Raw genomic sequence first — 88,531 nt, 5'->3', positions numbered from 1 at the left:
CGCCGCCGGAAAACCACCCCCCCCCCCGGCCGGTGTCTCTGGGGGGGCGCCCCCACCATTGCCCGCCCCCCCCCCCCCCGGGGGGGGGGGCCCCGCCCCCCCCCGCCGCTGCTGCGACGCAAGATGTTGGGGAACCGCTGCTTTGCTAGCGTGTGCTGCGTGCAGGCATGCGGCGGGGATGTCCGCGCGCCTGCGCGCAGCGCACGTGCACTGCGTTGTGCCGCTCTCCAACGCCACTGCCGTACTGCTGAGTTGTCGAAAGGAACCTGCCATGCCGCTGCACGTTGTCCGTTCGCCCCGCCGTACCCGCCTTTCCGCCAGCCTGATGTTGCTGCTGCTGGGAGGCAGTGCCGGCGCCTGGGCACAGGGCGCGCCGCAGCTGCTGTTCCATGTGTCGGCCGACAACGGCTTCACCGCCGATACCGCGCAAGGCGAGGCGGTTCCGAACTTCCAGGACAAGGTCAAACGCGTGCCCGATGGCGCGCACGGTGCTGCCATCCAGTGGGAAGACGACGGCGTGCTGTCGTGGAACGCGCCGGGCAACATCCAGGCACAACGCGGCACCCTGGGCTTCTTCTGGCGCCCCCGCTACGCGGTGGGTGAAGCGCCGTTCGTGATTTTCCGGGTCGGCTATGCCGACCACAGCAGCTGGGACATGGCCTGGCTGCGCATCGACTGGAACGGCCACGGCTTCGATGCCTTCGTGACCGACGCCAACCTGGCACGCACCCGCGTGTCATTCAAACTGGATGCCCTTCCGTCGCCAGAGCAGTGGCAGCACATCGCCTTCGGCTGGGACGAGAACCACGGCGTGCGCCTGTACGTGGACGGCAAAGAGGTCGCCCGCCAGGAAACCACCGCCGATTACGATGCGGCGCTGGACCAGCTCGGCCTGGCCGGCCGGGTGATGGCGCCCTACCAGGTGCAGAGCCGCTATAACTTCCTGCGCGGCAGCGATGTCGACGAGATCCGGGTGTACGACCAGCTGCTGGATCCCGCCGGAATGTCCGCGCTGGCGGCGAACAAGGCACCGAGCACCGCCGTCGCCGATACCGGCGCGATGCGCGCGTGGAACCATCGCTTCGGCTGGGACAGCGCCGCTCCGCCCGCGTTGGCCAGCCCGACCACCACCATCCGCAAGATCGAGTTCGCCGACACCAAAGACCACAAGCAGTGGATGTGGAAGGCCACCGATGGCATCGCCGAGACCACCTGGCCGGGCGTGTACAACCGCTCGCGCCTGCCCGGCCGCAACGACTATTTCCAGCTGCCCGACTGGAACACCTACGTGGAAGGCGGGCAGCAGCTGGACCTGACCCTGCCTGAGGGTGAGACCGTCAACCGCATCGAAGTGCGCGGCGCGGCCTTTGGCGCGCTCAGTCACAGCGTGGGCAGCGCGGCGGCCACAACGCTGCTGCAGCGCCCGCAGGGCGTGGTGCGCAGCGTTGACCCGATTCCGGCGCAGACCGGCGGGGTGCTGCACTTCCGCAACACCGCGCAGGAAACCCCCATCCAGGAAATCTGGGCCTACCAGGTCAGCGACGCGCCCGAGCCGACGGGCACCGTCAAGCAACGGTACCTGATCGACAGCCAGGCACGGCCGGACTACCTCAACATCACCGCGCTGCGCGACTACATCGACGGCCGCTATCCGGCGGCCGAACGCAGCACCGTGATGGCCCTGCCCAAGGGCGCAGGTTCGCGGCGGCGTGCGGCCGATACGCTGCCGGCCAACCCACTGCCGATCGTGCACGTGCTGATTCCTTCCGGCGTGGGCGACGCCCCCGCTGCACAGCCGTTGATCCGCAGCTGGGCGCACAGCTGGGAAAACATGCATGACGGCCTGGATGGCGTGGCCATCGACCTGCCTGCGCTGGACCTGCCGGCGGCGAAGGACGGGCTCATTCCGCTCAACATCCGCATCAAGGACCCGATCTGGCCGGCGCGCGACATGATCGACGTGTCGGTGTCGGTGAAGCCGAACGAGAAGCGCACGCTGTGGCTGGACCTGCGCGACCGCATCCTCACCGCCGACAGCCTGTGGATCAGCATCGCTTCCGGTGCGCCCGGATTCAACGCCGGCTCGCTGGACGGCGCGGAAATCCGCATGGTGTACAAGGATCGCGCCGAAGCGAAAAAGGAACATGTAGCCGACCGCTTCAACCAGGCCCGCGACAACTGGGGCTTCCTGGTCGAAGAGCACACCACCTCCAAGCGCCAGCGCCTGTATGCGCGCGTGTACGCGGACCTGACCGACCTGCTGCGGGTCGACCCGGACCACGAACTGGGGCGCTTGTACTGGAACTACATCAGCTACAACAGCCAGGGCAAACCGCCGTTCGCCCAGCCCGAGGCGCCCAAGGGCGTGCCACTGTGGGCGTTCCGCCAGACCGAAGACCTGAAGTACGTGCGCCGCTTCGTGGACTGGTGGATCGACAACCGCCAGATCGCCTACGGCGATTTCGGTGGCGGCATCTCCGACGACACCGACCTGACCCAGCAGTGGCCGGGCCTGGCGCTGATGGGCGTGGAGCCGGACCGGCTCAACCGCTCGCTCACCGCGCTGTCCGATGCGGTGTACCGCAACGGCATGTTCTCCAATGGCCTGAGCACCATCGAAACCGATGAGCTGCACGCCTACGAGGAAGGCATCAACGCCAACAGCGCCATGCTCTACCTCAACTGGGGCGACCCGCTCACGGTGGAGCGCCTGATGGAAACGGTGAAGGCGTTCGACGAGCGCATCATCCTGCCCAACCCGCAGGGCCACCTGCTGTTCTCCAGCAACTGGTTCGGCGGCAACAAGGTCTACCGCGAGCCGAACTGGCAGTGGCAGAAGCCGTATTCGTTCCCGGCACTGCACCCGGCCTTCCTGATGGGCCAGTACAACGCCGACCCGACCGGCCGCAAGCTGGTCACCGGGCTGGCCGACAGCTACCTGGCCCACGCCTACACCGACGACAAGGGCCGCTGGGCGCTGCCCAACGAGATCAACTGGGCCACCGGCAAGGTGCGCGGCGGTGAGCTCAACAACGGCTCCGGCGGCGGCGATGTGATGCACACCTTCTGGGCGGCGTGGCGCTGGACCGGCGACGACAAGTACCTGAAGGCGCTGGACTACCGCGTGCAGCGGGGGGGCCCTGGCGCACTGGCCAACCTGGGCGAAAACTTCGTCGAGGTGCTGGGAAAGGGCGCGGATTGGAACCCCGGCTTGGTCGCCGATGCCGATGCAGGCAACACCGGGTTCACCAGCCTGATGGCGTGGCAGGCCACTGGCGACAAGAAGTACCTGGAAGCGCTGCACGCCGATGGCATCCAGGCCAAGGCGCAGCGCGAGTACATGAACACCGAAGGTCACTGGTGGTCGGACCGGGTGGAAGCACCGAGTGAGTTCCTGCAGCGGGCACGCCTGGGCGGTATCGCGCTCAAGCGCAACCAGAGCTGGCCGGGCCACACGGTGAGCTGGCGCTTCGCCCAGCCCGATGCAGCCGAGCAGGTGGCGCTGCTGGTGCATGCACCGTCCACCGAGCGCTTCAAGGTGATTGCCTACAACACCGGCAAGCGCGCGGTGGATGCGCAGATGAGCACGTGGAATGTCACCGCCGGGACCTGGCGGATGACCAGCGGGGTGGACCGCGACGGGGATGACCGGATCGACGGCAGGGCCGACGTGCGCGAGGTGACGCTCGAGCGCAGCGCGTCCGTGCCACTGCGGTTCGCGCCGGGGCAGGCGCAGGTGGTGGAGTTCGAACTGATCCAGGCGGGCACGCCGGTGGAACAGCGGCCCGACCTGGCGGTAGGCCGTGGCGACGTGCGCGTGGATGGCCGCCAGGTGCACGTGACCGTGCACAGCCTGGGGCATGTGGGCACGCCGTTGGGCACGGCGGTGCTGGAAGATGCGGGCGGGCGCGAGCTGGCGCGGATCGAGATTCCAGCGATGGCAGCGCCCACGGATCTGGTGCCGAAGACCACCACGGTGGGATTGCCACTGCCGGCCGGCAACCGCAGCGGCCTGAAGGTGCGGGTGATGTTGGCCGAGGGCGGCGCCGAAGTGACCCAGCTCAACAACGTGGTGGCGGTCGAGTGACCGCCTACAACGTCACCGCCCCCTCGATACACGTCACGCAGGCACCCCCGATCCACAGCGCATCCCCCACCCGTTCCACCTGCACGCGGCCGGCGCGACCCATCACCGTGCCCTGGCTGATCACATACCGGTCCGGCGCCGCGCTCTCCCGCAGCAACCATCGCGCGATACCCGCATTGAGGCTGCCGGTCACCGGATCCTCCGGCGCGGCCTCGCCGGCAATGAACGCGCGCGATTCAAAATCTGCATCCACCGCGTCGCCTTCGCCACACGCGGCGAACACGCCCAGCATCAGCCCATCCAACGCCGCGTAATCGGGGCGCACCGCCAACACGGCCGCACGGCTGCGCAATCGCAACGCCAACCACCGCGGGCCGTTGTCCACCCATTGCGCATCGACCAGTTCATCCACGGCCACCCCCAATCCCGCCCGCACCTGCTCGCGCAACGACGGGTCCAACGGCCCCTCCCGCCGCAACGGCGGCGCCTCGAACGCCAACCCGGCCGCATCGCGGCGGATCCGCACCAACCCGATCCCGCACTCCTGCACGATTTCCGCCCCATGCGGCACGCCGCCATTGGCCAGCCATGCATGGCAGCTGCCCAGCGTGGGATGCCCGGCGAACGGCAGCTCGCCCAGCGTAGTGAATATCCGCACGCGGTAATCGGCACGCGGGTCGTTGGGCTTCGATACGAACGTGGTCTCGCTCAGGTTGGTCCAGCGCGCAAAGGCGGCCATGCGCGCATCGCTCAACCCATCGGCATCAAGCACCACGGCCAGCGGATTGCCCAGCAGCGGATCGGTGCTGAAGACGTTGACCTGGAGGAAGGGGTGGGACGTCATGGGCAGCGGTTCCTTGGCGGGATGTGGCGACATGCGGGCATCTTGGCGGTGAACCCTGCATCAAATCTAGGATCTTTTTCAACGCACCACCCCAATGGCCGCAGATAGCATCTGGTCGTCATCACCACACCGATGCACAGCGCCACCTCTCTTGGGAAACACCTATGAACACCAACGTCGCCGACATTGATGAGGCGGTGCCGATCGAGGCATGTCCGCGGCCACAGCCTGACGCTTCCGGCGCAACTCACGATTGGCGGGTGCGGGAGTACCAGGACGGCGGCGTGGACCACGTTGAAGTCCGCGACGGCACGGGCCGGGTGCAATTGGTCATCGCCTACGCCGCGGGCGTGTTCTGGGCACTCCATGTTGGATTTCCCACAGCGCGGGTGTCGTTGCCGAACTGGCGGTTGAAGTTGCCCGAGGGCGCCAGCGCCACGGAGGTCTACGCCGGAACGCGTTTCTCGCTCACCCGTTTCAGCAGAGGCGAAGAAGCGGTGTGGCGCATCCAACCCGCATGACTGCGGGTGCGGCAACGCCGCGTCACGCGGCGTCGGTTTCCATTTCCTTCATGCGGCGCTCGTACCAGCCGTCGTGGTCGGGTTCGAAGATCGCGCTGCGGGTCATTTCGCCTTGGTAGACGTGCACGGAAATGGCCAGCCGCTCGTCGCTGGTGTTGCGGATGGTGTGGTACTCGTGCGGCGGAATCAGGCTGCCGGCGCTGCCGCAGTCGCCGATCACCGACGGCTCGGCCTGGAAGCGGAAGCGTTCGCCCCTGCGTTCGAGCAGCCGGTACTGGGTGACTTCCAGTTGCCCCAGCCACACCCCTTCCACGCACCACAGGCCGCTGTGGTCATGCAGCGGCGTGCCCTGCCCCGGCGCCCAGCTCATCGCCACGATGCTGTAGCCGTGCGCCGGGCTGCGGTACAGCTCGCGGCGTGCGTAGTGGTCGCTGATCGGGCGGTGCACGCAGGCCGGCAGCTGGATGCGGCTGTCGGCAATGGCCTCGCAGAGCGCACCGCGCAAGGTTCTGGCGATCTGCTGGGGATCGTCATGCTGCACGGCGTGATCGATGGCGGCTATCAATCGATCGCGGCCATGGAACGGCGGAAAGGGATCGCAATGGTCCTGCATGCCCCCAGTCTAGGCGATGGAGGTTAAGGACATGTTTGATCTGAATCACGGCAAATAACTGCGTATTGGCCGAAAATCTATTGGATTTCGTTGTTTGGTTGATGCTGCCTATCGTTGTTTGGAGTGGGCCGACGGTGCGTGGGACACGCGTGGCGTGTCGCTACATCGTGCCTCGCTGTACGAACGGGGCCTGCTGGTACAGGCGTCGTTCGCCGCGACGCGGGTCGTCAGCGAGCCGTGGCGGGGTGTTGAACAGCATCGTCTGGCGGCGATCAAGCCCGTACTGCTCCCACTGCGGCAGCCCAGGGTGCTGCGGGTTGCCGGTGCGGGCGAAGGCGATCAGGGCATCGCTCATCGCTGCCGCCATGCGCTGCGCGTCGGCCGCTTCACCGGTACGCGAACCCTCTGCCCGGGTGTTGTCGAACACCAGCGGGATATCCAGCGTGTGGAAGGCGCCCAGCCTGCCGCCGTCCAGCGGTGAGCCCCAATCGAGCTGGTACGCCCAGGTGGGCGCGCCCTGCCGCGCGCGTGCTTCCAGTTCCTCCACCGCCCCGCGCCAGGAGCGGCCGGCGGTGGTGGCGGCGAAGAACACATCAGAGGGCGTGTAGTGCGGATACAGGCGCCGATACTCGGCGATCACCACCGATGGCAGCAGATCGACGAACTGTTCCTTCTCCAGCCTGGCCGGCAACGTCTCCCAGGTCAGCGCGAAGTTGGCCGGGTCGTGGCCGAGGAACGCGCGCGTTTCGTCGTGGGTGTTGCCGATCACCATGGGGATCCCGGCGGACTGCTCGGGCGCCTGCGGCCAGAACGGGTGTGCCGGCAGCGCGCCGCCATCGACCACGGGCCCGAAGTACAGGCTGGTGTTCTCCACCCGCGACGGATCGCGCGCGCGGGTGGCCGCCAGCAGCGCCGACACCGGCAGCGCCAGCAAGCCCTCCACATCCTGTGCGCCTACCGCCTGCATGGCGATCTGCGCACGCTGGGTGGCCGCACGCGGGCCGGCCGCGGTGACCTGCTGGCCGCTCATGGTCCACGCGCGCTGGAACAGGCCGCGCGCGGCGGGCATGGCCATCAGCGTGGCGATCTTGGCGCCGCCGCCGGACTGACCGAACACGGTGATGTTGCCGGCATCGCCACCGAACTCGTGCGCATGTTCGCGCACCCACCGCAGGGCCTGGATCAGATCGAGCTGGCCCACGTTGCCCGAATCGGCGAACCGCGCATCGCCCAGCTGTGCCAGGTAAAGGTAGCCGAACACATTGAGCCGGTGGTTGACGGTGACCACCACCACATCGCCACGCTGGCACAGCGCGCTGCCGTCGTACTGCGGGTCGCTGCCGGAGCCGTTGTTGTAGGCGCCACCGTGGATGTAGAACAGGATCGGCCGGGGCTTGCCGTCGCGCAGCGCCGGCGTCCACACGTTGAGGTACAGGCAGTCTTCGCTGCCGGGGCCGTCCTCCTTGCTGACCTGCGGCGCGGCCGGGCCGTAGGCCAGTGCATCGCGCACCCCGCGCCACGGCAGCTCAGGCAGCGCCGGCTGGAAGCGCCGGGTCGCGGTGTCCGCGCCATAGGGCACGCCAAGGAAACGGTGCACGCCCTGGTCATACCGGCCGCGCAGGCGGCCGCCGCGCACCGTCGCCAGCGAAACGGTCGGGGTGGTGCCGGTAGACGCGCCTGCAAGCGATGACGCCAGCGGCAACGTACCGGCCGCCAGCAGCATTGCGTAGCGCGCACTGTCGCGCAGGAAGCGGCGGCGCTGCAGGTCGGCAGGGGCGAGCGTCATGGCGCCTTCTCACCGTTCTGCGCCTGCATCCAGTGCAGCGCAAGGGTGGGCCACTGGGTGGCAAGCGCAGCGGGCGGCAGGCGTACACCGAAGCCGTGCCCGCCGTGTGCGAACAGGTGCATTTCACTGGGCACGCCCGCCGCCAGCAGTGCCTGGTAGTACAGCAGGCTGTTGTGCACGGAGACCACGTCGTCGTCCTGCGCGTGGACCAGGAAGGTAGGCGGGGTCTGCGCGCTGACCTGCGCCTGCATCGAATACTGCTGCTCCAGCGCGGGCGTGGGGTGTTCGCCCAGCAGCCGGGTGCGCGAGCCGCTGTGCGCGTGCCGGCCCATGTCGATCACCGGGTACAGCAGCAGCGCGAAATCCGGGCGCGCGCTGAGCGCATCGGTGGCATCGCCGATGCCCGGCAGCGCGGTGGCGTAGCCGTTGCTCAGCCGCGCAGCAACATGGCCGCCGGCGGAAAAACCGATGACGCCGATCCGTTGCGGATCCAGCTGCCACTTCGTTGCGCCGGCGCGGATCACCCGCATCGCGCGCTTTGCATCGGCCAGTGCGGCCTGGCGGTCCCCGCGCCCGGCCGGCAGCCGGTAGCGCAGCACGAACAGGGTTACCCCACCCTGCTCCACGAAGCCCGGCACCAGCGCGGTGCCTTCCTTGTCCAGCACGATGCGCTGGTAGCCGCCACCGGGAATGACCAGCAGGGCGGTGCCGTTGGGTCTGGCCGGGCGGTAGGCGACCAGGTACGGCGCGCTGACGTTGTCGATGTAGCGGTCCGGCAGCGCGGGGTCGGCGCTGCGCTCGACCACGTTGGGCACTGCGGCGCGCTTGGGCTCACCGGGCACCCTGCCGGCGGGCCAGAGCGCGATGCGGGTGGGCGTGCCGGGGGCGGGCTCGCTCTGCGGCACCGGGCGCTCAACGGCCTGGGCCGGCGGTGGGGCAACGGCGGCCAGCAGGCAGCCGACCAACAGGGACATCAACACAGCACAACGCATCCGCGGCAGTCCTCTCAGGGGTGGGCAAACGGTAGCGTGCCGGGCTCGTGCAGGTTCTGACGCGGTGCACATTGCCAATGACACCGGTTTACCATATACAGCTCATCCAAGTGCTGTCGATGGGCAGTGCAACAATTCACCGGGAGACCCGCTTGAGCAACGATCAAGGCAAACAGGACCTGCCAGAACAAGGGTTGGGCGACATCGCCCACGCGTTCGTCACGGCCCGCCAGCAGGGCCGTTCACTGCCGGATTTCCCCGGAACCATCCCGGAAGACCTGGTCACCGCCTACCAGGTGCAGGACCAGGCCATCGCGCTCTGGGACGACGAGGTAGTGGGCTGGAAGGTCGGCTACATTGCCGCCGAGCGCCGCGATGGCTCCGGCGACGACCGCCTGCTGGGCCCGATCTTCTCTCAGCGGCTCTGGAATGCTACCGGTGGAACAGTGGACATCCCGGTGTTCGTCGGCGGCTTCGGCGCGGTGGAAGCCGAGTACGTGATCCAGCTGCTGCAGGACGCCCCGGCCGACAAGCTGCACTGGACCGCCGAAGAGGCTGAAGCCCTGCCCGCCAAGCTGTTCATCGGCGTGGAAGTGGCCAGCAGCCCGCTCGCCACCATCAACAAACTGGGCCCGCGCGTAGTGGTGTCGGACTTCGGCAACAACAACGGCCTGGTGCTGGGCCCGGAGATTGCGGACTGGACCTCGCTGGACGATGCCGACCTGCGCGCCGAAACCCGCATTGAAGGCGAAGTGGTAGGCACCGGTGGCGCCACCCTGCTGCCGGGTGGCCTGCGCACCGCGTATGCCTTCGCGCTGGCCCGTTCGGCCCAGCGTGGCCGTCCGCTGAAAGCCGGCGATCTGATCGCCAGTGGCAATGCCACCGGTATCCATGACATCGCCGTAGGCCAACAGGCACTGATCCGTTTCGCCGGTTACGGCGACATTACCTGCAGGGCCATCGCCGCCGGGTAACCGTGCGGCCATGGCGAGTACGCTTGGGAGGGCGCAGATGATTACTCGCAGAAGTTTCCTTGCCACCAGCGTGGGCGCGCTCAGCGTGCCCCTGTTGTCGGCCGGGTGTTCACGTTCCACCGGTGACGCGCCCGATGGCGCGCGCCTGTTGACCGCAACCGATGTGCATGTGGCCGACTACCCCACCGTGACCGCGGTGAAGTGGATCGCCCAGCAGCTGGAAGCGAAGACCGGCGGCCGCCTGCGGCTGCGCCAGTACCATTCGGGCCAGCTCGGCCGCGAATCGGAAGCGATCGACATGGCCCGCTTCGGGGTCATCGACATCACCCGCGTGTATTCCGGCGCGCTCAACAACGCCTTCCCGCTCACCCAGGCGCTGTGCCTGCCCTACGTGTTCGATTCGGTGGCGCACATGCGCCGCGCGCTCGACGGCGGCGTGGCCGATACCGTGCTGCGCGGCTTTGAAAACCGCGACCTGGTGGGACTCGCGATCTACGATTCGGGCGCGCGCTGCTTCTACAACACCAAGCATCCGATCGTGGAACCGAAAGACCTGCACGGCCTGAAGCTGCGCGTGGCCTCCTCGGACATCTTCATCCAGCTGATGCGCCTGCTGGGCGCCAACCCGACCCCGATGTCGCTGGGCGACACCTTCTCGGGCATGGAAACGCACATGATCGACGGTGCGGAAAACAACATGCGCAGCTTCCACTCCAGCCGCCACTTCGAGGCCGCGCGCTACTGGTCGCAGAGCGACCATTCGTATGCGCCGGACGTGCTGCTGATGTCGCGCCGCAGCTTTGAATCGCTCAGCCCGGAAGACCGCCAGCTGCTGCTGCAGACCGCGCGCGAATCGGTAGGGGTGATGCGCCAGCAGTGGGACGCCTCGGAAAGCACCGCCCGCCAGGCGGTGGCCGACTTCGGCATCCAGTTCAACGAGGTCGACATGCCGGCCTTCCGCAAGGCCGCCGACCCGTTGCTGCAGCAGTACCTGCAGCAGCCGGAGCTGGCTGCCCTCACCCGTCGCATCCGCGACTTCGCCTGAGGCCTGCCGCGATGTCCGACCCGACTTCCGAAACCACCGCCGACCTGCGCACGCTGCCGCAGCGCGCACTCGACGGCATTGCCGACATCACCATCTACATCGCCGTACTTGCCCTGCTCGGGCTGGTGGTGGTGCAGGGCTGGCAGGTGTTCGCCCGCTATGTGATCAACGATTCGCCCAGCTGGACCGAGCCGGTGACCCTGCTGCTGCTGGCCACCGCCATGAGCCTGGGCGCGGCCACCGGCGTGCACACCCGTCGCCACTTTGGCTTCTTCCTGCTGGCCGCGCACATGCCCGCCGGCCTGCGTCGCGCGGTGGATGTATTCGCCTCGCTGGTGGTCGCGGTGCTGGGCGTGGTGATTGCCTGGTGGGCCGGCGTGCTGCTGCTGGACGGGCTGGACATCAAGACCGCCGGCGCCAACCTGCCGCAGAGCATCAACTACCTGCCGCTGTGCATTGGCGGTGCGCTGATGGCGGTGTTCGCCGTGAACCAGATGGTGCAGGCCGTGCAACCGGCCATCGCTGAAGCAGAGGGAGACCGCTGAGTCATGGGTATTACGATTCTTTTCACTGTATTTGCGGTGCTGCTGCTGCTCGGCGTGCCGGTGGCCTACGCGCTGGCCGCGGCGGCGCTGGCCACCCTGTGGTACCTGGACCTGCCGACGCTGGTGCTGGTGCAGCAGATTTCGGCCGGTACCGGTTCGGCCTCGCTGATCGCCATTCCACTGTTCATCTTCGCCGGCGAAATCATGATGCGCGGCGGCATCTCCGAACGGCTGATCGCGCTGGCCTCGTCGCTGGTCGGGCGCCTGCGTGGCGGCCTGGGCCAGGTCTCGATCCTGTCCTCGCTGTTCTTCGGCGGTGTATCCGGCTCGGCAATCGCCGACGTGTCGGCGGTCGGCGGCACGATGATCCCGCAGATGGTCAAGCGCGGCTACGACCGCGACTTCGCGGTAAACGTCAGCATCACGGCTGCATTGGTGGCGCTGCTGGTGCCACCGTCGCACAACCTGATCCTGTTCTCGGCGGCAGCCGGCGGTGGCCTGTCCATCGCCGACCTGTTCGCGGCAGGCATCATGCCGGCGCTGCTGATGACCGTGGCACTGATGGTCACCGGCTATGTGGTGGCGCGCCGTCGCGGCTACGGGGTGGAAGTGTTCCCCGGCTGGCGTGCGGTGCTGCTGCGCATGGTCTCGGCCCTGCCCGGCCTGGGCCTGGTGGCGCTGATCTTCGTGGGTATCCGTGCCGGCATCTTCACCGCCGTTGAAAGCGCGGCCATTGCCGTGGTGTATGCCCTGCTCGTGACCACGGTGCTGTACCGCCAGCTCGACTGGCGCGAGTTCCTGGGCACGGTGACCCATGCCGCGCGCAGCACCGGCGTGATCCTGTTCGTCATTGCTACCGCGGCGGTGTTCGGCTGGCTGCTGGCCTACCTGCAGGTACCGGCGGCCGCAGTGGAGTTCCTGCAGTCCTTCGCGCACAGCAAGTTCATGGTGCTGTTGATGATCGTGGTGATGTTGCTGCTGCTGGGCACCTTCATGGACCTGGCGCCGATGATCCTGATCTGCACGCCGATCTTCCTGCCGGTGGCCAAGGCCTACGGGATCGACCCGATCCACTTCGGCCTGGTGCTGGTGCTGACCGGCGGCCTGGGCCTGGTGACCCCGCCGGTGGGCTCGGTGCTGTTCATCGGCACGGCGATCGGCAAGATCAGCGTGGGCGAAAGCATGCGGTCGATCTGGCCGTTCTGGTTCGCGGCGCTGGCGGTGCTGTTCATCGTCACCTTCTTCCCGCAGCTGTCGCTGTGGCTGCCGGCGCTGCTGCGCGCCTGACCGCGCGGCGGCCCCGTGCCGCCATCGCGGATGTGGACCCGCCTTCGCGGGCGGGTCCTGCACCGAACCAGGGAGACACCCCATGCGTATGAAGACCCTGCTGGCCGGGCTGGCCACCGCCGGCCTGCTGCTCGCCGGCGCCCTGCATGCCGCCGATGTGCCGACCACGTCGTGGAAGCGTGGCATCGAGAACCAGCGCCAGGCCGACCTGGGCAACGGCACCTTCCTCAACCCGGTGTTCGCCGGCGACCGCCCCGATCCGTCGGTGCTCAAGGATGGCGACGACTACTACCTCACCCTGTCCTCCTTCGACGCCTACCCGGGCCTGCCGATCTGGCATTCGCGCGACCTGGTGAACTGGCAGCCGCTGGGCCACGCGATCACGAAGAATGTCGGCGCGATCTGGGCACCGGACATCGTCAAACACGACGGCCGCTACTTCATCTACTTCCCGGCACGCACCGGCGAAACCCGCAGCAACTTCGTGGTGTGGTCGGACAACATCCGCGGGCCGTGGAGCGAGCCGATCGACATCGGGCTGGGCGGTTACATCGACCCCGGCCATGCGGTGGGCGAAGACGGCAAGCGCTACCTGTTCCTCAGCGGCGGCGCCTACGTGCAGCTGGCCGACGATGGCCTGAGCGTGGTGGGCAAGCCCAAACACGTCTACGACGGCTGGAAGTACCCGGAAAGCTGGGACGTGGAGGCCTACGCGCAGGAAGGCCCGAAGATCAATTTCCACAATGGCTGGTACTACATGACCACCGCCGTGGGCGGCACCGCCGGCCCGCCGACCGGGCACATGGTGATCACCGCGCGCTCGCGCTCGATCCACGGGCCGTGGGTGAACGCGCCGAACAACCCGATTACCCGCACGAAGTCCGCCAGTGAGCCGTGGTGGTCGCGTGGCCATGCCACCGTGGTGGAAGGCACCGACGGGCGCTGGTGGATGATCTACCACGGCTACGAGAACGGCTACTGGACCCTGGGCCGCCAGGCGCTGCTGGAGCCGATCGAGTGGACCGACGATGGCTGGTTCGTGGCAAAGGGCGGCGACCTCGGCCAGCCGCTGGCCAAGCCTTCGGGCGACTCGGTCGGCCCGCACGGCATGGCGCTGTCGGACGACTTCACCGGCAAGACCCTGGGCGCGCAGTGGTCGTTCTTCAATCCGGCCCAGGACGAGTACAAGCGCCTCGGCTTCAGCGCCAACGGCCTGACCCTGCAGGGCAAGGGCGACACCCCGAAGGACAGCTCGCCGCTGACCGCCATCGCCGGCGACCAGGCTTACCAGTTCGAGGTCGAAATGGACATCGCGCCCGGCGCGGTCGGCGGTGCCCTGCTCTTCTACAGCGACCGGCTGTACGTGGGCGTGGGCAGCAACGGCGAGAAGTTCATCATGCACCGCTACGGCGAGGAGCGCCCCACCCGGCTGGCCCCCAGTGCCAAAGGCGGCAAGCTGTGGCTGCGGGTGACCAACAACCGCCACATCGTGACCATCCATTCCAGCACCGACGGCAAAACCTGGCAGAAGTACCCGGTTCAGATGGAAGTCTCCGGCTACCATCACAATGTGGCCGGGAAGTTCCTCGCCCTGAAGCCGGCCCTGTACGCTGCCGGCGACGGCAAGGTGACCTTCCGCCAGTTCCGCTACCGCGCCCTTGATTGAGGGCGCCGGTAGACTCCTTCGACCTCTCATGGTTTGAACACATGTCACTGCGCAGCAAGACCGACCCGTCACCGCACGGGTTGACCAAGGGCAAGGCCGCCACGATCAATGACATCGCGCGGCTGTCGGGTGTATCCAAGAAAACGGTTTCGCGGATCATCAACAACTCGCCACTGGTGCGCAAGGACACCCGTGAGAAGGTGGAAACGCTGATGCGCGAGGTGGGCTACACGCCCGACCCGCTGGCACGCGGGCTGGCCTTCCGCCGCTCGTTCCTGATCGGCATGGTCTACGACAACCCCACCGCGCAGTACATCGTGGACATGCAGTACGGCGCGCTGGACGCGCTGCGCGGCTCCAGCTTCGAGCTGGTGGTGCACCCGTGCGATTCGCGCAGCCCCGGCTACATCGAAGGCGTGCGCCGCTTCGTGCAGCAGCAGAAGCTGCACGGGGTGATCCTCGTGCCGCGTGCCTCGGAAGACCAGGCGCTGGTGGACATGCTCGATGAGATCGGCTGCCGCTTCACCCGCATCGCCGCGCTGCCGCTGGATGACACCTCGCAGATGGTGGTGACCCATGACCGCGACGGCGCCGCCGAAGCGGCCGATTACCTGCTGTCGCTGGGCCACCGCGACATCGCGCTGGTCACCGGCCCCAGCGCCTACCGCTCGGCGCACGAGCGCACCGCCGGCTTCATCGATGCCCTCGCCCAGCGCGGGATCGAGCTGCCGCCCGGGCGCATCGTGGAAGCCGGCTATACCTTCGAATCCGGTGTGGCCGCCGCCGAAAAGCTGCTGCTGGGCAAGCAGCGCCCGACCGCGATCTTTACCGGTAACGATGAAATGGCCGCCGGTATCTACAAGGTGGCGCTGCGCGCGGGCATCAACATTCCGCGCCAGCTGTCCATCATCGGCTACGACGACAGCCCGCTGGCCTCGCGCCTGTGGCCGTCGCTGACCTCGGTGCGCCGCCACACCCGCGACACCGGCCGCACCGCCGCCGCGATGCTGGTCCAGCCCGATGGCCAGGCCGCGCTGCAGATCGCCAGCGTGCGCCCGCACCTGATCGTGCGCGATTCGTGCCAACCGCCGGAGGACTGACGGGACGGTGCGGGTCACGACCAACGGTCGTGACCTACCGGCAAGGCAGCCCACCCGGCTGAACGCCCCACGAGATGATTCCACGCGGTAGGTCACGACCGTTGGTCGTGACTTCCCACCGATCCCGCAATGCAAAATGACACCGGTTTCCTCCTTGGCTAGAATGGGGGGAAATCGCGCCGGGGCCGCCCCGTCGGCCCACCCCTGCTCTGGAGACGCCATGTACTGCAAGACCCACTACGCCACCCATCCCGACGCCATCAAGGGCGCCAGCAACGATGACCTGCGCGAGCTGTACCTGCTCGACGGCCTGTTCAATGCCGATGCGGTGACCCTGAAGTACACCCACTACGAGCGCTTCGTGCTCGGCGGTGCGGCCCCGGTGAAGGGCCCGGTGTCGCTGCCGAAGCAGACCGAACCGGCCTCCGCCGCCGGCCATGCGTTCCTGGAGCGCCGCGAGCTGGGCATCATCAACGTCGGCGCCGGCAGCGGCACCGTCACCGTCGACGGCACCGTGTACACGCTGGGCCCGAAGGACGGCCTGTACGTGGCCATGGGCAGCGAAGAGGTGGTGTTCGCCTCCGACGACGCGGCCAACCCCGCGCAGTTCTACCTGGCCTCGACCCCGGCGCATGCGCGCTTCGAGACCAAGCAGCTGTCCATCAAGGATGCGGTTGCGCTGGAACGCGGCGCGCTGGAAACCAGCAACGAACGCACCATCTACCAGTACATCGTGCCGGCCACCTGCCAGTCCTCGCAGCTGCTGCTGGGCCTGACCGTGCTGAAGCCGGGCAGCGTCTGGAACACCATGCCGCCGCACCTGCACGACCGTCGCAGCGAGGTCTATTTCTACTTCGACCTGGGCCAGAACGACCGCGTGTACCACTTCATGGGCGAGCCGGACGCGCAGCGCCACATCGTGATCCAGAACAACGAAGCGGTGGTGTCCCCGCCGTGGTCGATCCACATGGGTGCCGGCACCAGCAACTACGCCTTCATCTGGGCGATGGGCGGCGAAAACCTGGATTACACCGACATGCACGTGCTGGACATCTGCCAGCTCAAGTAACCCACACCGCATTGGATAAGGACCGTAACTGCAATGGCTAATCCGTTCAGTCTGGAAGGCAAGGTCGCCCTCGTTACCGGTGGCAACACCGGCCTGGGGCAGGGCATCGCCGTGGCGCTGGCCCAGGCCGGCGCCGATGTGGCCGTGGCCGGCATCGCGCCGCCCACCGACACCATCGCAAAGATCACCGCGCTCGGCCGCCGCTGCCTGGCGGTGGAAGCAAACCTGATCAGCATCGAGCCGGTGGAGCGGGTGATCCGCGAAACCATCGAAGGGTTGGGTGGCCTGGATATCCTGGTCAACAACGCCGGCCTGATCCGCCGCGCCGATGCGGTGGACTTCAGCGAGCAGGACTGGGACGACGTGATGAACGTCAACATCAAGTCCGCGTTCTTCATCTCGCAGGCCGCCGGCCGCCACTTCATCGCGCAGGGCCGCGGCAAGATCATCAACATCGCCTCGATGCTGTCCTTCCAAGGCGGAATCCGGGTGCCGTCGTACACCGCCAGCAAGAGCGGCATCGCCGGCATCACCCGCCTGCTGGCGAATGAGTGGGCCAACAAGGGCATCAACGTCAACGCGATCGCCCCGGGTTACATGGCCACCGACAACACTACCGCCCTGCGCGCCGACCAGGACCGCAACAAGTCCATCCTCGACCGCATTCCGGCCGGGCGTTGGGGTACTCCGGAAGACCTCGCCGGTACGGCGGTGTTCCTGGCGTCCAGCGCTTCGGATTACGTCAACGGTTCGGTGATTCCCGTGGATGGGGGTTGGCTGGCCCGGTGATGCATGGGTATCGACCAACGGTCGATACCTACCGGGATCAGATCGTCGGCCGCGAACCCGCGGCGCAAGACCGGTAGGTACCGACCGTTGGTCGGTACCCCCGCAAAACGTCCTGACGGTAGCGCCGGCCGTTGGCCGGCCCTCCTGGAGCCCGAACATGCACCGCTTCCTGCTCCCGATGCTTTTCTTGTTCGCGGCGGTCTCCACACACGCGGCGCCGCACCGTATTTTCATTGCCGGCGATTCCACCGCTGCCGACTACGGCCCCGAACGCGCGCCGCTGATGGGCTGGGGCCAGGCCCTGCCGAGTTATCTGGACCCCGCCGTCTGGCAGGTCCGCAATCACGCCAAGGCGGGTCGCAGCGCGCGCAGCTTCATCGAGGAAAAACGCCTCGATGCGATCGCAGCCGAGATCCAGCCCGGCGACATGCTGCTGATCCAGTTCGGCCACAACGACGCCAAGTTCGAAGATCCCACCCGTTACAACGATCCGGTCACTGCCTACCCGCAATACCTGATGCGCTACGTGCAGCTGGCCCGCGAGAAGCGCGCTACACCGGTGCTCATCACTCCGGTGGCGCGGCTGCTGTACGACTTCGGTTCGCTGCTCGACACGCATGGGTTGTACACCCAGACCGTAAAGCAGCTGGCCGAGCGCGAACAGGTGGCGCTGATCGATCTCAACGCCAGCTCCACCCGCTGGATCCGCGCGCTGGGCGAGCAGGGCGCCAAGCCGTACTTCCTGTTCGTGCCCGAACAGAACAAGGCCGACGGCACCCACTTCAGCGTGGCCGGTGCCACCGCCGTGGCCTGCCTGGTGATGCGCGACTGGGTGGCGCTGCAGCCCACCATGAAGCCGGCGCTGAAGCGCGACATCGATTGTGACGTCAGCCAGGCCGCAGGGCAGGGCGCTGACCCGGCCAAGCCGTCGAAGGTTGTCCATGAGCGCGATATCGCCGTTACCCAGCCTGGCCCGCACGGTGGCGCCGGCCCGACCACGGCGTACCCGTTCTTCGCCGACGACAAGGACCTGCCGTTCGTGCTGCGCAAGCGCGTGCTGCACAAGGGCGCCGGCATCGGCCTGCACCCGCAGCACAAGGACGAGATCTATTACATCGTCAGCGGGCAGGGCAGCTACGTACTGGATGGCAAACAGTACGACGTGGCGGCCGGCGACGCGCTGCTTACCCGGGCAGGCAGCCTGCATGCGCTGCAGCAGCGCGGGGAGCAGGATCTGGTGGTGCTGCTGGCGTACCCGCGGTGAAGCCAGCCGGGCAGGGCCTGGCTCTACAGACGCTAACCTTCAAAAGCGCCTGGAGCTTTTGAAGGTTAAACTACTAAACTTCAAAAGCATCCAATGCTTTTGAAGGATGGCGCGTTAAACTTCAAAAGACTAAAGTACATTTGAAGTTTAGGCCTTCGGAGGATTCCGTGCGACGGGAAGACATAGCGGTGCCGCTCCGCCAATACCTGGTGCCGGTGGAAGGCCGCCCGAATCTGGTGGCCATGACCGCTCCGCCCACGCCGCGCAGGCTGCCCCCAGGCCAGTCAGGCAACCGACAGTTGTTCGCCGACGCCAACGCAGGCCTGGCCCGGCTGGAACAAGCCATGCGGCAGTGGCCGACCCCTGATCTGGTCACCCGCACCCTGGCCCGACGCGAAGCCGTGCAGAGTTCCCAGATCGAAGGGACACAGACCGATCTGGACCAGTTGCTGGTGTACGAAGCCACCCTTGGACTCGACGGCCTGCCCGCCGACGTCGTTGTCACCGAGCGCTACGTGCAGGCGCTGCAGGACGGATTGGAAGCGGTCAGAGTGCGGGGTAGATCCGCCATCGACCTTGCACTCGTCAACCACCTGCACTCGGTTCTTATGCAGGACACGCCGGAGGACTTCCCGAAGGGCCGCTACAGGCAGGAACAGGCGGTCATCGGACCGTTGGGAGGACGCCCTGAAGACGCGCGCTTCGTTCCTTCGCCGCCGGATCGGATCGGCGAGGCGATGCAGGAACTGGAACGTCAGATGCTGCAGTACCAGGCGGCGGAAGACGAACAGTTCGAACTGAACATCCTTGCGCAGCTCGCCATCGCGCACGCCCAGTTCGAAACCATCCATCCGTACAAGGATGGCAATGGACGCACCGGTCGGCTGCTGATGCCGCTGATACTGGCGGCAGAAGGGTATCCACCGCTGTACCTGTCCGGCGCATTGCTCCGAAGCAAGGACACCTACTACGACGCGCTCAACCAAGTGCAGATCAAAGGCAACTGGGTACCGTGGATGGACATGGTCTCCCGGGCCGTGGTGGAGTCAGCGAACGATGCGATCGCCATCGCCGAGGACATGCAGCGCCTTGTGGCGGAGTGGACGGTGAGGGTCAGCCGCTATCGCGGCGACTCTGTCGCGCGTCGACTTCCGGCGCTGCTGGTGGGCCATCCGGTGGTCACGGCATCACAGGTTGCTTCGCTGCTGGAGGTGTCTGACCGGTCAGCGCTTACCGGGATCTATGCGCTCGAGGAAGCCGGAATCCTGTCGAAGGGCAATGAGAAGAAGTGGGGCAGGACTTACCGCGCCCACGCCGTCCTCAAGCGACTCAACCAGCTACCGGTGCGCGTGGCCCAGCGACCGCGGTGAACGCAGCCGGGCAGGGCCCGGCGCTACGATCACACGTCGCCGCCTTCCGCCCAGCCCTCGCCGGTGCCCTTCTGGAACACGCGGTCGCCTTCCTGCACATCACCGGCCGGCAGGTGCTCCTGCGTTTCCAGCGCGGCGTAGATCGGGGTGAAGTCCGGCGCGGTCGCTTCCATCAACTGCTCGTAGCTGTCGATGACGAAGTAGGTCTTCTGGAATGTGTCGATCCGGTAGCGGGTGCGCATGATGCGCTCCAGGTCGAACCCGATCCGGTTCGGCGCGGCCGATTCCAGCGAGTACAGCGATTCGCCCTTCGACGACACGATGCCGGCGCCGTAGATGCGCAGCCCTTCGGGCGTGTTGATCAGGCCGAACTCCACCGTGTACCAGTACAGGCGGGTGAGGTGCTGCAGTGCTTCGGGGCCGATCGCGTGCGCCTTGACGCCGCCGCGGCCGTAGGCGGCCATGTAATCGGCGAACACCGGGTTCATCAGCAACGGCACGTGCCCGAACAGGTCGTGGAACATGTCCGGTTCGGCGATGTAGTCGATCTGGTCCGGGCGGCGGATCCACCAGGTGACCGGGAAGCGGCGGTTGGCCAGGTGGTCGAAGAAATCCAGTTCCGGCAGCAGGCCTTCCACGCCAACCAGGGTCCAGCCGGTGGCTGCGCCCAGCACTTCGTTGAGCTGGTCGAAGCGCGGAATCATGTGCGCGTTCATGCCCATCTCGTCCTGCGCCTGCAGGAACTCCTTGCTGGCCCGGCCCACCAGCAGCTCACGCTGGCGCTGGTACAGGGTGCTCCAGGTGGCGTGGTCGTCGGCGGTGTAGCTTTCCCACGGCTGTTCCACCACGGCGGTGGTGTACACCGGCACGTAACCCTTGTCGGTCTGCTGGTGTTCGACGCGGCGGGGGGCGGTGGCGGTTTCCATCGAGGTGGGCTCCTGGGAAGTGACCCTTTGATGCTAGGGCAGTGCGCGCGCAAGAGGATTGCAAAGTTGCGCGGATCTGCCGACCTGGCGCAATATCGTTGCGTCCAATCAATGTTGCGGAGCAGCAATGTCCGGAGATGCCCAGTTCGACCGCACGGATCTGCGTCTCCTGGCGGAGATCCAGCAACATGGCCGCGCCACCAACGCCGAACTGGCGGCGCGGGTGAACCTTTCTCCGTCGGCGTGCCTGCGGCGGGTGCAGCGGCTGGAAAGCGAAGGAGTGATCGCCGGCTACGGCGCGCGACTGGAACCGCGCCGGATCGGGCTGGGGCTGCAGGCCTTCGTGCGCGTGCAGCTGGAAAAGCACGACCAGCACGCCATCGGCGTGTTCGCCGACAGCGTGGTGGACTGGGATGAAGTGGTGGCCTGCCATGCGCTGACCGGCGACATGGATTATTTGCTGCACATCTACGTGCGCGACCTGGAGCACTTTTCCAGCTTCCTGCTGGACAAGCTGCTCAATGCAGCGGGCGTGGCCGACGTGAACTCCAGTTTCGTGCTGCGCACGGTGAAGGACTTCAGGGCGTTGCCGTTGTCGCAGCTGGAATGACGCAACGCGTCATTCCAGCGGTAGAGCCGACTGTTAGTCGGCTGCCCTTTGCGCAGACTCCGCTACCCGTGCCGAGAGCAGCCGACTAACAGTCGGCTCTACCGCGGGCGGCGTCCAGCGATGACGCGGTTTACCCCTCGCACTTTTCCTTGCGGCCCATCAGCTTGCCCACGCGCGAGGGTTCGTCGCATTTCGGCTTGGGCGGGGGCGGCGCCGCTGCAGCGGCGCGGGCCTTCTGCAACTGCTGGATCTTGGCGCGGATCTGCGGCATTGCCGCCATCGCGGCCTTCTCGCCCTCCAGGATCGCGTAACCGCGCTGGCTGAAATCGGCCGCACCGATGTCCAGCACCTTCGGGCGGATGATGATGTCGGCGCGCGCCAGTTCCTGTTCGCCCAGGCGCTGGCCCATGATCGAGATGGACTGGTTGACGATGCCCAGCATGCCGGTCGGCGATTTGCCGCTGGCCTTGCTGGAGATATCCACCGCGATGACGAAGTCCGCGCCCAGTTGGCGCGCGGCATCCACCGGCACTGGGCTGACCACGCCGCCGTCGACGAACAGGTTGCTGCCGATCTTCACCGGCTCGAACACGCCCGGGATGCTGCTCGAGGCACGCACGGCCTGGCCGACGTTGCCACGCACGAACACCGCGCGATCGCCGGTATCCAGGTTGGTGGCCACGGCGGCGAACGGCTTCTTCAGCTTTTCGGCCGGCTTGTTGTTCACCTGCGCGTTGACGTAATCCTGCAGCTTCTGGCCCTGCACCAGGCCGCCGGAAAACAGGCGCACGTCGCGGATGCTGGTTTCATCCAGCGCCACCGCTTTGGTCTGCATCTGGAAGGCATCCATGCCGCTGGCATACAGCGCGCCGACCACGCTGCCGGCGCTGGTGCCGGACACAACGACCGGCTCGAAGCCATTGGCTTCCAGCATCTTGATCACGCCGATGTGCGCGAAGCCCTTGGCCGCACCGCCGCCGAGTGCGATGCCGATCTTCACCGGCTTGGCCGGTGCGGCAGGCACCGCCACCGGCGTAACCGGGGTGGGGCGGGCGTTTTCGCCGCCGCAGCCAGCCAGCAGGCCGAGCAGGGCAACGGACAGCGTGAGACGGGTGCGGCGGAAGGCGGTCATGGGCGTGGCGAAATGTGAATGGGCGATAGCATACCGGTAGTGCCGGCCCATGGCCGGCAGTGTGCATTGCGTGGTCATGCAGGGTTGCCCGTCGGTCGCCGCGACTGGCGGAGGTGCCAGACACACAGGTAGAGCGCCAGAAGAACGCCGGGCAGGACAAACAGCGCCGCAACGAAATGGGTTCCCAGCAGTATCGGTAGTGTCACCGCAGTGCCTCCCAACGGCCATGCCCAGTGCACCGGACGGTCCTGGATCCACGCGAGGCTCATCCAGGCCAGGGCGAGCCAGGACAACGTGCTGAGCAGGATGAGCAGCATCACCCCCAGTTCCGGCAGGTCCAAGGGAGCCAGCCATTCGCCCGAAAACAGACCCACCAGCGCGACCGACCCAAAGACCACCACGTGGTAAAGCAAGCCTGGGAGACAGAGAACCCAGGCCATCACCGTCATCCAGACCCGCCACCCGCTCACGGACATGGCGTCGTCGTCCATGGGCCTCCCTCTGGTGTCCTCTGACAGCATTGCATCATCCGCGTGGCGTCAGCAGTCTTTGGCTGAAGACGTTCATCCTGCCATATCGGGCAAGATCCATGAAGCGATGCCCGGGGCCATGCCTTCACATCTGGGGGCGCGGATCTTGGTAATGAAAGATCCGTATTTGCGACGCTGTTGTTGTACTGCAACAATTGTCTGGTAGCGCCGGTCCACCACCCTTCCCAACACAGCCTAATCGCCATGTTCCCGAACCGCACTGCCCACGGCCGTACTCCGTCCGTGCATCCCCTCGTTGTCGCGCTTGCCGCCCTGCTGCCATTGACGGCCGCAGCCCAGGACGCCCCCGCCACCAAGGATCCGGTAGCACTCGACACCCTGCAGGTCACGGCCCAGCGCCGCGTCGAAAACGCCAAGGACGTGCCGGTCTCGATCTCGGCCATCCAAGGCGAAAAGCTCGACGTGCTCGGTTCGGCCGGCGACGACATCCGCTTCCTGTCGGCCCGCGTGCCGAGCCTGAACATTGAATCGTCCTATGGTCGTGCCTTCCCGCGCTTCTACATCCGCGGTCTGGGCAACACCGATTTCGATCTCAATGCCTCGCAGCCGGTGTCGCTGGTGTATGACGATGTGGTGCAGGAAAGCCCGCTGCTGAAGGGCTTCCCGCTGTTCGACCTGGCCGGCGTGGAAGTACTGCGCGGCCCGCAGGGCACGCTGTTCGGGCGCAACACGCCGGCCGGCGTCGTGAAGTTCGATTCGGCCCGCCCGTCGCAGGACGCCGATGGTTACGTCAAAGTTTCCTACGGCACCTATGACACCTGGAACACACAGGCCGCCTACGGTGGCCCGCTGACCGACCGCTGGTCCGCGCGCGTGTCGGCGCTGTACCAGCGCCGCGACAACTACGTGGACAACACCCGCCCGAACGCACCGGCCGAAGGCTTTGAAGGCTACGACGAAGCCGCCGGCCGCGTGCAGTTCCTGTACGAAGGCGACGAGTTCGAAGCGCTGTTCAACCTGCACAAGCGCAAGCTCAACGGCACCGCGCGCCTGTTCCGCGCCAACATCATCCAGCCGGGCAGCAATGCGCTGGTGGAAAACTTCGACCGCGACAAGGTCTCCAACGACGGCGAGAACTTCTCCGAACTGGAAACCTGGGGCGGCAGCGCGCGCCTGCAGTGGAACCTGGGCAGCGTGACGCTGCACTCGATCACCGGGTATGAAACCGCCGAATCGCTCAACCATGGCGACATCGACGGCGGCTACGGCGCCAGCTTCCTCGGCGCGGGCAACTACGGCCCGGGCTTCATTCCGTTCCCGTCCGAATCGGCCGACGGCCTGCCGCACCACCGCCAGTGGACCCAGGAATTCCGCGTGGAATCCAACGAGTGGGGCCGCTTCGACTGGCAGGCGGGCGTGTTCTACTTCGATGAAGACGTCACCATCGACAGCTTCAACTACGATTCGCTGACCCCGGGCAACCCGCAGACCGGCCATGCCGTGCAGAGCCAGCGCAACAAAGCGTGGGCAGCGTTCGCGTCCGGCGATTTCGACGTGACCGACAAGTTCAAGCTGCGCGGCGGCGTGCGCTACACGCAGGACAAGAAGGACTTCACCGCCAGCGTGCTGCAGGCGGTGCCGGGTGGCACGCCGGTGAGCGGTCCGTACATCGCCAACACCGATGTCGACGATGTCAGCTGGGACCTGAGCGGTGTCTATCAGATCACCGACAACCTCAACACCTATGCCCGCGTGGCCAAGGGCTTCCGCGCCCCGTCCATCCAGGGCCGTCTGGCCTTCGGCGGCGTGTCGCAGGCCGATTCGGAGAAGGTGATTTCGTATGAGATCGGCGTCAAGGCCGACCTGTTCGACCGCCGCGCGCGCCTGGGCTTCAACATCTTCCGCTACAACGTCGATGGCCAGCAGCTGATCGCGGTGGGCGGCAGCAACAACACCGCCACCCTGCTCAATGCCGACAAGACCATCGGCCAGGGCGCGGAGCTGGACTTCGAAGCCTACCTGACCGACCACGTGCTGCTGACCCTGGGCAGCAGCTACAACGACACCGAGATCAAGGACCGCGACCTGGCGGTAGCAATCTGCGGCGGCGGCTGCACCATCACCGACCCGACCACCGTGATCAATGGTGGCACCTACGCGCTGGTCAACGGCAACCCGTTGCCGCAGGCGCCGAAGTGGATCCACAACCTGACGCTGCGCGCCGGCTTCCCGATCAACGATGCCAGCGAGCTCTACGTCTACACCGACTGGGCCTACCGCAGCCCGGTGAACTTCTTCCTGTACGAGTCGCCGGAATTCCGCAGCCGCTCGTCGCTGGAAGGCGGCCTGCGCCTGGGTTACAACTGGGATTACGGCCAGTACGACGTGGCCGTGTTTGGTCGCAACCTGACCAACCAGACCCGCGTGGTGGGTGCGATCGACTTCAACAACCTGACCGGCTTCCTCAACGAGCCGCGTACGTTTGGTGTTGAGTTCACGGCGAAGTTCTGATCGCGGTGCGCAGCATGTAGACGAAAACGGCGCGGAGCAGTCCGCGCCGTTTTTTTTGTCGATCACAAACCGGTAACGCCGACGTTAACGCCGACGGTGGCGCCGACGGTAGTGCCGACTGTTAGTCGGCAGCTCTCCCTTCCGAGGTCATGAACGCCGGACGGGTGGCTTCGGTCGGGCGTAAACGTCGGTGCCGCTTCCACAATGGCAGTCATTCGACTTCGGATGCTTGCGCCGCGCTGCGCGCGGTCGCCGACTAACAGTCGGCGCTACGAATTGCTGGCGAACGTCCGTGGATCAGGATACGTCGCGAATTGCTGGCGAACGTCCGCGGATCAGGATACGTCGCGAATTGCTGGCGAACGTCCGCGGATCAGGATACGTCGCGAATTGCTGGCGAACGTCCGTTGATCAGGATACGTCGCGAATTGCTGGCGAACGCGATCAGATCCGGATGCGTCACCATCGGGCGACCCAACGTCACAGCGCGCTGGCGGGTCGGACCTTCAGTACCATTTCCTCGGCCGCGCAATCGCGGCTCACGGTTGCGCCTGCCTTTCGGGCTGCTGCGATTTCCTTTCGGGCGGCCAGCAGGTCGCGGTTGAAGTCGGCGTTGCCGTGCAGCCTTGCCACCGCCGCCGCGCCCATGAACCGTCCTTCCAGGATGTCGCTCTGCCAGTGCACGTTGCACACCAGGCGGCTTTCGCCGTAGTTGCGGCCGCGGGCCTGGATGGCGTCGGCGCGCTCGGGGACGATTTCCGACAGGATCAGCGCCCACGCCCAGCCGATCGAGGTGTGGCCGGACGGGTAGGAGCCATTCTTGCGCAGGCCTTCTTCATCCTCCGGCGTGCAGGTGGGTTCGCCATTGACCATGAACGGGCGCGCGCGCTGGTAGTGGTGCTTGGCGGCGCGGGTGGCGGCGCTGGCATCGATGCGGCTGCGCTCGAGCAGGCGGTACAGCGCGGGGGTCTTCTGTGCATCCACGTCCAGCCCGATTGCGCAGGCGAACTGGTTCGCCCCTTCCGGGAAGCCCAGTTCGGCATCGCGGTGGGCCTGGGCGAAACGCGGGCTGTCGCGCAGGGCGCGCGCTTCGCGGCTCACCTGCTCGTCCAGCGCGAACCCGGCCGAACCGGCCGCCGGCGGGGCCGGCACCAGCGCCAGGCTGTCCGGTACCGCGTCGGCCGCCAGGTACCCCACCGCCTTGGTCACCACCGAGGCCTCCACCGGCGTGGTCGGCGCGGCCACCGTGGTACAGCCGGCCAGGGCCGCAATCAGGGCGGTGGCCAGCAGGGGGCGCAGGAACGGGGCGGAAGCGGCAGCGTGCATCGGCAGGTCTCAAAAGCGTGAAGCCCGCATGATCGCAGCTTCCCAGGCCCCTGCCAGCGGCCACTGGTCATGCCGCCAGACCCGGCATGGCGCAGTGAAGGGCCGCGTTGGGAGTCGTTTCAAATGATAGGAATCCTCTACTGGTTCACGGAAACCGATTCGCAGGCGGAATAGCTTTCGGCAATCAGGGGGATCACCGGGAAAGGGAGTCACAGGATGCAAAGCATTGCAGTGGGGAAGGGCGCAGGTCTGGCACTGGGAATGATGCTGGCCTGCGCCAGCGTGCACGCCGCCGACGTGGTGGGCGTGGCGTTCGTGCACGGCACCGGCAAGCAGACCGATGCGCGCGCCGATTACTGGCAGCCGGGCATCATCGACACGGTACGCCAGGGCCTGCCCAACAGCGCCAATTACACCGTGGTCAACTGCGATTTCGAGCAGTACATGTGGAAACCTGAAGCGGCCGGTTGCCTGGCCGGGCAGCTCACCACCTTCATCAACAGCCGTGGCATCACCAGGCTGGTGGTGATCACCCATTCCAACGGCGGCAACGTGGTGCGCTGGATCCTGTCCAACCCCACCTACGACAGCCGCTACCCGAAGCTTATCCAGACCATCAGCAAGGTCACCGCGCTGGCGCCCTCGTCGGCCGGCACGCCGCTGGCCGACGCGGTGCTCAACGGCAACGCCTTCGAAGCGTCGGTCGGCTGGCTGCTGGGTTACCAGAACGATGCGGTGCGCATGCAGCAGGTGGGCTGGATGGCCACCTACAACGCGCAGAACCTGTACGGCACTTCCGGTCGTCCGGCGCTGCCCAAGCCGTTCCGCGCGGTAGTGGGTTCGGATGTGGAATCGGCGGTGTGGGACAGCAACAGCTACTGCGGTGGCTATGCGCAGAACGTGGGGCTGGAGCTAACCCAGAACTGGCTCGACAGCTGTTCCGATGGCTTCCTGGAATGCAGCAGCCAGAAGGCGGCCGGCAGCGTGCTGTTCACCGACAAGGCGCGCACCAACGGCGCCGAGCCGCTCAGCCACAACCAGAGCCGGCGCGAATGCTTCGGCCTGGGCGCGATCCTGCGCAACGACCTGACTCTCTGAGGAGCACGCCATGACGTCACGATTGATGCTTGCCATGGCCGTCGCCTCGGCGCTGTTCGCGCTGCCGCTGCACGCCGCCCAACCGCTGCAGGCCGCGCGCGGCACCGACCAGGTGGCCCCACGCGTGGAACGCGCGCCGATGCCCGATGCCACGGTGGAACGCGCGCCGATGCCCGATGCCACGGTGGAACGCGTCCCCGTGCGCTTTGCCTGGGCGCTGGACCCGACCCGGGCGCTGAGCGCGCCGGCCCCGTTCGTTGCACTGAGCCGCAGCTACTGGGACACCGTGGATGCGGCCACGCTGCAGCGCGGCTTGGAGCTGCCGCTCACCGCGCCGGATGCGGTGATCCAGGTCAGCCCGGTGCAGGGCGCCCGCGCGCTGGAGGTGGAGCAGCTGCAGGTGCGAGACCCCTCCGGTGCGTTGGCGCTGGACAAGGTGGTCGATGCCCAGCAGCTGCGCGCCGCAGGCATGGGCGTGGGCGAGGGCAGCGCGATGGCGCGCACCGGCGCCAGCACGGCGGTGGGCACCTATCGCCTGCAGGCCGCGCAGGCCCAGGGCCGCTACGTGGTGCAGGTGCTGGAGCCCAACAGCCCGATCGCGCTGACCCTGCAGGCCGACCGCCAGCAGGTGCTGGCCGGTGGCAGCGTGCTGTTGAACGCACGCCTGCAGCACGACGGTGGCAACGCGGCGCGGGCGGCGGGACGCTCGGCAGCGCGCACGCTGCCGGCGGGCGGCGAAGCACTGCTGGTGGCACCGGACGGGCGCAGCTGGCCGGTGCCGCTGGTGGCCGGCAAGGACGGCCTGCGCGCGCAGGTGACCATTCCCGAGGATGTGGGGCAGGCACAGGGGCTGTGGGAACTGCAGGCCTTCGTGACCGCGCAGGGCGTGCAGCGCGACGCCAAGGTGGCGTTCGCCGTCGCCCGGCCGACGGCGCGCTTCAGCGGCCAGGTCGAGGTGGATGCCGCCCGGCGCCAGGTGCGGCTGCCGCTGCAGATCGGCGCGCCGGGCCGTTACGAGGCGCGCGGCACACTGCACGCCACCGGGCCCGACGGCAGGCTGCACCCGGTGGCGCAGGCGCATAGCGCGGCGTGGTTCGATGCGGCCGGTGCCGGCGAACTGCTGCTGGCGTTCGACACGGTGGCATTACCGGGTGGCTACGGCGCCCCGTTCGAACTGCGTGACCTGCAGTTGCAGGACCAGGGCCGGATGGCCCCGATCGAAAGCCGCGCAGTAGCAGTGCGGTTCTGATGGAGGCCGGGGGCGGCAACGCCGCCCCCGGCTGTCACCCCGCGAAGGCGGTCAACCGGCCCTCGTGCTCGACGACCTGGATCGGCCCGCCGAATACCTCCGACAGCGGCCCATCCCGCAGCAATTCCGCCCGTGTGCCATCGGCCGCGATCCGGCCACCGCGCAGCAGCACCACGCGTTCGATTTCCGGAATCACTTCTTCGATGTGGTGGGTCACCAGCACCAGGGTGATGCCCTGCGCGGCCAGTGTGCGCATGGTGGCGATCAGGTGCTGGCGCGCCACCAGGTCCAGCCCGGTGGACGGCTCGTCCAGCAGCAGCGCCTGCGGCCGGTTCACCAGCGCACGGGCGATCAGCACGCGCCGGGTTTCACCGGCGGACAATTCGGCATAGCCCCGGTGCAGCAATGGCAACGCCCCGGTCAGTGCCAGCGTCTCGCGCACCCGCGCGCGCATGTCGTCGGTGACCTCGCGGAACGCGGGCACCACGAAGCTGGCGAAGAACCCCGACAGCACCGCTTCTTCCACGGTCAGCCCGGGCATGTCGGCCAGGTTGCTGCTCAGGTCACCGGTGACGATGCCCAGCTGCGAGCGCAGCCGGTCCACCTGCCAGCGGTTCTGCCCGAGCACGCGCACGGCGACGGTGCCGTCCGCGTGCGCCAGCGGGTACAGCTCACGGGTGATGAGCTTGATGAAGGAGGATTTGCCGCAGCCATTGGGGCCGAGCAGCGCGGTGTGCTGGCCCTGGGCGATGCGCAGGCTCAGGTCATGCAGCACGCGGACCTGCCCCCGGATCACACAGGCGCGGTCGAGTTCGATCAGGGGGGCGGCGGCGGCGATGGCCGGCGGTGGGGTGGCAACGGTCATGAATGCGGGGGCAATGCTCACGAAGGGGGAAAACAACTGAATGACTGCGCAAAAATCGCATCAGACGGATGAAGTTTGCAACGTCTGGCCCCATGATGGACCCACCTGTCACCGTTTCCCTGCTGGCCATCACGGCCCGGAGTCCTGCGATGCTCGATACCCTCATCAACTTCCTGACCGGCGGTGTCGTCGGCCTCGGCTGGTGGGGCATGGGCCTGGTGCTGCTGGTGTTCACCCAGCTCACCATCTTTGCCGTCACGCTCTACCTGCATCGCAGCCAGGCGCACCGCGGCGTCGATTTCCACCCGGTCATCGCGCACTTCTTCCGCTTCTGGACCTGGCTCACCACCTCCATGATTACCAAGGAGTGGGTGGCCATCCACCGCAAGCACCACGCCAAGGTGGAAACCGACGAAGACCCGCACAGCCCGGTGACCAAGGGCATCGGCACGGTGTTCTGGCGCGGCGTGGAGCTGTACCGCGAAGCCCGTGGCATGCGCGCGGACATCGAACAGTACGGCCGCGGCGCCCCGGAAGACTGGATCGAGCGCCACCTGTATACCCCGCACGCCAACCTGGGCCCGGTGGCCCTGTTGGCGGTGAATTTGGTGCTGTTCGGCCTGCCCGGCGTGGCCCTGTGGGCGATCCAGATGGCGTGGATTCCGTTCTGGGCCGCCGGCGTGGTCAACGGCCTGGGCCACTGGTGGGGCTACCGCAACTTCGAGTCGGCCGATACCTCCACCAACCTCACCCCGTGGGCCTTCTGGATCGGCGGCGAAGAGCTGCACAACAACCACCATGCCTTCCCCAGCTCGGCCCGCTTCTCGATGCGCCGCTGGGAGTTCGATATCGGCTGGGCGGCGATCCGTGGCCTGCAGGCCGTGGGCCTGGCCAAGGTGCTGCGCGTGGCGCCCAGCATGGACGTGCGCCCGAACATCGCCGTGCCCGATGCCGAAACCCTGAAGGCCCTGCTCTCGCACCGCTTCCAGGCCATGACCGATTACCAGCGCAATGTGTTCGTGCCGGCCCTGCGCGAAGAAGCCGCGTTTGCCGGTGCCAAGCTGCGCAAGCTGCTGCCGCGCCGCATGCGCCGGGGCCTGGTCAACGACGGCCGCTGGCTCAAGCCCGATTGCCGCGCCGAACTCAGCAGCTGGGTCGAACAGCGCCCGCGCATCCGCGTGCTGGTCGAACACCGCGCGCGCCTGGCCGCCCTGCTGGAAGCCCGTGGCAACGATGCCGCCGAACGCCTGAAGCTGCTCCAGGCCTGGTGCCATGAAGCCGAGGCCAGTGGCATCGCCGCGCTGCAGAACTACGCCGCGCGCCTGAAAGGCTACGCGCTGACGGCGCACTGACCGGTGTGGCCTGCCCCTGGCACCACCGGAAAGCGCCGCCTTGTGCGGCGTTTTTCCTGCGCGTCCCTGTTGCTGCTCGCCGCCGCCGCGCAGGCCCAGGTCACCGACACCGGCAGTTACCTGCAACGCATGGATGCCGATGGCGACGGCAAGGTCAGCGTCGAGGAGTATGTGCAATGGATGATGTACGCCTTCGACCGCATGGACCGCAACGCCGACGGCGTGCTCAGCGCCGATGAACTGCCCGGCGGCAAAGGCAGGCCGATCACCCGCGAGCAGCAACGGCAGACGATCATCGAACGCTTCCACAAGCAGGACGCCAACGGTGACGGCTTCCTGAGCGCGAAAGAACTCGCCGCCCCACCCCGATGACACCGCGCACCCGCCTGCCATTCCCCCATGCCTGAACTTCCCGAAGTAGAAACCACCCGCCGCGGCCTGGCCCCGCACCTGGAAGGCCGCCGCGTGCACGGCGTGATCCTGCGCCGGCCGGACCTGCGTTGGCCGATTCCCGACGAAATCAGCGCGCTGCTGCCCGGCCAGGCGATTGAAAGCGTGCGCCGCCGCGCCAAGTACCTGCTGCTCGACACCGCCATCGGCAGCGCAGTGCTGCACCTGGGCATGTCCGGCAGCCTGCGTGTACTCCCGGGGGATACCCCGGTCCGCGCGCACGATCACGTCGATATCAGCCTGGACAACGGCCGCCTGCTGCGTTTCAACGACCCGCGCCGGTTCGGCAGCCTGCTGTGGCAGCCGGCCGGGGACACCCATCCGCTGCTGGCCGGGCTGGGCCCGGAGCCGCTGGACGACGCCTTCGACGGTGATTACCTGTTCCAGCGCAGCCGCGGCCGCAGCGCCTCGGTGAAGACCTTCCTGATGGACCAGGCCATCGTGGTCGGGGTGGGCAACATCTACGCCGCTGAAAGCCTGTTCATGGCCGGGATCAATCCGCTGCGTGAAGCCGGGAAGATCTCGCGTGAGCGCTACCAGCGCCTGGCCACGGCGGTGAAGCAGATCCTGGCCTATGCCATCACCCGTGGCGGCACCACCCTGCGCGATTTCATCAACCCCGACGGTGCCCCGGGCTATTTCGAGCAGGAACTGCTGGTCTACGGCCGTGAAGGCGAACCCTGCCGGCAGTGCGGGCGCGCCCTGCGCCACGCCACCATCGGCCAGCGCGCCAGCGTCTGGTGCGGCCACTGCCAGCGCTGAACTCTCCTACGCATCTGCAGGAAGCGGCGCTATAGTCGGCCAAACGTCACCGGCGGGGGTGTGCGATGGACGAAAGCCCGGATATCACCGTATGGCTCGATTCGGCCCGGTCGGGCGACCGCGCCTCGCTGGACCGGGTGCTGACCCTGCTCTACCAGGAACTGCACAGCATGGCCCGGCGCCAGCTGGCCGGGCAGCAGGGCCGCACCCTGGATGCCACCTCGCTGGTCCACGAGTCCTACCTCAAGCTGCTGGGGGCACGCGGCGCGGCGCGCTTTGAAGACCGCGCGCACTTCTTTGCCTACGCGGCCTCGGCCATGCGCAGCGTGGTGGTTGATTACGCGCGCAACCGGCTGGCGCGCAAGCGCGGCGGCGATCTCAAGCGCGTGGCGGAAATACCCGAAAACAGCAGCAGCGGCGTGCGCTTGGATGAGGACCTGCTGGCGCTGGACGTGGCGCTGGCGCGGTTGCAGGCGGTGGACGGGCACCTGGCCAAGGTGGTGGAACTGCGCTACTTCGCGGGGTTGTCGGAACAGGAAATCGCCGATCTGTGCCAGCGCTCGGAGCGCAGCATCCGGCGCGATTGGCAGAAGGCACGGATGTTCCTGCTGGCGTCGGTCCGCGAGGACTGAGCACGGCGGCAGTCGGGTTCCCGCGCGAGGGCGCGGGCGGAGGTGCACGGTGGCAACACAGCGCCCGGGGAAGGGACGATGGACGCAGTGCGCTGGCGGCAGTTGTCGACGCTGCTGGATCAGTTGCTGGAACTACCCCACGACCAGCGCGCCGCACGCCTGGCGCAGCTGCGCGTGGCCGATGCGACGCTGGCCGAAGACCTGGAACGGCTGCTGGACCATGAGCAGGAAAGCCGCGAGTTCCTGGCCCAGCCGCTGTGGACGGCTGCGCCCGAAGACAGCCGCGCCGGCACCCACATCGGTCCGTACCGGTTGCTGCGCCAGCTGGGCGAAGGCGGCATGGGCGAAGTCTGGCTGGCCGAACGGGCCGACGGGCTGTACCAGCGCCAGGTAGCGCTGAAGCTGCTGCGCAGCGGCTACGCCGACCCCGGCCTGCGCCAGCGCTTCAGTCGCGAACGCGAAATCCTGGCGCGGCTGCAGCACCCGCACCTGGCGCAGCTGCTGGATGCCGGCGTAGACCTGCAGGGCCAGCCGTACCTGGCGCTGGCCTATGTGGAAGGCGAGCCGATCACCGATTACTGCCAGCGCCTGCAGCTACCGCTGGAACGCCGCCTGCAGCTGATGCTGCAGGTGTGCGCGGTGGTCAGCCACGCCCATGCCAACCTGATCGTGCACCGTGACCTCAAGCCATCCAACATCCTGGTCACCGCCAACGGTGAGGTGAAGCTGCTGGATTTCGGCATCGCCAAACTGCTGGACGATGAGCAGGCGCGCACCAACGCCGCGCACCCGCCCACCGAAGCGCGCGCCTTCACCCTGCATTACGCCGCACCGGAACAGGTACGCGGCGAACCGGTGACCACGCTGACCGATGTGTATTCGCTGGGCGTGGTCCTGTTCGAGGTGATCACCGGGCGCAAACCTTACCGCCTGCGCCGGCACAGCGATGCCGAATGGGAGCGCTCGATCCTGGAAGTGGATGCGCCGCGCGCCTCCACCGTGCTGCTGCGTGGCGACATTACCGATGCTGCCGCTACCCCAGCGGCGCGGCGGCTGGCCCGGCGCCTGCGCGGTGACCTCGACACGATCCTGCTCAAGGCGCTGCAGAAGGACCCTGCGCAGCGCTATGCCTCGGTGGAAGCGCTGGCGCAGGACCTGCAGCGCTTCCTGGAAGGCCGCCCGATCCACGCGCGCCCGCAGCGTTCGCTGTACCGGCTGCGCAAGTACCTGGGGCGGCACCGCTGGGGCGTGGCGCTGGCTGCGATGGCGATCCTGGCACTGGCGGTGCTGGCGGCACTGGCGCTGTGGCAGATGCAGCAGGCGCGACGTGAGATCGCGCGTGCGCAGGCCATGCAGGATTTCACCATCGGCCTGTTCGACCGCGCCGCCAGCGTGCGCCACGGCAGCTTCGATGTGCGCCAACTGCTGGCCACCGGGCAGCAGCGTGGCGAGGCGGAGCTGGCCGACCAGCCATTGCCGCTGGCCGACCTGGAAGGGGTGATCGGCCGGCTGCGGATCGGCATGGGCGATTACGCGCTGGCGCTGGAAACGCTGGACCGGCAGCGCGCGCTGCTGGACCAGGTCAAGCAGGTGCCGCCCGGGCTGCAGCTGGAAGCGGTCACCCAGCGCGGCCGCGCGCTGCGCATGCTGGGCCGCTCGCGCGAGTGCGTGGCGCACATGACGCCGATGCAGGCGCTGGCGGCCGAGCAGCGTCAGGCGCTGCCGTCGGTGGTGGCCGAGTTCCACGCCCAGCTGGGCCGCTGCCAGCAGCTGCTGGGCTACCGCGATGAAGCCCGCGAAGGGTTCGAGCGTGCGCTGGCACTGCGCCGCGACATCACCCACGACGCCACCGCAATGGCCGAGAGCCTGTCCGACCTGGCCGCACTGGAGAGTGACGACGGCAACGCACAGGCCGCGCTGGCCGGCTACCGCCAGGCCCTGCAGCTGCTGCAGGCGCGCACCACCGACCGCCATCCGCAGCTGGTCACCCTGCGCCGCCACCTCGGCGAAATGATGGCCGCGCAGGGCGACCTGGACGGTGCCGACCGCAGCCTGCGCGCGGCGTGGACCGACGCGGTCAGCCTGTACGGCAATGACCATCCCGAAACGCTGGCCATCCGCCGCCTGCGCGCGACCCTGGCCCTGCAGCGCGGCGATCTGGCCGAAGCCGAAGCCGCCCTGCAGCAGGTGCACCGGCTGACCCGCCAGGCGCTGGGCGAGCAGCACCGCGACACCGGCCAGACCTGGCATGCGCTCGGCCGCTCGGCGCTGGAGCGCGGCGACAACACGGCGGCGGTGGAGGCGTTCGGCCGCGCAGTGGCGATCTGGCGCCAGCCCGACTGCATCGGGCTGCTGCCGCAGGGCTTGTACGACTATGGCAACGCGCTGGCCGAGCTCGGCCGCTGGCAGGATGCGCTGGCCGCCCTCCACGAGGGCCGCCAGTGGCAGGCCGCGCAGCGCGGCGACGACGATCCGGAAGTGCAGCGGGGCGACCGCCGCATGGCCGAGATCATCGGCGAGCATGTCGACCCCTGGCAGGCCGGCGAGCGCCTGGCAAAACTGATGCGGCAATCCGCGCGGGGTGGCCCGGAGGCCCGCCTCCAGCTGCAGGCGGTACAGCTGGCGTGGGGACGCAACCTGCTTCGCATGGACCAGCCGGTGGAGGCCCAGCGCGCGCTGCAGCCGCTGACCGAGGGCGAGGCGATGGATACGCGCAGCGTCAACCTGCGCTGGCTGGCACGGACCGCGCTGGGCCAGCTGGACTGCGCGCGGGCGCCGGCACGGGGGCGCGAGGCACTGGTGCGGCTGCAGGCCGAAGTACGCGCGCAGCGGCCACAGGGCGGCCGCATTCCCCGGCAGATCGAGCAGGCGTTGCAGGCCTGTGGCAGCAAGCGCCTGCAGGCGCGCACCGGCCAGCCTGAACGCAGGCCCGGGGCCACGGCGGCGAATTAACGTTCACGTGCCTATGATGGCCGACCCTTTCCTGCCCATCGCTGCCTGCATGCAACGACGCGACTTCATCCGCAACGCCTCCCTGGCCCTGGCCGCCATTGGTTTTCCCGCGCTGCCGGCCTGCGCCGCGCAGGGCAGCCAGGTAGGCCTGCGCCGGCTGGGCCAGCCGCAGCCGTTCGATTTCGCCACCCTCAAGGGCCAGGCACGCGCGCTGTCCGAGGCGGCTTACAAGAGTCATCGCCGGACCCTGCCCGGGCCGCTGGAGGCGCTGGACTGGGACCAGTACCAGTCGATCCGCTACCGCCAGGACCACGCATTGTGGGCTGACCAGCCCGGCCGCTTCCAGGCCAAGTTCTTCCACCTGGGCCTGTATTTCCATTCGCCGGTGCGCATGTTCGACATCGTCGACGGCAAGGCGCAGGAACTGGCCTATGACCCGGCCGCGTTCGATTACGGCAAGAGCGGCCTGAAGAATGGCCACCTGCCGGCCGACTTGGGCTTTGCCGGGTTCCGGCTCAATACCCGCGCCGACACCGACCGCGATTTCGCCGCCTTCCTGGGCGCCAGCTACTTCCGCGCGGTAGGCAAGGAAGGCCAGTACGGCCAGTCCGCCCGTGGCCTGGCAATCGACACCGGCATGGACCGCCCGGAGGAATTCCCCGATTTCATTGCCTACTTCCTGGAACAGCCGGCCGCCGACTCCAACACGCTGGTGGTGTACGCGCTGCTGGATTCGCCCAGCGTGGCCGGTGCCTACCGCTTCGCCATCACCAACGGCGATGTGCTGCTGATGGACGTGGACGTGGCGCTGTACCCGCGCAAGGCCATCGAACGGCTTGGCATCGCGCCGTGCACCAGCATGTACCAGGTGGGCGAGAACGACCGCCGGATGGCCTGGGACTGGCGCCCGGAGATCCACGACACCGACGGCCTGTCGATGTGGAACGGCGCTGGCGAGTGGATCTGGCGCCCGCTGTCCAACCCGCGCCAGCTGCGCTTCAACATGTTCGTGGACAACAACCCGAAGGGCTTTGGCCTGCTGCAGCGCGACCGCAGCTTCGACCACTACCAGGATGATGGCGTGTTCTACGAGAAGCGCCCTTGCCTGTGGGTGGAACCGAAGGGTCAGTGGGGCAGGGGCTCGGTCCAGCTGGTGGAAATTCCCACCGTAGACGAGACCTTCGACAACATCGTGGCGTTCTGGAACCCCGAAGCCAAGCCGCAGCCGGGCCAGGAAATGCTGCTGGGCTACCGCCTGTACTGGGGCGCCGAGCCGCCCGCGCGGCCGCCGCTGGCGCAGGCCGTGGCCACCCGCACCGGCCTGGGCGGGGTGATCGGCAAGAAGCGCGAGTATTTCTCGTGGCGTTTCGCCGTGGACTTCCAGGGCGGCGAACTGGCCGCGCTGATCGACAAGGGCGAAGTGGAAGCGGTGGTGCAGGCCAGCCGCGGCCGCACCGAGATCGTCTCGGCGCGCCCGCTGCGCGAGATCAAGGGCTACCGCGCCATGTTCGACCTGGTGCCGCCCGATGACAGCACCGACCAAATCGACATCCGCCTGTACCTGCGCAGCGGCGGCAAGACCCTGACGGAAACCTGGCTGTACCAGTACAGCCCGCCGCCGGCGGGCGCGCCGGAGCGTACGTTGTATTGAGAAGGTGTACCGACCAACGGTCGGTACCTACCGGCAGGTCTACAGGGGTAGACGTGCCTGGGCTGGGTCGATCCGGCCTTCGCCGCGCGTGATCTTCTTGAACTCCGCGCGGCTGACCGAGACGTAGCGTTCGTTGCCACCGATCTCCACCTGCGGACCGTCCTGCACCGCGTGGCCGTGTTCGTCCACGCGCACGGTCATGGTGGCCTTCTTGCCGCTGTGGCAGATGGTCTTGATCTCCTGCATCTCGTCGGCCCAGGCCAGCAGGTACTGGCTGCCTTCGAACAGCTCCCCGCGGAAATCGGTGCGCAGCCCGTAGCACAGCACCGGAATGCGCAGCTGGTCGACCACTTCGCTGAGCTGCCAGACCTGGCTGCGGCTGAGGAACTGTGCCTCGTCCACCAGCACGCAGCCCAACGGCCCGTCGCTGGCGATGTCGGCGCGGATCAGCTGCTCCAGGTCGGTATCGCGGTCGAAGGCAATGCCATCGGCCTTCAGGCCGATCCGCGAGGCCACCACGCCGCGCCCGGCACGGTCGTCCAGGCGCGGGGTGAGGATGGCCACGCGCATCCCGCGCTCACGGTAATTGTGCGCCGACTGCAGCAGCGTGGTGGTCTTGCCGGCGTTCATCGCCGAATAGTAGAAATAGAGCTTGGCCATCGGTCCATTCTAATGCGCGTCCACGCCGGGATGCGGGACTGTGAACCGGTTCACCGACCGCCAGCGGATGCGCCTGCGGCGGTGCCCGGTCAAGCAGGCCAGCGCGGCCCGCCGCCCGTTACAATGCGGCACCCACGGAGAAGGCATGCACGGTCTCAATCCCCCCCAACGCGCGGCAGTGCTGCACTGCGAAGGTCCCCTGCTGGTACTGGCCGGCGCGGGCAGCGGCAAGACGCGCGTGATCGTGGAAAAGATCGCCCAGCTGATCAGCACCCGCCGTTACCCGGCCAAGCGCATCGCGGCGATCACCTTCACCAACAAGTCCGCCAAGGAAATGCGCGAGCGCGTGGCCAAGCGCCTGCAGGGCGGCGACGCCGAAGATGTCACCATCTGCACCTTCCATGCGCTGGGCCTCAAGTTCCTGCAGATCGAACATGCCGCGGTCGGCCTCAAGCGCGGCTTCTCGATCTTCGACGCCGACGATTCCACCTCGCAGGTGAAAGACCTGATGTACGGCGCCAAGCCGGACGACATCGAGGACGTGAAGAACCTCATCTCGCGTGCGAAGAACGCCGGCCTGTCGCCCGAACAGGCGATGGCCGAAGCGCGCAGCAACCGCGAGAAGGAAGCGGCCAGCGTCTACGAGCGCTACCAGCTGCGCCTGACCGCGTTCAACGCGGTCGATTTCGACGACCTGATCCGGCTGCCGGTGCAGGTGCTTGAGGAGAACCCGGAGATCGCGCTGGCCTGGCGCGAACGCATCGGCTACCTGCTGGTCGACGAATGCCAGGACACCAACGATGCGCAGTACCGGCTGCTCAAGCAGCTGGCCGGCACTGCCGGCAACTTCACCTGCGTGGGCGACGATGACCAGTCCATCTACGCCTGGCGCGGGGCCAACCCGGAAAACCTGCAGCAGATGGCGCGCGATTACCCGGCGCTGGAAATCATCAAGCTTGAGCAGAATTACCGTTGCTCCAATCGCGTGCTGCGCGCGGCCAACGCGCTGATCGCCAACAACCCGCATGAACACCTGAAGAAGCTGTGGAGCGACCAGGCCGACGGCGAACGCATCCGCGTGTGGGAGTGTCGCAACAGCGAACACGAGGCGGAGAAGGTCGCCGCCGAGATCTCCTACCTGGCCACCTCCAAGCAGATTCCATGGAGCGACTTCTGCATCCTGTTCCGCGGCAACTTCCAGTCGCGGCCGCTGGAAAAGGCGCTGCAGCTGGTGCGTGCGCCGTACCACATCACCGGCGGCACCGCGTTCCTGGAACGCCAGGAAGTGAAGGACACGCTGTCGTGGCTGCGCCTGCTGGTGAATCCCGATGACGATACGGCGTTCATGCGCGCGGTGCAGTCGCCCAAGCGTGAGGTGGGCGCCGGCACGCTGGCCAAGCTCGCCGAGCTGGCCTCGGACAAGGAACTGCCAATGGCGCATGCGGCCGAGGCGATCGGCGCGCTGGCGCAGCTGCCGCCGCGCGCCGCCAACAGCCTGAGCCGCTTCACCGACATCCTGCGCGACCTGCGCGCGGAAATGCCCAAGCTGAGCTCGGGCGACCTCGTGCGGAAGCTGGTGAAGGATTCGGGGCTGGTGTCCGAACTGCGCAGCACCTGCAAGGAAGAGTCGGTGTACCAGCGCCGGCTGGCCAACCTGGAAGAGCTGGCGCAGTGGTTCGAAGGCGGTCCGCGTGGCGCTTCTACCGCCGACCTGGCCGCGCAGCTGGCGTTGTTGTCGCGCAACGACAAGGACGACGGTGGCAACCAGGTGCGGATGATGACCCTGCACGCGTCCAAGGGCCTGGAGTTCCCGTATGTGTTCATCGTCGGCTGCGAGGACGGCGTGCTGCCGCACCAGGTCAGCCTGGACGAGGGCAACCTGCAGGAAGAACGCCGCCTGCTGTACGTGGGCATCACCCGCGCCAAGGTGCAGCTGTGGATGAGCCACAGCAAGCTGACCCGCAAGTTCGGTGAGCATGTGCGGCTCAAGCCGAGCCGTTTCTTCGACGAGATCCCGGCCGAGGAAATGCAGCGCGACGGTGCCGACCCGGTGGCAGACGCGGCGCGCAAGAAGGAGCGCGCCAGCGCCGGCCTGGCAGCAATCGAGGCCTTGTTCGACTGACGTTGTAGAGCCGACTGTCAGTCGGCTGCCGTTCGCGCGGCGCTTGCAGAAGGCAGCCGACAGAAGGCAGCCGACTAACAGTCGGCTCTACCCACGTGTTCCGGCAACCTGCACAATCGGCCAATTCCTGACTGCGAGCGACGCGATGTCCGCCGTGATCCAGACCGAACGCCTGCACCTGCGCCTGATCGATCCCGACCATGATGCGGCGGACATGCTGGCGCTGCTCAACGAGCCGGGGTTCATCCGGCATATCGCCGACCGTGGCGTGCGCACCCTGGCGCAGGCGCGCGATTACACCGCCGAACGCGTGCTCGGCAGTTACACGCTCAACGGGTTCGGCATGTACGCCATCATCCGCCGCAGCGACGGCGCGTGGCTGGGCAACGCTGGGCTGGTGCGCCGCGATGGGCTGCCCGCGCCGGACGTGGGCTATGCGCTGCTGTCGCAGTACGAAGGCCATGGCTACGCGTTCGAGGCCGCGCGCGGGGTGATGCACTACGCGCGTGACGTACTGGGCTACCCGGACCTGTACGGCATCGTCGCCCCGGAGAACCTGCGCTCGGCTGCACTACTGCGCAAGCTGGGCATGGAAGACCGTGGCGATGTGCGCCTGCCGGCGCCGCGCGATGAAGAAGTGCTGCTCCTGTTCGCCACGCCCGGCGCGCCGGCGGTCTAGCCGCCCAGCTGGGCGCGCAACTCGGCCAACTGTTCCTGCAACGCGGCCACCGTGGTTTCCAGCTCCTGCACGCGCGCTTCCAGCGCGGCATTGCCGCCGCCACTGGACGGTGCGGATCTGTACTGCTCGGCCAACGCCTGCACATCCACCGGGCCGGCCAGCAGGTGCATGTAACGGTCTTCGCGCTGGCCGCCAGAGCGCGGCAGCAGCACGGCCAGGCCGCGCTGGATCATGCGCTCCACGTGGTGGCGCAGCTCGTCGGCGTCCTGGAACTGGAACAGGCGCTCGCTGCGGGTGAGCAGCTCGTTCACCGTCTGCGGGCCGCGCAGCAGCAGCAGGCCCAGGATGGCCAGCTGCTGCCGGGTCAGGTCCAGCGCGCTGCCGGCGCGGTGCTCGTAGCGCTCGGCGCGCGAGGAAAACTGCTGCCGGGCCAGGCCCAGGGTTTCCAGCTGGCGCAGGGCGTGGTGCACATCGCCGGCCGACAGCTGCAGCACCGGCTCGCGGGCGGTCTTCTGGTTGGCCGCCACCTGGGTGGCGTTGACCGTGAGCGGGTAGGCGTCCGGGGTGGTCGCTTCCTTCTCGATCAGGCAGCCCAGGGCACGGGCCTGGGCCGCGTTGAGCACGGGCAGGGCAGGGGTCTGGGTGTCGTCGGTCATCTCGCGCTCCGGGTGTTGCTGGGCCGTGCAGCATAGCCGAGCCCTGCGGCCGGCATGAACCGCAGCGGCCAAGCCGGTAAACTGGCGCCACCCAGTACTGGTGATTGCCATGCGTCGTACCGCTGTTTCCCTGTCCGTGCTTGCCTGCGCCGTGATGGCGCTGGGGGCGTGCAAGCGCACCGAGACCCCCGCCGAAGCTGCTGCCCCGGCCCCTGCTGCCGCCGCTGCCGCGCCTGCCGCAAAGGGCGATGCCGCCGTGGCCGCCAACGACAACCTCAACGCCGTGCTGTGGATGCAGCGTTCGCAGGAATACCGGGCAATCACCGAGCAGACCTACCGCGCCGCTGCCGACCACCTGGACAAGGCGCTCAAGGAAGCCAACTGGGATGCGCTGGTGCCCGAAGAGCGCGGCAACGCCGCCAAGGGCCTGAAGCCGGCCGTGGTGCTCGACGTGGACGAAACCGTGCTGGACAACTCGCCCTACCAGGCCCGCCTGGTCCGCGACGGCGGCGAGTACGACGAACTGAGCTGGGACCAGTGGGTGGCCGAAAAGAAGGCCAAGGCCATTCCGGGCGTGGTCGATTTCGCCAAGGCGGCCAACGCCAAGGGCGTGACCCTGCTGTACATCTCCAACCGCGCCGTGCACCTCAAGGAGGCCACCCTGGCCAACCTGCGTGCCGAAGGCCTGCCGGTGGCCGATGACAGCGTGTTCCTGGGCCTGGGCACGGTGGTGAAGGACTGCGAGCAGGCCGGCAGCGAAAAGAACTGCCGACGCCGCCTGGCCGGGCAGAACTACCGCGTGCTGATGCAGTTCGGCGACCAGCTGGGCGACTTCGTGGAAGTGACCGCCAACACCAATGTCGGCCGCGACGCGCTGCTGCAGCAGTACCATGACTGGTTCGGCGAGCGCTGGTGGATGCTGCCCAACCCGACCTACGGCGGCTTCGAACCGGCCCAGTTCAACAACGACTACAGCCAGTCGCGCCAGGCCCGCCACGACGCCAAGCGGGCCGCGCTGGACTACGCGCCGTGAGCCGCGCCCCGCTGCCGCTGCGCGATGACGAACGCCTGATCTTCGCGCTCGATGTGCCGGGCCGCGAGGATGCGCTGGCCTGGGTGGACCGGCTGGGCGATGCGGTCTCCTTCTACAAGATCGGCATGGAGCTGCTGGCCTCGGGCGAGTACTTCGAGGTGCTCGATGCGCTGGCCGCGCGCGACAAGCGCGTGTTCGTCGACCTGAAGTTCTTCGACATCCCGGCCACCGCTGCGGCGGTGATCCGCCGGCTGTCGCAGTGGCCGGTGAGCTACGCCACCATCCATGGTTGGCACCCGGCGATGATGGAGGCCTGCGCGGCCGCCAACAGCAGCGACATGCGCCTGCTGGCGGTGACCGTGCTGACCTCGATGGGGCGTGAGGACCTGCGTGGCATGGGCATCGACCGCGAGCCGGTCGACGTGGTGGTGGAACGCGCGCTGGCCGCGCAGGCGGCCGGCATCGACGGCGTGATCGCCTCGGGCCAGGAAGCCGGCCCGATCCGCGCCGCCACCGGCGCCGGGTTCTCGATCGTGTGCCCGGGCATCCGCCCCGGTGGCCCGGTGGGCGACGACCAGAAGCGCACCGTGGGCGTGGCCCAGGCGTTCGCCGACGGCGCCGATGCCATCGTGGTTGGTCGCCCGATCCGCTTGGCGGCCGACCCGCGCGCGGCTGCGCGGGCGATCCAGGACGAGATCCGCGCCGCTCGTCGCTGACTGATGTAGGGGTTGTACGCACCGGGATGGAACTGCATCCCGGTGCCAGGTAGCGCCTGTTCGCAGAAATGGATCCATCAATCGTTGGTGCCGCTGAAACGCGACCGACCACGCAGTTGTCCCGTCTTCTTTGCCGTCGAATCGACCCGGCACATGCCCCTGCGCTGTGCCTGTCGTTTCCACTTTTCCGCAAAGGAGTTGCTGCATGCGTATCTGTTCCCGGCCGGCCTGGATGTTCGGCCTGATCCTTTCTGCTGTTTCGGTTCCCGCGCTGGCCCAGCCCGGGCCGGACACCGTGCCCCACATCATCGGCGGGGGCGACGCCGAACCCGGCCAGTACCCGTTCATGGCCAGCCTGCAGCGGCTGGGCCGCGGCGATTCGGACCACGCCCGCCACAACTGCGGTGCCACCTTGATCTCGCCCTCCTGGGTGCTCACCGCCGCGCACTGTGTTGACGGGCTGCCGCCGGCGCAGCTGGCGGTGCTGGTCGGGGAGACCACGCTGAAGACCACGCCGCGCCGCCGCGCCTCCAACGTCAAGGCCATCCACGTCCATCCGGCCTACGACGAAGGCAACCTGCTCAACGACGTGGCGCTGATCCAGCTCAAGCGGGCGGTGCCCAAGGCCGAGCCGGCCGAGCTGTTGCTGGGCCGGGACAGTGCCTACCTGCGGCCCGGGCGCGCCTTCACGGTGATCGGCTGGGGGGTGACCGACTTCCCCGGGGAGCAGGATCTGCCGACCACCCTGCAGACGGTGCAGACCCCGTTCGTGACCTTTGCCGCGTGCCAGCAGGCCTACCCGGACCTGCAGGCCGGCGCGGTGATCTGCGCCGGCGCCGAGGGCATCGACAGCTGCAGCGGCGACTCCGGCGGGCCGCTGCTGGTGCGCCGCAAGGGCGCCTGGACGGTGCTGGGCACGGTCAGCTGGGGCGAGGGCTGCGCGCTGCCGGATCGCCCTGGGGTGTACGCGCGGTTATCGCAGGGCTATGTGCGCGATTTCATCCAGGCCACCTGGATGCGTGACTGATATCCAATAGAAACAGTGGGTTGCGCCCATCCTGCCAGCCCGGCGGGCAGGATGGGTTGCCGCTGTGGGGGCGCAGGCCGCAAGATGCGGACCGGTCCGGGGAAGTCCGAATTCATGTCCATGCCGTTGATGACAGGGCGCTACCGACCCTGGGTGATGTCGCTGTCGCTGTGCGGGCTGCTGCTGGTGGGGGCGTGCAAGCGCGACACGATCGACCCGGATGCACCGGCCGCCGAGCCGGTGGCCGCGTTGCAGCAGATCGCCCGCCACCTGGCCGACAACGACCTGGTGGGCTACGCCCGCGGCTCGGTGCCGCCGGCCCAGTACACCCGCCTGCAGACGGCCTGGGACGAGGGTCACAGCCGCTGGCCGCTCACCGACCTGCCGCTGGATGGCCAGCTGCTGCCGATGCTGGCGGCGCTGTCCGCGCCGGACGCGCCCAAGCGCCTGCAGCGCTCGTTCGACACCCAGATTGCCGGCCAGGCCACCGGGGTGCGCCAGGCGGCCCATTCGATGGGGTTGTTCGGCGTGCAGTACCTGCGCAACCAGACCGACTACAGCGAGGCCGAGCGCGCCCACTACAGCCAGGTAGTGGATGTGCTGAGCCGCTGGGCGGCCGCCGCGCCGCTGACCGACAAGCAGCGCGCAAAGACCACCATCACCCTGTTGACCGCCACCGCACGCAGTGCCGGGTTGTCCACCGACGCCGAGCTGCAGGCGGCCGGCATGGAGGGCAGCCTGCGCCGGCTGGGGCCGTTCGCCAAGGCGCTGAAGACCGCGCTGGCCAGTTACGGGCTGTCGCTGGACGCGGCGATGACCGACCTGCGCGGCGAACTGGTGTCGCAGGAGGGCGACACCGCCGTGCTGCGGATCCAGTACCCGCTGGCCGGCGAACAGATCGAAGCCCAGGTGCGCATGACCCGCCGCGAGGGCCACTGGTACCTGGCGCGCACCCTGGAAGAGACCGACGCACTGCTCAAGGCGGCTGACGAAGCGAAGGCCGCCATGGCCGCGCAAGCTGAACATGACGCTCAGATGGCCGCAGAAGCAGAGGCCGCCGCGCAGGTCAAGGACGGTGCTTCTGCACCGGCTAAGCCATAATGAAGCCGATGCCGAACCAGAATCCCCTGCCTTTCCCCGGCGAAGAGCCGCCCAAGACGCCGGACGTCCCGTCCGCGTCGCCCGACACCGTGCCCGGCGCGGACGCCCCGACCGCGGGCGCGACCGACCCGGCGGCGATCGTGCCCAGCACGGTCAGCGCGGCAGCGCGCACCTCGTTCGGGCGCCGCCCGTGGTGGGCCCGTCTGCTGGGCCGCCTGGTCGAACCGTGGCTGTCGCTGAAGATCGAACCCGAACATCCCGGCCAGTACGACGACGGCCGCCCGGTGGTCTACGTGCTGGAAGACTACGGTCTGTCCAACGCGCTGATCCTGGACAAGGCCTGCCGTGAAGCCGGGCTGCCCTCGCCGCTGGTGCCCATTGCCGGCGACCCGACCGGGCGCAGGCGGGCCTATCTGGCGCTGTCGCGGCGGAGCAGCAGCAACTCGCTGATTCCCGAACAGCGCGGCGCCAAGACCCATTCCGATTCGCTGGCCAAGGTGCTGCAGGCCCACCGCGCCCGCGGCGAGCTGGACGTGAACCTGGTGCCGGTGTCTATCTTCGTCGGCCGCGCGCCGGACAAGCAGAGCGGTTGGTTCGCGGTGCTGTTCTCGGAAAACTGGGCGCTGGTGGGCCGCTTCCGCCGCCTGCTGGCGGTGCTGCTCAACGGTCGCAGCACCATCGTGCGGTTCGCCCCGCCGATCTCGCTGCGCGCCACCGTGGACGAAGGGCTGGACCCCGAGCGCACGGTGCGCAAGCTGCAGCGCGTGCTGCGCACCCACTTCCGCCGCATCCGCGAATCGGTGATCGGGCCGGACCTGTCCACCCGCCGCCTGCTGGTGGACAAGGTGCTGGAGGCGGACACGGTGCGCGAGGCGATCGCGTCGCAGGCCAAGCGCGACAACACCAAGCCGGCCGACGCCTGGAAGAAGGCGCACGCCTACGCCTGGGAAATCGCCGCGGACTACTCCAGCCCGGTGGTGCGCTCGGCCAGCTTCATGCTCAGCCATGTGTGGAACCGCATCTACGCCGGCGTGCTGGTGCACCACCTGGACAAGTTCAAGGCCGCCGCGCCGGGCCATGAAGTGGTGTACGTGCCCAGCCATCGCAGCCACATGGATTACCTGCTGCTGTCCTACCTGTTGTACGACCGCGGCATCGTGCCGCCGCACATCGTGGCGGGCATCAACCTGAACCTGCCGGTGGTGGGCACGCTGCTGCGCAAGGGCGGTGCGTTCTTCATCCGCCGCTCGATCCGCGGCAACGCGCTGTATTCGGCGGTGCTGAGCGAATACGTGGCGCAGCTGGTGGCCGGTGGCTATTCGATCGAATACTTCGTCGAAGGCGGCCGTTCGCGTACCGGGCGCCTGCTGCAGCCCAAGGGCGGCATGATCTCGATGACGCTGCGCGCGTTCCTGCGCCAGCCGCGCAAGCCGGTGCTGTTCCAGCCGGTGTACATCGGCTATGAAAAGCTGATGGAAGGCGGCAGCTACCTGGACGAGCTGTCCGGGCGGCCGAAGGAAAAAGAATCGATCTGGCAGCTGCTGTGGTCGATCCCCAAGGTGCTCAAGCAGAACTACGGCCAGGTGGTGGTGAACTTCGGCGAGCCGATCGCGCTCAACGACGTACTGGCCCGCCAGGCACCGGAGTGGGATGGCGCGCCGGTTGGCGAGGACGAGAAGCCGTCGTGGCTGTCGGGCACGGTGGACCACCTGGCCGAACGCATCCAGGTGCACATCAACGGCGCGGCCGACGTCAATCCGATCAACCTGCTGGCGCTGGCGCTGCTGTCCACGCCCAAGCATGCGATGGGCGAAGCCGACCTGATCGCGCAGATCGAGCTGTGCAAGACCCTGCTGGTGGAAATGCCGTATTCGGACCGGGTCACGGTCACGCCGCATTCGCCGGAGCGGATCATCGCGCACGCCGAGGAAATCAACGTGCTGACCCGGATCAAGCACCCGCTGGGCGATGTGCTCAGCGTCAGTGGCGATACCGCGGTGCTGCTCAGCTACTTCCGCAACAACGTCATCCACCTGTTCACCGCGTCGTCGTGGGTGGCGTGCTGCTTCCAGAACAACCGCCGCATGAGCCGCACCGGGCTGGTGCAGCTGGGCCGCACCGTGTACCCGTTCCTGCAGGCCGAGCTGTTCCTGCCGTGGACCGAAGACGAATTTGCCCAGCGCATCGAGCAGACCATCGCGGTGTTCGTGCGCGAGGGCCTGCTGCAGAACGTCAATGACGACGATGGCGGCATCCTGGCGCGCAACACCGGGCAGACCGACGAGGTGTTCCGCCTGCGTGCGATCGGCCATTCACTGCAGCAGGCGTTCGAGCGGTATTACATCGCCATTTCGGTGCTGGTGAAGAACGGCCCGGGCACGCTGGGCGCAGCCGAGCTGGAAAGCCTGTGCCAGCAGGCCGCGCAGCGCCTGAGCCTGCTCTACGCCCCGGCCGCGCCGGAGTTCTTCGACCGCACCCTGTTCCGCGGCTTCATCCAGAAGCTGCGCGAGCTGCGCCTGGTGTGGCCGGACGAGAACAGCAAGCTGCTGTTCGACGAACGCCTGGACATGTGGGCCAAGGATGCCAAGTTCATTCTGGGCCGCGAGCTGCGCCACACCATCGAGCGGGTGAGCCCCGAAGCCGCGAAGCCAGAGGAACCGGTAACGCAGGATTGACGACCGCGTCGACAATCCTGCGTATCCCGAGGTATCCGGATTTCACCGCGTTCGCCAGCAATTCGTAGCGCCGGCCGTTGGCCGGCATGCCTTACGCCGGCTCGTCCGGAATCAACATGTCTTCCAGCTTCGCAATGCGGTCCTTGAGCTGGAGCTTGCGGCGCTTCAGGCGCTTGAACTCCAGCTCATCCTCGCCATTGGCGGCCATGCGCTGGATCTTGTCATCCAGGTCACGATGCTCCTGACGGAGGTTGGCAAGCAGGTCGGTGATCTGTTCGGGCGTCAGGGTATCCACAGTCGTCGAGCATACACATCCGGCATGACGCCCGGGAGTGAACGCAGTCACTTCCCCACACCGATGGCAACCAGTGCGAGCCGGTAGAATGACCGGATGCCTGCCGTGCTGCCCCTGCCCGATCCGCTCCCCCGCGCCCCGCGCACGGACGCGGCCGCGCAGGACAGACTGGCGCGCAGGCTGCGCCGCCAGGTGGGCCAGGCGATCGCCGACTTCGGCATGATCGAGGACGGCGACCGCATCATGGTCTGCCTGTCCGGCGGCAAGGACAGCTACACCCTGCTGGACGTGCTGCTGCAGCTGCAGAAAAAGGCCCCGGTGGCCTTCGAACTGGTGGCGGTGAACCTGGACCAGAAACAGCCGGGCTTCCCCGAACACGTGCTGCCGGAGTACCTGGCCTCGATCGGCGTGGCTTACCAGATCATCGAACAGGACACCTATTCGGTGGTGAGCCGGGTAATTCCCGAAGGCCGCACGATGTGCTCGCTGTGCTCGCGGCTGCGTCGCGGCGCGCTGTACCGGCATGCGGCGGAACATGGCTTCAGCAAGATCGCACTCGGCCACCACCGCGACGACAGCGTGGCCACGTTCTTCCTCAACCTGTTCCACCACGCCAAGCTCTCCGCGATGCCGCCCAAGCTGCGCAGCGACGATGGCCAGCACGTGGTGATCCGCCCGCTGGCCTATGTCAGCGAGCGCGACATCGCACAACATGCGCAGGCGCGCGGCTTCCCGATCATTCCGTGCACGCTGTGCGGCAGCCAGGACAACCTGCAGCGCCGCCAGGTGGCGCAGATGCTGCAGCAGTGGGAGGATCAACACCCCGGGCGGATCGACCAGATCGCGCGTGCGCTGGGCAACATCCACCCGTCGCAGCTGGCCGACCCGGCCCTGTTCGATTTCATGGCGCTGGGCCGCACCGCGGTCGCGCCCAGCCCGCCGTCGGCCTGGACCGACGGCACCCCCTGACCTTCCCTTTCACGCCTTCCTATCCGGATTTCCATGTTCTTTCGCAACCTGACGCTGTTCCGCTTCCCGACCGCCACTGATTTCTCTGAAGTCGATACCCTGTTGCCGCAGGTGCTGCTCAAGCCGGTCGGCCCGCTTGAAATGAGTTCACGCGGTTTCATTTCCCCGTTCGGTCGTGAGGAAAAGGCCGTGTTCTCGCACCGCGTCGGCGACGCGCTGTGGCTGACCGTGGGCGGTGAGGACAAGATCCTGCCGGGCGCGGTGGTCAACGACCTGCTGGCCCGCAAGCTGGAAGAGATCGAAGAGAAGGAGGGGCGCAAGCCCGGCGGGCGCGAGCGCAAGCGCCTGAAGGACGACCTGCTGCACGAGCTGATGCCGCGTGCCTTCGTGAAGAGCTCGCGTACTGACGCGCTGATCGACCTCACCCACGGCTACGTGGCGGTGGACTGCTCGAGCAGCAAGAAGGGCGAGAACATGATGTCCGACATCCGTGGCCTGCTCGGCAGCTTCCCGGCCATGCCGCTGAACGCGGAAGTGGCGCCACGCTCGATCCTGACCGGCTGGATCGCCGGTGAGCCGCTCCCCACCGGGCTGAGCCTGGGCGAAGAGTGCGAGATGAAGGACCCGGCCGAGGGCGGCGCGGTGGTCAAGTGCCAGCACCAGGAACTGCGCTGCGACGAGATCGACAAGCACCTGGACGCCGGCAAGCAGGTGACCAAGCTGGCCCTGGTGTTCGAGGACAACCTGTCCTTCGTGCTGGGCGACGACCTGATCGTGCGCAAGCTGAAGTTCCTGGACGGCGCCCTGGACCAGCTCGAGCACGCCGACGAGGACGGCCGCCGCGCCGAGCTGGATGCCCGTTTCGCCCTGCAGAGCGGCGAAGTGCGCCGCCTGTTCCTGCTGCTGGAAGAGGCCTTCAAGCTGAGCAAAGCCGACTGAGGCACCGGGCGGGGTCCTGCCCCGCCCCTTTACACCCCGCAGTCATATCCCGCGCACCACGGGCGTTATGCTGTACCCATGCCCGGATTCCTCCGCCGCCTGATCTCCCCGGCCGTTGCCCCCACCCTGCAGCGCGACACCGTGCGCCTGCGCCTGGAGGATGCCGAGATCGACGTGCTGCGCGTGCGCGATCCGCGTGCCCGCCGGATCAAACTGAGTGTCGACGAACGCGGCGTGCGGCTGACCTTGCCGCCGCGCGCCAGCCTGGTGATGGGCGAACGTTTCCTCGAACAGCACCGCGGTTGGTTGTCCACGCAGCTGCGCAGTTACCAGGCGCAGAACCTGCCACCGCCGCTGGTGATCGGCGAACCCGGCGTGCTGCCGCTGCGTGGCGAACTGCTGCCATTGCGGTGGGATACCGGCCGCTATGCGCACCTGGAGCTGGACGGCACCGGCGTGTGCATGCACCTGCCGGCCCGCGGTACTGATGCCACGGTGAAGCGCGCGCTGCGCGAGTTCTACGAAGCGCAGACCCGCGCCGATGTCGGCCAGTGGCTGCCGCGCTACCTGCCCAGCCTGCCGCGCGCACCAGCGCGCCTGCGGCTGAAGGTGATGTCCTCGCAATGGGGCTCGCTGGCCCCCGATGGCAGCATGGCGTTGGACCTGGCGCTGGTGCTGGGGCGGCCGTCGGCGTTCGAGTACGTGCTGGTGCATGAGCTCTGCCATCTGATCCAGGCCAATCATTCGCCTGCGTTCTGGGACGAAGTGGAACAGCGCTTCCCGGCGTGGCGTGAGGAACGGGATTACTTCCAACTGGAAGGGCGGCGGCTCAAGGCGATGCTGCGGCAGCTGCTTTGAATACGCTTTCTGCGTCGCTGCTTTCGACCTTGTTGCATGGGATCGCTGCGTGAGGCGCGCGAATCTGGCGGCTTCTGCCGCCACCCGGAATGCCCATGTCGACGATGGCCTCGGTTGCCTTCGATGTGCTCACCAATGTGCTGGCTGCCGCCGTGCTGGGCACGGCGGCGATGCTGCGTGCGCGCGTACCGGATGTGTCCGGAGTGTGGACGCTGACCCGTTACGGCCAGGGACCTGAGCGCCACGCCGAGGCCGTGTACCTGGTGATGCTGTCGCAGAACGGGGTGCGCGTGGAAGGCGTGGCCGAGTGCGTGCAGTGCCGCGTTGGGAGCGGACCGTTACGGTTGCTGCCCGGCCGCGAACGGCCACGGGTGGAAGTCAGTGGTGGCCTGTACGGCAGCGTGTTCCATCGCAAGCGCTTCCGCCTGCTGTTCCGCGAAAGCGCACGGCGCCAGGGCAGCATCGCCACCCACGGCATGGACCGCCGTGAAAGCGACGACCACTGGCGCGGCAGCTACATCCTCAGTGCCGGCGGCCGCAGTGGCGACAGTGAGTGGCGACGGGGGCAGGGCGCGCATGATTTCGCCGTGGCCAGCGATGCATACCCACCCCGTGATCAGGGCGAAGCGCGTGCGCGCAGCGTGGCCGCCTGCGCCCAGCGTGCGGCCACGCGCGGGGCGGTGATGCACACCGCCTGATCGGTCACGGTGGTGACCGCGCGCTCCAGCAGCTGGATGTCGGCTTCGTGCTGGCGGGCCACGTGCGGGTCTTCGAAGAAGATCGCGCGCTGGCAGCGGCCTTCCAGCACCTGGTCGGCGATCTGCGCGTCGCCGCCCATCGGGCCGCTCTGGTAGCGGGTCACCCACTCCTGGTCCCTGGCCCAGCCCCGGCTCCAGGCCAGTTCGTTCAGGCGCTGGCCGGTGGTACCGGTGCCCACGCGGCTGCGGAAGCGCGAGAGCAGCGCGAAGTGTTCGTCGGCGAAGGCCAGCATGGCCGGCTTCATCGCATCGTGCGCGATCAGCGCCAGCGTGTGCTGCTCGAATGCATGCAGGTCATCGGCGCCGGGATCGCCGGCCAGGCGGGCGTGCACGCGTTCCACTTCGATCCAGTCGCGCGCGGTGGCCACGGTGGAGATGAAGGGCTTGCCGTGGATCACGCACTGGCGCTTGAGTGCGGTGGCTTCGGGGAACACCGAGGACGGGTCGACCGGGTCCATCAGGTAGATCGCCCCATCCAGCGTCCGCTCGGGCGTGCCCATGCCCACCACCTCGGCGACCAGCTTCATCAGGCCGCCCTCGCGGCCGTTCGGGTAGCGGCGCAGGGTGGCGAAATCGGGCAGGAAGCCCAGCCGCTGGATGGCGTCATAGGTGCGGCCGACCGCATGCAGCTCCACGCCCAGCTCGCGCAGCCCGGTGTCGCTGGCGCGCAGCCAGCGGAACAGGGCGGCGTGCTTGTCGTGGTGGTGCAGCCGATTGGCAGCCAGGCCGATGCGCATGGGAATCATCCGGGAGAGTGGGGCATCCGCGACATTACCAGCCCTTCACGACAATTCGTAAAAGTTGCATAGCCGTCTACCGGGGCCATAACCGACATTGACCGCCATCAGCCGGTCAATCAGGACAGTCCCCCCATGCCTCTCTCCGCTCCCCGCAACGCACCGTCGGTGCAGACGCTGGCCCACGACCGCGGCGCCCGCATCCGCGCGCTGGGTCGCCTGCTGCGCCATGCGGCCCACGGCGATGCCGACGTCCTGTTGGTCGGGCTGGCGCGCATGCTGGATGCGCATATCGAATGCGACCACGCCGACGATGCGGGCAATGCCCGCATCCGCGACCAGCTGGATGAGATCCAGCTGTTGCTGGCCTTGGAAATCGAGCGCGCCGGGGTCCGGGCCGCCGCTTGAATCCAAATGGCCGGCGCCAGTGTGCCCGGTGACCGCTGTCAGGCGGTGATCAGTTCCACGATTGCCGCTGCCGCATCGCGGCCTTCGGCCACGGCGGTCACCACCAGGTCCGCACCGCGCACCGCGTCGCCACCGGCGAACAGGCGCGGGTGGGCGGTCTGGAACGGCAGCCGGCCCTGGCCGCCGGCCAGGATGCGGCCGTTGTTGCCCGCCTCCACGCCCTGCGCGGTGAGCCATGCCGGCGCGGTCGGCGAGAAGCCGAACGCGATGATCACCACGTCCGCTTCCAGCAGCGATTCGCTGCCCTCGATCGGCACCGCGTTGCGCCGGCCCTGTGCATCGGGCTCGCCCAGGTGGGTTTCCACCACGGTCACGCCGATCGCTTCGTCATCGGCACCGGCCTCGATCGACAGCGGCTGGCGGTTGAACAGGAAGCGCACGCCTTCTTCGCGGGCGTTGGCCACCTCGCGCGCCGAGCCCGGCATGCTGGCCTCGTCGCGGCGGTAGGCGCAGGTGACCCGGGCCGCACCCAGCCGCACCGCGCTGCGCACGCAGTCCATGCCGGTATCGCCGCCGCCCAGCACCACCACGCGCTTGCCCTCCAGGTCGGGCAGGGCAAGCGTGTCTTCCCAGCCGGCGATCGGCCGGCCGTGGGCATCGCTGCCGCTGACGATGCGGCTGTTCTGCACCAGGAACGGCAGCGCCGGCAGCACGTTCTTCAGGTCCTGCCCGGGCAGCCCGCCATCGGTATAGCGGTAGGCACCGGTGCCGACGAACACCGCGTCGTAGTCGGCCAGCAGCGTTTCCAGGGTCACGTCGCGGCCGATCTCCACGCCCAGCCGGAACTGCACGCCCATGCCTTCCAGCACGTTGCGGCGGCGGCTGATCACCGACTTGTCCAGCTTGAAGCTGGGAATGCCGAACTGCAGCAGGCCCCCGATCTGTTCGTAGCGGTCGTACACCACCGCCTGCACGCCGGCATGCGCCAGGCGGTCGGCACAGGCCAGGCCGGCCGGGCCGGCGCCGATCACCGCCACGCGCTTGCCGGTGCTTTCCACCGCCGCCATGTCCGGCCGCCAGCCGGTGGCCAGCGCGGTATCCACGATGTACTTCTCCACCGCGCCGATGGTGACCGCGCCGAATTCCTCCAGCGTGCAGCTGCCTTCGCACAGGCGGTCCTGCGGGCACACCCGGCCGCACACTTCCGGCAGCGGGTTGGTGGAATGGCACAGCGTGGCCGCTTCGTGGATGCGATTTTCCTGCACCAGCTGCAGCCACTGCGGAATGGCGTTGTGCACCGGGCACTTCCAGCTGCAGTAGGGGTTGCCGCAGTCCAGGCAGCGACCGGCCTGGTACTGGGCATCTTCCTTGCCGAATTTTCCGTACAGCTCACCCCAGTCGCCGGAGGTGCGCAGTTCCACCGGAATGCGCTGCGGCATGGTCCGGGGCAGGTCGAGGAACTGGAAGGCGTGCTTGCGGCTCATAGGGGAATCCAGGAAATCAGGCGGCGCGGCGCAGCGATTCGGTCAGCGATTCAATGCTGGCGGCCTTGGGTTTGACCAGCCAGAACTTGCCCACGTAATCGCGGAACTCGTCCAGGATCTGCTGGGCCCAGATGCTGCCTGTGAGCTCGCGGTGGCGGCTGATCAGCGTGTGGAGGTGCTGGCGGTGGTTCTCGAAGCCTTCGGCCGAAATGCGGTGGATGTCGATCAGTTCGTGGTTGTAGCGGTCCACGAAGTCGCGGTCGATATCCAGCACGTAGGCCAACCCGCCGGTGAAGCCGGCACCGAAGTTCAGGCCCACCTTGCCCAGCACCAGCACGATGCCGTCGGTCATGTACTCGCAGCAGTGGTCGCCGGCGCCTTCGATGACCGCCAGCGCGCCGGAGTTGCGCACGCCGAAGCGTTCGCCCGCGCGGCCGGCGGCGAACAGCTCACCGCCAGTGGCGCCGTACAGGCAGGTGTTGCCGATGATGGCGGTGTTGCGCGCTTCGAAGCGTGCGCCGCGCGGCGGGCGTACCACCAGGCGGCCACCGGCCATGCCCTTGCCCACGTAATCGTTGGCTTCGCCTTCCACTTCCAGCTGCAGGCCGCCCACGTTGAACGCGCCGAAGCTCTGCCCGGCGGTGCCACGGAAGCGCAGGGTCAGCGGCGCATCGCTCATGCCCTGGTTGCCATGCGCGCGTGCGATGGCGCCGGACAGGCGGGAGCCGATGGAGCGGTCGGTGTTATGGATCAGGAAGCGGTGTTCGCCGCCCAGCTTGCCGGCAATGGCCGGGGCCAGCAGGCCATCCATCTGCGTGGCCAGGCTGTCCGGCGACTCGTACAGGCGCTGCGCGGCGCAGTGGCTGCCGCCGTACTGGGCCGGGTTGAGCAGGCGCGACAGATCCACCTTGACGCCCGGACGCGGGGCGACGTCCAGCTGCTGCAGGAGGTCGGTGCGGCCCACGATCTCGTCCAGCGAGCGCACGCCCAGGTAGGACAGCCAGCCGCGCACCTCCTCGGCCAGCAGCCGGAAGAAGTTCTCCACGCGCTCGGGCAGGCCGGTGAAATACTGCGCGCGCAGGCGCTCGTCCTGGGTGGCCACGCCGGTGGCGCAGTTGTTGAGGTGGCAGATGCGCAGGTACTTGCAGCCCAGCACGATCATCGGCGCGGTGCCGAAGCCGAAGCTGTCCGCGCCCAGCAGCGCGGCCTTGATAACGTCCAGCCCGGTCTTCAGGCCGCCATCGGTCTGCAGCAGGGTGCGCCCGCGCAGGTCATTGGCCACCAGCGCCTGGTGCGATTCGGCCACGCCCAGTTCCCACGGCACGCCGGCGTAGCGGATCGAGCTGACCGGGCTGGCACCGGTGCCGCCATCATGGCCGGACACGGTGATCAGGTCGGCACCGGCCTTGACCACGCCGGCGGCGATGGTGCCCACGCCGGCATGCGAGACCAGCTTCACCGACACCAGTGCATCGGGGTTGACCTGCTTGAGGTCGTAGATGAGCTGGGCCAGGTCTTCGATCGAATAGATGTCGTGGTGCGGCGGCGGCGAGATCAGGCCGATGCCCGGCTTGGCATAACGCAGCCGCGCGATCAGTTCGTTGACCTTGTGCCCGGGCAGCTGCCCGCCTTCGCCGGGCTTGGCGCCCTGGGCCACCTTGATCTGCAGTACTTCGGCATTCACCAGGTATTCGGCGGTGACGCCGAAGCGGCCCGAGGCCACCTGCTTGATCTTGCTGCGCTTGTTGGTGCCGTAGCGCACCGGGTCTTCGCCACCCTCACCGGAATTGCTGCGCCCACCCAGCCGGTTCATGGCGATGGCCAGTGCTTCATGCGCTTCCGGCGACAACGCGCCCAGGCTGATCGCGGCGGTGTCGAAGCGGCGGAACAGGTCTTCGGCTGGGGCCACTTCATCCAGCGGGGTCGGCGTCGGCGCCGCCTTGAGCTGCAGCAGGTCGCGCAGGGCCGATACCGGGCGCCCGTGCACCGCTTCGCAGTAGCGCTGCCAGTCGGCGGCGTCCCCGCTGCGCGCGGCGCGCTGCAGGGTCATGACCACGTCCGGGTTGTACATGTGGTATTCGCCACCGTGCACGTACTTGAGCACGCCGCCCACCTCCGGGCGCAGCAGGTCGTTCCAGGCGCGCACGGTAAGCTCGCGTGCCTCGTCGTCCAGACGCGAGAAGCCCACGCCGGCCACGCGCGAGGGCGTTTCCGGGAAGCACAGGTCGACCACTTCGTCGTCCAGGCCGACGATCTCGAACAGCTGCGCGCCGCGGTAACTGGCCACGGTACAGATGCCCATCTTGGAGATGATCTTGGACAGGCCCTTGTAGATGCCCTTGCGGTAGCTGCGACCGATCTGCGACTGCTCGCCGCCCTTCTTCAGCTGCAGGATGCCGCGCCGGCCCAGGTCGAACAGGGTCTGGTAGGCCAGGTACGGGTACACCGCCGTGGCGCCGAAGCCGAGCAGGCAGGCCATGTGGTGCGGGTCGCGCGCGGTGCCGGTTTCCAGGATCAGGTTGACGTCGCAGCGCAGCCCGGCGTTGGACAGGTGGTGGTGCACCGCACTGGTGGCCAGCAGCGCATGCACCATCGGCCGGTCCGCCACCGGGTAACGGTCGCTGAGCAGCAGCATGACGATACCTTCGCGCGCGGCCGCTTCGGCTTCGGCGCAGATGCGCTCGATGCCGGCCTTCAGCCCTTCGTCCAGGCTGTAGGAGAGGTCGATGAGCCGGTTGCGGTCCACGTACTGCGGCATCTTGATCAGCTGGCGCAGCTTGCGCTGGCTGAGCACCGGCGAATTGAGAATGACGTGGTTCACCGTCTCCGCGCCGGCATGGAAGATGTTGGTCTCCTTGCCGAGCTGGGTGGTGAGCGACATCACGCAGTCTTCCCGCAACGGATCGATCGGCGGGTTGGTGACCTGCGCGAAGGCCTGGCGGAAGTAGTCGTACAGCGGCCGGCTCTGCTGGCTGAGCACGGCCATCGGGGTGTCATCGCCCATCGAACCGGTGGCTTCCTGCTCGGTCTCGGCCAGTGGGCGCAGGATCTGCTCCACTTCCTCGGTGCTGAGCTGGAACAGCTTGTGGTAACTGCGCAGGGTGCGTTCGTCGAACGGCTCTTCCACCAGCGACGGGTCGATCAGTTCGGTCTGCAGGTAGGTCACGCCCTGCTGCAGCCATTGCTTGTACGGCGCGCGGCCACGGTTGATGCGGTCGATGGCATCCGAATCCAGCAGGTCGCCGCGCTTGAGGTCGATGGCCATCATCTCGCCCGGGCCCAGCTTGCCCTTGCGCACCACGCGTTCGGCCGGCACTTCCCACACGCCCGCTTCGGACGCCACCAGGAAGTGGCGGTCGGAGGTGAGCATCCAGCGCGCGGGGCGCAGCCCGTTGCGGTCCAACGTGCAGGCGGCATAGCGGCCATCGCAGGCGACGATGCCGGCAGGGCCGTCCCACGGTTCGCTGTTAAGGCCGTAGAACTCGTAGAACGCGGCCAGGTCGGCGTCCTTGAACTCCAGCGACTGGGTCGCCGGCGGCACCAGGATGCGCAGCGCCTGGATCAGTTCCATGCCGGCGCTGACCATCAGCTCCAGCATGTTGTCCAGGCTCTGCGAATCCGAGCCGTGCATGGAGATCACCGGGTTGAATTCACCGATGTCGAAGCGCGGGGTCTTCCACACCTTGCTGCGCGCCTGTGCCCAGCGCCGGTTGCCTTCGATGGTGTTGATTTCGCCGTTGTGGGCGAGCATGCGGAAGGGATGCGCCAGCGGCCAGCGCGGCAGCGTGTTGGTGGAGAAGCGCTGGTGGAACACGATGGCGCTGGAGGCCAGGTCATTGCGCTGCAGGTCCGGGTAGAACCGGCTCAGCTTGTCCGGCAGCACCATGCCCTTGTAGCTGATCGCGTTGGGGCTGAGCGTGGTGACGTAATAATCGGCATGTTCGCGCAGCTGCTGTTCGCTGCGGCGGCGGGCCAGGAACAGCGCCAGGGTGAAGGCGGCTTCGTCCTGGCCATGGCCGGCATCGACGAATACCTGTTCGATGTGGGGCAGGGTATCGCGGGCCAGCTGGCCGCACACGCTGGGATCGGTCGGCACCACGCGCCAGCCAAGCGGCTGGCAGCCGGCGTCGCGCAGTTGCTGTTCGAGGGTGTCGCGGCAGGCCTGGGCGGCGGCATCGTCGTGCGGCAGGAACACCACGCCGGCCGCATGCAGTTTGCCGAGGGTGATGCCGGCTTCGGCGGCCAGTGCCTGCAGGAACGCTTCGGGGCGGCGCAGCAACAGGCCGCAGCCGTCACCGGTGACACCGTCGGCGGCGACACCGCCGCGGTGGGTCATGCGCGACAGCGCCGCAATCGCGGTGTCGACCAGCAGCCGTGACGGCTGGTCGTCCAGTTGCGCCACCATGCCGAAACCACAGGCATCGCGTTCGTCTTGTGGGTCGTAAAGCCCTTGGCGGTTGCGGGGGGCCATCTCTGCCTCAAAGTCGGGTGAGCGGCGACACTCGTCCCCGCTCAATCCGTTGAGCGCATCTGGAGGCACCGGATGCTTCGACTAGATCACAGTTGTTGCAACGCCGCAATACACGGTTGCACGCGCAACCAAACCCCTCGAAAACCCGCGTCCGGTGCGCCCAATTCAGCCGCAGCGCAGGCCGGTGACCACGCCCTTTTCATCGACTTCAATGTTCAGCCGCTCGCCGACGAATTCCATGGTGGTCATGTCATCTGGCTTGAGCACGCGCAGCTGACGCGCGCTGGCATCCTGCTGCGCCTGCGCGCCGATGGCGTCGCTGTAGGGCTGGCCGACCAGGCTCTGCACCTGGTTGGCATCGCAGTTGCCGACCGGCGGTGCCTCGGTGGCTTTGGCCGTGGTGTCGGCGGGCGCCGCAGCGACTTCTTCGGCGGCCTTCTGCGCGTGGGTACCCGCTGCTTCCTGTTCGTCCATCGGCGGGGCCTTGCAGGCGCCCAGCAACAGCAGGGTGGGGACCAGGGCGGCAGCCAGGATCGTGGGGCCAAACGGGCGGCGGAAGGAGAAGGACGACATCGAGACTCCGGAGTTCCAGGCGGTAAACCGTGGAGCATATCGTCAAGGCGGGTGTGAGGTGTTTGTGTTGCGTTATTGACGCGGCGCCGTCGCGCCACCCACCACACTGCAGGCCCGTTCCGTCGCCCTGCTTCCATGCCCGCACGCCTTGCCACCCCCGAAGCCACCGCAGCCCGCGACGCCGGCCTGCGCTATGTCACCGACGAGCTGCCCGGCATCGCCCGCCGCCGCGCCGGCAAGGGCTTCAGCTACCGCGACGCCGACGGGCACGCGGTCCGCGACGCTTCCACCCTGGCCCGGATCCGCTCGCTGGCCATCCCCCCGGCATACACCGATGTGTGGATCTGCGCGCTGGCCAACGGCCACCTGCAGGCAACCGGGCGCGACGCGCGCCGGCGCAAGCAGTACCGCTACCACCCGGATTGGGCGCGGGTGCGCGGCGATGGCAAGTTCGACCGGGTCATCGCCTTCGGCGAGGCGCTGCCGGCGCTGCGCCGCCGCCTGCGCCGCGATCTCAAGCTGCCCGGCTTCCCGCAGGACAAGGTGCTGGCGATCGTGGTCGCGCTGCTGGCCGAAACCCTGGTCCGCGTGGGCAACCCCGAGTACGCCCGCGACAACCGCTCCTACGGCCTGACCACCCTGCGCAACCGCCACCTGGAGCTGGTCAAGGGCGGGCGCGCGCGCATGCGCTTCCGGGGCAAGTCCGGCCAGCAGCATGAGGTCGACATCGACGACACGCGCCTGGTGGGCCTGATCAAGGGCTGCCAGCAGCTGCCGGGGCAGGCCCTGTTCCAGTACCGGGATGATGACGGCGCGCTGCAGCCGGTCGATTCGGGCCAGGTCAACGCTTACCTGCGCGATGCGATGGGCACCGATTTCAGCGCCAAGGACTTCCGCACCTGGGGTGGCACGGTGGCCGCGCTGCGCCACTTCGCCGCCACGGCACTACCAGAGTCGCCCAGCGAGCGCGCGCTGGCCGCGCTGCAGAAGGAAGTGGTATGCGAGGTGGCCACGCTGCTGGGCAACACGCCCTCGGTGTGCCGCAAGGCCTACATCGATCCCAGCGTGTTCGACGGCTGGCGCAGCGGGTCGCTGGCGCGGTTGGCCGGCCTGCGCGGCGAGCGGCAATGGGAGCAGGCGACGCTGAAGTTCCTGCGCAGCGCGCGGCGCACGGTGAAGAAGGCCAAGGCCGGGACCGCGCGCTGAGGGCGCGATCCGGGCCAGGACATCAGCCGCAGTAGATGGCGGTGATGTTGTTGGTGCGGCCGGTCTCGATGGTCAGGCGTTCGCCACCGCTCTCCGCGCCCGGGCTGGGATTTGCCGCACCGCTGGCGGTGGGGCCACTTTCGGTGCGCTGGCCACGCAGCACGTTGACCTGCAGGCTGTCGCTGTCCACGCGGGCGCGCTCGATGGTGGCGGCCGACGCGGCCAGGCCCACGGCGCCACGCACCTTGTCGACATGGCACTGGCCGGAGATGACGCCGTCGATCGGCTGCACCTGCGCCACCGGTGTGCTGCTGCAGGCGGAAAGAAGGGTCACGGCGGCAACGGCAAGCAGGGGACGAAACATGGCGCGGCTCCAACGGGGATTCTGGTGCCCACGATGCCGCTGCGTGCGTATGCGGCGGATGAAGCCGTACACGTCATGGCGACATGTCATTCACCGGATGCGACCGGCCCGGCCGCCACACTGCCCTTGCCTCGCCCTCCACCCGCCTCGAGGCAAATGCTACGAAGGAGTTGACCATGGCCACGGCCAAGAAAACCCGCAAACGTACGACCCCCGCCGCGACCTCCGCCGAGCCCAAGGCAACGCGCACGCGCACCCCGGTGGTGAAGACCGCTACCCGCAAGGCCGCCGCCACCGACCCGCGCGCTGCGCGCGTGGCCGCCCGCCAGCGCCGCCTTCAGGACCAGGAAAAGGCCAAGGACGCGCGCGCCGCGGCGAAGAAGGCCAGCAAGAAAGCCACCAAGAAGGCCACCCAGGCCGGCAGCCGCAAGCAGCCTGAAACCATGCCGGCGCAGCACATTGCCAAGCCGGGCAACGAACACGAACTGCATCTGGCGCCGCGCTTCCTGGCGCCGGATTACGTCGGCAGCGGCAAGCTCAAGGGCAAGCGCGCCATCATCACCGGCGCCGATTCCGGTATCGGCCGCGCGGTGGCGGTGCTGTTCGCCCGCGAAGGCGCCGATGTGGCCGTCCTGCATCTGGACGAACACGACGACGCCGAGGTCACCCGCCAGCACGTGGACGCCGAAGGCACCCGGTGCGTGGTGATCGCCGGTGACGTGCGCGATCCCAGGTTCTGCAACAAGGCCGTCAAGCAGGTAGCCAAGGCGTTCGGCGGCATCGACATCCTGGTCAACAATGCCGCGTTCCAGCTCCACTGCGAACGCCTGGAAGACCTTGAAGACGAACACCTGCAGGAAACCCTGCAGACCAACATCGGCGGCTACATCCAGATGGCGCGCGCGGTAGTGCCACACCTGGAAGAGGGCGACTGCATCATCAACACCGGTTCGGAAACCGGGTTGTTCGGCAGCAAGGCGCTGATCGACTATTCGTCCACCAAGGGCGCCATCCATGCGTTCACCAAGGCGCTGGCGAGCCAGCTGCTGCCGCGTGGCATCCGCGTCAACGCGGTGGCCCCCGGCCCGGTGTGGACCCCGCTCAACCCGGCCGACAAGCAGGCACCGGACGTGGCCGAATTCGGCAAGGAGAGCGACATGGGCCGGCCGGCACAGCCGGAGGAACTGTCGCCGGCCTACGTCTTCCTGGCCTCGCCGATCACCGCCAGCTACATCAGCGGGGTGATCCTGCCGGTGATGGGCGGTCCGAAGGGGTAAAGGCCAGGCAGAAGGGGACGACATGCGACGCGGCGGCTTCCGCATTACCGTTCGTCGGCTGCGACCGTCCGGCACTTGACGACATCTGTAGTCACGGGCATGGTGGCGACACGTGTAGTCAACGGAGTGTGCCATGCGCGGCAAGACCATCGGGGACCAGGAACTGGCCCTGCTGCAGTACATAGCGGAACAGGACGACGCCAGCGTCGGCGAAGTGGCGGCCGGCTTCGGCGAGGAGCGTGGCCTCGCCCGCTCGACCGTTCTGACCATGATGGAGCGCCTGCGGGGCAAGGCGTATCTCCAGCGCCAGCAGGTCGAGGGCGTGTACCGCTACTCCGCCACCGGCGAGCAGGACAGCGTGGTGCAGGGCGCGGTGGCGAGCTTCGTGGAGAAGACACTGCAGGGCTCGGTGTCACCCTTCGTCGCCTTCATGTCGCACAAGGCCGAGGTCAGCGACAGCGAACTGGCCGAACTGGAAGCGCTGGTCGCACAGCTGCAATCACGCAAGCGGGAGGGCTGAGCCATGGACACCCTGATGATGGAACTGCTGACTCGCCTTGCATGGACCAGCGTTCAGAGCGCGCTGCTGGTGGCGCTGGTGTGGGGCGTGTGCCGGCTGCTGCCGCGGCTGCCCGCCGCCACGCGCTGCCGCCTGTGGTGGCTGGTGGCCCTGCAGGCCGTGCTGGGTCTGGTCTGGAGCAGCCCGCTCGAACTGGCGGTACTGCCGGCGCCGGGCATCGACAACGCCACCCTGGTGGCCCAGCCGATGGTGCAGGCGCCGACGACGCTGGCGCCGATGGCAATCGATACCCTGACCGTCGCGCCGACCGCTGCGTCGCTGTCCTGGCAGAGCGTGGTGTTCGCGCTGTGGGCGGCAGGCGTGCTGCTGATGGTGGTGCACAGCCTGCGTGCCTACCGGCAGAGCCGCGCGCTGGTCCGCCATGCGGTGCCCTGCACCGACGCCGGGCTGCAGCAGGCGCTGCAGTTGGCCGCCGAAGCGCACGGGCTTGCCCGCGCGCCACAGCTGAAGCTGTCCGCGCGGATCCGTTCGCCGCAGCTGATCGGCCCGTGGAACCCGGTGCTGCTGCTGCCCGCACGTGAACTGCCGGCGATGGCGGCCGATGACCTGGACATGGCGCTGACCCATGAGCTGGTCCACCTGCAGCGCCGCGACCTGTGGTTCGGGCTGCTGCCCGCGCTGGCGCAGCACCTGCTGTTCTTCCACCCGCTGCTGCACGTGGCCGTGCGCGAATACGCGCTGGCCCGGGAAGAGGCGTGCGACAGCGCGGTGGTGGCCGGGCACGGGCATTGCCGCCACGACTACGGCCGCCTGCTGGTGCAGCTGGGCGTGGCGCCGCGACCGGCGGTGGGCGTGGCCAGTGCCTCGCCCAACTTCCGCAGCCTCAAGCGCCGCCTGCTTACCCTTCAACAGACCGGCAGTTTCCCGCGCGTGGCCTCGCTGGCGATCACGGCGCTGTTCGTGGTGATCGGGGTGGCGCCGATGCGGCTGGTGGCTGCGGTTCCGCCCCCGCCGCCAGCACCCCCGGTGCTGGCCGCTCCCGCTGCCCCTGCTGCCCCTGCGGTTCCGGCCGCACCGTCTGTGCCGGCGGCCGTCGCCGCGCCAGCGGCCCCGGCTGTGCCACCTCCGGCATCGTCACCGCGCCCGGTCGCCGCACCGCGTGCACCGGCGCCCCCGGCCGCACCCGCACTGCCGCCGCACCCGGACAGTGTGAGCAGCAGCACCAGCACCAGTACCACCACCATCACCCACGGTCGTCTGGACCTCTCGCACCAGCCGCGCCAGGCCTTCGTGCTGATGGGCGGCGGCGACAACTTCGTCGATGCCTCGATGGCCGACCTCAAGCAGGCACAGCGTGATGTACAGGGTCGCGACCCGGCGCTGTGGGTGCGCGTCGGCAACGAGCGTTACCTCGTGCGCGATCCCGCGCTGCTGAAGTCGCTGTCCCAGGCCCAGCAGCAGGTGGCCAGGTTGGGCGAGCAGCAGGGCGCGCTGGGCGACCGCATGGGCGCACTGGGCGAGCAGCAGGGTGAGCTGGGCGAGCGCATTGCCGAGGTAGCGATGCGCGCCAGCCGCGATGCGATGGAGTCGATGGATGCGGCGGAAATGGCCAACAATGCCGCGCGTACGCGCAAGGGCGATGCCGCACTGGCCGAACGCGCGGCGCAGCGCGCCAAGGCGGACGCTGCGGCAGCGGTGGACCACCGCCGGATTGCCGAGATTTCCCGCCAGCAGGCCGAACTGGCCCGCCAGCAGTCAGGCCTGGCGCAGCAGCAGAGCATCGCTTCGGCCCAGATCGCCCGCGACGTGCGCAAGGCGTTCGACAAGGCACTGGCTGATGGCACCGCGCAGCGCCTGAGGTAACGGCGATGCCCGGGCGTATGCCCGGGCACCCCGCCGCCGGTCAATTACAACCGATGCGTTCGATCTTGTTGTCTGCGTCCACGTTGATCGTCAACCGATCTTCGCGGAAGTCCATGGTGACGGCCATGCCCGGCTTCACCACGCGTGCGTTCTTTGCACCGCTGGCGGCCACCGCCTTCTTGACCAGCGCTTCGGTCGCCTTCTGTCCATTGAACTGCTCGAGAACGTCGGGATTGCACTTCATGGTGCCTCCATCAGCGACATGCGGCACCGGGTCGACCACGGCCGGATCGGTGCTGCTCTTGGGCGGGGTGCTGCACGCGGTCAGCGGCAGGGCACAAGCAAGCAACAGCAGGGATATACGCATGGCCAGTCTCCGTGAGCGGGTAAGTGCGGCCAGCTTGCACCGCCGCGGCTGCACGGGGTGTCAACGGCCCGCTCAGCTGCGGACGGGGCCGCCTTCCAGCGCCAGGGTTTCCCGCTCGCGCCGCTCCTCGGCCACCAACCGCTGCATCAGCAGCGACAGCGTCACCACGTCCTGGTGGTTGTGCTCGGCCACCCGGCGCAGGTTCACCGCGCTGCCGCCGCGCAGGTAGTTCAGCCACGCGGCGGGGGCTTCGGATCCGGGCAGGTCGTCTTCGCGCACGATCTGCAGCAGCCGGCGCTCGATGGTGGCCAGCCGGCAGTTCTCCCAGGTGCCGCGGTAGCGGCGGCGGGTGGGGAACAGCAGGTCCACGTGGTCCAGCGGGGTGATCGGGCAGCGCTGGCGGGCCAGTCGATAGCGGGTCTTCAGCAGCGGTGCGTCGTAGCAGCGGCCGTTGTAGCTGGAAAACACCGTGGTGGGCTGCAGCCAGCGCGCGAACTCGGCCAGCATCGCGGTCTCGGCGGCCATAGTGGTCATCAGCAGCTGGCGGATGCGCAGGCCGTCGCCGCGCGCGGCATCGCGGTGCCAGTCGGCCGCGCCGATCATGAAGGCACGGGTGCCGGTGCCGCCGGCCAGGCCGGTGGTTTCGGTATCGAAGAACATCAGGTCCTGCGGCTGCACCTGTTCGCCGTCGCGTTTGGCGAAGGCCAGCGACAGCGGCTGGGTCGGGATGGCCTGCGGCAGGAACGATTCGATCAGGAACAGGCCCGGTGCGATCTCCTCACCCGGCACATGCCGATCCTGTGCGCTCGCGCGCGGTCGCGCCGCCGCCGTGCCGCGATCACGCAGGCCGAGCAGCCGGTGCAGGCCACCCACATCGGGCTTGCGCAGCGGTGGCGGTGCCGGCACGGGGGCGCTCGCACCGGTCGGCTTGTGGCGAATTTCCTGCTCCACCCAGGCGAACACCGAATCCGGCGCGGGCCGGCGCGCCTGCGCATCGTTGGCCGCCACCGGCGCTGCGGGTGCAGGCGCGGCAGCGGGCTCGGCCGCCGCCGGGCGCGGCGTGGCATCACCGGCCTGGCGCCGCAGCAGGCGCAGCTTGTCCAGGCTCAGGCTCAAAACGGCACCACCTCGGCCTCGTGCTGCGCACGTGCGCTGGCAGGTGGCAGCGCCTGTTCGTCAAACAGCGCCAGTACCTTCAACGCCAGCGCCTTGGGCGTGGTGGCGTCGTCTTCCTGGCCGGCCAGCACCGGGCCCACGCAGGCCGGGCAACCGGCCTTGCAGTCGCAGCGCTGCACCAGTTCCTGCGCGCGCTGCAGCAGCTCGGCCTGGCGCAGCCACAACGGCTCGCTCAAGCCAACGCCGCCGGGGAAGTTGTCATAGAGGTACACGGTGGGTACGAACTGCTGCTGCAGTTCGATGGCGCTGGCATCGAACTCGGCGCCGCGCAGCTGGCCACGCCCGCTCTGGTCGGCCACCGCGAACCACGCGCCGTCGCCATTGCCCACCGCCTTCTGCAGGTCGCGCGCATCGGCCATCACCGCGACCGTGGCGACGATGTGCAGCGCGTAGGCCGCGCCCAGGAAGCCATCCAGTGCTTCCTGTTTCGAATCGAACGCGGTCAGCAGCAGCCCCTGCGGCAACTGCCACCACACCGCGGTGGTGTGCAGTTCCTGGTCGGGCAGGTTGACCGGCCCGTAGCCGATGTTTTCATGGGTGTAGTAGCGGATCTTCTTGTAGCCGGCCACGCGCCGCACCACGTGCACTTCGCCGTGGTGCGAATCACCCTGGCCGGCCATGCAGCCGTCGAAACGGTCCAGCACCTTGAGCTTGGTGAAGTCGATGCTGTCGGTGTAGTAGTCCACGTGGGTGCGGGTGACGTAGGCCTTGCGGCCTTCCCAGTCCAGCCGCTCCACCTGGTACGGGGTGGACTGCACCATGTGGATGGCGCCTTCGTACAGGGTCAGCGCGGCGGCGGAGTAATCCACCTCGGCAATGATCTGCTGCTTGCCGTCGCTGCGGTCGACCACCACGAAGTTGCCGTCGGCCACCGAACGCAGGCTCACCGCGTTGGCCGGGTAGCTGTCGGCGATCCACTCCCAGCGGTCGCCTTCGCGGTGCACCACCTCGGTTTCGGCCAGCGCTTCGAGGAACACCAGCGGGTCGATCGGCCCGAACGGGTCGCCGGCCAGGAACGGCAGCTCGAACGCGGCGCAGCGGATGTGGTCGAACAGAATCAACGGCTGGTCCGGGGCGGTGCGCGCGTGTTCGGGCGAGGCCTCGGCGAAGAAGTCCGGGTGCCGCACCACGTACTGGTCCAGCGGCTGCGAGCTGGCCACCAGCACGCCAAGGGCGGGCTGCTGGCGTCGGCCGGCGCGGCCGAAGCGCTGCCAGGTGGCGGCCACGCTGCCGGGGTAGCCGTTGAGCACCACCACGTCCAGGCTGCCGATATCCACGCCCAGTTCCAGCGCCGAGGTGCTGACGATGCCGTCGATGTTGCCGGCGCGCATGGCGCGTTCGGTCTCGCGGCGTTCGGTGGGCAGGTAGCCGCCGCGGTAGGCGCGGATGCGTGGGGGCTTGCGCGGGTCGTGGTCGAAGATGTCCTTCAGGTACTTGGTGAGCACTTCGACCATCAACCGGCTCTGCGCGAAGATCAGCGTCTTCAGCCCGGATTTGATCGCGATGCGGGCGATGCGGTTGCTCTGCGAACGCGCCGAGGCCCGCAGGCCCAGGTCGGCATTGACCACCGGCGGGTTCCACAGCAGCACGTGCTTGGGCCCGGTCGGCGCGCCGGATTCGGTGACGGCGGTGACCGGTGCCTCGATCAGCGCTTCGGCATGCGCCTGCGGGTTGCCGATGGTGGCCGAGCACAGGATGAACTGCGGCGACACGCCGTAGAAGGCGCAGATCCGCTTGAGCCGGCGCAGCACGTTGGTGACATGGCTGCCGAACACGCCGCGGTAGGTGTGCACCTCATCGATCACCACATAGCGCAGGTTCTCGAAGAACTGCGCCCACTTGGTGTGATGCGGCAGGATGGCCTGGTGCAGCATGTCCGGGTTGGAGACCACGATGTCGCCGTGCAGGCGGATCGCCTGGCGCGCGTCACCGGGGGTGTCGCCGTCGAACGTGAACGCCTTGACCCCCAGGTCGCCGGCGCGGTTGAGCTCCAGCAGCTCGGCCACCTGGTCCTGGGCCAACGCCTTGGTCGGGAACAGATACAGCGCCTTGGCCTTGCCCTGCATGGCAGCGCTGACCACCGGCAGGGTGTAGCACAGCGACTTGCCGCTGGCGGTGGGGGTGACGATGGCCACGTGCTCGCCCCGCTGGGTAGCCTCCCATGCTTCGGCCTGGTGGCTGTACAGCTGCTCGATGCCCCGCGCCTTCAGCGCGGCGGTCAGCGCGGCGGGCACATCGGCCGGGATCGGCGCGTAGCGGCCTTCGCGGCCGGGAATCGTGAAACTGCCGGTGATGCGGTCGGCGTAGCGCTGCTGCAGCCGCGCGGTGAGCAGGGCACCGTTGCGCGAGGGCAGCCCGTCGGTGGTCGCGAGGCGGCGCTCGGCATCTTCGGTGCGCTTGGCGAGTTCGTAGGCCATGGGTACAACGGTCTGCAAAGGACGCCATGGAAGCACAATCGCGTCTCAGCGGTTGAGACATCGCCGGCCGGGCGGGTGAATGATTCAGCGCCTGCACTGCTGTCGGGCACGGGCAACGAAATCTGAAGGCGGTCTTCGTATGCTGCGCGCTGGACGCTGCTGACAGGACGACACGTGGCATTACGCACAGGGATGGCAACAACGACGATGATCGCCGGGCTGCTGCTGGCGAACGCGGCCCAGGCCCAGCAGGATCGCGGCGAACCCGCCGACAGCGCGGACGCCTGCGTCACCACGCTGGGCGAGGTGCGCGCGCTCAAGCCCGAGGACGACGTGCCAGTGGACCTGTACCGCTTCAAATCCCCGGTGCAGCCCGAACCCAACGCGTTCAACCGCGCCTGGCACGAACCCCCTTCGCTGCAGGAGGTGGGCATGCGCGGCGGCTATTTGATGATGGGCATCAACTACGGCATCGCAAAAACCGCCCAGGGGCTGCATACCCTGACTCGCGCACCGGACCCGATCCAGTCCGCCATCGCGCGCCCGCCGCCGGGGCTGGATGCAGCCCAGCAGCGCCGCGCGCTGCAGTTCTGTGATCCACAGCAGGGCTGCGCGGTGCCGACGGGGGACTGAGCCGCTGCTGCGCCGCTACGCCACCGGTGGCGCGGGACGCCGACGCTCCAGCCACCACAGCAGGCCGGCGACCGCGATGAAGGCGAGGAGCCACGGCCAGCGCGGGCCGGGCACGCTGTCGGGCGTTCCGCTCGAGGCGGCATTGGATTCAGCCAGGCGATCCGCAGTAGCGGCGCGCAGCTGCTGGCGGTGCAGCGGTTGCGCGGTGGCCGGGTCGAATACATAGAACGCCTGCACGGTGTCGCCGTGCTGGAGCTGGTGCCACCCGGGCTGCTGCGGCCAGTAGCCGGCGCACTGCTGGCTGCCGCTGGCCGGATCGACCTGCAGGGCGACCGTATGGCCTTCGGCGTCGCGGATGCGGGTGCCGTTGGGTACCTCGCACAGGGTCACGCGCTCGCCCGACCAGGGCGTCGCTGTCTGCAGGCGGATGGCAGGCGCACCCGGCAGCGCGCGCGCGACCTTCGACAACACGCCCGACCACAGCTCGGCGTAGCGGTCGTCGCGGCCGGACAGGACCAGCCGGTAGCTGTCGGTAACCGGGAGCAGGGCAACGCGGCCGCGACCGACGCTGCGCCAGCCGCCCACGGCGTTGCCCTTCGCGTCGGCGAACAGGGCCTCTGCACCCGGCAGCACCGCGTCGAACTGCTCCAGGGCTGGCGGCAGCGCACTGTGCGAAGCGGCATCGGCTTCGTCGATCCAGGTCGTGCTGTCATTGGCCGGTCGCTGCGGGCCGCGTCGCGCCTGTAGCAGTGCGGACTCCGGATCGGTCTGCAGCTGCAGCGGTGTCGCACGGCTGCCGCCGTTCACCGGCAGGCCCCAGCTGCGCAGCGCCTGGCGCGTGGTGTCGTTGAGCGGGCCGCTGCTGCGCACCACCACGCCCAGCCCATCGCGCAGCGCCTGCTGCACCAGCGTGCGTTGCGCCGCGCCCAGTGCCGCCAGGCTGCGTTCGTCGAGCACCAGCACGTCGGTGGCGGCCAGGCGTGCCGTGCTCAGGGCGACCGGCGCATCGCCGAGCATCACCCCGCCACCGGCGCTGGCCTGGGCCTGCACGGCCAGGCCGGTATCGGTGGCCCAGCGGCGCAGGTACTTCAGTTCCGGGCCGGGTGCGCCGGCGAGGATCAGGACCCGAGGTGGCGGGGCGGCCACGGTCTGCAGCGGCACCGGAAGGCTGTCAACGACGTGCTGCTGCGCGTCGAGCAGGCGCAGGGTGAACTCGCTGCGCCCTGCGGCGCGTGCGCTGCCGTGCAGGCGCACGGTGCCCTGCGCGTCCAGCGGTGCGCGGTCCACCACCATGCCAGCCGGGTCGAGCAGTTCGGCGCGCGCCCCGTCGACACCGCCGGCGCGGGCGGCAACCTCGAACAGCGCGCCGGGGGCGGTGACCGACGGCGGCTGGAGATCCAGCCAACCGCGGGGCGCGGCAGGGGATTGCACCGTTGCCCGCAGCGGCAACGCGGTATCGCGATCGCGCGCGCGCAGTCCATCCCCGATCAGCAGCAGCGAGGTACTGCCCGGATGCTGGCGCAGCGCGGTGGCCAGGTCGGGGGCGCGTACGGCGCCTGCACTGGGCGTTGCCTCGGGCAGTGCGATCACGGTTGCACCGGCGGGCACGGCGCCTGCGGATGCGGCGTTGCCGGTCAGCACGGTCAGCTGGCCCGCTTCCACGCTGCGCTGTGGTGGTACGAGGGTGAAGTAGAGCAACAGGGCGGACAGGGCCTGCAACGCGAGCAATGCGGCGGGTCCGGGTGAAGGCAGCCACGCACGGCGTGGCTCCACGCGGAGGATGCGTACGCTGGCTGCGATGGTGATCAGGGCCAAGGCGATGGCGATCCATGGGGCCATGCTCATCGCGTGCCCTCCAGTGCGTCCAGGTAGCGCTGCGCCATCGGGTCCGGTGCGCTGCGGCGTTCCAACTGCGGCAATGGTCGCTGCAACGCGCGCCACAGTTGTGCGCGCAATGTGGTGCGGCAGGATGCACAGTCTGGTGCGAGGCGCAGTTCTTCGACTGCCGCCGCAAGACTGAGGGGGTCGGACAGTCGCGATTGATGGCGGCCCAGCCACTGGCTCAGCGCGTTGAGGTCCGGCGTTGTGCGGGTGTCGGCCAACTGCTGCCAGACCGCCACGATGGCGGGATCGGGCGCGTCCACGGGGGTAATGGTGGAGGAGCGGCTGCCCAGATCGGTGCGGTCGCCGGTCATGCGGCGGCCTTCGTCGATGGGCGGCAGCTCGGGCCCGACCCGGGCCAGATAGATGCGCTCGGCCTGCTGCACCTGCTTGATGAAGGCCAGTGCCTTGTTGGCGAACGGCAGTGCGCGCTCGGGGTGGCCCTGGCGCAGTTCACCTTCCGACGACCACATCTGGTCCAGCGCGGCCTTCAGGATCGCGCGGGTCTGCGGATCGAGCAGGGTGGCTGCTTCGGCATGGTCGTGAGTGTGGCCGTACTCGGAGAGCACGTCGGTGGCGGCGCCGAAGACCGGGGCGCTGTCGGCCCTGGTTGCACCGTGCTCGTGATCGTCGTGGCCACCCTGTGCACTGGCGGTGTCGTGCGCATGATCCTCATCGTGATCAGCGGCCGGAGCATCGCTGGTGGGCAGGCTGTCACTGGTCGGCGGCGGCTTGGCGCCGCCTTCGCTCTCCTCACCCAGGAACTGCCCGTAGCGCAGGCGCAGGATGCGCTGGTCCACGCCGATCGCATCGGAGCGCTTCACGAACTCCTCGGCGGGCAGCTGGCGGCGCAGTTTGATCAACGCTTCGGCGTCGATGATGATCTGGCGCTGGCTGCGGAAGTACGCCGGCAGGGTTTTCTTGACCATGCCCTCCATATCCGTGCCCAGCACCTGTTCTTCGCTGGGCAGGCGCAGGATCAGGCTGGTGCTTTGCGCGGTCTGCGCGGTGGGCGTGCGGTTGTCGCGCACCTGCAGCTGCGCGATCACATCGTTGCCGGGGCCGGCGCCGAGTGCAGCCAGGTCCAGCGTGCGCGCGAAGCGGCGCTGGGTGGCCGGGCCCGTGCCGGTCAGCGCGATGCGCTGCTCACGGAAGGTGATGTTTTCCCCGCCGCCCTGGGCCAGGGTCAGGTGCAGTTCGGCACTGGCCGCCACGCCGAAGTCATCGCTGGCTTCGAACTGCAGGCTCCATTGGCGTTGGCCGGGCGTGGCCAGGACCAGGGTGCGGTCCGGTGCGATCACGCGCACGCTGGGTGGGCGGTCGGGCACCACATCCAGGCGATACAGCTTGGGTGCGGTCAGCGCCGGCTCGGTGACGATGCGGTACAGCGTGGGCCTGGCCGCCTTCCACTGCGCCACCCACGCCTCACCATCGCGGCGCAGCGCGATGCGGGTGCCGTCGTGCAGCTGCAATGCGGCCTGCGTGGGCTGTGCGCTGAAACGCAGCGACCAGTCCAGCGCGCTGCCCTGCACCACCTTGGCGTCCAGTGCTGTCTGGGTGCGCAGTGCCTGGCCGGTGTAGGCCGGTGCCTGGATCTGCAACCGGGAGGACTGCAGGCTGGGCGGTTGGGCCGGGCTGGCGGGAGGCGTGGCACGGCCGGGAAGGCCCGGCAGCGGTGCGCCCGGTGCAGGCCAGCCTGCGGCGAGCACGGCCACCAGCATTCCGCCACACCACGACACGGCCAACCAGCGCTTGGGCCAGGCCGCGCGCAGGTCCGGCGGCGCGGCCTGCAGCGCGGCGGTGACGCGCGCCTGCTGGCGTTGCTGCAGGGGATTGAGTGCGGCGGTATCGGCGAACAGCAGATCGGCGCTGTCCTGCGCGATGGCATGCGTGTCCAGCTGGCGCACCAGCCAGTGCCGGTCCAATCGTCGCGCGCGCCAGGTGGCGGTACCTGCGACGACCAGCAGGGTTGCCAGCAGCACGATCGAGCCGATGTTGATGCCCGCCACGCGCGCGGCGATGGCGGTAAGGGCCAGCGCCAGCGGCACCAGCAGCAATGCGGTGATCCACCACCGCCGGCGCCGCGCGCGCTGCCATGCCTGGTGAACGCGGTTCATGCGCTTGCCCCGCGTCGCGGCGCGGTGGCCATCCAACGCTCCAGGGCGAACAGCAGCACGATCACCGCCAGCAGCCAGGTCGCCAGATCACGCGGCTGTGCCAGCGGCGGGCTGGCACCGGTCAGCGGCGCCTGCACGGCAGCCGGCGCCAGTTGCGGCGACGGCAGCGGCCGCACCTGCTCCAACAGGCGGCGCGGGAACGACGGTTCGCGCAGGATCGGCAGTGCATCGGGTGACAGCGCGGCAGTAAAGCGCAGCACCTGTCCGCGACCGAGCGCATGGCGCATGACCGCTGCCTTGCCGCTGGCATCCTGCAGCACCGTCGTACCGGTACCGGTGGCCGCCTTGGTCGACACAGCCAACACGCTGCCGCCATCGTGCACCCAGGCCTGCCAAGCGGCGGGCAGTGGCGCATCGGCCAGCCACACGCCTACCTGACCTTGTTCCGGCGCGGCATCGGTGGCGAGCGGCGCCGACAGCGGCTGTCCGCTCCACGCGCGCTGCAGGGCATCGAGCACAGCCCGTTCGGACGGTTCCGGGTCGTTGCCGCTGACGCGCAGCTGCGGCGCGCTGTCCTGCACCGGCGCGCCCACCGGCATCGCAACCGGCCGCCAGTTCACCGCACGCGACAACCGTGGCCGCTCGCCGTCGAGCCCGCGCATGGGATCGGGGACGTACACCGTTAGTTCCGTGCCCTCAGGCAGGGTTTGATCCAGCTCGCGCAGCAGACTTGAAAGCGGCTGCTGGCCGGCCGGCGCCGCATCCCGCAGCGGCGGGAATCCGGGCGCCAACCAGCGACCCTCGCTGCCTGCAGGCAATGTAGGAGGGCTCAGTCCCGGTGCCACCACCACCCGTGCCGGCGTCTGCACCGGCGCGCCGTGCAGCAGCGGCCGGGCCAGCAGTACGGCCAGCGCGGCAAGCAGCAACAGGCGCACCAGCAGCAGCGGCCATTCGTCGAAGCGGATCCGCTGGCGCGGGCGGGCCTTCGCGCGCAGCCAGCGCAGCGCGGCGAACTCCAGCGGCGCGTAGTGGTGGCGGCGCGCCAGATGGATCAGCAATGGCACCAGCAGCGAGGCCAGCGCCAGCAGCCCCAGGGGGAACAGCAGCGACAGGCTCATCGCACGCTCCCGGCCAGCAGCCGCAGCGGCGCGTCCAGCGGCTGGTCGGTATGGGTCACCACATGGGCAACGCCGCCGCGCTGCAACCGTGCCTGCAGCACGCGCTGCGCCTCGGCGAAGCGGGCCAGGTACGCGTCGCGGATCGCGCGGCCATCACCCAGCAGCTCTTCACCCGTTTCCGGATCGCGGAAGCGGTGGCCGTCCTGGAACGGGAAATCACGCTCGTCGGCGGTCAGGATCTGCAGTTGCACCACATCGCGGCGGGCGGCGGCCAACCGCTCCAGCAGCACGGTGCCGGCGTCGTCGAAGCCATCCCCCAGCGCCACCAACATGTCGTTGGCCTGTACGCGTTCCCAGACCGGGCGCAGTGCGTCCGCAGCGGGCCATGCGCCACGCGCACGCAGGCGGTGCAGCAGCAGGTGGATGCGGTCGCGCTGGCGCGCACCACTACCGGCTGGCACCAGCTGCACGCCGTCGCCGTTGATGGCGACCAGGCCGAAGCGGTCCCCCTGCTGCAGCGCCAGTTCCACGATGCAGGCCGCGGTGGCGCAGGCATGGTCCAGCCGCGACAGCGCGGGGCGTGCACGGTCGGCCTGCCCGGCCGATGCCGTGGCATCGACGAGGATCCAGATCGTGACCGGACTTTCGCGCTCGGACTCGCGCACGAAGAAGCGGTCCGAGCGGGCGTACAGCTTCCAGTCGATCTGGCGCAGTTCGTCACCGGGCTCGTAGGCACGGTACTGCGCGAATTCCAAACCGGCGCCACGGCTGCGGCTGGCATGCTGGCCGATGCCCTGCGCGCCAATCGCACGCCGCGGCAACAGCCGCAGCGCCTTGAGGCGGCTGCGGACATCGGCGGGGATGGCGATCGGGGCGTGCGGGCTCACGGCGGGCTCAGGCGGGGAAGGGCACGGCCTGCAGCAGCGCGGCGATCACATCGTCGGCGCCCTTCTGCTCGGCTTCGGCGGCGAACGAGAGCAGCAGGCGATGGCGCATCACCGGCGCGATCAGCGCCTGCACGTCGTCGCGGGTGGCCGCGAAACCCCCCTGCAGCAACGCGCGGGCCTTGGCCGCCAGCACCAGCGACTGCCCGGCACGTGGGCCGGCGCCCCACTTGATCCAATGGTTCACCGCATCCGGCGCACCGGCACCCGGACGGCTGGCACGCACCAGACGGGTGATCCAGCGCAGGACGTCATCGCTCACATGCACCTGCCGTACCGCCGCCTGCAGGGCCAGCACATCCTCGGCGTGCATCACCTTGGGAACGGTGCCACTGCTGCTGCCGGTGGTCTGCACCAGGATGTCGCGCTCTTCCTGCTCGGTGGGGTAGTCCACCCGCACGTGCAGCAGGAACCGGTCCAGCTGGGCTTCCGGCAGCGGGTAGGTGCCGGCCTGCTCGATCGGGTTCTGCGTGGCCAGCACGAAGAACGGCGCCGGCAACGGATAGGTGGTACCGGCGTAGCTGACGGTGCGTTCCTGCATGGCTTCCAGCAGCGCCGCCTGGGTCTTGGGCGGGGTGCGGTTGAGCTCGTCGGCCAGCAGCAGGTGGGTGAAGATCGGCCCCTGCTGGAAACGGAAATGGCGGTGGCCGGTGCCGTGGTCTTCTTCCAGCAGCTCGGTGCCCAGGATGTCGCTGGGCATCAGGTCCGGGGTGAACTGCACGCGCCGGAACTGCAGCTCCAGCGCCTGCCCGAGCGAACGCACCAGCAGGGTCTTGCCCAGCCCTGGCGCGCCTTCCAGCAGCACATGGCCACCGGCCAGCAGGCCGATCAGCAGCTGCTCCACCACCTCATGCTGGCCGACCACGGCCGTGCCCAGCGCATCGCGCAGGGGCTGCAGCTTGGAGAGAAGGGCGTCAATGGGGCTATCGTTTTGCATGGCACGCTCGCAGCAATGAATGTAGAGCCACGCCCTGCGTGGCTGAAGAAATCAGCGAAACCTAGTTGTTCAACGCATACATCACGATGTTCACCCCGAACCGGGTGTTGTCCTCGGCCAGGAAGCGCTTGTTGCGCCAGTCGTAATCCCACTCGCAGCCATAGTCTTTATTGCTGTAAAGCACGCCCAGCCGGCCATCGACCTCGATGCCCTTGAGGTAATCGTGCACGAGATCATCGCCCCAGCCATTGAGCTCGAAGCCGGTGGCTGGTGGCCCGTCCGGGAACTTGAAAAAGCTTCGATACAGCGCATGCGTGTTGGGCAGCTTCTTCAGCGCGGCCGGCCCGAACAGCTTGACCATCTGCGCTTCGAACGACTTGGCGAAGAGCCCGTCGATGTCGTGGTTGCAGTCATCCACGAACACGAACCCGCCGTTGCGCACATAGCGCACGAAGTTCTGCCGCTCGGCGGCGTTGAACTCCACCAGCTTGTGCCCGGCCAGGTAGCAGAACGGGGCCTCCAGCATGCGCGGGTCGGACAGCGCCACCACATGCTCGGTCGGGTCGACCCGCAGCGTGGTGTAGTCGATCAGCGAGGTGATCAGGTTGGACGGCATGCGCGCGTCCACGTCCCAGTCGCCGGAGTCGTACTTGAGGCGGGTGAACCAGAAGTCGTAACGCCCGGCCTGCGCGCGGGCGAACGAGGGCAGGGCCGCCAGGGCGGCCCCGCCAAGCATCAACCGCAGGAACTGCGCGCGGTTCATTGCCGCACGCGCGCCATCAGACCGCGTCGGACAGCGAGGTGAAGGTGAAATCGCGCAGCTTCATCGGCGGGATCATCATCACGAAGCTGGATTCGTCACCGGCCACACGTACCGGCTTGCCCAGCTCTTCGATGTTGTTGAGCATGATCACCGGCGATTCGTTGAAGCGGAAGTTCTTCACCGGGTACTTGATCTGGCCGTTTTCGATATAGAAGGTGCCGTCGCGGGTCAGGCCAGTGAGCAGCACGGTCTGCGGATCGACCATGCGGATGTACCAGGTACGGGTGACCAGGATGCCCTTCTGGGTGCCGCGGACCAGCTCGGCGGTGCTCTTGTCGCCGCCGCTCATCAGCAGGTTGCCCGGGGTGGCATTGGCGGTCTTGCCCTGCTTCTGCGCCCAGAAGCGCGAGTAATCCAGGTTGGCGACCTTGCCGTTCTCGATGATGGCCAGCTTGTTGCGCGGCAGGCCCTGCTGGTCCCACGGCAGCACCGGCGCCTCGGGGTGCCACGGGTCGGCGTACATGTTCACGCGCGGGTCGTAGACCTGCTCGCCCAGCTTGTTGCCGCCACCCTTCTTGGACAGGAAGCTGCGGCCTTCATCGGCCGAGCGCGCATCGAAGAAGTTCATCATGAAGCTGATCAGGCCGGCAGCGGCCGCCGGTTCCAGGATCACGGTGTACTTGCCCGGCTCCAGCGCCTTGGCTTCGGACGATTCGGTGGCCTTGCGCATGGCGATGCGCACGTCCTGGTCGGCCTTGAAGTCGGCGGCGTCCTTCAGGTTGCGGCCCACCCAGCCCGAGCCGCGCCCGTCTTCGGTGCGCACCGTGCAGGTGTAGTCGAAGTTGGTGGTGCGCTGGTAGCCGAAGTTGCCGTTGCTGTTGGCGGTGGCCTGGAAACCCTGGCCATCTTCCAGGAAGCCGGCGGCGATCAGGCCGTTGCCACGGCAGGGCGCGATCGAATCGGCGGCGACCTTGGCGCGGAACGCCGGGTCGATGGCGGCGGTGGATTCGCTGAAGGTCGGGCTGGCGGTGTAGGTCTGCTTGCCGATGGCCGGCAGGAACTCCGGGTTTTCCGGGGCCAGGCGGGCCAGGTCCTCGGCACGGCGGACCACGCGCTCCAGCGCGGCGTCGTCGAACTCGTTGATCGAGGCGGTACCAACGCGCTTGCCGAAGGCCACGGTGACGGCCAGTTCGGTGTTGTCGACGATGCCGCTGGTGGAGACGTTGTTGAGCGCGAAACGGATGTTGCCGTTGATCGAGCCGGCCAGCACCGCGGTGGTCTCATCGGCCTTGGACAGCGCGATGACCTTGTCGAGGATGGCCTTGGCCTGGGCTTCGGTGAAGATACTCATGGAATAAGGGCTCCTGACCGGTCAGCCGAGGCTGCGCGCGGTGTTGATGACGTTGATGCCGTTGAAGCGCGCGGTGGACGAACCGTGCGAGACCGCCGAAACCTGGCCCGGCTGGCCCTTGCCGTCGAAGAACGAACCGCCCAGGCGGTAATCGCGTTCGTCGGCCACGGCGCTGCAGGCGTTCCAGAACTCCGGGGTGCGGATCTGGTAGGCCACGTCTTCGAGCATGCGGGTGATCTGGCCGTTCTTGATTTCATAGAACAGCTGGCCGCCGAACTGTGCGTTGTAGCGCTGCTGGTCGATGGAGAACGAACCGTCGCCGATGATGTAGATGCCGTTCTCGACGTCCTTGACCAGGTCGCTCACGCTCAGCGGGGTCTTGCCCGGCGCCATCGACACGTTGGCCATGCGCTGGAACTGCACGCTGGACCAGGAATCGGCATAGCAGCAGCCGTCCGATTCGGTCTTGCCCAGGATGTGGGCCTGGTCGCGGATGGTCTGGTAATCCACCAGCTTGCCGTTGCTGATCAGGTCCCAGCGCTTGGTCTTGACGCCTTCATCGTCGTAGGCCACCGCGCCGAGGCTGCCCGGCTGGGTCTTGTCGGCGAAGATATTGACCAGGTCGCTGCCGTACTGGAAGTGCTGCTCGCGCTTGTCCAGGGTGGCGAAGCTGGTCCCGGCGTAGTTGGCCTCGTAGCCGAGCACGCGGTCCAGTTCCAGCGGGTGGCCGACCGATTCGTGGATGGTCAGCCAGGTGTGCGAGGGGTCCAGTACCAGGTCGTACTTGCCCGGCTTGACCGACGGCGCCTTCAGCTTCTCCTGCGCCTGCTTGGCCGCCGCGATGGCGTCTTCCTTCATGTCGTACGACGAGCCGTAGTTGACCACGCCGTTCGGCGTGAGCACCTTGCCGCTCGCGGCGCCATCGAGGTATTCGTAACCCATGCCCATCGGGGCGGACAGGCCTTCGCGGGTGCGGAACTTGCCACTGGCCTTGTCGATGGCGGTGACCGTCATCGGCGCCCAGATGCGGTGCACGTCCTGGTCGATGTAGGAGCCATCGGTGGACGCGAAGTACTTCTGCTCGTTGACCAGGAACAGCATCGAATTGACGAAGCTGGCGCCGGCGCCCATCGCAGCGGCGTTGACGTCCAGCAGCAGGTCGACCTTCTCCTTGATCGGCACTTCCATCGCGTTCTTGCGGATCGGCGTCTTCCAGCTCACCTCGCCCACACCCGGCGCAGCGGCCAGCTGCACCTTGGCGGTCTGCACGCCGGCGTTGGCCTTGGCGATGGCCACCGCCTGCTGGGCGGCACGCGCTACGTCGGTCGGGTTGAGCTGGTTGGTGGCGGCAAAGCCCCAGGCACCATTGACGATCACGCGGATGCCCACACCGGTGGACTCGGTGTTCACCACGTTCTGCACCTTGTCTTCGCGGGTGATCACGAACTGGCGCAGGTAGCGGCCGATACGCACATCGGAGTAGGTGGCGCCGCCCTGGCGGGCGGCGGCCAGCGCGGCGTCGGCCAGGCGCTTCTTCAGCGCCGGGTCCAGGGTGCTGTGCAGTTGCTCGGCGGCAATCACCTTGCCGAAGAACGCCGGCACGATCAGGCCGCCAGCAGTAAGCCCGGTCAGGGCAAGGAAGTCACGTCTTTGCAAGGCAGCTCTCCACGTCGGTGTGGGGGTGGCAGGAACAAGGCGGGATCAGCGGTACAGCGGTGCATCGATTCTTGCGGGCGCGGCGGTCCAACGGTAGTGACGTTTGGCACGGTGGCCGGGCGGCTCAGCCCAGGCTGCGTGCGGTGTTGATGATGTTGATGCCGTCGAAACGCGTGGTCGCCGAGCCATGCGACACCGCCGAGACCTGGCCGGGCTGGCCCTTGCCATCGAAGAACGAACCGCCGAAGCGGAAATCGCGCTCGTCGCAGATCGCGCTGCACGCGTTCCAGAACTCCGGCGTGCGGATCTGGTATGCGGCGTCTTCGACCATGCCGGCGATCTGGCCGTTCTTGATCTGGAAGTACAGCTGCCCGCCGAACTGCGCGTTGAAGCGCTGCTGGTCGATGGAATACGAGCCGCGGCCGTGGATGTAGATGCCGTCCTCCACGTCCTTGATCATGTCGGCCACGCTCAGCGGGGTCTTGCCCGGTGCCAGCGACACGTTGGCCATGCGCTGGAACTGCACGCTGGACCAGGAATCGGCGTAGCTGCAGCCATGCGATTCGGTTTCGCCCAGCAGGTGCACTTCATCGCGGGTGGCCTGGTAGTTGACGAGGATGCCGTCCTTGACCAGGTCCCAGCGCTTGGTCTTGACCCCTTCGTCGTCGTAGCCCACCGCACCCAGGCTGCCCGGGGCGGTCTTGTCGGCAAAGAAGTTGACCCGCTCGCTGCCCCAGCGGTAGCCGGCGTCGCGCTTGTCCAGCGTGGCGAAGCTGGTGCCGGCGTAGTTGGCCTCGTAGCCGAGCACGCGGTCCAGCTCCAGCGGGTGGCCGACGTTCTCGTGGATGGTCAGGAACAGGTTGGACGGGTCCAGTACCAGGTCGTACTTGCCCGGCTTGACCGAGGGTGCCTTGAGCTTCTCGCGGGCGTGGCGGGCGGCGGCGATGGCATCCTCGACCGGATCGTAGGAATCGCGATAGGCGGTGATGCCACCCGGCAGCTGGATCTTGCCGCTGGCCTCGCCATCGAGGAACTCGTAGCCCATGCCCATCGGCGAGGACAGCCCGGCGCGGGTGCGGAACTTGCCGGTGCCCTTGTCGATGGCGGTGGCGGTGAACGGCAGCCAGATCCGGTGCACGTCCTGGTCAATGAACGAGCCATCGCTGGAGGCGAAGTACTTCTGCTCGTTGACCAGGAACAGGGTGGAGTTGATGAAGTCGGCGCCGGCGTTGGTCGCGGCCGCATTCAGGCTCAGCAGCAGCTCGACCTTGTCCTTGATCGGCACCGCCATGGCGTTCTTGCGGATCGGCGTCTTCCAGTTCACATCGCCCACCCCCTTGACCGGCGCCAACTGTACCGGGCGGGTCTGGATGGTGGCGTTGGCGCGGGCGATGGCGGCGGCCTGCTCCACTGCGGCCAGGATAGCGGCCGGGGTCTGCTGGTGGGTGGCGGCAAAGCCCCACGCCCCATTGACGATGACCCGGATGCCAATTCCGGAGGACTCGCTGTTGGTGACGTTCTGCACCCGCGCCTCGCGGGTGATCACCGCCTGGTTGAGGTAGCGGCCGATGCGGACGTCGCAGTAGCTGGCCCCGGCCCGTTTGGCGGCAGCCAGTGCGGCCTCGGCCAGCGCCTTGTTGCGGACCGCGTTGGCCGGCTCGAGCAGCTGCTCGGCGGCGATCAGGCGGGCGTGCGGCACCATCAGGCCCGCCAGACCCATGCCAGACAGCGTCAAAAACTCACGGCGTTGCACAGCGTTCGATTCCCCGGGAACGATCAGCCTTCGACTGTCGTTTGCGACCCGGTGCTGGCACAAGTGACTGCGGTCATGGTTGGATGTGCGCTGATCCGACATTTCCGGACGTCATGAGCCAACAACGCTGGTCCGAGGCCTGCGAGCGCAACCGCGACCCGATCCTGGCGGTACTGCGCCGCCTGCTGCAGGACCGCCAGCGCGTGCTGGAGATCGGCAGCGGCACCGGCCAGCATGCCGAATACTTCGCCGCCCAGCTGCCGCACCTGCAGTGGCAGGCCAGCGATCATCCGGACTACCTGCCGGGCATCGCCGAGCGCCTGGCCGAGGCGGGGCTGCCCAACGCATCGGCGCCGTGGCCGCTGCAGGCGGTACTTGCGCCGGTGCCGGGCCTGGCCCCACTGCCGGCGTCCCCGCTGGGCTTCGATGCGGTGTTCAGCGCCAACACCCTGCACATCATGAGCTGGCCGCACGTGCAGGCACTCTTCGCCGGGCTGCCGGCGGTGATGGCCGACGATGCGCTGCTGTGCGTATATGGCCCATTCAATTACAACGGTAACTACAGCAGCGACAGCAACCGGCAGTTCGATGGGTGGCTGAAGGCGCGGAACCCGGAATCGGGCATCCGGGATGCCGAGGCGGTGGATGCGCTGGCCGCAGCGCAGGGCTTGCGGCTGGTTGACGATGTGGCGATGCCGGCCAACAACCGGCTGCGTATCTGGCGGCGGTGAGTCGCGCGGCCCGGCACCTGGACATGCATGGCGTGTCCCTACGATAGTTACCGTGCAAACCCGCCCAGCGCCGGCTCTGGCGCCTGCTGTGGGGCGGCGTGCTGCAACTGGAACGCCTGCTGCTGCTCGATCTCGCGGGCGGCAGCCTCCACTTTCTGGTCCGACACCGCTACCGGCGTCTGCTTGGCCAGGTCGATATCAAACGGCACCCGCTGCTGGTCATGCGGTCCGCTGCCATGCTGGACAAGGAAGGCGTAGCCCTTAGACCCGAAGACAACGTCATCGACGCGGGAGATCTCGCTCCCCTGCAGCGGGCCGGCGTTGCTGCCGGGATACAGCGCCTGGCGCGTCTCCCGGTTGTCCATCGCGCAGGCCAGCGCCGAGCGGCAGAACTGTTCCCGTTCCAGCCCGTTCGCGAAGCTGACCTGCCCCTTGTCCTCGGCGGCCTGCACGCCTTCCCGGATGCGGGCCAGCGTGGGGTTGTCCACGTGCCCGGGGGCGTCCGGCGCCTTCCGCTGATCGCGCTGCGCGGCCAGCTCCACCAGGGCCTGCAGCTGCGCCTGTTCCACCGGATCGGGCTGGATGGAACGGTGTTCGAACCGCGCCGCCAGCGCCTGGTCAATCGGCTCGGAGTCGTTGCACGGATCGACGATCTTGCAGTTGGCCAGTGCATCACGCAGATTGCGCTCGCCGTCGCGGTCGATCTTCAACCCGAACAGCGCGGTCGCGCCGCCGGCCTGGTACAGCGTCATCGTATCGAGGTCCATCGGCACGGCGCGCTTCTCGAACAGTGGCTGGTCGCGCAACGTGTTCAGATAGTCGATGGCGGCGTTGCCGGTCAGGATCTCCAGGCCAGCATCACGGTTCCCGCCGCCCACGTTGGAGTGGCCACCTGGCGCGGCGACGTTGATCGCACGCCCATCCGGCGTCATCCCGGGATCGTTGATGGCCTGGTGCGGAAACAGCTCGCGCTGCTCATGGGCGGCCATGATCGCCACGCGCGAGATCACGCTCGGTGGCAGGCGGGCGTCGAAGTTGGCGGGCATGTTGGTCGCCACTGGATCCAGCAGCAGGGTGGCCTGTGCGGCTTGGCCTGGCGGCACCAGCGGTGGTAACCGGCTGATGACGCTGATGTTGCCGTTCCTGTCATGGCCAAACCCAAGGCCTTCTTCAGGAACGATGCCGTACTCATCAATCAACCGGAGCAGGCCCGCCGTCTGCACCGCGCCACGGCTGTAGCCGATGCCAACAACGCGGATTTCGGCTTGAGGATCATTGTTGACCCAGGCACTTGCCTGAATTGCCAAGTCGCGATACGCGTCCTTGATTCCATCTTCCCAAGTGTATGCAAGCATACCGTCCCATGTACGTGCCATCGTCCTCGACTGGGTTCCGATGCCTCTTGAGTAGTGTGCACCTATGCGGCTGTCTGGCTCGTCCGCTTTAGCCAGCGCTTGCTCATACAGCGTTCCGACAGTGGTAGCTGGGCCAAGCCTCGGGTTGTTCAGGTCTTGACCCGTTCCATCCAGGAACGCGAAGAACAAGTACTCATTTGCAGTGGCATTGCGCTGGAGAACAGGGACTGAAAGCTGTTGCAACTGCTGCCGGACATCCTGCTGCATCCGGAAGTCATCTGCGGTCGCAGGACGACTACCTGCGCTGGAATTAACTTTGCCCACGGCAACACTCCATTTGCTCAATAGGTATACGTCTTTACCAATACAAGATCGCGGCGCGAGGTGCTGTATCGATTGCCGGGCGTCTGAAGGTGCTTCGTTGGCACTGACGCCACCATGTAAACGCGAATCACGCGATCGTTCACCTCCAGGAGGATTGACGGCGGGCTTTCGTTCTTTCCATTAGGAAGATCAGCGGCTTCCTCACGAGGTACGAAATGGCGCATCAGTTGATCCTTGAAGATTTCCCCGATATCAATCTCGGCCTCGTGCAAGGTGCCATCCTTCGAACGCCAGATCACCTTGGCGGCAGACGGAAAGTTGGGAACCGCGCCGTAGCTGCCGTTCCAACCCTTGAGGTAATCTGGGCCATAGGACGCTGATGACCTCGTAGGCTTATCCCCGCCAAATTTGAAGTTGTCGTAGATCACATGGCATTCAAGCGTGTCGTAGCAGCGCGGGCCGAAGCTATGCTTCTCAAAGCGCAACGGCCATTCCACCGGCTTGTAGTTCATCTTCGCCGAGATGGCAGGATCGCCCTCGGACACCAGCTCACCACTGGTCACGACCGGAGGGTCGGGGTAGGTATAGCGTGCATCGTGCATTGGCTTGCTCTCCTGAATCTCCGTGGGCTGGGACGTTGCCGCCCCGGGCGTTGCACAAGCAGCCAGCGCGAGGCTTGCGACAGCGGCGACCTGCAGGGGCATCTTCGGCATGTCAGCTTCCTTGTCTTTGCGCCCTTAGGGCATCGGTGTTTCCCGCAACAGGGCGTGCGGCTTGCGCTTGTGCAGCGTCGGCGGGTCACCTGGCAGGGGTGATGCAAGTGTAGCCTCAGTGTGTGCCGTGACAGGAGCGGCATTGCGCCGCCGTGGTGCAACGTGGAATGAGTGGCACACTTTCGGTGTGCTGGATCCGTGCGACGCAGCGGCGGCGCGCGGTAGAGCGGACCGTTGGTCCGCTGCCTTTTGCGGGATGCCGGACGCTGCGAACGCGGGCGGCAGCGCGCTTCGCGCGCAGCGGACCAACGGTCCGCTCTACCCTGGGGGCGCGGGTACGTTGCCGGGTGTCAGGGCGATGCCTTTGAAGTCGCCTCGACCTGATACGCAGTGGCAGCGATTACGCTACCTGCACGATATGCAGTGCCTTCGGGTTGCGCCACTGCGCCAGCAGCACCGCTTCACGCGCCTTGGCCTTGTGCAGGTGCGCTTCCTTTACATGCCCATAGCCGCGGATATGTTCCGGAATGCTGGCAATCTCGACCGCCAACGCAACGCGGTCATCGCTCAACCCTTCCAGCAGCAGTGCCACGGTCTGTTCGTAATCGGCAATCAGCTGGCGCTCGCCCCGGCGCTCTTCGGTGCGGCCGAAGATGTCGAACGTGCCACCGCGCAGGAACTTCAACTTCGCCAGCAGCCCGAACGCCTTGAGCATCCACGGCCCGTATTCCTGCTTGATCAGGCGGCCCTGTTCGTCCTTCTTCGCGAACAGCGGCGGGGCCAGGTGGAAGTGCACCTGGAAATCGCCCTCGAACTGCTGCTGCAGGCGGCGCTGGAATTCGCCGCTGGTGTACAGGCGCGCCACTTCGTACTCGTCCTTGTAGGCCATGAGCTTGAAGTAGTAACGCGCCACGGTTTCGGTCAGCGCCGTGCTGCCGGCCTTGTCCCACTCCGCCGTGCGCACGCGGTCGACCAGCGCGCGGTAGCGCGCGGCATAGGCCGCGTCCTGGTACTCGGTGAGGAAGCGCACGCGGCGTTCCACCAGCTCATCCAGCGAACGCGACAGGCGCTCGTCATCCAGCGGCAGGAATGCCACGTCGCTGCCGCCGCCATGCCCGGGCAGGCCGCGCAGTTCGCGCTCGTCGCCGGTCTCGCGCGGCGCGGCGGTGGCGCCCCATTCGTTGCCTTCCCACTCGCCCGGCGGCAGGTCGTGCAGCGGGCCCGGGGTGCGCTCGGTATCGGTATGGCCGTTGCGGACCAGACCGGCGGCCTGCTGCACCGCCTGCGGATCCACGGCGGCCAGCCGGCCCCACGCGAATGCCTGCTGGTTCATCGCGACCGCTGCGCCATTGAGCTCAACCGCGCGCATCAGCGCCTCGAACGAGATCGGCACCAGCCCCTGCTGCCACGCGTAGCCCAGGATGAACAGGTTGGAGGCAATCGCATCGCCAAGCAGCGCGGTGGCCAGCTGGGTGGCATCCAGCAGCAGCGGGTCGCGGCCGCCCAGTGCCACGCGGATGCCGGCAATGATGTCGGCCGCCGGGAACTGCATGTCCGGGCGGGTGGTGAAGGTGCCCGGCATGGCTTCATAGGTGTTGAGCACCACCTGCGAGCGCTCGGCGCGCACCTTCGACAGCGCCCAGTAATCGTTGACCACCACCATGTCGCAGCCCACCACCAGGTCGGCTTCGCCGGCGGCGATGCGCACCGCATGGATGTCTTCCGGACGCTTGGCGATGCGGATATGCGTGGTGACCGCGCCACCCTTCTGGGCCAGTCCGGTCTGGTCGAGCACGCTGGCACCCTTGCCTTCCAGGTGCCCGGCCATGCCCAGCAACGCGCCGATGGTCACCACGCCGGTGCCACCCACGCCGGTGATCAGGATGTTCCAGGGCTGCTCGAGCGTGCTGCGGAAGGTCGGCGCGGGCAGGTTGTCGAGCAGGCTGCTGCGCTCGCTGCGCGAGCCTTTGCGCAGCGTGCCGCCGTGCACGGTGACGAAGCTGGGGCAGAAACCGGTGGTGCAGGAATAATCCTTGTTGCAGTTGGACTGGTCGATATCGCGCTTGCGCCCGAATTCGGTTTCCTTCGGCAGCACCGACACGCAGAAGCTCTTCTGGCCGCAGTCGCCGCAGCCTTCGCACACCAGTGAATTGACCACTACGCGCTTGGGCGGGTCGACCAGCTTGCCGCGCTTGCGGCGGCGGCGCTTTTCGGTGGCGCAGGTCTGTTCGTAGATCAGGATGCTGGTGCCCTTCACTTCGCGCAGCTGCTTCTGCACCGCATCCAGCTCGGCGCGGTCGTGGAATTCCACGCCCTCGGGGAACAGCTCGCGCTTGTTCCACTTGCCGATCTCATCACTCACCAGCACGATCGTCTGCACACCTTCGGCGCGCATCTGGTGGGCGATCTGCGGCACGGTCAGGGTGCCGTCCACCGGCTGGCCGCCGGTCATGGCCACCGCGTCGTTGTAGAGGATCTTGTAGGTGATGTTGACCCCGGCGGCAATCGCCTGGCGAATCGCCAGCGAGCCACTGTGGAAATAGGTGCCATCGCCCAGGTTCTGGAACACGTGTTCGGTATCGGTGAACGCGGCTTGGCCGGCCCACGTCACGCCTTCCCCGCCCATGTGGGTGAAGGTGTCGGTGCTGCGGTCCATCCAGGTGACCATGTAATGGCACCCGATCCCGCCCAGCGCACGAGAGCCTTCCGGCACGCGGGTGGAGGTGTTGTGCGGGCAGCCCGAGCAGTAATGCGGCACGCGCGGGAAGCTGGCACGCGGCAGTGCCAGTTCGGCCTCCTTGGCATCCATCCAGCGCAGGCGCTGTTCAATGGAGTCATTGGTGAAGAAGCGCTGGATGCGGCGCCCGATCACCCCGGCAATGGTGGCCGGGGTGAGTTCGTTGGTAGACGGCAGGATCCACTGGCCGGCTTCGTCGTACTTGCCG

At 67.9% G+C, this 88,531-nt stretch carries 72 protein-coding genes (1 of these 72 running past the window's edge); 40 read left to right on the top strand and 32 right to left on the bottom strand.

Translation table 11 applies throughout. From position 1 onward, the window contains the following. Nucleotides 1-271: 271 nt before the first annotated feature. Nucleotides 272-4,087 (top strand): LamG-like jellyroll fold domain-containing protein, encoded by a 3,816-nt coding sequence (locus tag ACQG3P_RS06605; RefSeq protein ID WP_426804573.1) that lies wholly within the window; start codon nt 272-274, stop codon nt 4,085-4,087. A gap of 4 nt (nt 4,088-4,091) precedes the next feature. Here ACQG3P_RS06605 and ACQG3P_RS06600 read toward each other — a convergent pair whose 3' ends face one another. Then, entirely contained in the window at nt 4,092-4,931 is an 840-nt protein-coding gene (locus ACQG3P_RS06600) for a PhzF family phenazine biosynthesis protein (protein WP_426804572.1), read from the bottom strand. Nucleotides 4,932-5,095: 164 nt separating this feature from the next. Here ACQG3P_RS06600 and ACQG3P_RS06595 point away from each other — a divergent pair, with 164 nt between their 5' ends. Next, nucleotides 5,096-5,452 (top strand): hypothetical protein, encoded by a 357-nt coding sequence (locus tag ACQG3P_RS06595; RefSeq protein WP_320458267.1) that lies wholly within the window; start codon nt 5,096-5,098, stop codon nt 5,450-5,452. 22 nt (nt 5,453-5,474) lie between these two features. Here ACQG3P_RS06595 and ACQG3P_RS06590 read toward each other — a convergent pair whose 3' ends face one another. The 3 genes from ACQG3P_RS06590 to ACQG3P_RS06580 form a co-directional block, all read right to left on the bottom strand. Continuing rightward, entirely contained in the window at nt 5,475-6,065 is a 591-nt protein-coding gene (locus ACQG3P_RS06590) for a cysteine dioxygenase (protein ID WP_426804571.1), read from the bottom strand. A 160-nt stretch (nt 6,066-6,225) separates the two neighbouring features. Beyond that, nucleotides 6,226-7,851 carry a carboxylesterase/lipase family protein gene (locus ACQG3P_RS06585; RefSeq protein ID WP_426804570.1) on the bottom strand — a complete coding sequence of 542 codons (1,626 nt, stop codon included), beginning with the start codon at nt 7,849-7,851 and terminating at the stop codon, nt 6,226-6,228. Then, on the bottom strand, nt 7,848-8,825 hold the full coding sequence (locus ACQG3P_RS06580) for an alpha/beta hydrolase (protein ID WP_426804569.1): 978 nt from the start codon (nt 8,823-8,825) through the stop codon (nt 7,848-7,850). Before ACQG3P_RS06580 ends, ACQG3P_RS06585 begins: the two co-directional genes overlap by 4 nt. A gap of 170 nt (nt 8,826-8,995) precedes the next feature. Between ACQG3P_RS06580 and ACQG3P_RS06575 the strand changes: the two genes are divergently transcribed. The 10 genes from ACQG3P_RS06575 (at nt 8,996) to ACQG3P_RS06530 (ending at nt 19,952) form a co-directional block, all read left to right on the top strand. Further along, on the top strand, nt 8,996-9,817 hold the full coding sequence (locus ACQG3P_RS06575; RefSeq protein WP_426804568.1) for a 2-keto-4-pentenoate hydratase: 822 nt from the start codon (nt 8,996-8,998) through the stop codon (nt 9,815-9,817). Nucleotides 9,818-9,854: 37 nt separating this feature from the next. Continuing rightward, nucleotides 9,855-10,862 (top strand): TRAP transporter substrate-binding protein, encoded by a 1,008-nt coding sequence (locus ACQG3P_RS06570; RefSeq protein ID WP_426804567.1) that lies wholly within the window; start codon nt 9,855-9,857, stop codon nt 10,860-10,862. Nucleotides 10,863-10,873: 11 nt separating this feature from the next. Then, nucleotides 10,874-11,407, top strand: a complete 534-nt coding sequence (locus ACQG3P_RS06565) for a TRAP transporter small permease (protein ID WP_426804566.1) — start codon at nt 10,874-10,876, stop codon at nt 11,405-11,407. Between the two features lie 3 nt (nt 11,408-11,410). Beyond that, nucleotides 11,411-12,694, top strand: coding sequence for a TRAP transporter large permease (locus ACQG3P_RS06560; RefSeq protein ID WP_184126327.1), 1,284 nt, complete (start codon nt 11,411-11,413; stop codon nt 12,692-12,694). Nucleotides 12,695-12,782: 88 nt separating this feature from the next. Then, the gene (locus ACQG3P_RS06555) at nt 12,783-14,360 is read left to right on the top strand and encodes a family 43 glycosylhydrolase (RefSeq protein WP_426804625.1); all 1,578 of its coding nucleotides are present in this window, start codon (nt 12,783-12,785) and stop codon (nt 14,358-14,360) included. A 41-nt stretch (nt 14,361-14,401) separates the two neighbouring features. Then, entirely contained in the window at nt 14,402-15,460 is a 1,059-nt protein-coding gene (locus ACQG3P_RS06550; protein WP_093535383.1) for a LacI family DNA-binding transcriptional regulator, read from the top strand. A gap of 220 nt (nt 15,461-15,680) precedes the next feature. After that, on the top strand, nt 15,681-16,529 hold the full coding sequence (kduI, locus tag ACQG3P_RS06545) for a 5-dehydro-4-deoxy-D-glucuronate isomerase (RefSeq protein WP_068848104.1): 849 nt from the start codon (nt 15,681-15,683) through the stop codon (nt 16,527-16,529). 33 nt (nt 16,530-16,562) lie between these two features. After that, nucleotides 16,563-17,318: a 2-dehydro-3-deoxy-D-gluconate 5-dehydrogenase KduD gene (gene kduD, locus ACQG3P_RS06540; RefSeq protein WP_426804565.1), complete on the top strand. Its 756-nt coding sequence runs from the start codon at nt 16,563-16,565 to the stop codon at nt 17,316-17,318. Nucleotides 17,319-17,475: 157 nt separating this feature from the next. After that, nucleotides 17,476-18,582: a GDSL-type esterase/lipase family protein gene (locus ACQG3P_RS06535; RefSeq protein WP_426804564.1), complete on the top strand. Its 1,107-nt coding sequence runs from the start codon at nt 17,476-17,478 to the stop codon at nt 18,580-18,582. Nucleotides 18,583-18,749: 167 nt separating this feature from the next. Beyond that, complete coding sequence (locus ACQG3P_RS06530) at nt 18,750-19,952, top strand: Fic family protein (RefSeq protein ID WP_426804563.1); 1,203 nt, start codon at nt 18,750-18,752, stop codon at nt 19,950-19,952. Nucleotides 19,953-19,981: 29 nt separating this feature from the next. On the opposite strand, the gene phhA is transcribed toward ACQG3P_RS06530, so the two are convergent. Beyond that, nucleotides 19,982-20,878 (bottom strand): phenylalanine 4-monooxygenase, encoded by an 897-nt coding sequence (gene phhA / locus ACQG3P_RS06525; protein WP_184126323.1) that lies wholly within the window; start codon nt 20,876-20,878, stop codon nt 19,982-19,984. Between the two features lie 127 nt (nt 20,879-21,005). Here phhA and ACQG3P_RS06520 point away from each other — a divergent pair, with 127 nt between their 5' ends. Beyond that, a complete protein-coding gene (locus tag ACQG3P_RS06520) occupies nt 21,006-21,488 on the top strand; it encodes an Lrp/AsnC family transcriptional regulator (RefSeq protein ID WP_068848115.1) in 483 nt (160 codons plus the stop codon). Between the two features lie 130 nt (nt 21,489-21,618). Here ACQG3P_RS06520 and ACQG3P_RS06515 read toward each other — a convergent pair whose 3' ends face one another. Further along, the gene (locus tag ACQG3P_RS06515) at nt 21,619-22,620 is read right to left on the bottom strand and encodes a patatin-like phospholipase family protein (RefSeq protein WP_426804562.1); all 1,002 of its coding nucleotides are present in this window, start codon (nt 22,618-22,620) and stop codon (nt 21,619-21,621) included. Nucleotides 22,621-22,694: 74 nt separating this feature from the next. After that, entirely contained in the window at nt 22,695-23,111 is a 417-nt protein-coding gene (locus ACQG3P_RS06510; RefSeq protein ID WP_426804561.1) for a hypothetical protein, read from the bottom strand. A gap of 243 nt (nt 23,112-23,354) precedes the next feature. On the opposite strand from ACQG3P_RS06510, the gene ACQG3P_RS06505 reads away from it, so the two are divergent. After that, complete coding sequence (locus ACQG3P_RS06505) at nt 23,355-25,622, top strand: TonB-dependent receptor (RefSeq protein WP_426804560.1); 2,268 nt, start codon at nt 23,355-23,357, stop codon at nt 25,620-25,622. Between the two features lie 480 nt (nt 25,623-26,102). On the opposite strand, the gene ACQG3P_RS06500 is transcribed toward ACQG3P_RS06505, so the two are convergent. Next, nucleotides 26,103-26,948, bottom strand: a complete 846-nt coding sequence (locus ACQG3P_RS06500; protein ID WP_426804559.1) for an acid phosphatase — start codon at nt 26,946-26,948, stop codon at nt 26,103-26,105. A gap of 216 nt (nt 26,949-27,164) precedes the next feature. Between ACQG3P_RS06500 and ACQG3P_RS06495 the strand changes: the two genes are divergently transcribed. Both ACQG3P_RS06495 and ACQG3P_RS06490 read left to right on the top strand, forming a co-directional pair. Continuing rightward, on the top strand, nt 27,165-28,046 hold the full coding sequence (locus tag ACQG3P_RS06495) for a hypothetical protein (protein ID WP_426804558.1): 882 nt from the start codon (nt 27,165-27,167) through the stop codon (nt 28,044-28,046). A 10-nt stretch (nt 28,047-28,056) separates the two neighbouring features. Further along, on the top strand, nt 28,057-29,295 hold the full coding sequence (locus tag ACQG3P_RS06490; RefSeq protein ID WP_426804557.1) for a DUF4785 domain-containing protein: 1,239 nt from the start codon (nt 28,057-28,059) through the stop codon (nt 29,293-29,295). 34 nt (nt 29,296-29,329) lie between these two features. On the opposite strand, the gene ACQG3P_RS06485 is transcribed toward ACQG3P_RS06490, so the two are convergent. After that, entirely contained in the window at nt 29,330-30,160 is an 831-nt protein-coding gene (locus ACQG3P_RS06485) for an ABC transporter ATP-binding protein (protein ID WP_217537837.1), read from the bottom strand. 149 nt (nt 30,161-30,309) lie between these two features. On the opposite strand from ACQG3P_RS06485, the gene ACQG3P_RS06480 reads away from it, so the two are divergent. From ACQG3P_RS06480 to ACQG3P_RS06455, 6 genes are all read left to right on the top strand, one after another. Beyond that, complete coding sequence (locus tag ACQG3P_RS06480; RefSeq protein WP_320458278.1) at nt 30,310-31,512, top strand: DesA family fatty acid desaturase; 1,203 nt, start codon at nt 30,310-30,312, stop codon at nt 31,510-31,512. A gap of 42 nt (nt 31,513-31,554) precedes the next feature. Then, the gene (locus ACQG3P_RS06475) at nt 31,555-31,884 is read left to right on the top strand and encodes an EF-hand domain-containing protein (protein WP_068848130.1); all 330 of its coding nucleotides are present in this window, start codon (nt 31,555-31,557) and stop codon (nt 31,882-31,884) included. A 27-nt stretch (nt 31,885-31,911) separates the two neighbouring features. After that, the gene (mutM, locus tag ACQG3P_RS06470; RefSeq protein ID WP_426804556.1) at nt 31,912-32,724 is read left to right on the top strand and encodes a bifunctional DNA-formamidopyrimidine glycosylase/DNA-(apurinic or apyrimidinic site) lyase; all 813 of its coding nucleotides are present in this window, start codon (nt 31,912-31,914) and stop codon (nt 32,722-32,724) included. A gap of 65 nt (nt 32,725-32,789) precedes the next feature. Further along, the gene (locus tag ACQG3P_RS06465) at nt 32,790-33,356 is read left to right on the top strand and encodes an ECF-type sigma factor (RefSeq protein ID WP_068848134.1); all 567 of its coding nucleotides are present in this window, start codon (nt 32,790-32,792) and stop codon (nt 33,354-33,356) included. 78 nt (nt 33,357-33,434) lie between these two features. After that, the gene (locus ACQG3P_RS06460; RefSeq protein ID WP_426804555.1) at nt 33,435-36,308 is read left to right on the top strand and encodes a protein kinase domain-containing protein; all 2,874 of its coding nucleotides are present in this window, start codon (nt 33,435-33,437) and stop codon (nt 36,306-36,308) included. A 49-nt stretch (nt 36,309-36,357) separates the two neighbouring features. Continuing rightward, nucleotides 36,358-37,959 (top strand): glucan biosynthesis protein, encoded by a 1,602-nt coding sequence (locus ACQG3P_RS06455; protein WP_068854480.1) that lies wholly within the window; start codon nt 36,358-36,360, stop codon nt 37,957-37,959. Nucleotides 37,960-37,998: 39 nt separating this feature from the next. Here the strand turns inward: ACQG3P_RS06455 and ACQG3P_RS06450 are convergent, their stop codons facing one another. Further along, a complete protein-coding gene (locus ACQG3P_RS06450; protein ID WP_068848139.1) occupies nt 37,999-38,619 on the bottom strand; it encodes a thymidine kinase in 621 nt (206 codons plus the stop codon). 145 nt (nt 38,620-38,764) lie between these two features. On the opposite strand from ACQG3P_RS06450, the gene ACQG3P_RS06445 reads away from it, so the two are divergent. Further along, complete coding sequence (locus ACQG3P_RS06445) at nt 38,765-40,741, top strand: UvrD-helicase domain-containing protein (protein ID WP_068848141.1); 1,977 nt, start codon at nt 38,765-38,767, stop codon at nt 40,739-40,741. Nucleotides 40,742-40,886: 145 nt separating this feature from the next. Beyond that, entirely contained in the window at nt 40,887-41,420 is a 534-nt protein-coding gene (locus ACQG3P_RS06440) for a GNAT family N-acetyltransferase (RefSeq protein WP_249833415.1), read from the top strand. Here ACQG3P_RS06440 and ACQG3P_RS06435 read toward each other — a convergent pair. Beyond that, nucleotides 41,417-42,076, bottom strand: coding sequence for a YceH family protein (locus ACQG3P_RS06435; RefSeq protein ID WP_426804554.1), 660 nt, complete (start codon nt 42,074-42,076; stop codon nt 41,417-41,419). The two genes, ACQG3P_RS06440 and ACQG3P_RS06435, sit on opposite strands and share 4 nt — an antisense overlap. A 109-nt stretch (nt 42,077-42,185) precedes the next feature. On the opposite strand from ACQG3P_RS06435, the gene ACQG3P_RS06430 reads away from it, so the two are divergent. The 5 genes from ACQG3P_RS06430 (at nt 42,186) to plsB (ending at nt 48,628) form a co-directional block, all read left to right on the top strand. Then, complete coding sequence (locus tag ACQG3P_RS06430; RefSeq protein WP_426804553.1) at nt 42,186-43,109, top strand: 5'-nucleotidase, lipoprotein e(P4) family; 924 nt, start codon at nt 42,186-42,188, stop codon at nt 43,107-43,109. Continuing rightward, nucleotides 43,106-43,825: an orotidine-5'-phosphate decarboxylase gene (gene pyrF, locus ACQG3P_RS06425; protein ID WP_068848149.1), complete on the top strand. Its 720-nt coding sequence runs from the start codon at nt 43,106-43,108 to the stop codon at nt 43,823-43,825. Before ACQG3P_RS06430 ends, pyrF begins: the two co-directional genes overlap by 4 nt. Before the next feature lie 205 nt (nt 43,826-44,030). After that, nucleotides 44,031-44,852, top strand: coding sequence for a S1 family peptidase (locus tag ACQG3P_RS06420; protein ID WP_254622107.1), 822 nt, complete (start codon nt 44,031-44,033; stop codon nt 44,850-44,852). Nucleotides 44,853-44,966: 114 nt separating this feature from the next. Further along, nucleotides 44,967-45,953, top strand: coding sequence for a hypothetical protein (locus ACQG3P_RS06415; protein ID WP_426804552.1), 987 nt, complete (start codon nt 44,967-44,969; stop codon nt 45,951-45,953). Then, nucleotides 45,953-48,628, top strand: a complete 2,676-nt coding sequence (gene plsB / locus ACQG3P_RS06410; RefSeq protein WP_426804551.1) for a glycerol-3-phosphate 1-O-acyltransferase PlsB — start codon at nt 45,953-45,955, stop codon at nt 48,626-48,628. Before ACQG3P_RS06415 ends, plsB begins: the two co-directional genes overlap by 1 nt. A 91-nt stretch (nt 48,629-48,719) precedes the next feature. Here the strand turns inward: plsB and ACQG3P_RS06405 are convergent, their stop codons facing one another. After that, on the bottom strand, nt 48,720-48,923 hold the full coding sequence (locus ACQG3P_RS06405; RefSeq protein ID WP_068848155.1) for a YdcH family protein: 204 nt from the start codon (nt 48,921-48,923) through the stop codon (nt 48,720-48,722). A gap of 96 nt (nt 48,924-49,019) precedes the next feature. Here ACQG3P_RS06405 and ttcA point away from each other — a divergent pair, with 96 nt between their 5' ends. From ttcA to ACQG3P_RS06385, 4 genes are all read left to right on the top strand, one after another. Further along, nucleotides 49,020-49,892 carry a tRNA 2-thiocytidine(32) synthetase TtcA gene (ttcA, locus tag ACQG3P_RS06400; protein WP_426804550.1) on the top strand — a complete coding sequence of 291 codons (873 nt, stop codon included), beginning with the start codon at nt 49,020-49,022 and terminating at the stop codon, nt 49,890-49,892. Nucleotides 49,893-49,925: 33 nt separating this feature from the next. Next, nucleotides 49,926-50,831: a recombination-associated protein RdgC gene (locus ACQG3P_RS06395; RefSeq protein ID WP_068848158.1), complete on the top strand. Its 906-nt coding sequence runs from the start codon at nt 49,926-49,928 to the stop codon at nt 50,829-50,831. Nucleotides 50,832-50,909: 78 nt separating this feature from the next. Then, nucleotides 50,910-51,689: a M48 family metallopeptidase gene (locus ACQG3P_RS06390; RefSeq protein ID WP_068848160.1), complete on the top strand. Its 780-nt coding sequence runs from the start codon at nt 50,910-50,912 to the stop codon at nt 51,687-51,689. A 95-nt stretch (nt 51,690-51,784) separates the two neighbouring features. Next, on the top strand, nt 51,785-52,387 hold the full coding sequence (locus tag ACQG3P_RS06385) for a hypothetical protein (protein WP_426804549.1): 603 nt from the start codon (nt 51,785-51,787) through the stop codon (nt 52,385-52,387). On the opposite strand, the gene ACQG3P_RS06380 is transcribed toward ACQG3P_RS06385, so the two are convergent. Beyond that, nucleotides 52,306-53,184: a methylglyoxal synthase gene (locus tag ACQG3P_RS06380; RefSeq protein WP_426804548.1), complete on the bottom strand. Its 879-nt coding sequence runs from the start codon at nt 53,182-53,184 to the stop codon at nt 52,306-52,308. The two genes, ACQG3P_RS06385 and ACQG3P_RS06380, sit on opposite strands and share 82 nt — an antisense overlap. Before the next feature lie 135 nt (nt 53,185-53,319). Here ACQG3P_RS06380 and ACQG3P_RS06375 point away from each other — a divergent pair, with 135 nt between their 5' ends. Continuing rightward, nucleotides 53,320-53,592, top strand: a complete 273-nt coding sequence (locus ACQG3P_RS06375) for a hypothetical protein (RefSeq protein ID WP_095362439.1) — start codon at nt 53,320-53,322, stop codon at nt 53,590-53,592. 38 nt (nt 53,593-53,630) lie between these two features. Here the strand turns inward: ACQG3P_RS06375 and ACQG3P_RS06370 are convergent, their stop codons facing one another. The 3 genes from ACQG3P_RS06370 to ACQG3P_RS06360 all read right to left on the bottom strand — a co-directional run bounded on the left by ACQG3P_RS06370 (nt 53,631) and on the right by ACQG3P_RS06360 (nt 60,120). Next, nucleotides 53,631-55,076, bottom strand: a complete 1,446-nt coding sequence (locus tag ACQG3P_RS06370; protein ID WP_068848166.1) for an FAD-dependent oxidoreductase — start codon at nt 55,074-55,076, stop codon at nt 53,631-53,633. A gap of 16 nt (nt 55,077-55,092) precedes the next feature. After that, on the bottom strand, nt 55,093-59,547 hold the full coding sequence (gltB, locus tag ACQG3P_RS06365) for a glutamate synthase large subunit (RefSeq protein ID WP_426804547.1): 4,455 nt from the start codon (nt 59,545-59,547) through the stop codon (nt 55,093-55,095). A 165-nt stretch (nt 59,548-59,712) separates the two neighbouring features. After that, a complete protein-coding gene (locus ACQG3P_RS06360; protein WP_068848170.1) occupies nt 59,713-60,120 on the bottom strand; it encodes an I78 family peptidase inhibitor in 408 nt (135 codons plus the stop codon). 135 nt (nt 60,121-60,255) lie between these two features. Here ACQG3P_RS06360 and ACQG3P_RS06355 point away from each other — a divergent pair, with 135 nt between their 5' ends. After that, the gene (locus tag ACQG3P_RS06355; protein WP_426804546.1) at nt 60,256-61,326 is read left to right on the top strand and encodes a DNA topoisomerase IB; all 1,071 of its coding nucleotides are present in this window, start codon (nt 60,256-60,258) and stop codon (nt 61,324-61,326) included. Between the two features lie 22 nt (nt 61,327-61,348). Here ACQG3P_RS06355 and ACQG3P_RS06350 read toward each other — a convergent pair whose 3' ends face one another. Further along, nucleotides 61,349-61,690 (bottom strand): hypothetical protein, encoded by a 342-nt coding sequence (locus ACQG3P_RS06350; protein ID WP_093535333.1) that lies wholly within the window; start codon nt 61,688-61,690, stop codon nt 61,349-61,351. Nucleotides 61,691-61,866: 176 nt separating this feature from the next. Between ACQG3P_RS06350 and ACQG3P_RS06345 the strand changes: the two genes are divergently transcribed. The 3 genes from ACQG3P_RS06345 to ACQG3P_RS06335 all read left to right on the top strand — a co-directional run bounded on the left by ACQG3P_RS06345 (nt 61,867) and on the right by ACQG3P_RS06335 (nt 65,350). Further along, entirely contained in the window at nt 61,867-62,967 is a 1,101-nt protein-coding gene (locus ACQG3P_RS06345; protein ID WP_426804545.1) for an SDR family oxidoreductase, read from the top strand. 133 nt (nt 62,968-63,100) lie between these two features. Beyond that, nucleotides 63,101-63,487 (top strand): BlaI/MecI/CopY family transcriptional regulator, encoded by a 387-nt coding sequence (locus tag ACQG3P_RS06340; RefSeq protein ID WP_093535329.1) that lies wholly within the window; start codon nt 63,101-63,103, stop codon nt 63,485-63,487. 3 nt (nt 63,488-63,490) lie between these two features. After that, nucleotides 63,491-65,350 (top strand): M56 family metallopeptidase, encoded by a 1,860-nt coding sequence (locus ACQG3P_RS06335; RefSeq protein ID WP_426804544.1) that lies wholly within the window; start codon nt 63,491-63,493, stop codon nt 65,348-65,350. 40 nt (nt 65,351-65,390) lie between these two features. Here ACQG3P_RS06335 and ACQG3P_RS06330 read toward each other — a convergent pair whose 3' ends face one another. The 3 genes from ACQG3P_RS06330 to ACQG3P_RS06320 all read right to left on the bottom strand — a co-directional run bounded on the left by ACQG3P_RS06330 (nt 65,391) and on the right by ACQG3P_RS06320 (nt 69,310). Next, nucleotides 65,391-65,717, bottom strand: coding sequence for an I78 family peptidase inhibitor (locus ACQG3P_RS06330; RefSeq protein WP_426804543.1), 327 nt, complete (start codon nt 65,715-65,717; stop codon nt 65,391-65,393). A 72-nt stretch (nt 65,718-65,789) separates the two neighbouring features. Continuing rightward, nucleotides 65,790-66,833, bottom strand: coding sequence for a ribonuclease H-like domain-containing protein (locus ACQG3P_RS06325; protein WP_426804542.1), 1,044 nt, complete (start codon nt 66,831-66,833; stop codon nt 65,790-65,792). After that, nucleotides 66,830-69,310, bottom strand: coding sequence for a DEAD/DEAH box helicase (locus ACQG3P_RS06320; protein WP_320458299.1), 2,481 nt, complete (start codon nt 69,308-69,310; stop codon nt 66,830-66,832). The genes ACQG3P_RS06325 and ACQG3P_RS06320 overlap by 4 nt, the downstream gene beginning before the upstream one ends. 207 nt (nt 69,311-69,517) lie before the next feature. Between ACQG3P_RS06320 and ACQG3P_RS06315 the strand changes: the two genes are divergently transcribed. After that, nucleotides 69,518-69,943, top strand: a complete 426-nt coding sequence (locus ACQG3P_RS06315; protein WP_426804541.1) for a hypothetical protein — start codon at nt 69,518-69,520, stop codon at nt 69,941-69,943. Between the two features lie 15 nt (nt 69,944-69,958). On the opposite strand, the gene ACQG3P_RS06310 is transcribed toward ACQG3P_RS06315, so the two are convergent. From ACQG3P_RS06310 to ACQG3P_RS06270, 9 genes are all read right to left on the bottom strand, one after another. Continuing rightward, nucleotides 69,959-71,788 (bottom strand): hypothetical protein, encoded by a 1,830-nt coding sequence (locus ACQG3P_RS06310; protein ID WP_426804540.1) that lies wholly within the window; start codon nt 71,786-71,788, stop codon nt 69,959-69,961. After that, entirely contained in the window at nt 71,785-73,941 is a 2,157-nt protein-coding gene (locus ACQG3P_RS06305; protein ID WP_426804539.1) for a hypothetical protein, read from the bottom strand. The genes ACQG3P_RS06310 and ACQG3P_RS06305 overlap by 4 nt, the downstream gene beginning before the upstream one ends. Next, nucleotides 73,938-75,059, bottom strand: coding sequence for a BatA domain-containing protein (locus ACQG3P_RS06300; RefSeq protein ID WP_426804538.1), 1,122 nt, complete (start codon nt 75,057-75,059; stop codon nt 73,938-73,940). The genes ACQG3P_RS06305 and ACQG3P_RS06300 overlap by 4 nt, the downstream gene beginning before the upstream one ends. Next, nucleotides 75,056-75,946 carry a DUF58 domain-containing protein gene (locus ACQG3P_RS06295; RefSeq protein ID WP_426804537.1) on the bottom strand — a complete coding sequence of 297 codons (891 nt, stop codon included), beginning with the start codon at nt 75,944-75,946 and terminating at the stop codon, nt 75,056-75,058. Before ACQG3P_RS06295 ends, ACQG3P_RS06300 begins: the two co-directional genes overlap by 4 nt. 7 nt (nt 75,947-75,953) lie before the next feature. After that, entirely contained in the window at nt 75,954-76,940 is a 987-nt protein-coding gene (locus ACQG3P_RS06290) for an AAA family ATPase (RefSeq protein WP_426804536.1), read from the bottom strand. A gap of 61 nt (nt 76,941-77,001) precedes the next feature. Next, entirely contained in the window at nt 77,002-77,703 is a 702-nt protein-coding gene (locus tag ACQG3P_RS06285) for a DUF4159 domain-containing protein (RefSeq protein ID WP_426804535.1), read from the bottom strand. Between the two features lie 16 nt (nt 77,704-77,719). Further along, the gene (locus tag ACQG3P_RS06280; RefSeq protein WP_068848200.1) at nt 77,720-79,054 is read right to left on the bottom strand and encodes a TldD/PmbA family protein; all 1,335 of its coding nucleotides are present in this window, start codon (nt 79,052-79,054) and stop codon (nt 77,720-77,722) included. Nucleotides 79,055-79,075: 21 nt separating this feature from the next. After that, nucleotides 79,076-80,710 (bottom strand): TldD/PmbA family protein, encoded by a 1,635-nt coding sequence (locus ACQG3P_RS06275; protein ID WP_068848202.1) that lies wholly within the window; start codon nt 80,708-80,710, stop codon nt 79,076-79,078. Nucleotides 80,711-80,834: 124 nt separating this feature from the next. After that, nucleotides 80,835-82,463, bottom strand: coding sequence for a TldD/PmbA family protein (locus ACQG3P_RS06270; RefSeq protein WP_426804534.1), 1,629 nt, complete (start codon nt 82,461-82,463; stop codon nt 80,835-80,837). A 113-nt stretch (nt 82,464-82,576) separates the two neighbouring features. Here ACQG3P_RS06270 and ACQG3P_RS06265 point away from each other — a divergent pair, with 113 nt between their 5' ends. Further along, nucleotides 82,577-83,194, top strand: coding sequence for a DUF938 domain-containing protein (locus ACQG3P_RS06265; RefSeq protein ID WP_426804533.1), 618 nt, complete (start codon nt 82,577-82,579; stop codon nt 83,192-83,194). 47 nt (nt 83,195-83,241) lie between these two features. Here ACQG3P_RS06265 and ACQG3P_RS06260 read toward each other — a convergent pair whose 3' ends face one another. The 3 genes from ACQG3P_RS06260 to ACQG3P_RS06250 form a co-directional block, all read right to left on the bottom strand. Next, nucleotides 83,242-84,816, bottom strand: coding sequence for a phospholipase effector Tle1 domain-containing protein (locus ACQG3P_RS06260; RefSeq protein WP_426804532.1), 1,575 nt, complete (start codon nt 84,814-84,816; stop codon nt 83,242-83,244). 74 nt (nt 84,817-84,890) lie between these two features. Beyond that, complete coding sequence (locus ACQG3P_RS06255; RefSeq protein WP_426804531.1) at nt 84,891-85,586, bottom strand: hypothetical protein; 696 nt, start codon at nt 85,584-85,586, stop codon at nt 84,891-84,893. Between the two features lie 400 nt (nt 85,587-85,986). Beyond that, nucleotides 85,987-88,531: the 3' portion of an indolepyruvate ferredoxin oxidoreductase family protein gene (locus ACQG3P_RS06250; RefSeq protein WP_426804530.1), read on the bottom strand. The gene runs 1,154 nt beyond the window's last position; only the last 2,545 of its 3,699 coding nucleotides appear in the window; the start codon falls outside the window, past its right edge — the gene reads right to left on this strand; it ends in the stop codon at nt 85,987-85,989.

Source organism: Stenotrophomonas sp. SrG, from assembly GCF_050031795.1.
GTDB lineage: Bacteria > Pseudomonadota > Gammaproteobacteria > Xanthomonadales > Xanthomonadaceae > Stenotrophomonas > Stenotrophomonas rhizophila_A.
Note: the sequence above shows the minus strand (reverse complement) of the source record. Positions and strands in the feature narration are given on the sequence as shown.

What these genes read in the sequence shown, in the direction of transcription:
- ACQG3P_RS06605 (WP_426804573.1), top strand. Translation starts at nt 272, where the DNA reads ATGCCGCTGCACGTTGTCCGTTCGCCCCGCCGTACCCGCCTTTCCGCC.
- ACQG3P_RS06600 (WP_426804572.1), bottom strand. Translation starts at nt 4,931, where the DNA reads ATGACGTCCCACCCCTTCCTCCAGGTCAACGTCTTCAGCACCGATCCG.
- ACQG3P_RS06595 (WP_320458267.1), top strand. Translation starts at nt 5,096, where the DNA reads ATGAACACCAACGTCGCCGACATTGATGAGGCGGTGCCGATCGAGGCA.
- ACQG3P_RS06590 (WP_426804571.1), bottom strand. Translation starts at nt 6,065, where the DNA reads ATGCAGGACCATTGCGATCCCTTTCCGCCGTTCCATGGCCGCGATCGA.
- ACQG3P_RS06585 (WP_426804570.1), bottom strand. Translation starts at nt 7,851, where the DNA reads ATGACGCTCGCCCCTGCCGACCTGCAGCGCCGCCGCTTCCTGCGCGAC.
- ACQG3P_RS06580 (WP_426804569.1), bottom strand. Translation starts at nt 8,825, where the DNA reads ATGTCCCTGTTGGTCGGCTGCCTGCTGGCCGCCGTTGCCCCACCGCCG.
- ACQG3P_RS06570 (WP_426804567.1), top strand. Translation starts at nt 9,855, where the DNA reads ATGATTACTCGCAGAAGTTTCCTTGCCACCAGCGTGGGCGCGCTCAGC.
- ACQG3P_RS06565 (WP_426804566.1), top strand. Translation starts at nt 10,874, where the DNA reads ATGTCCGACCCGACTTCCGAAACCACCGCCGACCTGCGCACGCTGCCG.
- ACQG3P_RS06560 (WP_184126327.1), top strand. Translation starts at nt 11,411, where the DNA reads ATGGGTATTACGATTCTTTTCACTGTATTTGCGGTGCTGCTGCTGCTC.
- ACQG3P_RS06555 (WP_426804625.1), top strand. Translation starts at nt 12,783, where the DNA reads ATGAAGACCCTGCTGGCCGGGCTGGCCACCGCCGGCCTGCTGCTCGCC.
- ACQG3P_RS06550 (WP_093535383.1), top strand. Translation starts at nt 14,402, where the DNA reads ATGTCACTGCGCAGCAAGACCGACCCGTCACCGCACGGGTTGACCAAG.
- kduI (WP_068848104.1), top strand. Translation starts at nt 15,681, where the DNA reads ATGTACTGCAAGACCCACTACGCCACCCATCCCGACGCCATCAAGGGC.
- kduD (WP_426804565.1), top strand. Translation starts at nt 16,563, where the DNA reads ATGGCTAATCCGTTCAGTCTGGAAGGCAAGGTCGCCCTCGTTACCGGT.
- ACQG3P_RS06535 (WP_426804564.1), top strand. Translation starts at nt 17,476, where the DNA reads ATGCACCGCTTCCTGCTCCCGATGCTTTTCTTGTTCGCGGCGGTCTCC.
- phhA (WP_184126323.1), bottom strand. Translation starts at nt 20,878, where the DNA reads ATGGAAACCGCCACCGCCCCCCGCCGCGTCGAACACCAGCAGACCGAC.
- ACQG3P_RS06520 (WP_068848115.1), top strand. Translation starts at nt 21,006, where the DNA reads ATGTCCGGAGATGCCCAGTTCGACCGCACGGATCTGCGTCTCCTGGCG.
- ACQG3P_RS06515 (WP_426804562.1), bottom strand. Translation starts at nt 22,620, where the DNA reads ATGACCGCCTTCCGCCGCACCCGTCTCACGCTGTCCGTTGCCCTGCTC.
- ACQG3P_RS06510 (WP_426804561.1), bottom strand. Translation starts at nt 23,111, where the DNA reads ATGGACGACGACGCCATGTCCGTGAGCGGGTGGCGGGTCTGGATGACG.
- ACQG3P_RS06505 (WP_426804560.1), top strand. Translation starts at nt 23,355, where the DNA reads ATGTTCCCGAACCGCACTGCCCACGGCCGTACTCCGTCCGTGCATCCC.
- ACQG3P_RS06500 (WP_426804559.1), bottom strand. Translation starts at nt 26,948, where the DNA reads ATGCACGCTGCCGCTTCCGCCCCGTTCCTGCGCCCCCTGCTGGCCACC.
- ACQG3P_RS06495 (WP_426804558.1), top strand. Translation starts at nt 27,165, where the DNA reads ATGCAAAGCATTGCAGTGGGGAAGGGCGCAGGTCTGGCACTGGGAATG.
- ACQG3P_RS06490 (WP_426804557.1), top strand. Translation starts at nt 28,057, where the DNA reads ATGACGTCACGATTGATGCTTGCCATGGCCGTCGCCTCGGCGCTGTTC.
- ACQG3P_RS06485 (WP_217537837.1), bottom strand. Translation starts at nt 30,160, where the DNA reads ATGACCGTTGCCACCCCACCGCCGGCCATCGCCGCCGCCGCCCCCCTG.
- ACQG3P_RS06480 (WP_320458278.1), top strand. Translation starts at nt 30,310, where the DNA reads ATGCTCGATACCCTCATCAACTTCCTGACCGGCGGTGTCGTCGGCCTC.
- mutM (WP_426804556.1), top strand. Translation starts at nt 31,912, where the DNA reads ATGCCTGAACTTCCCGAAGTAGAAACCACCCGCCGCGGCCTGGCCCCG.
- ACQG3P_RS06465 (WP_068848134.1), top strand. Translation starts at nt 32,790, where the DNA reads ATGGACGAAAGCCCGGATATCACCGTATGGCTCGATTCGGCCCGGTCG.
- ACQG3P_RS06460 (WP_426804555.1), top strand. Translation starts at nt 33,435, where the DNA reads ATGGACGCAGTGCGCTGGCGGCAGTTGTCGACGCTGCTGGATCAGTTG.
- ACQG3P_RS06455 (WP_068854480.1), top strand. Translation starts at nt 36,358, where the DNA reads ATGCAACGACGCGACTTCATCCGCAACGCCTCCCTGGCCCTGGCCGCC.
- ACQG3P_RS06450 (WP_068848139.1), bottom strand. Translation starts at nt 38,619, where the DNA reads ATGGCCAAGCTCTATTTCTACTATTCGGCGATGAACGCCGGCAAGACC.
- ACQG3P_RS06445 (WP_068848141.1), top strand. Translation starts at nt 38,765, where the DNA reads ATGCACGGTCTCAATCCCCCCCAACGCGCGGCAGTGCTGCACTGCGAA.
- ACQG3P_RS06440 (WP_249833415.1), top strand. Translation starts at nt 40,887, where the DNA reads ATGTCCGCCGTGATCCAGACCGAACGCCTGCACCTGCGCCTGATCGAT.
- ACQG3P_RS06435 (WP_426804554.1), bottom strand. Translation starts at nt 42,076, where the DNA reads ATGACCGACGACACCCAGACCCCTGCCCTGCCCGTGCTCAACGCGGCC.
- ACQG3P_RS06430 (WP_426804553.1), top strand. Translation starts at nt 42,186, where the DNA reads ATGCGTCGTACCGCTGTTTCCCTGTCCGTGCTTGCCTGCGCCGTGATG.
- ACQG3P_RS06420 (WP_254622107.1), top strand. Translation starts at nt 44,031, where the DNA reads ATGCGTATCTGTTCCCGGCCGGCCTGGATGTTCGGCCTGATCCTTTCT.
- ACQG3P_RS06415 (WP_426804552.1), top strand. Translation starts at nt 44,967, where the DNA reads ATGTCCATGCCGTTGATGACAGGGCGCTACCGACCCTGGGTGATGTCG.
- plsB (WP_426804551.1), top strand. Translation starts at nt 45,953, where the DNA reads ATGAAGCCGATGCCGAACCAGAATCCCCTGCCTTTCCCCGGCGAAGAG.
- ttcA (WP_426804550.1), top strand. Translation starts at nt 49,020, where the DNA reads ATGCCTGCCGTGCTGCCCCTGCCCGATCCGCTCCCCCGCGCCCCGCGC.
- ACQG3P_RS06395 (WP_068848158.1), top strand. Translation starts at nt 49,926, where the DNA reads ATGTTCTTTCGCAACCTGACGCTGTTCCGCTTCCCGACCGCCACTGAT.
- ACQG3P_RS06390 (WP_068848160.1), top strand. Translation starts at nt 50,910, where the DNA reads ATGCCCGGATTCCTCCGCCGCCTGATCTCCCCGGCCGTTGCCCCCACC.
- ACQG3P_RS06385 (WP_426804549.1), top strand. Translation starts at nt 51,785, where the DNA reads ATGTCGACGATGGCCTCGGTTGCCTTCGATGTGCTCACCAATGTGCTG.
- ACQG3P_RS06380 (WP_426804548.1), bottom strand. Translation starts at nt 53,184, where the DNA reads ATGCGCATCGGCCTGGCTGCCAATCGGCTGCACCACCACGACAAGCAC.
- ACQG3P_RS06375 (WP_095362439.1), top strand. Translation starts at nt 53,320, where the DNA reads ATGCCTCTCTCCGCTCCCCGCAACGCACCGTCGGTGCAGACGCTGGCC.
- ACQG3P_RS06370 (WP_068848166.1), bottom strand. Translation starts at nt 55,076, where the DNA reads ATGAGCCGCAAGCACGCCTTCCAGTTCCTCGACCTGCCCCGGACCATG.
- gltB (WP_426804547.1), bottom strand. Translation starts at nt 59,547, where the DNA reads ATGGCCCCCCGCAACCGCCAAGGGCTTTACGACCCACAAGACGAACGC.
- ACQG3P_RS06360 (WP_068848170.1), bottom strand. Translation starts at nt 60,120, where the DNA reads ATGTCGTCCTTCTCCTTCCGCCGCCCGTTTGGCCCCACGATCCTGGCT.
- ACQG3P_RS06355 (WP_426804546.1), top strand. Translation starts at nt 60,256, where the DNA reads ATGCCCGCACGCCTTGCCACCCCCGAAGCCACCGCAGCCCGCGACGCC.
- ACQG3P_RS06350 (WP_093535333.1), bottom strand. Translation starts at nt 61,690, where the DNA reads ATGTTTCGTCCCCTGCTTGCCGTTGCCGCCGTGACCCTTCTTTCCGCC.
- ACQG3P_RS06345 (WP_426804545.1), top strand. Translation starts at nt 61,867, where the DNA reads ATGGCCACGGCCAAGAAAACCCGCAAACGTACGACCCCCGCCGCGACC.
- ACQG3P_RS06340 (WP_093535329.1), top strand. Translation starts at nt 63,101, where the DNA reads ATGCGCGGCAAGACCATCGGGGACCAGGAACTGGCCCTGCTGCAGTAC.
- ACQG3P_RS06335 (WP_426804544.1), top strand. Translation starts at nt 63,491, where the DNA reads ATGGACACCCTGATGATGGAACTGCTGACTCGCCTTGCATGGACCAGC.
- ACQG3P_RS06330 (WP_426804543.1), bottom strand. Translation starts at nt 65,717, where the DNA reads ATGCGTATATCCCTGCTGTTGCTTGCTTGTGCCCTGCCGCTGACCGCG.
- ACQG3P_RS06320 (WP_320458299.1), bottom strand. Translation starts at nt 69,310, where the DNA reads ATGGCCTACGAACTCGCCAAGCGCACCGAAGATGCCGAGCGCCGCCTC.
- ACQG3P_RS06315 (WP_426804541.1), top strand. Translation starts at nt 69,518, where the DNA reads ATGATCGCCGGGCTGCTGCTGGCGAACGCGGCCCAGGCCCAGCAGGAT.
- ACQG3P_RS06310 (WP_426804540.1), bottom strand. Translation starts at nt 71,788, where the DNA reads ATGAGCATGGCCCCATGGATCGCCATCGCCTTGGCCCTGATCACCATC.
- ACQG3P_RS06305 (WP_426804539.1), bottom strand. Translation starts at nt 73,941, where the DNA reads ATGAACCGCGTTCACCAGGCATGGCAGCGCGCGCGGCGCCGGCGGTGG.
- ACQG3P_RS06300 (WP_426804538.1), bottom strand. Translation starts at nt 75,059, where the DNA reads ATGAGCCTGTCGCTGCTGTTCCCCCTGGGGCTGCTGGCGCTGGCCTCG.
- ACQG3P_RS06290 (WP_426804536.1), bottom strand. Translation starts at nt 76,940, where the DNA reads ATGCAAAACGATAGCCCCATTGACGCCCTTCTCTCCAAGCTGCAGCCC.
- ACQG3P_RS06285 (WP_426804535.1), bottom strand. Translation starts at nt 77,703, where the DNA reads ATGAACCGCGCGCAGTTCCTGCGGTTGATGCTTGGCGGGGCCGCCCTG.
- ACQG3P_RS06280 (WP_068848200.1), bottom strand. Translation starts at nt 79,054, where the DNA reads ATGAGTATCTTCACCGAAGCCCAGGCCAAGGCCATCCTCGACAAGGTC.
- ACQG3P_RS06265 (WP_426804533.1), top strand. Translation starts at nt 82,577, where the DNA reads ATGAGCCAACAACGCTGGTCCGAGGCCTGCGAGCGCAACCGCGACCCG.
- ACQG3P_RS06260 (WP_426804532.1), bottom strand. Translation starts at nt 84,816, where the DNA reads ATGCAGCAGGATGTCCGGCAGCAGTTGCAACAGCTTTCAGTCCCTGTT.
- ACQG3P_RS06255 (WP_426804531.1), bottom strand. Translation starts at nt 85,586, where the DNA reads ATGCCGAAGATGCCCCTGCAGGTCGCCGCTGTCGCAAGCCTCGCGCTG.